Source organism: Pseudomonadota bacterium (assembly GCA_039033415.1).
Lineage (GTDB): Bacteria > Pseudomonadota > Gammaproteobacteria > Xanthomonadales > SZUA-38 > JANQOZ01.
The window spans coordinates 1-115,343 of sequence record JBCCCR010000019.1 but is presented as its reverse complement, the minus strand read 5'-3'; the positions used below and the strand labels follow the sequence as shown (position 1 = coordinate 115,343).

The window sequence follows — 115,343 nt, the reverse complement described above, 5'->3', positions numbered from 1 at the left end:
CTTGATCAGCTCAACGGGCTATCGGATATTCGCCGGGTCATTGCGCCAGACCTGCGGGGCTGGGGTCGCTCCGAACCCGTCACAGACCTCCCACTCGACTACTACCGGTATGCCGACGATATCGTCACCTTTCTCGACGCAATCGGCGTTGAGGACAAGATTGACCTGGTCGGGATGAGCGCTACGGCGTTTATCGCCGGGCTGGTTTACGAGCGCATCCCCGACCGGGTCGCCAGCGTCACGCTCATCAGTGGAAATTTTGATCTCGGATCGAACCCGGCCTACAAACGCTATCAGCAGGAGCTGGCCCGCCTCGTTGTGGTTGAGGGTAAAGATGTTCTGTTCCGAAGGTTCGACGAGTATATCGACGGGCCGGTCAACAGCCTGCACGCTCGCGCCCGCTACAAGCAGATGATCCTCGATACCCGAACCGAGATGTTTGTCGCCTTTTTCGCCGGCACGGGCCTCACCGAGGGACGTCCCGATTTGCCGGGGAAGGTCAAAGTACCGGTACTACTGCCGGTGGGTACCGCGGATATTGTCTTTACGCCGGAGGACGTTGCGCGTATGTCCAATCGGTTTCCTGATGCGCGCGTCGTGCAATTCAAAACGGCGGGAAGGCTACTGCCGTTAGAAAGTCCAACCGAGCTCAACGCGGCTCTGCGAAATTTTTGGACCGGACCAGCCGCCCGCTGACACCATTCCCGACTTAACTGAGGACTCAGCCTATGCCGCTTCCATCTGACGATCTTTCTCGACGCAGCATGCTGCGCGTTTTTGGCACTGTTGGGCTGGGCCTCCTCGCACAGCCTGTCCTGGCCTCTGACCACTCGCCCGAGCCTTTTACGCCCAAAGGGCTGATGAAAGACCTGCCGGAGGAGGCCTTTTCAAAGCCTCGCGCGATTTTCAAGCAGCGCGGCGACTTTGACCTCGATGACCCGGCGCAGCTGGCGCGGGCGCGGCTCAAGTCTATTTTCAGTCTCGATGGGTCCAAGAGTCATGTCCTTCGCATGAGCCGATCGCTGATCTGTCCGCCGGGAAAGCCGGCGAAGACCCTGGTCAATGAGCTTCAGTATTGGTATTCGTTTATTGAACTGGCGAAAACCGACGAACGCTCGGGAGAGCCTTCGGAGGTGATCACCCATTCGGTGTTCACACGGGTCGCCGTCGATCCCAACACGCTCGCACCGAAACGGACCATCAATGTTGCCGAAACGGGTGAGACGCTGTACGTGCCCGACACCTTGTTTGCCGCCAGCGTCAAAATGGATCTGCTGACGGGCAAAGAAGGACGAATCGACAAGGGAAAAACCAACTCGACCGTGGAGGCCGGACCTACCCTGCCCTATCTGCGGCTGGGGCCGGATGTCGTTTTTCTGGCCAAGGGTGGCCCCAAAACGGAGGGGCCACACCAGCCCCAGGTCGACATGTCGTCCTGGGCGACGCCGCTCGACGAGCTGATGGACGAGACCACCGCCGCAGCAACCGCGCGCTACAGCTTTGCCGGCGTCGGCAGAAAAGGACTCTATGCCTGGGCAAAGAGCTACGGCGGTTCGGAGGAAACTCAGATCCTCAACCACAAGACCGGTATCAAGACACCGACCTTCGACGAGCTTCCTGACGCCATCAAGAGCATCATGACCCGGGAATACGCAGATCGTACCTAGTCACGACTGGATCCGCGCGAAAAAGAGTACACCTCATTGGCTCAATAGCTGACCGAAAAAACCCTCTTAGAGTGGCGTTTGACGGTAGCAACAGCAAACGTGGATACAAAGACTAGGATTGCGAAGAGTGCTAGCTCTAGCTTCAGCTCCGTAGCGAGATCTTACCCGCGGCATCGGCTCAGCTAATGCTGCCGGGTTTGGCCCTGCGCTGGCGTTAACTGATCTACCAACTGATGCAATACGCTTCGCAGGTCGCGTCGTTGTCGTCATTAGGACGAGCCAGTGCACGGACACGCCAGCGGCCCGAGGCGATGTCGACCTCGCATTCAGCATACTCACTGCTGCCGTCGACATCGTTTACCCGCACCGTCGATAGGAAACACAGACGGCGGAAAGCGCTACCGAGATCAGCGGAGACGATAGGCTCCGATGTCCCACTAGTGGTGACCCTCGTGACGGTAGATCGGGTGAATACTGAGCTGCCTAAATCCACGCCAGCAACTGAGTTATTCGCAATGTCGCTGGAAGTAATGCTGCCATCGGCAATGTCACTCGACGTTATGCTGTTGTTGGCGATGTCCGAGCCGAAAATCGAGCCGGTGGCAACCTTGTCGCCGGTTACCGCGCTCGCAGCGAGTTGTGCATTACCAACGCTCCCCGGAGCAACGCTGGCTGCCAGATCTGCAACACCGGCAACCGAGGACATCTCAGCAACTAGTGCCAGGGGAACCGCTGAGATCCGTTGTCTCGGTGACAGGGTTGTCAATGGGCCGGTAGAGCCGCTTTCCCGTACCCGGATCTCCAGCCAGAGGTCGACATCCCCAAACACCCCGGGGCCAAAATCTAATTCAGCAGAAAAAGTCCCCGCTATCACCTGAACGTCCAGAATATTGAGAGGGTCAGCAAAAGCGATAGTTTGGAGAAAATCACCGGAATCGAAGAGTGCAAACTGGAAGTCATACGAGCCGTTTGCCAGCTGTCCACCCTGATTGAGCTGGCCCTGGTAGGTGAAGGCCATGTTTTGCGCGGCGGATGGCGGGATTGCGACCCATAGCAAAACAAGTGCCGCGGCCGCCGATCGGCGGAATGATGCATCGGACATGGCCTTACTCCTCGAATTCGACCACCAACGAGTATAAGACATTAGTCTGCTCCTTCCAGCGGGGTACTATCGCGACAACGGGCGCATACGAAGCTTCATGTCAGTTTTCGGCAGCGGAAATCGATTTCGAGAGCCAATTGGTTTCTTACCAACAGGATCAGGACGATCCTAGCCCCCAACCTTCGCAAGCTCCATGTGTTGCGCTAAGACCTTTCAGGCCGTTTTGCGTGGGTGCACCCACTTGGGCAACAGGCTCCTTGCATCGGGCGTTGCGTCTCGATCGTAGCTGATCCCCGCAGCATCAAGCTGTCGGTGGAGAGCGCCACTTTCGTAGGCTTCGATCACGTCGGTGCATCCTCCCAGTAGCTGACCCGCGACAAACACCTGCGGAATGGTCGGTGCGCCGACGCGCTGCTTTAGCGCTTCTCGAACCCTGACGCCCAAGTCCTCCTCCTGATACTCGACGGAATCCAGGCTGATGGCGCGAAACGGAACGCCGAGGGCGTCGAACAACGTGCGTACGCTCCAGCAGAACTCGCACCAGGCCAGTGAAAACATCACTACCGGGTTGTCCTCCACCGCCGCCGTGACAAAGTTTGTGGCTTCCGTGTCTTCCTGCTTCGGCTGTTCAACCGACGAAGCGAGTGCAGGCGCAGCCGGCTGCTGGTCGAACCGAAATCCTGGGGTTGACGTCGATAACGCCAGCTCATCGTCGTTCATCTCCTCGTTGATTGCGCCGAACAGGGGCGTCGACAGGTAGCGTTCACCGGTGTCGGGCAGCATCGCCACGATGTGTGATCCTTCGGGGGCTTTGCGCGCGACCTCCAGCGCGGCAGCCAGCGTGGCGCCGGCCGAGGTACCGACAAAAATGCCTTCTTTCTGGGCCAGAGCGCGAGACAGCTCCATGGCCTCTTCTCCGTCCACGGGAACGATGTCGTCGATGAGCCGTTCGTCGACCGCCGCCTGCGTCAGATCGGAGACAAAGTCCGGGCTCCAGCCCTGCATCAGGTGGGGACGGAACTGTGGGTGGCTGCCAACCGGTCGACCGTCGCCATCTCGTTCCTGGGCGATGCCGCTTGCCACGATCGGGGAGTTGTCAGGCTCTGCGGCAACAATGCGGGTTTCGGGGCTCAGCTCCCGCAGCGCCCGGGACACGCCAAGCAGCGTACCGCCCGTCCCGAAACCCGACACCCAGGCGTGGAGCGGACGGTCATCGAGGTCCCGGACGATCTCGCGGGCGGTGGTGCGGTAGTGCACGTTGGCGTTTTCTTCGTTTTCAAACTGCAGCGGCATGAAATAGCCGTGTTCATGGGCAAGCTCTTCGGCTTTCTTGACCATACCTGTGCCCTTCTCCGCGGCCGGCGTGAGAACCACCTTGGCGCCAAGAAATCGCAGCAGCTTCCGGCGCTCAACGCTGAAGCTCTCCGACATTGTCACGACCAGCGGATAGCCTTTGCGGGCACAGACCATCGCCAGCCCGATACCGGTATTGCCGCTGGTTGCTTCGACCACGGTCTGGCCAGGCTTCAAGGCTCCGGTCTGTTCAGCCTTCTCGATCATGGCCAGCGCCATCCGGTCTTTGACCGAACCCATGGGATTAAATGACTCGGCCTTGACCCAGACGTTGACGCCGGCGGGCGCTAACCTTTCCAGACGAATCAGCGGCGTGTTGCCAATGGTTTCCAGGATGCTGTTGTAGATCATTGTGCTTTCCTCACTTCGTGCAGCGTGTAAGTTGCGTTGTGCGGCTGCGTAAATTCTGGGGCTTCGTTGCAGATCGGCCGACCGATGGTCAGCGCGTCGCGCAGATCTTCTTCTAGCTCCATGCTGGCCACGTCGGGTGCTGAACCCAACGCATCGAGCAGCTTGGCCAGAAAGCTGCGCCCAGCAGCAATAGCCGCGATGTCAAATATCTCGGCGTCGGAGAAGCCAAGCTGATCGCGAAGGGTCTTGACCTGCTCTTCGTCGACGCTCGACGCGTCGCGAGCCACCGCTCGGGCAAAGCGCACCATCGCTACTTCGGGAATCGGCAGCACCATCGCTTCGCGACGCTCGAGCAGCGCCAGCACGCGGTGGCGGCCAATCAGGGCGGCCAGCTTCTTTCCGTGGGCGAGAAGGCAGGCGCTGTAGCCCAGCTCGTGGGCGGCAACAAAGGTCACCAGCTCGAAGCGGCGCTCGTCCGTGTGGCGCTTGATCTCAGCGAGCAGCCGGCCCCAGCGCGCGAGCACCTCGGGACGATGGCTAAACGCCTTGGCGTAGTTGGGCACGTAGCCGTAGTGCGCCTGCTGGCGCTCATACATATCCCGCACCGGGCCAGTGGCCTCGGCGGGCCTAACCGTATCGATAAATGCCATCGCTTTCTCTCCTCTTAAGTTGTTCCAGGTAGTTGCTCAGGTGACGGGTGATGTCGCGGGCGTCGTCTTCGATACCGAAGATGAAGCTGGACTTGCGGCGCCTCATCAGCGGCAGCCCGAGCACGTACAGACCCGGTGCGTCCACCACGCCGCCGTCATGTCTCAGGTGCCCCTTGCGATCCCGCACGGGCACGTCGAGCCAGCGGTAGTCGGGGCGAAATCCGGTAGCCCAGATCACCGTTTTGATGTTCTGGCGGTCAACGTCCATGGTCAGGGCCGGCGCTAGGTCGACCGCTGTCGGCGCAAAGCTTTCAGCCGGCGGCGCTTGCTCCGCGTCGGCCGTCTCGTCGATCAGCTTCAGCAGGCGCTGCATCTTCAGATCCGCGAGCTGACACACGTTTTGCAGCGAGCCGGAAAACTGCAGCGTGTTATCCCGCACACCCATCAGGCGCCCCGTAACCTGGCCGCCGGCGCGCTGAATCTCGTTCAGGTCCAGAATCGGCAGATCGTGATTCCCGACTAGCTGCGGCGAAGGAAGGCGCCGACCGCGTGAGACGTCATCAATCTCGTCATAACGTTCGTCATGGATTCCGCAGTGGCTCAGCCAATGAAAGATGTCGCGACCGCGATAACGGCGTGGCATCCGTACGTGCTCCCCGGCAGCCAGCGTCACTTGGCGGCCATGGGCCAGCAGTTCGTGCGCCAGCTGCAGCCCGGTGGCCGAGGCGCCGACGACCAGGACACCGCCCTCGTCCACCTCGCCGGCATGGGTGTAATCAAAAGGCGTCAACTGACAAATCGTGTCGGGAAGGTCAGCGGCGACCATTGGCACCACAGGTGAGTTGCAGGCACCGCTGGCGATGATCACCGCCCGAGCTCGCCAGGTGCCCCGATTGGTGACCACTTCATAACCCAGGCCATCGGGACGTACGGTGGTGACCGTGGTCTGGGTGTGCACCGGCACGTTCATGGCGGCGGCGTAACCGGTCAGGGTCTCCACCAGCTCCGGGATGGCCATGAAGCCATCCGGGTCTTCGCCTTGATAAGGACTCCCGGGCAGTTGAGTCTGCCAGTTGGGAGTCAACAGGCGCAGCGAGTCCCAGCGTTCATGACGCCAGGAGTTGGCCACCTCACCCCGCTCCAGCACCACGTGTCCGACACCCTGGCGGCTCAGCAGGCTGCTGGCGGACAGCCCCGCATGACCAGCGCCAATGACAACAACGTCAATGGCGCCGGCAGCGCGAGGGTGTGGGTAGGCCAGGAGGCTCACTGGTTGACCCGAACGTTGACGTTCGTCGGATTCGTGATGATGTCGAATACCGCCGAGCGCTTCTGGGACTGCGCGACGAGCGCGGCAATCTCTTCCTCGGTGGCGTCAGCATCGATCTGATAGCTCACCGTGACGCCGTTGAAGCCGTTGCGAACATCGCCGTCGATGCCCAGGATGCCCTGGATATCCATGTCGGCTTCCAGAGTCGCGGTGACCGAGTTCAGACGGATCGCCCGGTTGGAAGCCACCGAGGCAATACCGGCGGTCAGACAACCCGCCAGGCCCACCAGAATCATCTCGACGGGGGTCGATCCCTGGTCTTCGGAAGCAAAGACCTCCGGGTGATCGGTGTCGTAGCGAAACTCACGCACGTGGCGCTGCTCTTCACCCAGGCCGAAAAAGCCTTCAACACGCGATTCCGTGTGGGTGCCGTTTTTCCATTCACAGGCAGCGCGCCAGACAAACTTGGCGGCCTCCGGGGCTTCGGTCAGCGCCTCTCGTGCACCCAGCAGGGCAGCAACGTTAACGCCGTTTTCGGTCTCGACGGTGGTATGGGTCATGATTTTTCTCCGTGATTGAGCAGCGTTATTGCCGCCGTTGGAGAGCATCCTGGCGCCGACACGTATGACTCACTTGACCGGGGCCTGACCATTTGGTGACCGCTTGTTTTTCTGGTGTAAAATCAAAGATTTAAAAGAATTTAAAGGTGAGCTTGGTATTGAGCGAAAGCTCATGTTGGATCGAGAAAAAGTTGAGAGGAAGCCGGCACGCCTGATACTCGGTGACGCGGCGAGGTTTACGTTCGCAAAATATCCCGAGAGGAACCTCAGCTTCACCGAGAATGGCAGGGGCACGGCCCCATAGCGAACTGGCCGCTCCGGCTATTGCCGACGGGCGAGGTGAAATTCCGTGCTCATGGCTCGAATCCATCCTTGCGAATGACATCCAAATCGAGCACGGCGGTGCGTGATTGGGTCGAGCGACCCGCCGCATCGAACCTCCCGCCTACGATCAGGACACCGCGGCCCTGGTACCTGCCCGAAACCATTGTCGTAATGCCCCGCACGTTGAAGTAATCGTTTGAGTTAGTGAAGGACAACCGAAGCTCACTAGGAATGGACCACTGGTCGTTGCAGAATTGAGCAATCCCTGTCGGGAAGGACGCGAAAAAACATGCTGCCCCTCCTACACGCGCCGTCGCAATCGGGCCGCGCAAAGTGCCATGCAGAAACAGCTCTTCAGGCGGAGCCGGCAGGGTGGTCCATTCACTGCCGTCGAACCAGCTGATGCTGCGTTCAGATCCGACCGCAGGTACCAGGTTTCCTCTAACCTCTACCAATGACACCTGAGGCAAATAGGGATAGAAATAGTTCTGTTGGTTCAACCCAGGTGGCGATACCTCGGTCAGATTCGTTCCTACCAGTCGCCACACAGAAACCCTTACGCCAACTTCGAACGGGCGAGGCGCCTGTTGGGCGGTAAAGTAGATACCCGACGCGGGTGAAGATGAGGGGACCGCAATCAGAGGTTCATCACACAATACCGTATAGTCCTGCGGGAGCCGTGCGGCAGGCTCAAGCGACTGGTCCTGGAGGCGCAGCACGCGATCGTCGCACGTGCCCACAAACAACTCTCCGTCGCTTGTCAAAGCCAGACCAACCCCAGGTTGGCCTTCCGGGATTTCGATCAGGGACTCATCCTGATCCTGTTTCAGCCAGAGTCCATCGGGGGTTGCGGCATAGACCACACCAGACTCGGTCACGACCGCGTTAAGAGCCTGATCAGGGACGGCCCGAACACTTTCAACGCCGTTTTCTCCAAAGACCGCAACCGCGGTCTGAAGCGGGTCGGGCGCCATGCCAAATTGCCCGAACAGACTGATCAAACCGTCAGATTGGTTTGATGACCGGACCCGGGCACGCAACCGGGTAGACGTAAACCGAAGCTCTGGCTGATACCAACGATCGTCCTCCCAGATCGAAAGCTGTTGAGAGTCTTGCCGCGCGGACAGCGTTCCAAGGGCGAGGTCGCCGGCAGCGGAGATTGGAATTGTGGATCGGTCGCCGCCGATCGGCAGCGAAAGCGGTTGGGGCGTGGAGCCCACTGTTTCATACACCAGCCAGTCGTTAACTGAGTCGTTGAACAGGATTTGGTCAACTCCATCGAACCGGCGGCTAACAACATTCCGGCATCCTCCGCCAGTACTTAGCAGCGCCCAATTTGTGCCATCAAATAGGCTGAGGAACATGGCCTGGGAGTCGCAGGCGGCCAATATTCCGGGAAACTGTGCGAGATCTCGCACGAAAGGAAGCAAAGGGACCTGTCGACGAACCAGCTCGAACCCGTCGTATTCGATGACGCTGTTTTGGCCGAAATCCAGAGCGTAAAGGTAGTCGCGGCCGTCGCGCCTAACGACCGTTAGTGATTGTGAGCGCTCCTCGATTTCTGCCAAGTAACGCCACCCCTGGCCATCCCAAACAACCAGCCCAAAATCCCTGTTTCCATCATTAAATCGGCCGCTCGCCAGAAGCAAATTTTTGCCGTTGAGCCGAACCGACTGCAGCCCGGTTACCCCGCCGGTTATGGGCTCTTCACTGACCCTACCATTTTCGATTTTGACAATTAGTCCGTCAGTCAGGCGGAATTTATCTGGTAAAGCGCCGTAAAGAGCAGATTCGCTGTCGCTGCTATGCCAGGCCATGTGGCTAAACCCCTGTCCCAGATCCGTCGGTACTGGCGACCAGGTATCGTTATCCAAAACAGCCAGCCCGCTCGCTCGCCGTTCCGCAACGCTCATGAGGTTTCCACTTACGAACAGCTTATTTCCCGCTCGGGCAACGGACTCGATCTGGCCAGTTATCGTGGGCTGGCCGAAAAGATCGAGCCATACTTGGGCCGTGGCAGCGCTACTTGCAAGAATCAAACTGAGCGCCAGAAGTGCTCGCTTCCAAACTGTATTGGCGCAGACGTACCGAAACATACTAAGACAACGACCAAACGGGAGATAACCCCTAGGAAAGACCAGTAATTGGCACATGCGCGGTTGGAGGTTTCGGGAAACACCGCGGCGCGAAACTGCCCGCCAGAGTTTGGAGAGACTCAGACTCAGAGACGTCCAGCATGCCCATCGCCGTGGCAAGAGCGGGAAAAAGGGCCCACCAAGAGAACGGCATTACTCGCTTGGAGCATAGTTATCCGCTTGCTGCTCTCGGCCCCACGCGCGGTACATGTCGTAGGCCCGGCGGCGGGTGTCCAGGGTTCTCCAATGGGTGGGACCCAGAGACGTTTCGAGGCCCGCTAGTGACCTAGTGATCAGCGGTTCCGCACCGTCAAAGTCTTTCTCGAGAGCCAGCAGGGCGCCCTGCAGCGCCTCGGTATGCTGCGTGCGCCAGTCGTCGGCGGCAAGCTTCTCACGGCGGATTGCTAGTGCCTGCGTCACCATCGGAGCTGCCTCATGGTGACGTCCGTGATCGATCAGAAACCGGCCATATTCATGTAGCGTCGCGGCCAGCGCTGGGTGTGCCTCGTCGAGCCCATCCCGCCGTAGCTTGAGCGCGCGCTTGAAGAGTGCTTCAGCTTCCTCGCTTTCACCCTGATCGTGCAGCACAATCGCGAGGTTGTTCGTGCTATAGGCCAGGCCGGGATGGTCTTCGCCCCAGGCCTTGCGAATCACCTCATGGGCGTTCCGAAACGAGGTCTCGGCTTTTTTGAGCTGACGCAGGTCCTGGTAGACCAGGCCGGCATTGTTGTAGTGGAGACCTACCCGCCAGAAATCCGGCCCCATCGCAGCAATTTCTCGCCGCAGCAGCTCGTCGTGGATGGGTATGGCTTCGTCATAGCGCTGGGTCTCGGTATACGCCAGCGCCAGGTTGATCATCGGCCGCAGGGCGCCGGCAGAATTTGCCCCCTGCAGCGCCTCGTACGCGGTAATCGACTCCAGGAACAGCGCTTCGGCCTCGTCGTAATTGCCTTGCTGCAGCAACACTACGCCAAGGCCGTTTGTGGCATAGGCCGTTTGGCTGTGACCCTGGCCCAGCAGAGATCGAGTCTGGTCCAGTACCTCGCGGTGAATCTTTTCTGCCCGCTCTAGCGAACCGGTCCGCAGGTCGACTGAGCCGATGCGATTGAGGGCTGAGATAGATTTGGGATGCTGCTCTCCATACCGGCTGAGCACCAGCTCATACGCCGTGCCGTACTCGGTGCGGGATCGATCGTAGTCAGCGAGATACCAATAGTTGGAGCCCAGCACCGTATGGGCCTCTGCCACGCTGTCCGTTTGCTCCGCCATGAGCTGAAGGTCACCATCGAGCAGGTTTCGCACTCGGTCGATAGATGCCTCGTAGCGCCCAAGAAACGACTCCGCTGACGCGCACTGAAGATTCGCCTGAACTCGTATCTCAAGCTGGTCATCCACGCTGCCAGCGGTCTCCAACGCCGCTTCGCACAGCACCATAGCCTGCTCAAAATCCTCCTCCAGAAAGGCGATGCGGGCCAGCGTAAGCTGCGTCTTGAGAGCGCTATTCGCACCGGTTGTCGGGTTGTTGCGGTAGACGTCGAGTGCGTCTTCGGCGAGGGTCTGCGCCTCGTCAAAATGGCTCAGGTTAAGGTAGACCTCAGCCATGGTGCTCATCAGCGACGCCTGCAGCGCCGGCTGCCCTTGCAGCTCCGAGCGGATTCGTTCGGCGCCATCCGCCAGCAGCTGTTCGGTCGACCTCTGGTTGGCATCCGGCGCCAACGGATCGCTGGCCTTAAACAGATCGCGCATGAAAGTGACGACCTCATTTGCCTTTTGCCGCTCGAGATTGGCTTGTGCCAAAGCGGCCGATAGGTTGCGCGCCTGCAGATAGCTGGTGGCCGCCAGGATGATCAGCGCAAACGAGACGACGGTCGATGCGGCAACCGCGAGCCGATTTCTACGAATGAACTTGCCGGCCCGGTAGCCCATCGATTCAGGCCTGGCTTGAATCGGAAATCCGTCGAGGTAGCGCTGCACATCGGTGGAAAATTCGGCCGCTGAGCCGTAGCGTCGATCCGGATCCTTGCGTAGCGCCAGCATCACGATGTTGTCGAGGTCCCCTCGCAGCAGCTTCGAGGGGACTGACGGAGCTCCGTGCGCACGAAGCTGACTGGGGCGGGCGGGCTCCTCCGCAGAGACAGCTTGAATGGTGGACGCCAGATCGCTGCGCGTGACCTCAATGGGTCGCTTGCCGGTCAGCAGCTGATAGAGCAGAACACCCAACGAGTAAACATCCGTTGCGGTGGACAGACGCTCACCCTTGAGCTGCTCGGGGGAGGCATATTCTGGCGTGGCCATCCGGCCCATGGTTTCGGTGACGGCATCCTCACCCTGCAGCGCGGGCTCGAGCAGCTTGGCGACACCAAAATCGAGCAGTTTGACCCGGCCGGTTTGGTCCACCAGAACGTTTCCTGGTTTGATGTCGCGATGCACGATCAACCGGCGATGCGCATAGTCGACGGCGCGGCAAACCTGCTGAAACAGGCCAAGCCGCGCCTGAAGATCCAAATTCTGATCCTCGCAGTAGGCGTCGATGGTTTGGCCGTCGACATATTCCATGATGAGGTACGGAATCCCCTCGTCGGTCACTCCACCGTCCAGCAGCCGGGCGATATTCTCGTGGTTCAAATCCGATAGAATCTGGCGTTCCAGCACGAAACGTTTCAGCACCGCGTCGGAGTATCGACCCAGCGGGATGAGCTTGATGGCGACCTGCTGACGGAATTCCGGGTCGTCCCGCTCACCCAGAAACACCTGGCCCATGCCGCCCCGCCCCAGCTCGCGGATAATCCGATAGGCGCCAACCTGGCCCGGAAGCGGGCTGGACACCTCATCGATCAGACCGCTGCCCTCGAGGCCGACATCCAGCATGCCCTCCCGCTGAGCGTCTCGGGCAATCAACTGAACCAATCGGCGTCGTAACTCGGCGTCCTCTCCACAGCTTCGATCCAGAAACGCCGCTTGTTCATCTGCGGGCAGGTCAACCGCCTGCTCAAAGAGCTCCCAAAGCCTGTTCCAGTTCGGATCGGTCACAGCCTGGCGTCCGTAGCACCTGTTCTGCACTCAGGGTACATTAAACGATTCTTCGTCACTGCCCGCGCCATGTCCTCTGAGCCCAAATCGACGCCCGAAGAAGTCACGCGACTGCTGCTGGCCGTGGAGTCGGGTGATCGGGCCGCCGCCGAGCAGCTTCTGCCTTTGGTCTATCAGGAGCTTCGCGATCTGGCGCGCGCGCGGATGAGCAACGAAAAACCCGGCCAGACCCTGACGCCCACCGCCCTGGTGCACGAGGTCTACCTGAGGCTGGTCAAAGACAGCGATGCGGGCTTCGCCAACCGAGCGCATTTTTTCGCCGCTGCCGCCCAAGCCATGCGACGCATCCTGATTGAGATCGCCCGGCGCAAAAAAGCGGTCAAACATGGCGGCGAGTGGCAGCGCCAGCCGCTGACCGACATGGGCGCTATACCAACGGATCAGCCGCGGGAGATTCTGGCGCTCGATGAGTCTCTGACCCGACTTGAAGCCGCCGATGAGCGCATGGCAACAGTCGTCAAATTGCACTTCTTTGCGGGCTTAAGCCTGGCCGAAACGGCCGAGGCGATGCAATCGTCCGACCGGAGCGTATCGCGCCTTTGGCGCGCCGCCAGAGCGTGGCTGTACGAAGACATGGCGCCGCCGCATTAGCGAAAGCTCAGCTGCACGGCCGCCGCAGGCTGGTGGTCAAATGCTCCGCCCGCAGCGTCGTGCTGACGAAGATGCGGTCCCGTTTCTGACACACCTTTCTTAAGTCTTGAGAATTGATGGCGGTACAATTTAAACGTGTCAGTAACCTTCACCCCATGCTCATTCAGCGCGGCGGCATCGCCGGATCGATGAAACGATGACCCAGGCGCAGCCCCCCGCCCGCTTTATCCACAGCTCCGACTGGCAGCTTGGTATGACCCGTACTTTCCTGAGTGACGAGGCGGCGGCTCGCTTTAGCCAAGCGCGTATCGATGCTATCGGCACGTTGGGCCGTCTCGCCTCGGAGCGGCAGGCACAGTTTATTGTGGTTGCCGGCGACGTCTTTGAGTCCAACCAGCTCAGCCGACAAACGCTGCTGCGCACCGTGGATGCCTTGGAGGCCTTGCCGGTACCCGTGTTGCTGCTGCCGGGCAACCATGACCCGTTGGACGGCTCCTCCATCTTTTCGAGCGCGCCGATGCTAAACGCCTCCCCGCACATCATCGTGCTGCGTGACGAGGCACCCGTGCCTGTTCCTGGTGCGGCGGGTGTGGAGGTTGTCGGTGCACCGTGGCGCAACAAACGGCCGTCCACCGATCTATGTGCCCAGTTGGCGGCGTCGTTGCCGCCCTCGACGGGCGTGACGCGCATCGCGGTCTGCCACGGGCAGGTCGATACGCTCTCGCCTGACCCCGACCGACCGGAGATCATTCGGCTGGAGGCCGCCGAGCAGGCCATCGCGGATGATCGCTTTCGCTACCTTGCGCTGGGTGACCGCCACTCCCTGACCGAGGTGGGCCGTACCGGCCGCATTCACTACAGCGGTGCGCCGGTGGCAACCGCATTTGACGAGGAGCGGCCAAACCACGCGCTGCTGGTGGAGCTGAGCAACGTCGGCGAGTGTCAGGTCGAAGCGCTGGAAGTTGGCGACTGGCGCTTTATTGCCAGCGATCACGTGATCAACGGTCCAAACGACCTGGCGGCGTTTCAGCAATGGCTGGTATCGCTGCCGGACAAGGAGCGCACCGTCGTCAAAACCGGCTTTACCGGCTCGGTGAGTCTACGGGTCCGTGCAGATCTCGACGCGCTGCTGGAGCAGCAGTCGACGCTGTTCGCCAGCCTTCGGCAGCGGCAGCGCACGTCTAACCTGGCGGTGGTGCCCGATCAGCTTGACCGGGACAGCGTCGCCCTGACTGGCTACGCCCAGACTGCTTGGCAGCAGCTTGTTGCGCTCAGCGAGGCCAGTGATCAGAACCAGGCTGGGGTCGCCCAGGACGCGCTGCGGCTTCTCTACCGCCTCAGCGGCAGCGGTGGCGGGTCATGAAGATCCATCAGCTGACGCTGCGAAACTGGCGCGGCGTTCAGGCGGCTGACCTTGTATTCGGCGACGGCGTGACCGTCATCGAAGGCCCGAATGAGATCGGTAAATCGTCGATTGTTGAGGCGCTGCTGCTGCTGTTCAATGAACTGGACTCATCCAAAAAAAAGGCCATTCAGGCGGTCAAGCCTGTAGATGTCGACGCCGGCAGCGAGGTGTCGGCCGAAATCAGTGCCGGGCAAAATCGTTTTGTCTACGGCAAGACCTTTAACAAAACGCCGTCGACAACGCTGAGGATCATAGCCCCGGAAGTCAGTCAAATGACCGGACGGGAGGCACACGACCAGGTAAATACGTTGCTGTCGGAAACCGTCGACATGACCTTGTGGCAGGCTCTGCTGGTTAACCAGGGTGAAAGCCTGGCCGCGGCGGAGCTCAGAGGCTCGGGCAGCCTGCTCAAAGCGCTCGACGAGGCCGCCGGCACCGCAGGACACGGTGACGAAAACCCCGATCTTTTTGCGGCTTGCCAGGCCGAGTATGAGCGCTATTTCACGCTGAAGACCGGCCGACCCAAGTTTCTCGACGAACGAGAAAAGCTCAAAGTCGCGAAGCAGACGCTGGACGATGCGACGCAGGCCATGGCCGCCATCGCGCAGGACGTTGAACGCCAGGAACGCTGCCAACAAGAGCTCGACCGGCTTCAGGCTCAGCTCCCCGAGCTCACAGCGCAGCGAGAGGAACAGGAGCAGAAGCAACGGGCGCTGGAAGCCCAGCGGCAGGCGCTTGTTGCGCAGCAGCGTTTGCTTGACGCTGCGGCACAAACGAATGTGCAGATCACCGGAGAGCTGGCCGAACGGGAGCGGCTCGCCGACGAGATCACGCTGGCCGAGAAGGCTCGCGATGAACTGCGCCAGGCGGGTGAACCGGGGCAGTCGGCGCTCGATCTGCTCGAAAAAAAGGCGGCTGAACTCAAGGCTCAGATCGCGGCAAGCCAGAACGAAAACACGCGGCGGCGCGAGCTTTTGCGGGCAGCCGAAGCGGAGCTGCAAAACCAAAATGACGCTGCACAGCTGGCCAAGCTTGAACAGCAGCTGGCGCAGGTGCAGGACGCGCAGGCGGGCCAGCCCGAGGTTGCCGAGCAGATCGGCGCGCTTCGCGTAACGCAGGATTCCCTGACAAACCTGCGAACGGCGGACCGAGATCTGGAGCTTGCACGGACCCAGCTTGCTGCAGCGGTGACGATTTTTGAGGTTGCCGCCAACCGGGATCTCAAGCTGGCGATTGACCATACGGAACTACAGCTTATTCCCGGTCAGGTACACCGCCAGCCAATCGACGCGAAGACTGCAATCAGTCTTCCGGGTATCGCAGACCTTGAGCTGATTCCGCCGGCTTCCGCCGACGACCTCAGGGCTCGTGCGGGCGAGGCGAACGAGCAGTTTCGCGCACAGCTCCAAGCATGTGGCGTAGCCTCAATCGCTGACGCGGAAACCCAACTACTTCGAAAGACGGATCTCGAGCGCAAGCTGGAGGATCTCAAGACTGTAGAAAAGCGACTGCTTGGCGACCTGAGCACGGCCGAGCTGCGCCAGAAGATTGCCGGCCTTACGGTGGCGCTGGCTACAGCCACCAAGAACCGTCACCCAGACCTTACAGCTCCGGAGAATATGGGTGAGGCAGAGCGAATCCTGGCCGAGAGTCGACAGGCTTATGACTCGACCTCGGACCAGCTGGAACAACTAAGAGCAGAGCTGGACGGAGCGCTGGCGGCCGTGAACGCACAGCGGGAAACCATTCGCGACCAGGAGCGGAATGCCGCCGTCCAGCAGTCTCTGCTCAAGAGCAAACGTGAAGATCTCAAGCGCCTATGTGCCGGTGAGAGCAACGCCTCGCTAAACCATCGCGCCAGGGCGGCAAGCGTCGACCTGGCCCAGCAGCAGGCCGCGGTTCAAACACTCTCGCAGGAGCTCGACCAGCATTCGCCCGAAGCGGCGCAGGCGCTCCTGGAAAACGCGGTGAAGGTCCATGAACAGGTCCTGCGGCAGCTTGATGAGCAGCGGCAGACGTTAGCCGTCTACAACGATCGGCTGGAAAACGCTCGCGCTGACGGGCGGTTCGAGACACTGGAAAACGCGCAGCGCGACTATGAGTTCCGCGAGCGGCAGACCCAGGCGCTCTCCCGTCGAGCGGAAGCGGCAAAGCTGCTGTGGACAACGCTCAGCGACTGCCGCGAGCACGCGCGCCAGGCTTACCTCGAGCCGATGAGCAACGCGGTGCGCAAGCTGGGTCAAATTGTGTTCGGCAACTCCTTTGGCGTTGAGCTCGGCGATGACTGGACGATTACCCACCGTGAGCTGAATGGAAAACGCCTACCGGTTGAGTCGCTGAGCGTTGGTGCGCAGGAGCAGCTCAGCCTCCTAACCCGGCTCGCCGCGGCCCAGATCGTCTCCAGCGCCGGCGGGGTGCCGGTCATATTCGACGACGCGCTGGGCTTTGCCGATCCGCAGCGGCTAAATTCCATGGGCGCCGCGTTTGCCGCCGCTGGACGCAGCTGCCAGGTCATTGTGCTCACCTGTACGCCCGGGCGATTTCAGAACATCGGCGGTGCCGGACTAATCAAGCTTGGCGAATGACTCATGCGGCGGGCGCTAGTCCGCCGCCGAGCCGAACCGTCCGCTAGCTCAACGCTTTGGCCAGCTCAGCCTTCTTTTGTCGACGATACATGTGCAGCAACGGTTCAGTGTAGCCGCTGGGCTGAGCCGTCCCGGCCAGCACCAGGTTGAGCGCAGCCTCGAACGCGACGCCGTCGCAGCCCGGCGCCATCGGCGTGTACTGCGGGTCGTTGGCGTTCTGCTCATCGACCACCTTTGCCATGCGACGGAACGTCTCTTTGACCTGATCCACGGAACAAACTCCGTGGGTCAGCCAGTTGGCGATGTGCTGACTGGAGATGCGCAGCGTCGCTCGGTCTTCCATCAAACCCACGTGGTTGATGTCAGGCACCTTTGAGCAACCAACACCTTGGTCGATCCAGCGCACCACGTAGCCGAGAATACCTTGGGCATTGTTATCCAGCTCACGCTGGATATCCTCAGCGCTGAGCGTTTCAGGATCCCCGAACGGTGGCGTCAGGATATGCTCAAGGCTCGCCTGCTCGCGATTTCCCAGCTCGGTCTGCCGACCCTGGACGTCCACCTGGTGGTAGTGCAGCGCGTGGAGCGTTGCCGCCGTTGGCGATGGCACCCAGGCGCAGCTGGCGCCGGAGAGTGGATGATCCTGTTTGCTGTCTACCATTTCGCGCATCTCGTCCGGCTTGGCCCACATGCCCTTGCCGATCTGCGCTTTTCCGGGAAGCCCGCAGGCGATGCCGAGGTCGACATTCTGGTCTTCGTACGCGCCGATCCAGGGTTGAGCCTTGATGGCGTCTTTGCGCAGCATCGGCCCGGCGACCATGGAGGTGTGGATCTCGTCGCCGGTGCGATCAAGAAAACCGGTGTTGATGAAGACCAGTCGATGCCGAACCGCGGCGATACATTGCGCGAGGTTGATTGTGGTGCGCCGCTCTTCGTCCATCACGCCGATTTTCAGCGTGTAGCGCTCGAGTCCCAGCATATCCTCGACGGCAGCAAACAGATTGTCGGCAAACGCTGCCTCGGCCGAGCCGTGCATCTTGGGTTTGACGATATAGACACTGCCAGTGCGGCTGTTGCCGCGTGTCCCCAGCTGCTTCAAGTCATGAAGAGCGCAGGTTGCTGTCACTACCGCATCGAGCAGCCCCTCGAAGACCTCGTTGCCCTCAGCGTCAAACACCGCATCGGTAGTCATCAGGTGGCCGACGTTGCGCACGAGGAGCAGGCTACGTCCCGGCAAGGTCAGCGTCTGGCCGTCCGGCGCCACAAACTCCCGATCGGCGGCCAGCGTTCGGGTCATGTCTTTGCCGCCTTTGGCAAACGTTGCGCTGAGCGTGCCCCGCATCAGCCCAAGCCAGCAGCGGTAGACCGCAATCTTGTCCTCCGCATCAACCGCCGCAACCGAATCCTCACAGTCAGCGATGCTGGTCAGCGCCGCCTCGAGCACAACGTCAGCGACGTTTGCCGAAGCATCCTTGCCGATCGGGTGATCGGGGTCGATCACAATCTCGATATGGAGTCCGTTGTTCCTGAGCAGGATTCCGCGCTGCGCTCCCTGCTCCCGGTGGCCCACAAACGCCTCGGGGTTCTTGAGGCCGGTAGAGCTACCGCTGGCCAGCATGGCCGTCAGGATGGCAGGGCTGTTGCCTTGATCGATGCGATAGGCGGTCACGTCCGCGTAGCTTGCGTCTTCCAGCGGCACCGCCTGATCAAGAAACTCGGCTGCGCGTTGGATCACACGAGCACCGCGCCGCGGGTTGTAGCCCCCGGCTCGCTCGCAGCCGTCGTCTTCGGGAATTACGTTGGTGCCGTAAAGCGCGTCATAGAGGCTGCCCCAGCGCGCGTTGGCAGCGTTCAGCGCAAACCGTGGGTTGTCGACCGGGACCACCAGCTGCGGGCCGGCCACCTTGGCAATCTCGTCGTCCACACCCTGGGTGTCGATCTCAAAGGGCGCCGGAGCCGGTTCCAGATAGCCAATGGAAACCAGAAACTGTCGGTACGCGTCGGCGTTCCAGCTTTTTGCGGGATGTTCGCGATTGTAGTCGTCCAGCTGCTGCTGCAGCTCCTGACGTTTCTCCAGCAGCTGCCGGTTGACCGGCGTCAGCTCGTGGATAATTCGATCCAAACCCGACCAGAACTCAGCGGCGGACAGGGGCAGATCGGCAAGCAGTTCCGTTTCGACAAACTGCCGAAAACGCGCGTCGATTGTTAGATTCATGCAGGTCTAATGGCCTTCATTTGCGTGCAAAGTGGACACACCGGGTGGCGTTGCCAGCGCCGACGCTTGCGCTGACGATGCCTCACCAGGTGGTCCTCGCCATTTTACCGGCTGCCACGGGCCTTTTCACCCGTGGCATCCGCCGTTTCAGTCACCCGCCGCCTCGTTCAGCACCCCATCCATCATCGCAATGAGCTGGTCGCGGGTCAGACTGTAGGGATGGTCCTGATTCAGCTGGAGCATCTCCCTCATGATCTGGCGAATGGTGATCTCCGCCTCCCGCGCGTTTGGCACCACCATGTAGCGGCGCTTAGGGCTCGCGCTGAACAGAAAATCCACAACCGCTGCCGAGACTTCATCGGGTTTTTTGTACTGGGATCGGTTGCTGGACAGTCGGTCGATGACCTGCTGCATCTCGTTTGAAAAGCGAGAATCCGTGTAGTCGACGCCCGAACGCTTGATCCGCCGCGCAAGGGATTCGCCGATTTTTGAGTCGTAGTTTCCCGGTTCAACGACACTAACCGCCACCCCGAACTTGTTCATCTCTGCCGCGAGCGTGTCGGTGAACGATTCCACCGCGTGCTTGCTCATGCTGTACGCCCCCAAGAACGGCGAGGAGAGTACGCCGGAAATTGATCCGATGGTCGTCACTCTGCCCTGGCTCTCAATCAACATCGGCGCAAAGGCTTTTGTCACCCGATAGGGTCCAAACAGGTTGACGTCCATCTGGAACTGCATGTCCGCCTCGCTCAGCTCCACCAGCGGTCCGACCACCGCAACCCCGGCGTTGTTAACCACACCGTAAAGCCCACGGCCGGCCGCGGCGATTGTCTCGACAGCCGCAGTGATCTCTTCGGGCTTGTTCACGTCGAGCCGGATTCCCTGCACGTTGTTCAGCGCGTTGAGGGACTCCAGATCAGCCTGCTTGCGGGCTCCGGCGTAAACAAAATGCCCCTGAGCGGCCAGCGTTTCCGCGATATTTCTGCCGATTCCGGAGCTTGCTCCGGTCACCAGAATGGCTCGCTGGACAGCATTTTCCTTTTCATGGCCATCCGCTGCAGCGGCGCCGGATGCCAGGGCTGCGATGACCGAGAGCAAGGCCACCCAAAAGCATTGAGATTGAGACTGTTGTTGTTTCATTGTTATCTCCCTTGGAGCGCACACCTTAGCGGGATCAGCGCGTTGCGGTAAGGGAAATGAACCGCAGTTTGCTATCGTCGGATACAGGATGACGAATCCCGAGACAGATCCACCTGAGCTGATCGTCGGTCGACCGCTGCTTGGCATTTCGCTGGTTGTGGTGCTCAGCCTGGTCGCCGTCCTGGGCCACCAGTGGCTGATCCCCTTGGTAGAAAACTACGTGCCGCGCGCCGCCTGCGATCGGTGGCTGGGCACCAATGGGCTCAGCGCCCTGCTGCTGACGGTGACCGCCGGCGCCGGTGTCTGCGTGCTGCTGTTCGGCGTGTTCGCGTCGCGTTACTGGGCGCGGGTAGTGAGTTCGGGACAGCTGCCGCCACCGGGCGCGCTGGTGTTCCGGACGGTGCGACCCGTGCGGCTCGCCAGTGTCCCAGCTCGCGCCCGAGTCGCCAGGTTTCTCCCTCACCTGAGCGGCGTGATGCTGGCGGTCTGCGTGGCCATGGGCCTGTCGCTGCATTGGCGTCTTGTGTCCCCGAACCTCATGCACTTCCAGGCCCTTTGCAGCGAACAACCCTCCACGCCCTGACAAGGGCAACGGGTGCCAACCCACGAATGCTCCCTGTTGATAGACCTGCTTAGAAAAAGTTGGCCGCTTTCCCGAACGTTTTGCGATTTGGAGGGAAAAGGGAGTTTTTCATGCGTATTCCAACATTCAAGATCGCCGCGTTGGCGCCGATTCTGCTGCTGTTGGCCGGAGTCGGACGGGCACAGGACCTTGATCTGATCCTATCCAGCTTCCGCAGCGATATCGATCCCGACGCGACAGGCCAGACCTTCGGCACCCACATGGCTGCTGACGGGATCTGGGCCGTGGTTTCCGGAACCGACACAACCATTCCCGATGGGACGCTCGGAGCGGTCTACCTCTACCGATTCGACAACGGCTGGGTTTTTGAGAAGCGCCTCGAAACGCCGCCGGAGCCGGACACGCCGCGGCGAGTCGGCTGGGATGTTGCGATCGACGGCGAGTGGATCGCTGTCTCGATCCAGAACACCGGCGTTGCTTTGTATCGGCGTGATCAGGGTGGACCAGAAAACTGGGGGTTCCACAGCCGCGTCGTAGAAGACGATAACACCCAGTTCCGCGAGCGGGATGCCAGCCTGACCGTGGCACTGGACGGGGATACGTTGATCGTCGGTGCACCGCTGACCGACTATGGACCGTTCACCGCGGACACCAATCAGGTGGGATCGGTGCTGGTGTACGGCCTCGTTGGCAACGATTGGCAGCTGAGTCAGCTGATCACCATTCCCGCAGCGGACCAGGAACGAATAGCCGGCTTTGGCGGCAGCGTAAAGGTGCTGGGCAATTTGCTGGCTGTCGGCTCGCCCACCTACAGCTTTGCCGGGCTCGGGAGCCCCGGGCAGGTTTGGGTTTACCAGCGGAACACCGCGACGTCAGACTTTACGCTATTCGACACGCTGCGGTCAGACGCGCCGGTCGACAACGGCCGTTTCGGGGTGTCACTGGGTTTGAGTGCCACGACGCTGGCAGTTGGCTCGCCTAACGGTGCCGGTGATCTCACCCCGCTGGCAACCAACGACGGTTCTATCTATATCTTCGAACCGAGCCTCACCGGCTACGACCTGATGGACGAACTGGTCCCGAGCACGCCTGAATTTCTCAACGGTTTTGCCGCGGACCTGGCCATCGAGGGTGATCTACTGTGGAGCGCCGACGAAGCTGCCGGGTTTCTCTTCCGGCGCAGCACGCAGGGTCAGTGGGCAGAGATTGACCGAAATTCGGCGCCTGACTTTCCTCCGCCTCAGACCGTACGGCAGTTCGGCACATCGGTCGCCTTCACCCGAGAGGGTACGCGGCTCCACGGAATCGTTGGGGATCGTATCGCCGAACTGTTGCTACCGGATCCCAATAATCCAGGCATGGATAGGCTGACCCGTGTCGGCGCAGCGTTCTTCTACCTGTTTGACGACGGGCTGTTCGCCGACAGCTTTGAGGACTGATACTGGGGGATCAGCCGAAGCGGATCAGCGGGTGCAGTTAGGCCAGGTGAGTAGCGCTTCCACCAGCGGCGTTGACCGCCTGGCTTCCCCGAGAAACTCGACCACCTGCTCCAGCTGGTCCTTGCTCATGCCGGACGCTGGCCGACACTCGTCAGTACTAGCCGCCAGCCGGAACGCTGAGGCGGTGAGCACCAGGTTATGGTCTGGCGGCAGGACGTGCAGCAAACCGACCGCTGCGTCGGCAGGTTCAAAGGCGCCTTCTGGCTCATCGCGCAGCAGCGCCAGCTCCGCAAAGGTCATTAAGGGGAAGGCGTTGCGGTAATGATCCGGTCCCAGGGCCTCGCGATAGAGCGCGTGGGCCCGCCTGGCAGAAGCCTCGGCATCTTCATAGTCGCCCAGCCCCTTGTGGGCCGCGGCGAGGTTTTGATAGCGCGCCGCTAGCTCGATCTGATCATAGTTTTCGATCGATTCCGTGATTTCGATCAGCGACCGGAAGATGGGCACCGAGTCAGCATAGCGATGCTGCCGAATCAGGCTGAGCGCATAATTTCCTGTGATCGCCAGCGTTTCGCGGTGAGCTGGCCCCAGCACATTCTCAACCAGCGCCTTGGCGCGCAGATGGTCCTCATCCCCGGCGCCGACATGCAGCGACCGTTCGCGAATGCTCGCGCGTTTGGCATAGAAAAGCGCGAGACGAACCTCCGAGACGCCCAGTGCCTCTGCGCCCTCCACGGCCTGGGTGATGTAGTCGAGCGCCGGCTCCGTATCGCCGATTTCGGTCAGGCCCCAGGCGAGGTCACTCATCGCCTGGTACAGGAGCAGCTTTTCAACATCGGTAACAGCATGCGCCTGCATCACCGAGACGGCCTTTCGCAGGTGTGACCTTGAGGCCTCAAGATCTCCCCCCCAGTAAGTCTCGTTGCCAAGCTGGTACCAGTAGCGCCCCGCCTGCATGTTGTCACCAGCCTGGATGACCGGTTCCTCCGCCGCTGCCGCCAGCGCAGCGACAGCCTCTTCGTCGTTACCCATAAACGACTGCGCGCGAGCCTCCAGCATCAGCACTCGGGCCCGTCGGACGCTTTGCTCGGCCCTCGGCGACTGGGCCAGCAGAGCCTTGGCGGACTGCACGGCCTCCAGCGCCCGGGGGTATTTGCCTGCGTCGACCAACCCGGCACCAAATGCCATCGCCAGGTCGCTCTTGGAGCCGGGCGAGAGCATAACCGCCGACTCAAGCTCCTCCAGGCCAAGGCGGTAGACGTCAGCCACCGGGATCTCCAGCGCCTCTTCGTCGCCGCTGTCAAACGGGTTGAGCTTACCGAACAGACCGATCACAAAGGCCAGCGCGGCTTCCGCCTGGTCGCGCTCCTGTGCCAGCTGCCGGAGATGCAGCGTCACCGCTGCGCTACCCAGCAGCACGGCCCCGAGCAGCATCGCGACCAGCCCTCGGTTGCGGCGAGCCCAGCGGCCGGCCCGCTGCAGCGGATTGAGAACCCGTGCGCTGATCGGCCTGCCTTCCAGGAAACGCTGAAGGTCATTCGCCAGCTCGGCGACGGTCGCATAACGCCGATCCGGATCTCGCTCCAGGCACTTGAGCACAATCGCGTCGAGGTCCGCAGCGATCGTCCGATCGGTCATCCGGCTTGGCGGCGGACACGTGAAGTGCCGGGCGTAGTCCACCAGTTCACCCAGCGACTCAGCGGCAGGAATCGGTGGCAGCGAATCGGTCAGGAGTTCAAACAGCAGCATCCCTAAGGCAAAAACATCCGTTGCCGTGGTGACGGGCTCACCCAGAATCTGCTCTGGGGCCGCGTAGCGAGGGGTCATCACCGCCTGCGTTTGCGTATTGCCGGCATCGAGGTCTTTGCTGATGCCAAAGTCCAGCAGCTTAATCTGGCCTTCGCTGTCCACCAGCACGTTGCTGGGCTTGAGATCCCGGTGAACAATCAGGCGTCGGTGGGCATACTCCACGGCGCCGCAAAGCTGCAGCAGCAAACCGAGCCGCTCCGCAAGCTTCAGGCCCTGCGCGGCCTCCGTCAGACTGCGGCCGTCCACCCACTGCATGACGAGGTAGTAGACACCGTCCGACGTATCCCCACCGTCGAGCAGCGAAACGATATTGGGGTGATCCAGCCGAGCGAGAATCTGCATCTCACCGCGGAAGCGACGCCGAGCGTCTTCGGAGGCCGCGAGAGCCAGGAATTTGATGGCGACCGTGTGCTCAAAACGACCGTCGCTGCGCCGGGCCCGGTAAACCCTGCCGCCGCCGCCCGAACCGAGCAGCTCCTGAAGCTCATACGGACCAAACGTCGACCCGGTCATCAGCTCCAGCGACGCGGGGACGGCGGTAACGAGACCGAGCAACTGTTCAGCTTTCCGGTCAGCTTCCAGCAGGGCGCTCAGCTCGGCGTGGAGGCCTGGATCGGTTTGGGCCATCCGGTCGAGCTCGGCCTCCGCCTGCGCGTCCTGCATCTCAAGCAGCCGCTCGAAGTGTTCGTTCACCAGTGCCCGGTCAGCGATCACCGTCGTCCTCCGACATCAACCGATAGAGCCAGGCGCGGGCCTTGCGCCAGTTGCGTCTGACGGAGCGTTCCGAGCTTCCCTCGAGCTCAGCCACCTCCGCCTGGCTCAGCCCCACAAAAAACAGCAGCTCCACCAGGCGGGCAAGGTCGGGAGCAAATTTCTGCAGCTGCGCGAGCGAGTCGTCGACACCCAGGATCAGCTCGTCGGGGTCGCCGGCAGCGCTTCGGGCAGCCGCTTCGGCCAGCGTGACGCGCTGCATGTTGCCGCCGCGCTTCGCTGCGGTGGTAGCCCGGATATGATCGACGGCGACCCTGCGCATGACGGTTGCCATGAGCGCCATCATCGATCGCTTGTCCGGCAGATCTTTTCGATGGCCGCCCGCCAGCCGGGCATAAGCCTCGTGCAGCAACGCGGTGGTTCGCAGGGTTTCGCTGGCGCTGAATTCGCTGCTGATCCGGCGGGCCATCCGCTTAAGGTCCTCATACAGCAGCGCGCTGGCCTGCTCGGGGCTGCCGGTGGTTTCAAGCTGGAGGCGGTTTAGATCGGCGAGCAGCACGTTGACCTGCTGCGCCGGTTCAGCGCCGGCGATCGGACTGCCTGGGGCTTCAGTCATGGAAAGCGGGACGCCGACATCACGAGGCAAGTGTACCAGCATCAGCGGCGCACTCTGCCCCCAAATTTAGGACGTTGGGACCGCGCTCTCCACCAAAACGTCAGCCCCAGAAAAAGGTCAAGCCCGAGCGGCGTGCTACGCCGTCGGGCCTGAATGGAGATCCTTCTCCGACCACAAAACGCTTAGTTTGTCGCAAATCCCTGTGTGGGATCCGCGAGAGCAATCCTTAGAAGCGGTATTCCACGGTGCCAGAAACGGTCAGCGGGTTACCGTAGAAAGCCGTGATGCTGCCTTCCAGTCCCAGCGTGGGGAAGAAGTAGCCGGCCACTTTATACTCTTCGTCAAACAGGTTCTTTCCGTGCAGTCCGGCGCGCCACTGGCCGCCGTCGTCTTCCCACACCAGGCTCAGGTCCCAGAGCGTGAAGGTGTCCTGATCGAGGAACTCGTTGGGCACCTCAAACTGGCTCGCCTCATCGCGGTGCGAGAAGGTGTTGATCACGCTCAGCTGCCCGGATTTTCCGAACAAATCCAGCGGCATCGCATAGTTCAGCGTGAAGCTGCCGGTGAGGTCGGGCGTGTTCTGGAACACCCGCTCGTCAGCGACGTCCACCCCGAACGCGTCAACAAACTCGTTGAATTCCGCGTCGATGTAGCCGACGGTCCAGGCAGCCGACAGGCTGTCGCCACCGGTGAGCAGACTTTCGCCGAGGTATGCCTGGGCTTCCCACTCGATCCCCCTGATGTCCGCGTCAGCGGCGTTGGAGGTAATACCGATAAAGGAGTCGGTGACGCCGTCGCCGGTGGTGTCAACGCCTACCGATCCAGGGATCTGCACGTCGGTGTAGTCCGAGAAAAACACCGCGATCGCCGACTTCAGGCGGCCGTCCAGTGCGCTGGTTTTCCAGCCCAACTCGACGGTTTCCACAAACTCTGGCTCAAACTGCATGAACTCAAAGATGTCCTGCTCGTCGATGTCGCCGTCACCGTCGAGGTCGGGCGCCGCGGAGGTCTGTCCGCGGGGGTCAAAGCTGCCGCCCTTGAAGCCTTCGCTGTAAGACAGGTAGAAGTTGTTATCGTCGTTCGGCTGCCAGGCAACGGATACCCGCGGCACAAACTCGTTGAACTCCTCGCTGCCCTGGAAATCCGACGTCGTCGCGATCGGTATCGCGCTGCCGCCGAAGAACGAGGACGTGCCGCCGATCAGCGTCTCGCGCAGGACGCGGGAGGTCCGCTCGTCGCTGGTGTAGCGTCCGCCGAAGGCAACGCTCCACTCGTCGTTGATGTCGAACGTGAAGTCGGCGAACAGCGACCAGGTGTCCGTGTCAACGTCACCCAGCGTGAAGGCGTTCAAGCCCGGCAGGCCGATCGCCGCACCGGTGTTGCCCAGGATTACGTCGAAGGCGGTAAACGCGTTGGCGTCGAGCAGGTAGGCCCCGATGACGCCGTTCCAGCGATCGCCGCTGTAAAGAAGCTGCAGTTCTTCCGAAAGCTGGTCATTCTCATAGATCACCGGCACGTCGAGATCATCGGACGGCAGGCTGTCAAAGTCGATGGGCGACTGTGTTTCATCGTCGCGGTAGGCCAGAATGTTTTTCAGCGTCCAGTTCTCGTTGATCTCCCACTCGGCTGTCAGCGAGATACCGCGAGCCTCAACTTCCTGGATGGGGTTGTTGAGTCCCGAGCGCGTGTCGAACACGTCACCGAGCACCGGTGCGCCGGTCAGGTTACCGGGGGTCAGGCGATGGCCCTGGCGGGGATCGGAGTCATCCTGGATGTAGTCAGCGGCCAGGCGCAGGAAAAACGTGTCGGTGAGGTCCCACTCCGCGCTGAGACGGCCGGCCAGGATGTCTTTGCTGTAGTTGTCCAAGCCGTTATTCACATTGTCGCCGAAGCCGTCGCGGTTGAGGCTGGCGATCGCGCCGCCCACGCGGAAGGTGTCTGAGAGCGGGGTGGAACCGCTGAACACAACGTCCACCTGGCCGAAGTTGCCCAGGGTTCCGCGGATGCGGGAGCTGGGATCGTCGTCCAGCCGACGGGTGACGTATTTGATCGCGCCGCCAATGGTGTTTCGGCCATAGAGGGTGCCCTGCGGACCGCGAAGCACCTCGATCCGTTCGACGTCAAAAATATCGAGCACGGCCGCCTGCGGCCGGTTGAGGTACACGTCGTCGATATAGATGCCGACCCCCGCTTCAAAGCCTGGCACGGGGTCCTGCTGGCCCACACCCCGAATAAAGGCGGTGAGCGTGGTGTTGGTTCCGCGGGACACTTCCAGCGTTAGATTGGGCGTGGTCTGTCCGATGGCGGTGATGTCCAGCGCCCCGATCATCTCCAGCTGATCGCCCGAATACGCGGTGACCGCGATGGGCACGTCCTGCAACGTTTCCGCGCGCCGTCGGGCGGTGACGGTAACTTCTTCGATCACACCAGTGTTTTCGGTGGTGGATTGCGCGCTGGCCGTCGGGGCAGCGGAAAGACCGACGGCGACAGCCACGGCCAGGGACGAAAGTGTCAATACGGATTGGGTAGACATGGTAGTTCCTCAATGCGCTGCGGGCGCAGATTTAGGCCAGTTTTCAACGAACGCTGAATGAATACTATTTCAACGTTGGTTGAAAAAGCAAGCTGCGGGAAATACCTACGACTTTGGTCGGATTGCTTGTCGCCCGTTAATGGGCCCGCCAGTAAGGCAATTTAGATCGAATTGGCTAGGACTTGGGTACGCAGAGCGCCTCGAAGCCCGCGGCAATAAACTTGGGCATGCGATCGCTGACGCTGGCCATGTCGGAGGACTGGCAGACCCCACCGGAAAGATTGTCGATGCGTCCGGTTTCGGCAAATGAGAGCGTGAGCGCTCCGGAGAGGAAGTGATAGCTCCAATAGAGATCTTGATCGGTACAGTGGGGTAGCGCCCGCCGCAGAGCCGCGATAAAGCGCTTCACGAGCGGATCGAAATAGCGCGTCATCAACTCACCACCCCACTCGGTGGAGCTGTTCACCTGCGCGATGAGCGCAAAATAGTGGCGCCACTTCTCGTGGTCTTCGGCCAGCAGCTGAAGCAGCGGGGTGGTAAACGCGCTAATGATCTCCTCGACGCTGGGTGCATCGTCCTGGTGCCGGCTTTCCACCTCATCCAGCGCCTTCTCGCGTAGCGCGTTTAGCTTCTCCGCCCGGCGCAGGAGCACCGCATCAAAGAGATCCCGCTTCGAGTCAAAATGGTAGTACGCCAGGGCCACGTCAGCCTCGGCTTTTTTCATAATCTGGCGCACGGTGACGCCTGAAAACCCCTCGCGGGCGAACAGCTGCTCGGCGGCGTCCAGGATCCTCTGACGGGTTTGCTGGGCTTTAGGCGACATCGCTTTACTATACCCGCAAACTTGTAATTCAACGAACGTAGAATTAATCTTCAGCGCTCGTTGAATTTTTTCCGGCAAGGATCGTCGACCTATGTCCTGGTTTAGCCCCACGCCACTGCTGCTTCCACAGATGATCAGCAACAACGGTCGTTACCGCGCGGACAAGCCGGCGCTGATCGTCGGCGACAAGACCTTTACCTGGCACGAATTTGACGCCGCTACGGCACGGGTGGCGAACGGTCTTCGGGCTAGCGGTATCGAGCCGGGTCAGCGGGTCGGCATCCTCATGACCAACGGCCAGGCCATGACCGAAGCCATGTTTGGCGCGGTGCGCGCGGGCTGCGTCGCGGTTCCGCTCAACACATCGATCACGGACGCCGCGGTCGCCATCATGCTCGGCGATAGCGAGTCCGCGGCAGTCATCGTCACCGCAGACCATCGGCCGCGAATCGACAAGTCACGCGAATCACTTACCACGGTGCGCTGTTTTCTCTGCGCCGGCGAGCCGGCCGAGGGCTGGGAACATTTTGAGTCCTGGCGGGACAACGCCAGCGCCGTGGCTCCGGTCGTCGACGTCGACCCTGAGTCACCCTGCAACATCATCTACAGCTCAGGCACCACCGGGCTGCCGAAGGGCATCGTGCATTCGCACCGCTGCCGGGCAGCGTGGGCGTACGACATGGCCGTCGGGCTGCGCTACCACTCTGGCGCCAGGACGCTGATGTCGCTGGGGCTTTACTCCAACATCAGCTGGGTCGCTTTGCTGTCGACGATTCTGGCCGGGGGCACGCTGATCGTCATGCCGGCCTTCGACGCGGGTGCTTACCTGAGGCTCGTCGGCGAGCAGCAAATCACTCACTCCACCGTGGTGCCGGTTCAGCTGCAGCGCATGCTCGACCATCCGGAATTTGATGACGCCCGCCTCAGTACGCTGCAGAGCCTCATGTGCTGCGGGTCGCCACTGCCGGAGGCCAGCAAGAACCGAATCATCGCGGGGTTTGGTAAAGCGTTTATGGAGCTATACGGCCTGACCGAAGGGCTTGTAACGATCCTTTCCCCCGAAGATATGGATCGCAAGACACGCTCCGTCGGTCTGCCCTGCCCCGGCCAGCAGATCATCATTCTCGATGACAACGATCAGCCTTGCCCGGTCGGCGAAAGCGGCGAGATTGTAGGACGCGGGCCTCTCCAGATGGCGGGTTACCACAACCGCCCCGATGCGAACGAAGAGGCGACCTACGTGGATGAATCTGGCGAGCGATGGCTGCGCACCGGAGACATCGGGAAACTCGACGAAGAGGGTTACCTGTACCTCGTCGATCGCAAGAAGGATATGATTCTGTCCGGTGGGCAAAACATCTATCCGGCAGACATTGAAGCGGTGCTGGCGGAACATCCCGCCATTACAGAAGCAGCCGTCATCGGGGTTCCCAGCGACACCTGGGGCGAAACGCCGCTCGCACTTGTCGTGGCGCCGGAACCTGTCGACAACGCCGCGGTCCGCGAGTGGGTCAACCAACGGGTTGGCAAACAGCAGCGCGTCGCAGGCGTCACGCAGATCGAGGAACTCCCCCGCAATCCGAACGGAAAAGTGCTGAAGCGAGAACTCCGCAAGGCTTACGGTAGTGTCCTGTCACGTTAATTGGTTGCATTTCAGAGCCCCGTTGGGCGCCAAGAACAAGGCGCATCGCGCCGGCAATGGCCGTAGCCCTTGGCAAGCGATGCAACGCGGTTATTGGTGCCCAAGGGGGCTCCCCCAAGAAATGAAGAAGGGCGCGTCCCACAAGGCAAAGAGCGGCGTTGCGAGCCTTGGCCAGGGAACCACCCTGGCCGGCGGCTCGCGCTTAGTGGTCCGTGCGGTGTGGCTGTCGCTTCAGTCCATCGCTGGGCCCGTCTGGCAAGGCGCGAGCCGCAGCCAATGGCCGGAGCCCTTGGCAAGGCTTGCAACGCGGCCAGACGGGCCCAGCGGTGGACCCGCAGGGCGAGCGCGTCAGGCGCCATGCCGGTGTTGATCCGCCGCGGCCATAGCGAGGGCTATGACCGCGACGAATCGCCTTGGCCTGACGCCTGACACGCTCGCTGAAGCGACAGCCACACCGCACGGACCACTGACCCCAGGGCCTTGTGGACACGCGCTGAAACTCAACCAATTAACGTGACAGGACACTAGGTGGCAAAAATAGTGACGAAAACCCACAACCTGCGCTACGCCCGCAGCAGCGACGGGCTGGAGCTTTTTTATCGAGATTACCCTGGGCCCGAGGATCAGACGCCGGTTGTCTGTCTGCATGGCCTGACCCGCAACAGCCGCGATTTTGAGGACTTGGCGCCCAGCATTGCCGACAAACGGCGGGTGCTGTCGCTGGACTTCCGGGGTCGGGGCCATTCGGATCACGACCCGGACTTCACCCACTACCAACCCCCCACCTACGCCGCGGACACCATCAAAATCCTCGATGACAACGGCATCGATCGGGCGCTGATTATCGGCACGTCGCTCGGTGGCCTGGTGGCGATGATCATCGCGCGTGACTATCCGGGACGCCTTGCCGGCGTGGTGATGAACGACATCGGCCCGGAGATTGCTCCGGAAGGCCTGGCCCGCATTATGGAATACACGGGCAAAACGAAACCCGTTACCACCTGGGAAGAAGCCACGGACCAGGCACGCGCAGTATATGGAGACGCCTGGCGCGATCTGGACGACGCCATGTGGCGCCGGCTGGCGCGCCGCGCCTATCGGGAAAACGCTGACGGTATTCCGGTAGCGGATATGGACCCGGCGATCGGCCGCGCCATCCGTGAAGCGCCGCTCGACCTCGGCGACGTATGGGAACTGTTTGCCGCGCTCAAGCCTGTCCCCACCCTGCTGCTGCGCGGCGCGTTGACCGACCTCCTTGCGCCGGCGACGGTGGCGAAGATGCAGCGGGTCAAATCCGACCTGGCGGTCACTGAAATTCCTAACCGGGGACACGTGCCCCTCCTGGATGAGCCCGAGAGTCTAGCGGCGCTCGACCAATTTCTGAGGCAGGTGCCATGATAAGACTACTGATTTCCGCAGCAATCTTTCTGCTGCTGGTTGCCTGCGGCGGCGAAAAGGCAGCTGAACCGACCGACGGCGAGGCAAACGCACTCAGCCGCCTAACCATCGATGTATCGCGCATCACCGTATCGGGACTGTCGTCTGGCGGCTATATGGCCACCCAGCTTCACCTGGCGCACTCGCGGGTGTTCCAGGGCGCAGGCGTTGTCGCTGCGGGCCCCTGGTGGTGCGCACGTGGCGACGTTTCCCGCGCTCTGTCGCTCTGCACCAAGGGCGGCGATTTTGGGCTGGATGCCGCGGTGACGAGCGCCAAACAGTTGGCGGAGTCGGGCGCGATCGACTCCCTGATCCACCTCGATGGCGATCAGGTGTGGCTGTTTTCGGGCGGCGCGGACACTGCCGTTGCCAGCGATGTAGTCGACGCTGGGGGAGTCTTTTATGGCGCGCTCGAACGAGCTACCGGCCTTGCCGTACAGCTGGACACGGTACCTGCGGCGCACGGTTTTCCCACCGTCGACCAGGGCGCTGACTGCAGCGAGTTTGTTTCTCCCTACATCAACGCCTGCGGCTACGACGTGGCGGGAGAGATGCTGAAGGTGCTTTATGACAGTCCGGACGCGGTCGCTGCCGCGGACCCAAGCGGCCAGTTTGTGCCGGTGTCGGTTCCCGGCGCTGAGGCCGCAAGCCTGCTCGATGAAGCGAGCATCTACGTGCCACCGCAGTGCGCCGCCGGGGACCGCTGCGGCATTCACGTTTCGCTCCACGGCTGCCAGCAATCGTCCGAGGTTATCGGCGACACCTATATTCAGCTCACCGGCTACAACCGGTGGGCTGACGCGCTGGACCTCATCGTCGTCTACCCGCAGGTGAAGGCATCCTCCCTGGTTCCGATGAATCCGCTCGGCTGCTGGGACTGGTGGGGGTACACCGGTGAGGACTACGTCGCGCGGTCCGCGCCCCAGATCACGGCGATCAAGGCCACGCTGGACCAGCTCGCCGGATCCGAGCTGTGACCCTCGCCTGGGGGCTGTTTGCGGCCTACCTGATCGCCACGTCTTGGCTTGGCTGGCTCGGCTTTCGGCAGACGCGTGGGTTCGGTAGCTTTGCCATCGGCAACGGCGACATGAATCCTTACGTGGTCGGCGTGACGCTGGCCGCGAGCACCGCCTCGGCAGCGACCTTCATCATCAATCCGGGCTTCATATACGTAGACGGCTTCTCCGCCTGGTTTCACCTGGTGCCGGGCCTTTGCATCGGCTTTTTCACGATGTTGACCATCCTTTCGTTTCGGTTCCGTCGAATTGGTGCCCAGTCGGGCGCGCTGACCATCCCGGATTGGATCGGGCGGCGCTATGCCTCAACCAGCTTTGCGCTTTACTTCTCTTTGCTGGCCCTGCTCTCGTTTGCTTTTGTCGTGCTGCTCGTCGGCGGCATCTCGATTGTGATGCAGCCCCTACTGGGCCTGACCAATACCCAGGCGCTGGCGCTCACGCTGATTTTTGTCACCGGCTATGTGCTGGTCGGCGGCACCTATGCGCACGTGTTAACCAACGTGCTGCAGGGCACGCTGATGATCGGTGTTTCAATCCTGATTCTCGCATCGGTTGTGTACGTCGTGCTGGGACAAAACGAGCCGATCATCGAGCAGCTGCGCGCCATCGACCCTGGGCTCGTGGCCCCGGTCAAGACGGACGGGCAGCTGTTCAACGACGTCTTTTCAATCTACATCGCCGGATTTGTTATCGGAGCCGTCCTTGTTTGCCAGCCCCACATCCTGACCAAAGCTCTCTACGTCAAGGACGACGCGGCGGTCCGCAGCTACCTGTGGATCTTCTGCGGTGTTTTCACCCTCTTTGCCCTGCTGGTGACCGTCGGCTTTGTGGCGCACCTGGTCGTTCCGGAAGCGGCGCTGGTTGACCCGACAAGCGGCGCATTCCGCCAGGATCTAGTGATGACGGTATACCTGAAGACGGTTTTCCCGGACTGGGTTTTTACGGTGATTGCGGTGGTGCTGCTGGCCGCCGCTATGTCGACCCTTGATGGCCTGCTGGTGGGGCTTTCCACGATCGCCGCCAACGACCTCGCGCTCAATCTGCTGGGTGGCAGCATGACGTCAGAACAGCGCATGAAGCTGGCGCTTCGCATCAGTCACGGCGTGCTGATTGTCGTCGCCATCGCGGCGTTCATCATCAATCTGAATCCGCCACAGCTGCTCGGTGTGTTCGGTCAGGTAGGTGTATATGGGCTGGCCGTTGCCGCCGCGCCGCCCCTCCTGGCGGGCGTGATTTTTCCGTCACCCAAGCTCGCACCGGTATGGGTTGCGTCGGCGGTGGCGCTGGCGATTCACTTCGGCCTCTATTTTGCCGGCGCAAACCTGTTTCCCGAGAGCCCGGTATCGTTCGCCAATCCGGGCGTCACCGCGGCTATCGCCACGCTGGTGGCACTGCCGCCGCTGATGATCTTTGGGGCGCTCGCCGGCTGGACCCGGGCCGCTCCGGCGGCCGAGGTTTCATCCGTTTGAAATAAGAAGCCGGGGCGGCGCGAGGCTTCGACCCTGCGGCGGTGGCGGACTATACTGCCTCGCTCGTGCCCCAGCTCGTCGTGACCCATCCGCCGCTATGAACCTGCCCGCCAGACATTACGTTCCGAGTCTGCGCCGAAAGCCCGATGACATCTGCTACTGCGGCAGTGGCAAACGGTTTGGTGACTGCTGCGGAAACCCGGCCGAGAATCGTCCCTATCCGGTCCAGCTCAATGTCATCCATAACTTCGTGACGCCGGCGGAGCGAAAACAGCTCCTGCGTTTCGCCCAAAAGCAGGAGCGCAAGTGGCTGATGATGGTCGACAAGGAGCGTTCGACGCCGGAGAAAAACGTCCAGATCAGAGATCCCGGCCGCGTGACGCAGGCGGTCAACATGGGCAAGCGTGAGTCGGTCATGCAGGCCTGGGTTCGCGAAGCGCTGAAGGAACAGGTCGGCACGCGCTACGGTTCGCCAGTGCAGCGCTTTGAGCCGCCCTACATCCTGCGCTACCCGCCGGGCGGAAAGTACGTGCTGCACTGCGACGGCGAACAGTTCGACGAGCATGCGCAGCGCTGGTACCGGATTCGCGACCGGGACGTCAGCCTGCTCATTTACCTCAACGACGACTACGAAGGCGGCGAGCTCCAGTTCGATGTCCTCAACTTTACCTATAAGCCTCAGGCCGGCGATCTGGTGTTTTTTCCGTCAAACCATCTCTTCAGCCATCAATCGATGCCGATCATTTCGGGCTACAAGTGGGCCATCGTGTCCTGGTCTTGCCTGGCCCACACCCCCCGTGTAACGGCCCATATGAAAAACTGGAAGACACTGCCCGTCTAGTCATGAAGCGGGTTTACCCCGTAGCGCCCAGCTTCTATGATCCCGGCGTCTATGGCGCTTAAGACCTCCGATCGATGCAAAATCCACCGTGTGACCTCGCCGGCCTGAAAATTCCTTCCATCGGGCTGGGGTGCATGAATCTCTCTCACGCCTACGGCCCGCCCCTGCCAGAAGACGAAGGGCAGGCGCTTCTCAACCGTGCGCTCGAGCTGGGCGTGATCCATTTCGACACCGCGACCCTCTACGGCAACGGGCACAACGAAGCGTTGGTGGGCAAGACCATCAAGACTCAGCGCAGCCGGCTGTTCCTCGCCTCGAAGTGCGGCATGACCATCGGCGATCGCGGTCGGGTCATCGACGGCACTCCCGCCACGCTGGGCCGGCAGATTGACGCTTCGCTGACCCGGCTGCAGACCGACGTCATCGATCTGTATTACCTGCACCGACTCGATCCGGAAGTGCCCATCGAAGACAGCGTGGGCACGCTCGGCCGCTTCGTTGAACAGGGCAAGATCCGCGCGGTGGGCCTGTCGGAAGTGTCCGCACAGACGCTACTTCGAGCGCATGGGGAGTTTCCTGTGACGGCGGTGCAGTCGGAGTACTCTCCCTGGACCCGGAACCCGGAGCTCGGCGTGCTGAGTGCCTGCCGGGAGATCGGCGCGGCTTTTGTTGCCTTTTCGCCGGTGGGTCGAGGGTTCCTTACTGCATGCTGTCCTCGACCGGACGAGCTGGCCGACGGAGATATTCGCCGGAATATGCCGCGATTCCAGGCGCCGCATTATGAGAAAAACCTGTCATGGCACGCGGAGTTTACCGGGCTGGCCGAAGATTCCGGGTGTACGCCGGCGCAGCTGTCGCTGGCTTGGACGCTCGCCCAGGGCGAGCACGTTCACGTGATTCCAGGCACGACCCGCCAGGACCATCTGGTCGATAACCTTGGCGCCGGGTCGGTGAACCTGTCGACTGACACGCTGAGACGCGTCGGTGAGATTGTCAGCCAGGCAAACGTGAGCGGCGCGCGCTACGGCGCCGCCACCCAGCAGGACATCGACACCGAAGAGTTTGAGTCGGGCTGAGCCTGAGGCACAGCTTGCCGCATGCGCAAACCGCCCCGTCGAAACTCACCTTGCCGACGCTGATTCCCGCGCCTAACGTATTTCAACGTATCCGGCAGAAGGTTGGCTGATGACAAACGCAACGCGGCGGGCGCTGATTACCCTGGCACTGATAATCCTGGGACTGCTGGCCACCGCGCCGGCGAGCTATGCCGACGTGGATCCCGCATGGCTGGCAAGCTGGCAGGAGGCGCAGAAGCTACGGCCGCAGCGTCTGCCGACAAGTGGTCGAATTGCCCCTGCTGAAGAGCCGGGTATTCCGCTGCTGATCCAAGGCCTGGTACTCAACCCCGACGGCAGCCCCGCCAGCGGAGTTGCAGTGCACGCGTACCATCGCGACAGCGCCGGCTATGAGTTCGGCAAGGATAAAAACGCCAGCAAAACCTGGCGACTGCAGGGTTGGGCCCAGACCGATTCCACTGGGGCTTTTCGCTTCGAATCCATCCGCCCCGCCGCTGATCATCTCGGTCGGGAACCGGGCCACATTCACTTTACGCTCGAGTCCGAGGAGTTCGGTCGACAGTGGGCACCGAAGGTGTTTTTCGCTGACGATCCTCAGGTCACCGAATCGATGCACAAAAAATCCGACAAGGCCGGAGACCTTGGCAACGTGCGAGCCGTAAAAATTGTCAATGAGGTTCAGACTGTTGGGGTACGATTCAAGCTGAAGAGGAAGGCTGACTTCTGAGCCTGTCAGCTTTCCCTCGGGCGTCATGGGGGAGCTGACCTTAGTGAAAGACATTTTGTTCTATCTGGGCCTGGCGCTACTGCTGACCCATGAAATGGACGCCATGCTGAACCACGAGTGGCTGGTCCTGCCGCTGACAAGCTTTCTGACCGACCCGAAAGTGACCTGTTTAATGAATTCGTTGTATTTCAGCGCGTGTCCACAAGGCCCTGGAGTTAGGCGCGAGGCGCCGGCCAGGGTGGTTCCCTGGCCAAGGCTCGCAACGCCGCTCCAGGCCTTGTGGTGCGCGCCCGAAGGGAGCCCCCTTGGGCAACCATAACCGCGTTGCATCGCTTGCCAAGGGCTACGGCCATGGTTGGCGCGATGCGCCTTGTTCTTGGCGCCCAACGGGGTTCTGAAACGCAACGAATTCATTAAACAGGGCACTAGGCCAACGAGTCTTTCTGCTTGGTCACATTCCCCTCTTCGCGCTGGTGATCGGCCTGATTGCCAGCCTGAACCTTGAGTTGCGATCCAGGGCGCGCTACTGGACCTCCGCGTTTCTGGTGATTCACGCTGGCCTGCACACGCTGTTCTCCGGTCATGCCAGCTACGAGTTTGCTTCCCCGGATTCCTCGCTGCTGATCTACGGCGCAGCGCTTGTCGGCGCCGCTTACCTGGTGGTGGTCCACAGGGAGAAGCCGACGGAGTGATATCCTGCGGCGCATGAACACCACTCTTAGAAACGTGCTGGCCGTCTTGGCCGGTCTGGTCGTCGGCAGCGTTGTGAACATGGGGCTGGTCACCGTAGGACCGATCGTGATCGCGCCGCCGCCTGGCTTCGACGTCACGAGCACGGAGAGCCTCCAGGCCTCAGCCCACCTGCTTAAACCCAGACACTTTGTGTTTCCGTTTCTGGCCCATGCGCTGGGTACGCTCGTCGGGGCACTGGTTGCCTACCTGTTCGCCCGAGGTCGACGAACTGCGATGGCGCTGATCGTCGGCGCCATTTTTCTCGGCGGCGGCGTTGCTGCTGCGACCATGATTCCCGCCCCCGTCTGGTTCATTGCGCTCGACCTGGTGGTGGCCTATGTGCCAATGGCCTGGCTCAGCTCCCTCATCGGCGGCCGGCTCAGCCCCTCTCCCTCGTCAGCGGGTGGAGCGGCGTAGACGGTAACAGCGACAGGCCACGCCATGCCCCCTGACTCTGACCCCGGCCGTTACCGGTATCACCGGCTCAGCGCGGAGGACGTGCCGCTGCTGCGTGAGCTCGCTTCACTATTCAGCGAAGCCTTCGAAGACCCTGAAACCTATCTGGCCGAAAAACCGTCGGATGCCTATCTTGGGGATCTGCTGAGCAGCCGCGAGTTCATCGCTCTGGTGGCGTTGGCCGACGATGTGGTGATCGGCGGACTCACGGCTTACGAGCTGCGAAAATTCGAGCGGCAGCGCAGCGAGATCTATATCTATGATCTGGCCGTGCGCAAGAACCATCGACGCCGGGGAATTGCCAGGGCACTCATCGGGGCGCTAAGGCCATTCGCCGTCGAGCGCGGCGCCTGGGTCGCTTTTGTTCAGGCGGATGCGGGTGACGCGCCGGCGATTGCGCTCTACAGCAGCCTGGGCGAGCGCGAAGACGTCCATCACTTTGACGTCCTGACCCTCGAAACCTGATCGTTGAAACCTAAGCCTCCCGGCTGAGTGCTGAAGGGAACGGGCGGCTCTCCGGAGCGATGGTTGCCCCTGCCAAATCTCCCCAGAAATCTTTTCCTCCCAGCCACTGCGGCCGAAGGCGTGTTGTGGTAGACTCTCGCGCCGTTCAACGCCGCATTTTCACGATCCGTCGACGTCGAACCAGAATCAGTTCAGGGAGCACCACCCCCAGAAATCCACGCTTTGCGGGCCCTTTTGAGGTTAGCAAGGGGATTTTTTGCGGATGGCGCGCAGCAGTTTTGACTATGCATTTGGAGAAGCACAGGGCATGTCCGTAGCAATTGTTTTGGCGCTCAGCCTGTTTGGCCTGGCAGTCGCCTTTTTCTATTCATCTTCGGTGAGCAAAGTGGCCATCGACATGGGCGTCGAGGATGAAGGCATCCGTGGCCGGCTGAAGAAAATTCACGCGGCGATTGCAGCCGGCGCCATGGCGTTCCTGAAACAGGAATACAAGTTTATGGCGATCTTTATGGTGGTGTTTGCCGCCATCATCGCCATCCTCATCGACGATCATCACACCGACTACGTCAATGAAGGCATCTACACCGCGGTCGCCTTTATCTTCGGCGCGGTGATTTCCATCGCCTCCGGCTACATCGGCATGAAAATCGCCACCGCGGGCAACGTCCGAACCACCGTCTCAGCCAACCAGTCGCTGTCGGACGCGTTCAACCTCGCGCTTCGTTCCGGCGCCGTCATGGGTTTTGCGCTGGTCAGCCTGGCATCCCTGGGCATGCTGCTCATCTACCTGGGCCTCAAGTATGTGATGCCCGAGCAGCTCCCGCCGCATATTCTGATGGAAGTGATCGCCGGCTTTGGCCTCGGCGGTTCCTCGATCGCCCTGTTTGCGCGGGTTGGTGGCGGCATTTTCACCAAGGCAGCTGACGTCGGCGCCGACCTCGTCGGTAAGGTGGAAGCCGGTATCCCGGAAGACGATCCTCGAAATCCGGCCGTCATCGCGGATAACGTGGGTGACAACGTGGGCGACGTGGCCGGCATGGGGGCTGACCTTTTTGGCTCCTGCGCCGAGAGCACCTGCGCCGCGATGGTGATCAGCGCGATCGCCTTTGCGGGCAACGTGGACGCGCTGCTGTATCCCATCGTGATCTCCGCCATTGGCATCCCGGTCAGCCTGCTGACCATCCTGATGGTCAAGGTCACGCTGGAGCGTCAGGTGGGTCCTGCACTGAAGCGTATGCTGATCATCTCCAGCGTGCTGATGGCCATCGCGATGTATTTCGTGACCATGCAGCTGGTGCCAGCCGAGTTCGCCATCGCCGGCGAAAACTACACCAACCTCGGCGTTTACCTCTGTTTCTTGACCGGCCTCATTGCCGGCCTGGTGGTCGGTCTGCTGACCGAGTACTACACCTCGGACAGCTACGGTCCTGTGAAAGAGGTGGCCGAGTCGTGTCAGACCGGTACCGCAACCAACATCATCTTCGGTTTAGCGCTGGGCTATAAGAGTGCCGTGGGCCCCTACCTGGCGATTGGCCTGGCCATCTACATCCCCTGGATGCTCGCCGGCATGTACGGCGTGGCCATCGCCTCGCTCGGCATGCTGGGGACGCTGGTGATTGCACTGACGATCGACGCCTACGGCCCGGTGGCAGACAACGCTGGCGGGATCGCCGAGATGGCTTCGATGGAAGAGCACGTGCGTCAGCGCACCGACGTGCTGGATGCCGCCGGCAACACCACCGCCGCTATGGGTAAAGGCTTTGCCATCGGCGCGGCGATTCTGACCTCGCTGGCTCTGTTTGCGGCGTTCCTCACCCGGGCTGACCTGCTGCTCAAAGAGGAAAACGGTCCTGAGTTTGACCTCCTGGGCAGCATCAACCTTCTCGACCCGATGGTCTTCACCGGCCTGTTCATCGGCGCAGTACTGCCGGCCCTGTTCACCGCCATGACCATGAAGTCGGTCGGCTCCGCAGCTTACAAGATGATCGAGGAAGTGCGGCGTCAGTTCAAAACGATCCCCGGCATCATGGAAGGCACGGGCGACCCCGACTACGAGCAGTGTGTGGCGATCTCCACCCAGGCCGCCATCAAAGAGATGATCGCCCCGGGAATCCTGATCATGGGTGCACCGCTGGTCACCGGTTTCCTGTTTGGCATCCAGGCCACCGCCGGCCTGCTAGCGGGTTCGCTGGTTTCCGGTGGCGTGCTCGCCATCAGCGCCTCCAACAGCGGCGGCGCATGGGACAACGCCAAGAAGTACATCGAGGCCGGCAATCTCGGCGGCAAGGGTACCGACAACCACAAGGCTGCGGTGGTCGGCGACACGGTGGGTGACCCGCTGAAGGACACCTCCGGCCCGTCGCTGAACATTCTGATCAAGCTGTCAGCGATCCTGTCGCTGGTGTTTGTGCCTTTCTTTGTGCAGTACGGCGGGATCCTCGTCGGCTGATCCGACCAGCCGCTACCCAACCTCAGGAGCCGGTTCCGCAGGCGTGGGACCGGCCCTTTCACGTTCTAAGCTGAGCGAAGTTCCGGCCGCCAACCCCTTAGCGCCCGAAGGCAACTCAGCGTCCAGCCTACAGACACCAGCGTTATCAACACGGCTTTTCTGACCACCGTCTTAGTAGGGCGACGCTTCGACGGAACTGTAAACAATCGCTAACAGACATAGCGTCTGTACTACCCCGACCATACGGTGTGGCCACATCTATGTCGGGGGGTCAGCCCATGCCTCAACAACTCACAAACTTTCTGCAGTCAATGCAAAGTCATATAGCTCTCTATGGCGGGCGCGTTCTGCTCGCCATCCTGGTTTTGCTCATCGGACTATGGGTCATTAAGCGCATCGTGCGGGCCGTTGCGCGCATATCTGAAAAGCAGGTTCCAGATGAAACGCTTGCACGCTTTATTGGCAGCGCGGTCGACATCCTGCTCAAAGTGGTGCTCATCATCAGCGTAGCGAGCATCGTCGGTATCGAGACGACCTCTTTCGTCGCGGTCCTTGGTGCCGCGGGCTTGGCGATAGGCCTAGCACTGCAGGGAAGCCTGTCAAACTTTGCCGGTGGCGTGATGCTGCTGCTGTTCCGCCCCATCAAGGTCGGTGAATACGTCGAAGCACAGGGTCATGAAGGTGTGGTCGAAGATATCGGCATTTTTGTCACCACGCTCAAGACGTTCGACGAGCGGGTGATATTTGTCCCCAACGGCGCATTGGCAAACGACTCCATCATCAACCACACGCGCTCGGAAACCCGCGCCATCGAAGTAGCGATTGGCGTCAGCTACAGCGATAACCTAGTGAACGCCCGCAAAGCCATGCAGGGCGTCCTGGCCGAAGACCAGCGGTTTCTGAAAGACCGTCAACATGTGGTCGAGGTGGTTGAACTCGGTGCGAGCTCTGTCGATTTCTTGGTGCGCGCCTATGTCAACACCGACGACTACTGGGACGTTTTCTTCGACCTGCGCCCGGCGCTCAAGGCTGCCGTGGAAACAGCCGGCTGCAGCATTCCATTCCCGCAGAGAGACGTTCACCTGTTTCAGGATGCGGGCTGAGCGCGTCGATACCCACTAAGCGCGAGCCCGACACCAGCAGTTTGGGCGGCCACCCAACATCGCTTTGAGGGGCCACCTCCCCCAATCTGTGGCGAAGTGGCGACGCAAATTGAGCGAGGACAGAGTCTCTGCATCAAGGCCGCGTGCTGGGTCTGTGACCGAGCGGCGCTCGGGCCCGTTCGCATGAGGGTCGGCAGACGGCGTCACTGGGCCTTAGTCTTGTTGGGAGAGCCAGCTTTGCCGGATTTCGCCGGCAGATGCGCTCCAAATGCCGGGGAGTGCTTTAAGATTCTCCAGCACGCCTTCCAAGTGCTTGATACGATGAGGTTGGCCCAGCATCCAGGGATGGATGTTCAGCGACAGTATCCGCCCACCTTGTCGAGCGGCCTCAGCTTCCAGCAGATCGGCTGAGTCCAGCACCTGCTCGGCCCAGGAAGCCTCCGAATGCAGGTTGTTCATGATCACGAATCGGTCTTCGATCTCCAGCGGCAGCGGCATGGCGGTCAAGGGGCCGTGGTCGGTGCGAAACTCATAGGGCATGTCGTCGTTCACCCAGTCGCAGAAGTACTCAACGCCGGCTGCGGCGAGCAAATCAGGCGTATTTTCCGACTCCGATCGTACCGGCGAGAGCCACCCGTTGACGTCCTGAGACGTGGCTTTGCGCAGGCTTTCAAGACTGGCCTCGATCTCCTGCTGTTCCTGCGCGCGGTCCTGGCCGCCGTAGTGCAGCGCGTCCATATGCGAGCCGTGGCCTAGCACCTCGTCGCCGCGATCGCGGATCAGGGCCGCCAGGTAAGGGGCCCGCTCCAGCAGGCGCGAGTTCACCGTCAACGTCGGCTTTACGCCGAATCGGTCCAGAGCATCGAGCACCCGAAACAGGCCCACTCGATTGCCGTAATCACGCAGGCTGAAATGCCTTAGGTCCGGATAGGGCATGGTCATGCCGCCCGGCACCTTAAAAGGTTTACCCTCCTGGTTCAGCGGATAGAACTGCAGATTGACGTTCACCCACAGTGCCAGCGTTTTCCCGTCGGGCCAGCTGACCGGCTTGCGCTCGCTGAGCATCGACCAGTCATAGCGTTGGTGGTCCATCCCGTACGAACGTTCGGGATACTCCAGGTAGCTTTGATCAAGCGCCATCAGGCTGCCCCCCGCTCTTTTATGTCCTGCATCGCGATATCGTAATAATTGTCCCGGTAGTACTCGGCGATCTCACGCCCCGTGGTGACCCAGACGTCGCTGTGGCCGGTGATGTACTCAACCGCTTCCTCAAAGGCTCTTAGCCGATGCGCGCAGCTCACCTGATAGTTGTGCGTGGGGATACACATGACGGTCCCGCTGGTTTCCCCTTCGGCATAGAGCCGGTCAAAACAGTCTTTGATCTGCTGACCGTAGCGGCGGGGTTCAATTTTCTGCACGACGTAGGCGATCGTGTCGTTCATTTCCAGCGAGTAGGGAATGGACACAAACCGTTTGCCTGACCGGGTGTGAATCGGCGTGGGCTGATCATCATGAAACAGGTCGCAGGTGTAGATTCCTCCCTCATCGCCGAACAGCTCGCTGCCCACCTCAGCAAACAGGTCGATGGTCTCCTCGCTGTGAGACAACGCAGGCGCGAGATAGCCGGCGCACTTCTGCCCGGTGTGCTTATGAATGGACTCCATCGAGTCGCGGATCATGGCCCTTTCCTGCTCGCTGGACAGGCCGTAGGTGTAGCGAGTGTTGTAGATGCCGTGGCTGAAAAACTCCCAGTCCCGTTCCTTGCACATCTCGATAATCTCGGGATGGTGATCACACAGCGCCGTTGACAGGGAGATCGACCCGCGAACGTTGTAGCGATCCAGCACCTCCATCTGCCGAACATGACCTACCCGATTACCAAAATCCCGGATGCTGTAGCCGGCGACCGCGGGGTTCGCCTGCGGCCACGGTTTGCGGTGCGGGTTATCGGGCGGATTGAGCTCGTAGTACTCAATATTCGGTGCCACCCAAAAGGCGAGACGAGCGCCACCGGGCCAGGTGATCTTCGGTCGATCGCGGTATGGCCAGTAGTCGTAAAATCCGGGATCTTCTTTCATGACCCCTGGCCTTCAAGCCAGTCGAACACCTCCTGAACCGCGACCACGTCCGCATACTTGAGCAGCAGATCAGTCAGGTTTGCGAAGTGATAGCTCTCATGTTTATCCGCGGTTGTCTCCTCCGGCACGATTGTCCGGTAGCCACGCGACAGGGAATCGACCGCGGTGGCACGGATACAGCCGCTGGTGGAGCCGCCGGTGATCACCAGCGTATCCACCTGATGCCAGACCAGGTGGGTTTGTAGCGGCGTCTCGAAGAACGCTGACGGCATGCGCTTGGTGTAGATCGCGTCACCCTTGCGGTCGATCTCGAGCCGGTCGTCGAACTCCGATCGTTCCGATCCATACTTGATGTTTTGGAGGCTATCTTCGGTGTCGGTTCGGGTTCCCCACACGCCGGCATCTTCGCCGGAGTCCATGTAGGCGACGTGGGTCCATACCACCGGCCAGCCCAGCGCCCGAAACTGTTTGGCCAGCAGGTTGACGTACTCAAGCTGGCGCGGATCGGTTTCATACGCAGTCTTGAACAGGTCAGTCCGGGTATACGCTTTCTGCGGATCGACGTTGATCAGCGCCGCTTTTTGGCCAAACCCAAATTTTTTTCGAGCGGGGTTGGCTTTGACTTCCTGGTAAATCTCACGAGCGGTTTTGCTGCTGGTTTCCATGATCCGACGTTGACTAGTTAGCGGGCTGACGATAATACCCGTTCATACGGTCGAATTGGAAAAGGCTCGCTGCCGTTCCGAAGGGGACGGGCTACGCCGATTTAAGAGTCGCTTGCGCGTCTCCGCCCAGGGGCAGCGGCCAGCTCTAGCCGGCGAGCGGCTCCCGGCTACGGGGTAAAGACGTCGTCACCTGCTGAGCGAGCAGGCCAAGGGCCGTGTAGCCCACGGTTGAACCTAGCGCCACCAGAAAGAACGGCGCGCTCATGTTCCAGAACTGGGTGATGGACCACGCCTCGTAGTGGCCCGACCAAAGATAAAAGCCACCGCTGGTCAACACGTAAGCAGTCGTGATTACGGCGAGCACCAGCAGCACGTTTCGACCGGCGGTCGCCAGGTCCCAGCTGCCGGTGCGGATCATGCGGCCCGCCACCCAGAGCATGGCCCACGCTCCCAGGAGCGTCAGGTAGGAAGGCTTAAGGCAACCCGCGAGATCCAGGCTGCCGGCGCACAGTGCTGCGTAATCCAGTCCCAGCGCCAGCGTCGCCAGCAACGCGAGGTACACCGGCTTTCTCAGCACCGCGCCCGCCAGCAGAAATGCCGCCCAGGACGCGTCGTGCAGCTGTACAGGCACGATCGTCCCCAGAAGATTTCCACGGGTTGCCAGCATGAGCGCAGCGAGTGCTGCGAACCAGAAAATATCGCGTTTGCTTGCTTTCATCGAAGGCTTTGCCGCCCAAAAACTAAGGCTAAATTGTAGGGGATTGGCCGCCCAGCATCCAGCTAAGACCGACGATATTGCATTTTTCAGGCGTGGCGGTAACAGTATCGATATGCAGAAAATTATCACGATCGACTGCCACTACGCGGGGCAGCCCTTGGTCGCTGCGGCCTACCTCATGATCGAGGGTGATGAGGCGGCATTCATCGACAACAACACCGCTTTGGCGGTCCCGACACTGTTGGAGCACCTTGCGGCGGAGGGTTTGGCGCCCGAGAACGTCAAATATCTGGTCATTACCCACGTCCACCTAGACCACGCCGGCGGAACCTCGGCGCTGCTCAAGGCCTGCCCCAACGCGGTGGTGGTCGCACACCCACGCGCAGCCCGACATGTGATCGACCCGGAACGCCTGGTCGGCAGCGCGAGGGCCGTCTACGGCGCCGAGACGTTCGACAAGCTCTACGGCACCATCGAACCCGTGCCGGCAGAACGAGTCCGGGAGATGGAGGACGGCGAAACGCTGTCTTTTGGTCAGCGCACGCTCACCTTCCTGCACACCCGGGGCCATGCCAATCACCATTTCTGTATCGTCGACAGCGCCAGCCACAGCATCTTCACCGGGGACGCCTTCGGGCTCCACTACCCGGCCCTGCAGGCTGACGGCCCGTTTGCCTTTCCTTCCACGAGCCCGACGGACTTTGACGGGCCGCTGGCGCGCGAGTCAGTGAAGCGCCTGGTGTCGCTGAAGCCCAGCTGCATCTATCCAACCCACTTTGGGCCGCTGGACGAGATTGGCCAGCGCGGTGAGCAGATGCTGGCGCACCTGGCTTTTTCTGAGGCGCTGATGCTCGAAGCCGAGACGTCCGGGCATCCCGACGACCAGCTGGAGTCGATGATCAAGCAGCGGCTGGACACGTACTTTGATCAGGTGCTTAAGGACCGCGGCGCGAGCGATCGACAGCTCTATCGTGATTTGATGGCCATGGACCTGGAGCTCAACGCCCAGGGCCTGGCGTTTGTCGCGGCAAAGCGCCGGCGCAAAGCCCGCGAAGCCGCCTCAGCAGGATAGAGGGACGGAAGTTTTCCCCGGCGGCGATGAGAAACGCCAAGACTCGCTTGCGTTAGCGCCCACCATCTGTTTGCATCGGTTGCTCTCGAGTAAGGGGCAATAGCGCATGGCGCAGGCGAACGGGCATTGGGGAACGCTTGGAAATACTGACGAGCAGGTCCTCAGGCAAGAGGCCATCGACGATCCTGGCCAGTTTCACGGTCGCATCGCGGCCGGCGAACTTCACTGGTTCGACCCCGAGCAGGATAACTGGCTTAAGGCAGACCCCAACACCGGAAGCTGGTCCGGCTTTGCTGCAGCCAACGGCGATCCGGTAGACAAAGCGCGCGACCCGGGCTGGCAGCCCTGGCGCAACGCGCTGGACGACGAGCAGGCCCCCTTCTACCGCTGGTTCAGCGGGGGCCTCACGAATGCCTGCTTCAACGAAATTGATCGGCACCTGTTGGCGGGCCGAGGTGCCCATACCGCTTTTGTGTTTGAGGGCGACCGCTGGGACCCCTCCCTGAACAATGGTCAGGGCGGACCGGTTCAGGAGCGCAGCCATAGCTATCGCGAGTTTTTTGTCGAGACGGTTGTTCGCGCCCAGGTCTTGAGCTCGCTCGGTCTCAAAAAGGGTGACCGGGTGGCGTTTAATCTACCCAGTATCCCGGAGCAGATTTTCTATACCGAGGCGGCCAAGCGCCTCGGCATCATTTACACCCCGGTCTTTGGCGGCTTTTCGGCCAAGACACTGTCCGACCGGATCTGCGATGCGGGCGCTCGCGTCGTTGTGACAGCGGACGGTGGCTATCGCAATGCTGAGGTTGTCCCGTTTAAGGAGACTTATGCCGATCCGGCGCTGGACAACTACGTGCCGCTGCCGGCTGCGCTGGACGCCCTCGCCGAGGTGCTCGCTGAGCATGAGCTCGGCGACCTGGCAACCCATATTCACGAGCAGGTCGAAGCCGCGCTGCGTGGGGAAATCACCATCGAGCGCAGCGACGTCATGCGCGAACTGGGCCGCAGTCTGCGCGGCACCGAAGCCACAGCCTTGGGTGCCACCCAAACCGCCCGTATCCGCACCAGCGTCGCCCGGCGCCTGTCCCAAGTCACCCACGTGGTGGAGACGGTGGTGGTGGTCAGGCACACCGGGCAGGACATCGTCCAGCAAAAGCGCGACCGGTGGTCGGCCGATCTGGTTTCCGACGCGGCGGCCGTGCTGCTCACGCAGGCCGGCGATCTGGACTCACTCGATCAGCTGGAGGACACGGAACTGTGGTCGACGCTGAATCGGATCCAGCCCGCGCAGCCGGTCGACGCCGACTGGCCGCTGTTCATCATTTACACCTCCGGTTCCACCGGCAAACCCAAAGGGGTGGTCCACACCCACGGCGGCTGGCTCGCCGGGATCACGCACACCATGCGGATGGTGTTCAACGCGCAGCCTGAGGACCGGATCTACGTGATCGCCGACCCAGGCTGGATCACCGGACAGTCGTACCTGATTGCCGCACCCTTTGCGCTGGGCATCACCTCTATTGTGGTTGAGGGCTCTCCGCTGTTTCCGCACGCCGGTCGCTTTTCTTCGATCATTCAGCGCCACGGCGCGCGCATCTTTAAAGCTGGCTCAACGTTTCTGAAAGCGGTGATGACCGATCCGGCCAGCACCCGGGACATGGCCACCTTCGACATGGCGGGTCTCAAGGTTGCCACCTTCTGCGCTGAGCCCGTGTCGCCGGCGGTCCAGCAGTTTGCGATGGAGAATGTCTGCAGCCGCTACATCAACTCATACTGGGCTACCGAACACGGAGGCATGGTGCTGAGCTGCCCGTGGGGAGACGTCCACGCGCTGGCGGCGGACGCGAAGAGCTGGCCCCTACCCTGGATCCAGGCAGAGGTGCGCGTTGCCGTCGATGAGCCCGCGCCCGGTGAACCCAACTGGAGGCCCGCCGAGCTGGGGGAAAAGGGTGAGCTGGTCATCACGCAGCCTTACCCCTACCTGGCCAGGACGATCTGGGGGAACGGCGAGGCGCTCGGCGAGCCCGGCTGGTGTGGCGACCTCGAACGCTTTACGGAGGTGTACTTCAGCCGCTGGAGCGATGGTCTGGCCTACACCCAGGGTGACTTTGCCCGGCAGCATGACGACGGCAGCGTCACGCTGCACGGCCGCTCTGACGACGTCATCAACGTATCGGGGCATCGCATTGGCACCGAAGAAATCGAGGGTGCCATTCTCCGGGACAAGGTCCTGAACACCGAGTCACCCCTGGGCAATGCCGTGGTTGTCGGCGCACCCCATACCGAGAAAGGTGAAACGCCGGTGGCGTTTGTCATTCCCGCCCCCGGTGGCCGGCTGTCCGATGACGACCTGGCACGACTGAAGGGTCTGGTCAAAACCGAGAAGGGTGTGACCGCGGTGCCGTCGGATTTTCTGGTGGTTTCAGCGTTTCCCGAGACGCGGTCTGGCAAGTACATGCGCCGCACGCTTCGCGCGATTTTGCTGGACGAACCGCTGGGGGATCTTTCCACCCTGCGTAATCCCGAGGTGGTCGACGAAATCGCGGCCACCGTCGCCGAGTGGCGCGCCTTCGGACGCCTGGCTGACGCTCGGCAGATTGTCCAGACCTACCGCTACCTGCGGGTCGAAACCCACCAGCTCACAGAAACGGACAGCGTGGTGGTGCTGACGATCAGCCACCCGCCGGTGAACTCTCTGAATGAACGGGCGCTCGACGAGCTCAACACGGTGCTGCAGCACCTGAAGGATCAGTCGGGCGTCGCGGCGGTGGTGGTCACCGGCGCCGGCAACGCGTTTGTGGCCGGCGCTGACGTCAAAGAGCTCCTGGAGGTTGGCGAAGCCGGTGACCGCGAGAGTGCGCAGACGCCCGCCAACGCGGCTCACACCGCCTTCTCCGCGCTCGAAAATCTCCCGGTTCCGGTCATCGCGGCCGTCAACGGCCCGGCGTTGGGCGGGGGCAATGAACTGGTGCTGGCCTGCAGCTATGTGGTGGCCGATCCGCGAGCGGTTTTTGGTCAGCCGGAAATCAACCTCAACCTGCTGCCCGGCTATGGTGGCACCCAGCGCCTGACCCGCAAGCTCTACGAGCGCCAGGGCGAAGACGGAATTCGGGTTGCGCTGGACATGATGATCAGCGGTCGCTCGGTGGACGTCGAGCGGGCGCTGGCGCTCGGCCTGGCAGACGAGCAGTCGGGCGCTGTTGGCGTCGTCCAGACCGCGGTCGATCGGGTTCGAGGGCTCATCCAGGGCGAGGGGCCCCTGGTCGCGGTTGCCGCCGCGCGCGCCCAGCAGCTCAAAGATCGGGAAAAGCCCCTGCCCTTCGATCCGGCCTGGCTCGAGTCGGGCCGCCTGAAGCAGGTGGTGGAGCAGGCTCACGCCGGTGATCGCGGTAGCGCCGTCGAACGGATCCTCAAGGCCACGTCGGTCGGCGCCGCGCAGGGCCAGGCGGCGGGCCTCAAGACCGAGGCGGGTCTGTTCGCTGACGGCGTCTGCGATCCGGCCGCGGGTCCAATCGGCATCCGGGCGTTTCTGGAGCGACGCAGCAACCCGCTGCCGGTTCGCGAGACCGCGGTGCCGCCCGACGCTGACGAGGCCACTCGCCGGCAGCTCGAGGCAGAGGGCGAGCTGCTGCCGCTTGGAGCGAGCTTTTTCCCGGGTGTGACCTCGGTTCCGGCTTATCAGTACGGCCTCGGAGTGATCAAACGGCCTGAAGACGGCGCGCCGGATCACGGCGACCCGATTGAGGCAGAGCGCCTGCTGGTCTTCGATACGCCTGAGCCTGGGCCCAACGATGCGCTGGTCTACGTGCTGGCCTCCGAGCTGAACTTCAACGACATCTGGGCCATCACCGGCATCCCGGTGTCACCGTTTGATGCCCGCGACGTGGACGTGCAGGTCACCGGTTCGGGCGGCGTGGCGATCATCGCTCAGCTGGGTGCCGAGCTCGCGCGTGAGGGCCGGCTGTCCGTCGGACAGCTGGTTACCATCTACTCCGGCCAGAGCGAGCTGCTGTCACCCGACCAGGGTCTGGACCCGATGGCGGCCGACTTTCGCATCCAGGGCTACGAACGTAACGACGGCAGCCACGCGCAGTTTCTCGTGGTGCAGGGCCCGCAGCTCCACGCCAAGCTGCCCGGGCTGACCATCGAACAGGCCGGCGCCTACGGCCTGACCCAGGGCACCATTCACCGCGCGCTTTACCACACGCTCGACATACACGCCGGTGCCCGCCTGTTCGTTGAGGGCGCCTCAACCGGCACAGGCCTTGAATGTCTGCGCAGCGCCCGCAGCAGCGGGCTGAGCGTGTTGGGGATGGTCTCCTCAGACGATCGGGCATCGCGGGTAGCGTCACTCGGCGGCGTGGCGATCAACCGTAAAGACCCTCGCTGGGCGACGATCTTTACGCCCGTGCCGGATGAGCCGGAGGGCTGGGACGCCTGGGAGCAAGCGGGCGAGACCTTTGTGAACGAGGCACATAGCCAGGTGGGTGGACCGCTCGACTTTGTGGTGTCGCACGCTGGCGAACGAGCCTTCGGCCGCTCTTTCCAGCTATTGGGTGACGGCGGCATTCTGACCTTCTTTGGCGCCTCAACGGGCTACCGTTTTTCGTTTATGGGCAAAAGCGGTGAGGAGGAAGTGCCCCAAACGCTGCGTCGCGCCCGGCTGCGGGCTGGCCAGTCGCTCCTGGTGATCTACGGTCCCGGCGCGGAAGACGGTGTGGTGGACCCGATAGGCATCGAGGCAATCGAGGCCGGCTGCGCCATCGGCGCCCGGGTAGCGGTGCTCGCTGATACGATCGAGCAGCGCGAGTTCGTCACCTCGCTGGGCTTCGGTGCGCAGCTCGCCGGCGTGGTCAGCGTCGAGCAGATTCAGCGTCGGCTGGGTGACGAGTTTGATCCGCCGGGTCCGCTGGCCCCAATGCCCGACCCCTTTACCGAGTCACCGAGCTTCAAGGAGGCCGTGCGCCGCTTCTCCGACCGAACGTTGAAGCCCATCGGCTCAGCGATTGGGCCGCTGCTGCGCAACACGATGGATCGGCGGGGCCTGCCGGACGTCGTGTTCGAGCGCCGCGGCCGCGACTCGCTGGCGCTGTCCACGTCGCTGGTTAAACCGAACACAGGCAAGGTGGTTTACAGCGAGAGCTTAAGCGGCCGCCGCCTGAGTTTTTACGCACCGCAGGTCTGGATGCGGCAACGACGCATCCTGATGCCAACCGCCGAAATCCGTGGAACCCATCTCAATACGGCTCGCGAATTCAGCGAGGTTCAGGAGCGCATCGCTGCCGGCATGATCGACGTCGTCGAGCCGGTGCCGGTGGCCTTCGACGAGGTGGCTGCGGCGCACCAGGCGATGTGGGAAAACCGCCACGAGGGAGCCACCTACGTGGCGCTGCACGCGCTGCCTCGGATGGGGCTCAAAACCCGCGACGAGCTTTACCGCGCATGGGCCATCGCTGAGGCCCAGGCCCGAGGCGAAGACTTTGAACAGGTGGATACGGGATCAGCAGGGACCCTCCGATGAGCGAATCAATCAGCACTGGCCGGCTCACCGGCCGCCACATCATTCTGACCGGAGCCGCCGGCAATATCGGCTCCCACATTACCCGCCACCTGCTCCAGGAGGGCGCCAGGGTTGTGCTGAACGGCCGCACGGAACAAAAGCTCACAGAGCTGGCCGAGCAGCTGGTCGAAGAGGGATTTGACGCTTCCAGCATCCTTTGTGCTGCGGGTGACTGCGCGGTGCCCGCCGACTGCGAAGCCGTGGTTGGCGCCGCAACCGAACACTTTGGCGACATCGACGTCCTGATCAACAATGCCGGCGGCGCGGGCCCAAAACAAACGCTGGAGCACATCCCGTTCAGCGAGGACCAGAAACTGCAGATCGGCGATGCGGAGACGCTCTTCGAGGCCTGCATGAACCTGCTGGGCGGACCTTGGAATATGACACGAGCCGCCCTGCCCCGACTGTCGAACGGCGCGTCGGTGATCAACGTATCAACCATATTCTCTCGCACGCCATACTTCGGTCGGATCCCGTACGTTGTCCCCAAGTCGGCGCTGAACGCCCTGTCGCTGGGCCTTGCGCGCGAGCTCGGCCCCAGTAGACAGGCGGTGCGGGTCAACACGGTGTTCCCTGGGCCGATCAAGTCGGAACGCATCGACACCGTGTTTGCCGCCATGGACGAGCTGCAGCAGCTCGAGTCGGGAAGCACTTCAGAGCATTTCCGCGGGCTGATGACCGTCAAAAAGGCGGACGACGACGGGCAGCTGGACTTTCGCTACCCCACGCCGACCAACGTCGCGGACACCATCACCTGGCTGGCCAGCGAGGAATCCAGCGGCTTATCCGGCCACGCGTTGGAGGTGACGCACGGCATGCAGGTGCCGGCCCAAAGCCGCTTTAAGCTGGTTTCGTGGCCGGACAGCCGGCTGGTTGACCTCCGACATCGGGTCATCCTCATTATCGGCGGCAGCGACGTTGACGACGCGCTGACCTTCGCGCGGCGCAACCGAAACCACGGTGCGCAGGTTGTCATCGGCTTTCGTTCGCTGGAAGCCGTCGGTCATGCCCGAGCGCAGCTGGCGAGCGGCGAGGACCGCTGGATTCAGCTGCAGCACGTCAATCCGCTCCGGCCCGAATCGCTGGAGCGTGTTTTCGAGCTGATCGGCGATCAGTTCGAACAGCTCGACGGCGTCATCTACCTCCCGGCAACCGCCAACGCCGACCACGGTCACGCGCTGGCTAGCGCGGAAGATCGCGACGTTGCACAATTCATTGAGCGGGAGCTGGCCGCGCCGGTCGCCTTTGCGTCGGCCCTGAGCGAGCGCCTCGCGTCCTGGCCGAAGCAGCAGGCGGCGCCGGCCGTCACGTTCGTGACCAACCCCGACGACGGGCGAGGCAATCTCTTGAACGACGTCAGCCGAGCTGCCATCGAGGCGCTGATCCGCGTCTGGCGCCTGGAGTCTGAACATCAGCTGAGGACAGGTACGCGACCGTTTGCACTCAGCCCCAACCAGCTGGTCCGGTTCGACAACAGCGAACCCGACAACGTGGCCTTCGCCGCAGACTGGTGCGTGACGCTGAACAATCGTGTACGAAAGATGGACGCGATCAACCTCTGGCTGCCGAAGTCCATCCAGCGCGCTACCGGCAAGTCGTCGATGCCGATGTCGATCCAGCGCGTGCTGCCGGGCCTGCATCGAGGGAAAAGCGCGGTGATCACCGGCGGCAGTCTGGGTATCGGCCTGCAGCTCGGACGTTTTCTGGCGCTGGCGGGCGCGCGGGTGCTGCTCAGCGCGCGCAGCGAAGAAAAGCTCGCGAGCGCCCGCGACAGCATCGTCGAAGAGCTGCGCCTGTCGGGGTACGGCGATCCGGAAAACCGGGTGTTCATCCTTCCCGATGTCGACGTCGGCGACGCCGCAGCGCTCCAGAAGCTGTTCGACCACGCCATGGCGCTGTTCGGCAACGTGGACTTTCTCATCAACAACGCCGGCATCTCAGGCGCGGAGGAGATGGTTGTCGACATGAGTCTCGACGACTGGAACCGCACCATGGAAGCTAATCTGATCAGCAACTACGCGCTGATCCGGATGTTCGCGCCAACGATGAAAGACCATGGCAGCGGCAATATCCTGAACGTGTCCAGCTATTTTGGTGGCGAAAAGTATCTGGCTGTCGCCTATCCCAATCGCGCGGACTACTCGGTGTCCAAAGCGGGGCAGCGGGTCCTGGCGGAAATCCTGTCCCGGCATCTGGGTCCGGAGATTCAGATCAATGCGATGGCACCGGGTCCGGTTGACGGCGCCCGGCTGCGCGGCCTCGGCGGCGCACCGGGGCTCTTTTCGCGCCGCGGGCGGCTGATCCTGGAGAACATCCGGCTCAACAAGGTGTACGGCGCCCTGCTGACCGCCCCCGATGACGTGTTGAAATCGTGCCTGCAAAAGCTCGCGATCAATCGCCTGGATCAGCTCAGCGAGTGGGCCGACGCACCGCGAGCCCTGGCCACGCTGATCACCCAGGCCGCCGAGGGTTCAGCGGTCGCCAACGCCTCAGACTATCTCCTCAGCGGCCCGCTGGCAGAGAAGCTGTGCCGGCGCCTCGAAGTCGGTGGGCAAATCAGCGCTGCCGACAGCGAGCGTTTTCTCGATGCCTGCGAGACACCCGAAGGCGACTTCTTTGAAGCCGGAGACATCGAGCGCGCGGCCCAGAAGATCGAGGCGGGTATTATCAATCGACTGCACCTTCATCGGATGCCCACCGACGAACAGGTGGCGGTCTCCACCGTCTTCAGCCTGGCCGACCAGATTGTCAGCGGTGAGACGTTCCATCCGTCGGGCGGCCTGAAGTTTGATCGATCCGTGACCGAAGGAGAAATGATGCTCCACCCCGGCAAGGAAGACCTGGCTCAGCTCAACGGCAAGAAGGTGGTGTTGATCGGCGACACCATGCGCGAGGAGCTGCAGGCGATTGCGGAGGGGTTTGCTGAGCACAAGATTGCTGCGCTGACGCTGCTGGTCAGCAGCGAAGACACCGCCAAAACGCTGACCGCAAGAATGGCCAAGCTCGACGGCATCAATCTGACGGTCAGACCGGTCACCGACCATATCGAAAAGGCGATGGATGAGGCGCGGGCCGCCATGGGGTCTATCGACGTGGTGGTCAGCACACCGTTTGTTCGCATGCCGCTCAAGCCTCTAGCCGCAGACGCTGGCCGAAGCTGGGATCGGGTACTCACCACTGAGGAGTTCGCCGACGTGGTGGGCAATCATCTGACTCACCACTTCCGAGCCGCCAAGAAAGCCGCGCTCATCGAAGGGTGCCAGATTGTGCTGGTGACCTCGGGCACTTCCCGCGCCTCCACGCGGGAGGAGTTTGCGCTGGCGCTGTTTGCCAAGAACTCGCTGCACGCCTTTACCGTGACGCTCGGCGTCGAAGGCGAAAGGCTGCCGACGGCCCCGGCGATCAATCAGGTTCAGCTGACCCGGCGAGCCCGGGCCGAGGAGCCGAGCAATGATCAGGAGCTCGCAGAGGAAATGCAGCGTCTGGTTGCAGCGGTACTCCAGTGTTCGGTCCCGGCTCCGCGGCCCAAGGACAGCCGCTACCTGGCGCGGATCTTCCGCGGCAATGCCGTGACCGTCTAGTGTTCGATCCCACCGCTTTGCTCAAAGTCTGCTGAACGCATGCTGCTAAGAGACCTGGTCGCGGCTTCCGGCGCGGTCGCCGCAACCCGCAGCCGTCTGAAAAAGCGGGCGGCGCTCGCGGCCTGTTTAGGCGCCACGCTCCCAGAGGAGCGGGCGCTGGTGGTGAACTACCTCAGCGGCGCGCTGCCTCAGGGCAAGATCGGCCTGGGGCCGGCGCTGATCAGCAAGCTTACCCCGGGCCAGGGTCCGGAACCCTCAACCGTTGAGCTCCTAGAGCTTGATCAGACCTTCGACCAGATCGCCGCGACCAAAGGCGCTGGCTCGGGCAAGGCTCGGCAAGAGACGCTCACCCAGCTTTACGCCCGCCTGAGCGACGACGAGGGCCGCTTTGTCAGCCGCCTGGTGCTGGGCGAGCTGCGGCAGGGTGCTTTGGAAGGCGTGCTCATCGACGCGCTGGCAGACGCGACCGAGTTGCCCGCGAGCGAGCTGCGGCGCGCGGTGATGCTGGCCGGCGACCCCGCCCCGGTTGCGGTAGCTGCCTGGACCGACGGCCTGGCGGGCTTGGCGCAGTTTAAGCTGGAGCTGTTCAAACCGGTTAAGCCCATGCTGGCGCAGCCGGCGGACGACATGCCGGGCGCGATGGAGGCGCTGGGTGAGGCGGCGCTGGAGATCAAGCTGGATGGCGCCCGCGTGCAGATACATCGGGAAGGCACGCGCGTGGAGTTCTACAGTCGCCAGCTCAATCCGGTGACCGAGTCGCTGCCGGAGATCGCGGCAATCGTCGCGGATCTCCCCCTGGAATCAGGCATCTTTGACGGTGAGGTGCTGGCGCTGCGCGAGGATGGCCGGCCCCTGCCGTTCCAGGTGACGATGCGGCGCTTTGGCCGACGCCTCAACGTCGCGGAGATGACCCAAAAAATTCCGCTGCAGCTCTTCGTGTTCGATTGTCTGATGCTCAACGGCGAGTCGCTTATCGATGAACCCCTGAGCCGACGCATCCGGACCATGGAACAGGCTCTGCCCGCGTCGCTGCGGGTCAACCGGCTGATCAGCGCCAGCCGCGAGGAGGCCACGCGGTTCCTCACCGACGCGCTTAGCGCGGGGCATGAGGGCGTCATGGCGAAGTCGCTGACGGCACCCTATATGGCTGGCAGCCGCGGTGCCGACTGGCTCAAGATCAAGCAGGCCCACACGCTGGATCTTGTGGTGCTGGCGGCCGAATGGGGCAGCGGCCGGCGCAAGGGCAAGCTCTCAAATCTACACCTGGGTGCCCGCGACGCCGAGTCAGGGGAATTTGTCATGCTGGGCAAGACCTTTAAGGGGCTGACCGATCGGCTGCTGGCCTGGCAAACCGAACGGCTGCTGGCCCTCCAGACCCACACCGAGGGACATGTCGTCTTCGTGAGACCGAAACTGGTCGTGGAGATCGCCTTCAGCGACGTTCAAACCAGCCCGCAGTATCCCGCGGGGATGGCGCTACGCTTCGCCCGGGTAAAGCGCTACCGCAAAGACAAAACGCCGCTGGAAGCTGACACCCTGACGACGGTGCGCCAGCTTCACCAAGCGGGAGGTTAGTTCGGCACTTTCTTTCGTCGCCAGAAGTCTAGCCAGGCTCGCTCGGCGCGGGTCTCGCGCTCAAAGGCCAGCGCCGCGGCAAGCAGCGCGCGATCCCAGAAACGATTCGCCCATCGATGGGTGCGTTCAGCCAATGCCCGCTCACCCATGCGCCGCTGCACGCGGGAGCGGGTCCGCAGCTGCTCCGCGCGCTCCTTCCAGGTATCGTAGGCCTGCGTGAGCCGACGCGACTCGCAGAGGCGCCGAAGGACCTGCTGGCGCAGGCTGGGCGTTGCCCCCCGCCACTGATCGTCATCGCTCAGCCAGGCCGGCGGCGGCTCGCCGCAGTCGACCTTGTGGCAAGCGTTTTTCAGATCCCGAAGGAACCCGCTTAAATCTCGGTCAGCCAGTTTCCAGTTACCCATCAGCACGATCCTTGTTGAAAAGCGACACGTTAATTATCTCGGGAAACGACAGCACAAGCCTCAGCCTCGGGTGTCGATTGCTACAGGGAACGGCGGGTATTACTGTAGGAAAATTCAGACATTGTGCGCCGGTTCACACAAACACAGCGCATTGACCCGTCGGTTGCTACGGTTGCCGGCCTAACGCGATGCTGATACCAACCAGAATGTGAAGCAGTTTCATCCCGCCACCGCCCAGTGGTTTCAAGAGAACTTTTCTCACCCCACGGCAATCCAGGCCCAAGGCTGGGAGGCGATCCGTCAGGGGGAGCACTGCCTGCTGGTAGCCCCGACAGGCAGCGGGAAAACCCTGGCCGCCTTCCTGTCGGGCATCGACCGGCTCGGCCGGGAAAGCAGCGCGGCTGACGCCGAGGCAACCGCGGGCGTTCGCGTGCTCTACATCTCGCCCCTGAAGGCGCTCGTTTACGATATCGAGCGCAATCTCCGCTCCCCGCTGGTGGGCATCAGCCGCACGGCAGCAAGAATCGACAAACCCTTCCACGCCGCCACCGTGGCCGTACGCACCGGCGACACGCCCCAGCGCGAGCGTCAGCAGCAGTCGAAACACCCCTCGCAGATTTTGGTGACGACGCCCGAGTCACTTTTCCTGATCCTGGGCTCCAAAGCCGCTGCCAACCTGAAGACCGTCGACACGATCATCATCGACGAAATCCACGCGCTGGCGCCGACCAAGCGAGGCACCCACCTGGCACTGTCGCTCGAACGACTGTCAGCACTCGCCCAGCACGAACCCCAACGTATCGGTCTTTCGGCCACCGTCAGGCCGCTGCAGGCGGTAGCCAAGTTTCTCGGCGGTCAGCGCCCGGTGCAGGTCATCGACTGTTCGGCAAAACCGCGGATTGCGGTTGAGGTGAAGGTGCCGGTGCCGGACATGCAAAACCCGCCGGCCCAGCCCCAACCCGACAGCGGCGGATCCATCCTCGGCGAGCTGTACAGTCGAGAGGTTGGCACCCCGCAGGCAGAGCGAGGCATCTGGCCGGCGATCTATCCCCAGCTCCTCGGGGCGATCCATGAAAACCGGGCCACAATTGTCTTTGTCAACAGCCGCGGCCTTTGTGAACGGCTGGCGCAGAAGCTCAACGAACTGGCTGAGGAGGAGCTGGTGCGAGCGCACCACGGCAGCATCTCCCACGCCAAACGCGCCGAGATCGAGGAGGGGCTGAAGAGCGGTGCCATCCGCGGCATTGTGGCCACAAGCTCCCTGGAACTCGGCATCGATATGGGTGCGGTGGATCTCGTGGTGCTGGTGGAGTCGCCCGGGTCGGTGGCTCGCGGCCTTCAGCGCGTTGGCCGAGCCGGCCATGGCGTCGGCGAAATCAGCCACGGGAGGGTCTTTCCTAAATTCCGCGGCGATCTGCTGGAGAGCGCCGTGGTTGCCAGCCGCATGCTTGAGGCCGAGCTCGAGTCGATCGAGGTGCCAGACAATCCGCTGGACGTGCTGGCGCAGCAGCTGGTGGCGGCCTGCTGTGACGAGCCCCGAACGGTGGAGGAGCTTGCCAGCCTGGTGGGCGGAGCGTGGTCTTATCGAAACCTGTCACGCCAGGCGCTCGAGGGCGTGCTGGATATGCTGACCGGGCGCTATCCTTCCAACGACTTTGCGGATCTCAAGCCACTGCTGTCCTGGGACCGCAGCAACGACACCCTGTCACCTCGTCGCGGCGCTGCCATGGTTACCCGAATGAATGCGGGGACCATTCCCGACCGCGGCGCCTACGGTGTCCATCTCGGGGAAGACGGCCCTCGGGTCGGAGAGCTGGACGAGGAGATGGTGTTCGAAACGCGGGTCGGCGACAACATCATGCTCGGCGCCAGCACCTGGCGCGTTGAGGGCATTACGCGCGATCGCGTGCTAGTGGTTCCCGCCCCCGGCGAACCGGGTCGCCTGCCCTTCTGGCGCGGGGACGGACCGGGCCGGCCGATCGAGCTGGGTCAGGCGATCGGTGAATTCATTCGCAAGGCGGGCCGCTACGGTCCCGCCAAAGCCCGTCAGTGGATCGCGAGCCACACGCCGCTCGACGAGCTCGCCACCCAGAATCTGGCGGAGTATCTGACCGAGCAAAAGAGCCACTGCGGCACCCTGCCCACCGATCAAAATATTGTCGTCGAAAAATTTCGCGACGAGCTGGGAGACTGGCGGGTTTGTATCCTCACACCGTTCGGCGCGCGCATCCACGCCCCCTGGGCCATGGCGCTCCAGCGGACGCTCGGTGAGCTCGCTGGCTTTGAGATGCAGGTGATGTACACCGACGACGGCATTGTCTTAAGACTCGCCGACGCTGACGAGCTGCCGGCCCTGGATGCATTGATCCCCGGCGCCGAGGAAGTCGAGGAGCTGATCACCGACCAGCTGGCCGGCACCGCGCTCTTTGCGGGCCTGTTCCGGGAAAACGCGGTGCGATCGCTGCTCCTGCGGCGCAACCGTCCGGGCCAGCGATCTCCGCTGTGGGCCCAACGGCTCAAATCACAGAATCTGATGGCGGCGGTCCGGCAATACCCCAGCTTTCCGATTGTCATGGAAACCTATCGCCAGGCGCTGGCCGACGTCTTTGATCTACCTGGCCTTAAAGACTTACTGCGTGACATCGCGGGGAGAAGAATCACCGTCGAGGAGGTGGAAACCCCCAGCGCCTCACCGTTTTCTCGTTCGCTGGTGTTTGCCTACGTGGCGGCCTACCTCTACGAGCAGGACGCGCCGCTGGCCGAACGGCGCGCGCAGGCGCTGACGCTCGATCGCGCGCTGCTGGGGGAGCTGCTGGGCCAGGCCGAGCTGCGCGACCTGATCGACCGGGACGTGCTGGCGGAGCTGGAAGAAGAGCTCCAACGACTCACCGAGGACTACCAGGCCCGTGATGCTGACGACCTGCACGATCTGTTGCGACGCCTCGGCGACCTGAGTCAGGCAGATCTCGAGCTTCGCTCCGCCGGGCCCACCGAAGCCTGGCTGGGAGAGCTCAAGCAGCAGCGTCGTGCACTCTGCGTATCCATCGGTGGCGAGCAGCGCTGGATTGCCGCGGAGGACAGCGGGCTCTACCGGGACGCGTTGGGCGTCGCGCTGCCCGGTGGGGTGCCAGACGCGTTTACCGCTACCGTGGAGCAGCCGCTCGAGCAGATGCTGAAGCGCTACGCGCGCCATCACGGGCCGTTTGTCACCGCTGACCCGGCAACCCAGTGGGGTCTTCGACCCGCTCAGCTCGAACCGGCGCTGCAGCTTTTGGAGCAGCGCGGCGTGCTGACCCGCGGTGAGATTCGCCCCGGCGGCGTGGAGCTGGACTGGTGTGATGCTGAGGTCCTTCGAAGGCTCAAGCGACGCAACCTGGCCAGCCTGCGAGACGAGGCGGCGGCGGTCGACACCCCCAGCCTGGCCCTGTACCTGCCCCAGTGGCAGGGGCTGGACGACGAGCGCGGAGGGCCGCAGCGGCTGCTCGAGGTGATCGGCCAGCTGCAGGATCTCGCGTTGCCCTGGTCCACGCTCAGCACCATCATCCTGCCGCGCCGCGTGGCCGGCTTTCGTCCAGAGATGCTGGACATGCTGGCGGCGGACGGCTCGGTCGTTTGGGTTGGGCGCGGCGCCAGCGGACCCAAAGACGGCCGGGTTGCGCTGTACCTGCGCAGCGAGGTGCGCCAGCTTCTCACCCCGCCTCCACCCTACGAGCCGGCCAGCGACCTGCATGCGCAAATCCTGGACCATCTCACCCAGAACGGCGCGTCATTTTCGTTTGAGATGCAGGCCGTATTGGAGCAGAGCGGCCACGGCGCAAAAGAGTTTGCCACCGCGCTCTGGGACCTGGTCTGGGACGGTCAAATCACGAACGATACGTTCAGTCCCTTTCGCTCGCTCTCCGGCGGCACCCGCCGCCGTGGCGCGCGCCGCGCGCCCGGCCCGTCGACGGCGGGCGGACGCTGGTCGGCCGTGGCGAGCCTCGTCGCCGTGCCGGTGCCGGACACCGAGCGGGCGCTGGCCAAAGCCCGCCTGCTGCTCGACCGTTACGGCGTGGTCAGCCGCCAGTGTGCTCAGGCCGAGGATATCCCCGGCGGCTTCTCGGCCATCTACAAGGTGCTGCGAGAGCTCGCGGAACAGGGTCGCTGTCGCCGCGGGCATTTTGTTGACGGCCTTGCCGGCGCACAGTTTGCGCTGGCCGGTGCGGTGGACCGGCTGCGAGGCGCGCGCAGCGACGCCGAGGAGCGGGACACCCCGATCAGTCGGGCCGATATTGTGGTGCTGTGCGCCATCGACCCGGCCAATCCGTTTGGTGCGCTGGTCCCCTGGCCGACCTGCGCCAACGCCAAGCGCGCCAAGCCGCGGCGGGTCGCGGGAGCGTGGGTGCTGCTGGCGCGAGGGCGTCCGCTGCTGTTTGTCACCGCCCGCAATCGGCATTTGGTGACTTTTCCGGAAAGCCTGGAAGATGACTCGGGCGCCCTGGACGCCGCCATAGAAACGCTGCGCGGCCTGCCAAAAACCGGCCGCCGCAGCGCGATGGTTGTCATCGAAAAGATCGATGGTGAACCGGTGAAGGAGTCGCCGCTGCTGCCTCACTTCCGCCGCCTCGGCTTCACCCTGGACTACGGCGGCCTGATTGACATGCAGCCCCACGGAGCCGCCACCGGTGCCTGAAGGCGATACGATCCACAAGATCGCGAACTACCTGAAGCCTCGACTGGACGGCCAGCCGCTCGAATCGCTGGTGCTGGCGGATCGCTGCGCCGAAAGGTCGGTCAGCGCGAAAAGCATCAAAAGCGTCCGTGCGGCCGGCAAACACCTTTTTGTCGATCTGGACAACGGCCAGAGCGTCCGCAGCCACCTCGGCATGCACGGCAGCTGGCATCGCTATCCGCTGGGTGAACCCTGGCGCAAGCCTCGATCGCGGGCGAGCGTTGTCATCACGGTGAACGACAACCACTACGTCTGCTTTAACGCCAAGGAGGTGGAGCTGATCCGCACGCCCAGCGTCCGCTCCTCGGTGGTGGACCACCGCCTCGGCCCCGACCTAACGGCAGGCGCGGTCGATCTCGACCTGATCGTCCGCCGGGTCCGGGAGCTGTGCGAACCCGATACGCTCCTCGCCGATGTGCTCCTCGATCAGCGGGTCGCCAGCGGGATTGGGAACGTTTACAAATCGGAGGTGTTGTTCATTCACCGCGTTCCGCCGACTTGCGAGCTTGGATGCTGCGACGACGCAGAGCTCAAGGCGCTTTACGCCACCGCCAGCAAACTTCTGGGATCCAATCTCGGCGGCGGACGCCGCGTGACGCGCCGCGAGGGAGACAATGCGGGCAGGCTGTGGGTTTACCGCCGCGAAGGCCTCCCGTGCCTGCGTTGTGACCACCCCGTTGCATATACCCGCCTTGGGCGGCATCATCGCAGCACCTACTGGTGTCCTGCGTGTCAGAACTGTTTCCAGCCAGACCGTCGAACAACCCCGGAGAACCCATGACCAGATTCAAAGTTGCCCTGCTGGCATTGCTTTTTGCGCCCCTCGCTCAGGCGAGCGTGGTGCGGGTCGACACCCAGATCGGCCATTTCTACATTGATCTGCTCGAGCAAGAGGCGCCGCGCACGGTGGCGAACTTTCTCAACTACGTGCGGGACGGCGACTATGCAAACAGCATCGTTCACCGGATCGAATACGGGTTTGTGATCCAAGGCGGCGGCTTTACCTTTATTGACGGCCAGTTTGGCCAGGTACCGGTCGATGCAACCATCGCGAACGAGTTCGGCCTTTCAAACGTTCGTGGCACGGTCGCCATGGCAAAAATCGCGGGTGATCCGGACAGCGCCGACAGCCAGTGGTTCATCAACATGGATGACGCGAATGCGGCGCTGGACAACGAAAACGGCGGGTTCACGGTTTTTGGTCGGGTGCTCGGTAACGGCATGGAGGTGGTCGATCGGATCAACTCGCTGGTGCGCATCAACACGGGACAGGCCGCGCTCGGCACGGTTCCCGTCAAGCTCAGCGGCGAGTTCGCCGGGCTGGAAGATCTGACCAGCGACAACCTGATTTTTACCGTCATCACCGAGGTAGACGGCTTCGAGATCAATCCGGGCCTCGCCGGAACCTGGTTTAATGCGGCAACCGCAGGCCAGGGCTGGCTGATCGACATCATCGATGACGGTGATCGCCAGGAGGTGTTTGTCGCCTGGTTTACCTATGACGTCAACCCGCCCGACGGCGACGACGGCGAAGGTTTTGGCAGTACCCAGCACCGCTGGCTGACCGCCAGCGGCACGTTCTCGGGGGACACCGCGACGCTCACCATTTCCCGCAACACGGGCGGGGTATTCAACGATCCCACGAGCACCACCGTCGAGTCGGTAGGAACGCTCGTGATCCAGTTCACGGGCTGCGGCACCGCCATCTTAAGCTGGGATTTTGATGATCCGGCAGTCGGCGACGCTACCGTCGACATTATCCGCCTGTCGCCAGACAGCTTCTGCGGCGGGATAGCGCTGCCGGCGGAATAAGCCGCTCAACCAGCCCGGACTTAGGCCTGGGCGGTGGTTCGAACCGAGGCCTGCTGCAGCGCCTCGATCAGCGCCGCTCGCGTGAACGGCTTGCTGATCATCGTAAACTCGTCAGACGTATCGGTCCGCTCGGTGAAGCCGCTCATGATGATGATCGGCATAGCGGGGCAATGGTCGGAGGCCCACCGCGCCAGATCGTAACCGTTGTGGCTGCCGGGCATACGAACGTCAGTCAGCAGGTAGTGATACTCCCGGTTGGCCGCCAGATGATTGAGCGCCTCGTCAGCCGAGTCGAGACAGCACACCTGCGCACCGACGCTCTGTAACGCAACGGTCACCGTTCTGGCCACCATCTCATTGTCCTCGACCACCAGGACCTGTTTGCCCTGAAGGCTGTCGTTCGCCACCGCGGACGGCTCAGCGGGAGCCACGGCCATCTCGCTCGCTGGCAGCGCCAGCGTCACGCGGGTACCGTCCTCGGGGCTGCTACGCAGCAGCAGGTCACCCGCCGACTGCCGCACAAAGCCATGAACTGAACTCAGGCCAAGCCCCGTGCCGGTGGTTTCCGATTTGGTGGTGAAGAACGGTTCGGTTGCCCGTTCCAGCGTTGCCGAATCCATGCCCTGGCCGTTGTCCTCAACCGTAACCAGCACGTAATCGCCGGCCTCGAGAGACGGCCAGGCGCGGGTCTGTTGCTTATCCAGCGTTTCGCGCGAGACGTCGACCCGGATCGCGCCAGCTTCGTTGACCGCATCGGAGGCGTTTCGCAGCAGATTGAGGATGGCGCTGGTGAGCTTCGCCGGGTCCACCAAGGCCACCGCGTTGGCAGGGAAGTCGCCAAAGGTCAGCGTGATTTCTTCACCAACGGCCGACCGAAACAGCGTCCGGGTGCCGTCCAGCAGCTTGCTGATATCCGTTGCCGTCGCCTGAAGCTCCTGCTGCCGCGAATAGGCGAGAAGCTGGTGAATCATTTCGCTGGCGTAACGAATCGAATCGTTGGACGCGCCGAGCACGGCTCGCTGCGCCGGCGTCTCGGTGAGCGGCTCAAACTGTTCGTTAGCGCTGGAGATCACCTGCAGCAGGTTGTTGAAATCGTGCGCCACGTTGCTCGTCAGCTGGCCGACCAGCTCGTTGCGCTTTTTTCGGTCCAGCGCACGCTCCAGCTCCGCCTGCTCGCCCAGCTGCTGGCGCAGCGCTTCAGACTTTTCCTCTACGGTCTGGGTCAGCTCAAGGTTGAGGGCCTGCTCGCGAGCAAGAATTCGCTTCTGATAGCCACGCCGATTGAGGGTATAAAGAAGCGTCATCAGCACGACGGCTGTCAATATCACCACCGCCAGCAGCAGATTCCGATTCTTCTTCACCACCTGCTCGCGCGCCTGCAGCTCGCTGGCCCGGGCGGCACTGACGTCGGCCTCGGCGGCCAGCCGGATTTCCGATTCACGAATCCGGGCGATTTCGGCCTGCTGCCGCTGGGCCGTCAGCTTCGCGTTGTAGTACTGGACGCTCTGCACGGTTCGCGCATTTTCCGCGTCCCCGGACGCATCAAGAAATCGCAGCAGCTCGGCCACACCGTCCCGATCGCCGGCCACCCGCAGCCGATGCTCCAGCCGCAGACCCGCAACGCGCGCCTGGCGACTCGGGCTCAGCTTGTCGAGATCAATCTCGTCGAGCACCGCTGGCACCTCCGCAAGCTTGCCCTGCAGAAATAGGCTTCTCACCAGAGCCAGCCGGGCCTCGGCGAGCTCTGAGGGCAAATCGGTCAGCTTGTCGATGGCCATCCTCGCCGCGTCTTCAGCACCGGCAAAATCGCCGGTAACAATCAGCGCCTCGGCCAGGAACTCATACGCGTTGCCCACATTAGTGATGGCGGTCTCCTCACCGGTCGCCGCGATGAACTGTCGCAAGCCCGCCGCGGATCCCTCGGCATCGCCGAAAATCCGCTGGAGCTCAAGATCGTGCAGCAGCAGGGATTCCCTGGCCCAGGGGATCTGCGACCGCGCCCGAAGGTCGGCGATCTGATTCAGCCAGTTGCGAGCGTCTTCGTGCAGACCCTGCAGGATCAATATGACGATTAAGTTATTCGCCAGGATCATTGCCATACTTTCGTCAGACCGGTCCAGTGCGCGCCGTAGTACCTCCTGATAGATTTCAATTGCGCGCAGAGTCTCGCCGATCTCTTGCAGCACGGTGGCGTAGTTGGAGCGTACGCCGTCGAAGACCTTCGGGTCGGCGGCGCTAAAGTCTTGGGTGAGGATCTGATCCAGCGCTGCCTTGGCCGCCTCCGGCTTGCCCCGGAAATAGTCGAGCAGGGCCGGCGCGGTCACCAGACGAAGATACTGATCGGGTTGATCCTCCAAGTTGACCAGCTTCAAACCGTCCCGTGCCGCCTGCTCGGCCTCATCGAGCCTACCGAGCAGCTGTGTCGCTTGGATCCGTCCGATGTAGGCATCACCCAGGAGCGCCGGGTCGGCGTTCGGGGATTCGGCGAGCAGTTCAAGGGCCCGATCGATCAGGTCCATCTGCTCATTGGGCGGCACCGACCGACTGAGTACTCGCGCGACGAGGTCAGCAGCGGACTCGGTCTGCGCTACGGCAGAGCACCAGACAAAAAGGAGCGCACAGCAGGCGATGAGTCGTGTGCTAATGGCGGGAGACCCGTATTCTGAATGGCGGGATCATACTGGAAAACCCCCGGAGGACCCAGCCATTCAGCCTGCGGGACACAACGAGAAGTAGACGCAGAATCAATGACCTGTCCGCCTTTCCTTATTAACGATCGTTTACCGATCGCCGGCCAGAATCGACGAGCTTAGCCCTTACAATAACGCCATATTCACAAAGCAACCCAATGGCACTGGAGAGAGGCCAACGGATGAACCGCAGCTAGCGGTGAGCCGCGAGCCAGGGAAAATCCAACCATGACTTATCTGATTATCGCCCTGCTGCTATGCAGCCTGACTTTGAGCGTGGTGTTCCTGCTGGCCTGGCAAAATTTTGGCCGCCAGACCCACACCCTTGTATGGTCCGCCACGTTTCTCGCTGGTGCCGTTCAATACGGCGTGAACCTGCTGGCTGACAGCCTGTTCGACGACCGTCGGATTTACTGGGTACTTGTATCGGCGCTTGGCGCGCTTACCGTTTCACTAGCGCTGGCCGGCTTTCGCCTATGGTCGGGACGCTGGGTGCGAGCGGATGTGCTTGCGCTCACGGGCTTCGCGACCGTGCTCTCGCTCGCCTGGTTCACCTTTGGGCAGCCGCACGTGGGTATACAGATGTTTATCGGGCCAGCTTACGCCGGCATTTTGTGTTTGTTATGCGCTCAGCTGATCTACCGCCAGCAGGCCGTCTCGAGAGACGTCGAGTTAGCGGCCGCCAGCGTTCTTGCCTTGTTTGGTGCTTCCCAGATTCTGGCCGGCGTTGCGGCGCTGATGCAGGGACCCACGCCCGACGCCCACTGGCTCGAGATTTACCGGCAGATCAACTTTCTGATTCTGCCGGCGGGCTACGTCGGCAGCGGCATGTTTACCGTGCTGATCGTGGCGTCAGATCTCTCGATGCAGATGAAGAGCCTGGCTAACACCGATCCCATGACGGGCATCTTGAATCGGCGGGGCTTCGAGTCCACAAGCAGCCCGCTGATCGCTCGCGCTCGGCGCGGCAATCAGCCTCTGTCGGTCATCATTTGCGACGTGGATAACTTCAAAGAGGTCAACGATCAGCATGGTCACAGCGCCGGCGATCGCGCGCTGCTCGTGCTGGCGAAGGTGCTGCAGGCGAGCCTGCGCGAAGGGGCGGTCTTCGGTCGGATCGGGGGGGAGGAGTTTGCCTTGGCGCTGCCGCATACCGACATCGCCCAGGCGGAGAAGACCGCACGGCTGCTCCGGCGAGATCTCGCCGGCACCGAAATCGGCTGGCGTCCGGAGCCTTTTCACATCACGGCCAGCTTTGGCGTGGCCACGCTGCGCGAAGACGATCACTCGATGGACGACCTGCTCCAGCGCGCTGATCGGGCCATGTATCGATCGAAACGCGACGGCCGCAACCGAGTCAGCCTGGAACGAGCGCTGCGGCCGGCGCAGCTGACCCCGGATTTCTGCTGATCCGGGCAATCGGTTAGACTCAGGGGCCGCCCAAACCCCGATCGCAGCTTGCAAACCTCATCCGCTGTACTTGATTCGCTCGACCCCGCTATCTACCTGACCGGCGATGCGGTCGGCGAGGCATATGCCTGCGACTGGACTCGAAGCAATCCCGTGCTGCCGGCAGTGGTATTTCGACCGAAAACCACTAAGCAGGTGAGCGAAATCCTTGCCGCCTGTCACGCCAACGACCAGCCAATTGTCATCCAGGGAGGCCGGACTGGACTGGCCGGCGGCGCAACGCCAAGAGCCGGCGAACACAGCCTGTCGCTCGAGCTGATGAATCAGCTGGTCGAGTTCGACCGTGAGGGTATGACAATGACCGTCGGAGCCGGCATGCCGCTGCAGGTCATCCAGGACACCGCCGCGGCTGAAGGACTGGAGTTCTCGATGGACCTCGGCGCGCGAGGCTCCTGCCAGGCCGGCGGCATCGTGTCGACCAACGCTGGCGGTAATCAGGTGATTCAGCACGGCATGACGCGTTCCCTCGTCCTCGGGCTGACGGCTGTGCTTGCCGACGGCACCGTCATCGAAGCCGACAACAAGCTGCTCAAGAACAACGCAGGCTACGATCTCAAGCAGCTGTTTATCGGCACGGAGGGAACGCTGGGCGTGGTCACTCAAGTTACGTTCAGACTCAACCCCAGCAAGCCCGCCAGCGCGTCCGCCCTGTGCGCCTGCGCTGATTTTCCTGCGGTCATCAGGCTGCTGCGCCACTGCGGCCAAACGCTCCCGGTAGTGTCGGCGTTCGAGGTGATGTGGCGCGGATATTTTGACGTGGCGGTTGGGGCCACCGGCAAGCCGAATCCGCTTTCCGAACCCGCGCCGTTCTCCGTGCTCATTCAAACCGAGGGCAGCAATGACAGCTCGCTCAGCGACGATCTGGAACGGTGCTTTGAGCAGGCGCTGGAGCGGGAGCTGGTCACGGACGGCGTGTTGGCCAGCAGTCTGGCGGACAGTCGACGTTTGTGGGAGCTGCGTGACGCGATCGGCGACATTATGCCTACCATGGAGCACCTGGCGGTGTTCGACGTGGGCATTCCCCTGGCAGCTATGGACCGGGTTGCCAGCGCCATTGAACGCGATCTTGGGCAGGAGCTGGACGGCTGCCGGACCCTGCTTTTCGGCCACATCGGCGACGGCAATCTGCACGTGGTCGCCTCGACGGGGCGAGCGGAGGACAAGGCGGGCATCGAGGCGGTGGTCTACCGACACACGGCCTCCGCCAACGGAAGCGTCAGCGCCGAACACGGGATTGGCACGCTAAAAAAACGCTGGCTGCCTCAGAGCCGCAGCCCGACGGAAATTGCGCTGATGAAATCTCTGAAGCAGGCGATGGACCCGAAAAACATTCTTAACCCGGGGAGAGTGGTTGACTCATGAACCAGCCGAGCGATCCGCATGACGTCGGCGGCCTCGAGGCCGGCCCGATTGAGCGAGGCGAACACGACACAGCCTGGTGGGAATGGCAGGTCGACGCGATGGTGCGGCTGGCGCTGGGCAAGGGGCTGATTAGCGATTTTGCGGAGCTTCGGGACGGCATTGAACACTTAGGTCCCGCCGACTACGAAAACCTGAGCTACTACGAACGCTGGGCCAAGTCGCTGGCCTACACGCTTTTGGACAAAGGTTTGGTCACGCAGGCGGCGCTTGAGGAAAAGATGGCAGAGATCGCCGCGCGGCAGGCGCTGACATCATGAGTAACGTCCAGCCGACCGAGTCACAGGCCCGCTTTCATCGAGGGCAGCGAGTGCGCATTCACGATCGCCATCCGGGTGTTCATCATCGGGTCCCCCGGTATGTAAAGGGGCAAGAGGGTACGGTCGAGCGGGTCTGCGGACTCCACGGGCAGCCCGAGACTTTTGTGCGGGGTGATGGGCGGCCGGAAACCCGTCTCTATCGAATCTGCATTCCGCAGGCGCAGCTATGGCCGGGCTACCGGGGACCTGACGACGATACGCTGGAAGTTGAGGTTTTCGAACACTGGCTGGAGCCCGCCTGATGGGTCACGACCACGACCATGACCACGATCATGGCCATGATCAAACCTTACAACCGGACCATCCCGAGCCGACGAGCGACGCTGCGCGCGTGGGGCTGGCCCTGAGGGAGCTGCTGCTCGAGGCAGGCCACTACACCCGGGCCGAAGAGGCGGCGATGATCAGCCGGATGCAGGGCGCATCACCCGACAACGGCGCCCGTCTGGTGGCGCGGGCCTGGACCGACCCGGCGTTCAAAGAGCGCCTGCTGACGGACGGCAGCGAAGCCATCACGGAACTGGGTTTCGACCTGAAGCCCGCCGAGTTTACGGTGATGGAAAACAGCGCGCAGGTGCACAACGTGATCGTGTGTACCCTTTGCTCCTGCTATCCGCGAGCGCTGCTGGGTATGTCACCCTCCTGGTACAAATCCCTTAGCTATCGTTCCAGATTGGTTCGGGAACCGAGGGCCGTCCTGGCCGAGTTTGGGGTCGAGCTGAACGACCAGATTCAGGTCCGGGTTCATGACTCGACGGCTGAGCTTCGCTACATGGTGCTGCCGCAGCGGCCTGCGGGCACCGAAGGTTGGTCGGAAGACAAGCTACGATCACTGGTGACCCGAGACTCGCTGATCGGCACGCAGCGCACGCTCCCGGCCGCCGGCATCGACGCCGGCGACGACTTAGAGCCATAGGCTTTTCGACCGGTGGGTGCCGCAAGAATTGCCGTAGACATTGGCGGCACGTTTACCGATGTGGTGCTGCAAAACGCCGAGGGACAGCGCTGGTCGGACAAGCTGCTGACCACCCATAGCCAGCCGGAGCAGGCCCTGCTCGAGGGAATCGAACGTGTCCTGGGCAGCGCCGGCATCCCTGCGGCGGATCTCTCCATGGTGCTCCACGGCACCACCCTCGCCACCAATGCCTTGATCGAGCGGCGCGGCGCGACCACAGCCCTGCTCACGACCGCCGGCCACCGAGACTCCGTGGAAATGGCGTTTGAAGACCGGTTCGAGCAGTACGACATCAACATCGACCGGGCTCGACCCCTGGTGCCACGCCATCTTCGCCGGCCGGTAACCGAACGGCTCCTAAGCGATGGACGCGTCCACACGCCGCTCGATCCGCAGTCCGTTGCCGATGCCCTGCAATCCCTGGACGAATACGGGGTTCAGAGCATCGCCGTCGGCTTGCTGCACAGCTACCGGGATCCGAGTCACGAACAGCGCTGCGCTGAGCTGATTTCAAAGCTGCGACCCGACCTCGCCATCACGCTGTCCAGCGAAGTGTGTCCGGAGATTCGGGAGTACGAACGGCTGTCCACAGCCTGCGCGAACGCTTACGTCCAGCCGCTGATGGACAGCTACCTCCGGCGGCTCGAAGACGGCCTGGAGGCACTGGACGTCCACTGTCCGTTCCTGCTGATGACCTCCGGCGGCGGGCTGACGGACCTCGACACCGCCGCGCGTTTCCCGATCCGGCTGGTGGAGTCGGGGCCCGCCGGCGGCGCAATCCTGGCGGCCAGCGTCGCCGGCGGCTGTCAGGCAGATCGGGTGCTGTCGTTTGATATGGGCGGCACCACGGCCAAGCTCTGCCTGATCGATCAACGCAAGCCACTCGTGTCCCGCAGCTTTGAGGTCGACCGCAGCTATCGATTCAAGAAAGGCAGCGGGCTGCCGCTGCGAATCCCGGTCATTGAGATGGTGGAGATCGGGGCGGGAGGCGGATCGATCGCCCATGTCGACAAGCTGGAGCGGCTGCGCGTGGGCCCCCGCAGCGCGGGCTCGGAACCGGGGCCGGCGGCCTACGGACGAGGTGGCACCTCGCCGACGGTCACCGACGCTGACGTGACCCTCGGCAAGATTCGCCCCGAACGATTTGCGGGCGGCGCGCTGAGCCTGAACGGTGAGGCCGCCGCGGCCGCCATCGGCAAACACATTGCCAGCCCGCTGGCGTTGGCCGTTGGCCAGGCGGCGCAGGGCATCAGCGATGTGGTGGAAGAGAGTATGGCGGCAGCGGCTCGGGCCCATGCCGCGGAGTTTGGGCTCGATCTTCGTCAGCGCGACATGGTGGCCTTTGGGGGCGCGGCCCCGCTTCACGCGGCCAGTCTGGCCCGGCGCCTGGGCGTCAACCGCGTGATCATCCCGCCCCAGGCCGGGGTTGGGTCAGCGGTCGGGTTTCTCCTGGCTCGACTGAGTTTTGAAGTGGTGCGAAGCCGGCCGATGACGGTCAGCCAGCTGGATCCGTCCACGGTCAACCGGCTCTTCAGCGACATGCGCGCCGAGGCCGAGGCGGTCCTGGCACCCGCCGCGGGCGGCGAGCCGCTGACCGAGCAGCGCCAGGGCTATATGCGCTACGCGGGCCAAGGGCACGAGCTGCCGATTGTGTTGCCCGTCGAAGTCTACGACGCGAGCGCCGCGGAGCACTTTTCCGGCGCTTTCGAACGCGCTTACGAACAGCTTTACGGAAGAACAATCGACGGCGTCGACATCGAGTTGCTCAGCCTGACGCTCGCCCTCAGCGGGCCGGCGCCAAGCGAAGTTTCGGCCGCCGCGACGACGTCCGACGGTTCTCCGGACGAGGTGGTGACATGTTCGGTAGCCGAAGACGGGCAATCGGTGGAGGCGCGCGTGATCAACCGTCAGACGTTGCCTGTCGGCAGTCAGCTGGACGGACCCGCCCTGATCACCGAAGACCAGACCACAACGGTTGTGCCGTCGGGCTGCTCACTCGAGGTCGATCCTGACGGCAATCTTGTGATCACGCGGGACAACGGTGCCTGACATGGATCCGATCACCCTCCAGATACTCTGGGACCGGCTGCTGGCCATCGTGGAAGAACAGGCACAAACGCTGATGCGTACCGCGTTTTCCACGACGGTTCGGGAAGCCGGCGACCTGTCCGCGGGCATCTTCGACGCAGACGGCCGGATGCTGGCCCAGGCCGTGACCGGCACGCCGGGACACGTCAACGCGATGGCGAGCAGCGTCGGTGAGTTCCTCAAACATCTGCCGGCCGCCCAGCTGGAACCCGGGGACGTGCTGCTGACCAACGATCCGTGGCACGGCACCGGGCACCTCAACGACTTTACGGTTGTGACGCCCGTATTTCGGGACGACACGCTCATCGCACTGATCGCCGCAACCTCCCATATTGCTGATGTCGGCGGTCTCGGCTTCGGCCCGGACGGTCGGCAGGTGTTTGAGGAGGGGCTCAATATACCGATCAGCCGCCTGTTTGCCCGCGGTGAGCCCAACGAAACGCTGCTGAAAATCCTGCGCGCCAACGTCCGAGACCCGCGAGCGGCAGAGGGTGACCTGTATTCGCTGACCGCCTGCAACTTCAGCGCATCCCAGGCGCTTCTCGCCACCCTGGACGAGTTTGGCCTGACGTCCCTCCAGGCGCTCGCAGACATCATCGTCGAGCGCTCGGCCCGGGCGATGGAAGCCGAAATACGGGCGCTGCCCGAAGCCAGCTGGCGCTACACCATGACCGTGGACGGCTACGACGAACCGGTGACCCTCGCCTGCGAGGTCACGATCGCTGACGGACGGATCCGGGTCGACTTCGCGGGAACCTCGCCGGCGTCGGGTCGCGGAATCAACGTGCCGCTGACCTACACCCAGGCCTATGCGTCGTTCGGCGTGCGCTGCGTTGTCGGCAACGACATCCCGAACAACGCCGGCAGCCTCGGGCAGGTGGAGGTTACGGCGCCCGCCGGGTGCATTCTGCACGCCGAACGGCCGAGCGCCGTGTCGGCGCGCCATGCCGTCGGCCAGATGCTGCCCGATGTTGTGCTGGGCTGCCTGCAGCAACCGCTCCAGGGACAGGTGCCGGCGGAAGGCGCATCGTGCCTGTTTGGCCCGGTGTTTATGGGCGGGCGCGGCGTCGTTTCCGGGAGCTCGTCAGAGCCGTTTGTCATCAACGCCTTCTACACCGGCGGCAGCGGCGCGCGGCCGTCCAAAGACGGACTTTCCTGTACCGCGTTTCCCTCCGGCGTTCGCTCAACGCCGGTCGAGATCACCGAAACCACCTCGCCGCTGCTGATCCTGCGCAAGGAGTTCAGGCCAGATTCGGGTGGCTCAGGTCAATTCCGAGGCGGTCTGGGGCAGGTGATGGAATTCTGCCACCGCGATGCCGAGCCGTTTGTCGTATCGAGGATGTTTGATCGAATTGTGCATCCGCCGCGCGGACGCGACGGTGGCGGCGACGGCGACGGCGCCCGCACGTATATTCGAGGGGGTGATACCCTCAGCGGCATGGGCCGCAGCCTGATTCCAGCCGGCGGCGTATTTGTGCTGGAAACCGCCGGCGGCGGCGGCCGAGGTGATCCGGCGCTGCGCGATCCTGATGCCGCGCGCCGGGACCAGCTGAACGGGAAGATTAGCTTGGAGTCGTCGAAGCCTTCAGCGGAGGAGTAAGGGCCCTGCGCGTAGGCGACCGGCGAAGGAAAGGCCGGAGCCACCTTCGCGGGAAGGTGGCTCCGTGTCGGTCAACGATTCAGATTAAGCGGTCTTCAGCTGATCGGCGATCGGCAGCCGCGAGATCGAGCGGCCCGTGGCGTCCGCAATGGCGTTAGCCAGCGCCGGCGCGGAAGGCGGCGTACCCGGCTCACCCACGCCCGTCGGCGGCTCGCCGGAGTTCACGATGTGCACCTCAATCTTCGGCATCTCGCTGATTCGCAGCGGACGGTAGCGATCGAAGTTTTTCTGATCGACCTCACCGTTGGTCAGGGTGATGGCTTCGCGCAGTGCAGAGGACAGTCCATACCCAATTCCGCCTTCCATCTGCGCCTTAACGACATCCGGGGTCAACGCAAAGCCGCAGTCCACCGCGCAAACCACCCGGTCAATGGAGAAATTGCCGCCTTCAGCCATCGTCACCTCAATCACCTCAGCGACAAACGAGTTAAACGACTCGTGAACCGCAATGCCTCGGCCTCGACCAGGCCCGAGATCGGTGCCCCAGCCCGCTTCCTCTGCGGCCTTGTTCAGCACCGCCAGATGACGCGGATGCTCCGTCAGCAGCTCTTTGCGCAGCTCGTACGGATCGCGGCCCATGGTCCTGGCAAGCTGGTCAAAGAACACCTCAACCGCATAGGCGTTGTGCGTGTGACCAACCGACCGCCACCACAGTACCGGCACACCGGTCTGAGGCTGGTAGCCGTCTACGCGAACGTTGGGGATCGCGTAGGGAAGATCGGTGGTGCCTTCGACGACCGAAGGGTCGAGCTCGCTGGTCATCATGGCGGCAAAAGCGGTGCCGCTCAGGATCGACGGGCTCGCAACTTGATGGTGCCAGGCGCTGATCTTGCCGTCTTCGTCGAGACCGGCGCGCACCCGGTGGACGGCCATCGGCCGATAGCGGCCAGCGGCCATGTCATCCTCGCGCGACCACAGCAGCTTGACCGGGGCCTCACCGTCGATGGCCTTGGCGATCATCACCGCTTCGGCCACAAAATCGCTGTCGGGCACAGCGCGGCGCCCAAAACTGCCGCCGGCGAAGCGGGTGTGGATCTTAATGCTGGACGGGTCCAGGCCGGTGATCGCCGCGGTGGTTCCGACGTCCAGCGTCGGAATCTGAGAGGCGGTCCAGATTTCACAGCCATCGGACGCAAGCTCAACCACACAGTCCATCGGTTCCATCGTGGCATGCGCCAGGAACGGGAAGTGGAACTCCTGCTCGATAGTCTGCGCGGCCGAACCCAGGGCCGCCGGCGCATCACCGTCGTTGCGGGCTTCCAGCCCCGGCTGATCCATCATGGCCGTAAAGTCAGCTTCCAGCTCTGAGGAGCTTCGGTTTTCGGCGTCATCGAAGTTCCACTCAACCTCCAGCATGCCTCGCGCCTTGTTGGCGGTGAAGTAGCTGTCGGCCAGCACGGCAACGCCGCGCGGAATCTCGACCACTCGCGCAACGCCCGGCACCTCCAGCGCCTTGCTGGCGTCGAAGGACGCTACCTTGCCGCCGAAGCGCGGGGGCCTGGCGACTACCGCCATCAGCATGCCGGGTCGTTTCACGTCGATCGTGAATTCGGTGCTGCCGTCGGTCTTGTCGGCCGAATCTAGCCGCGGCAGGTTAGTCCCTAGCAGCTTGAACTCGGATCGGTCCTTCAGTGCGGGTCGCTCGGGCGGTGTCTGTGCCGCGGCGAGGCCCGCCAATTCGCCAAAGCTGGCGGATTGATCACCGCTGGTGACCCGACCATCAGCGACGGCGATGGTGTCGGCGGCAACGCCCCACTGCTCAGCGGCGGCCTGCACCAACATAGCGCGTGCGCCGGCGGCGGCCAGGCGGAGCTGCTCCCAGGAGTTGGCGATTGAGGTTGACCCTCCCGTCCCCTGGACAACACCAAACGCAAGGTTGGCGTAACGGTTGGCGTCAGCCGGCGCAAACTCGGTGCGCATCTGAGACCAGCTGGCGTCGAGCTCCTCGGCCACAATGGCGGGCAGTCCGGTGGTCACGCCCTGACCCTTGTCGAGGTGTTTGACGACCACCGTGACGGTGTTGTCAGCCTGGATTTTGACAAAAGCGTTGAGCTCGGCGTCGATTGCCGCCGGCAAGGGCGCTGCGGCCTCGGTCTGGGCCGCCGGCGCCGCGGTATCCGATTCGCTGCAGCCGATCAGAAAACCCGCACCGCCCAGGGCGCTCACCTGGAGGAACCTGCGTCGATTCAGGCCTGAGCCGCCCTGTCCGACTGACTTCTTGTCCATAAACCGGCTCATGCGCTTTCTCCATTCAAGTCTTCGGCAGCCTGATGAATGGCGGCCCGAATGCGGTGGTAGGTGGCGCAGCGGCAGAGATTCCCGCCCATGGCGGCGTCAATCTCGTCGTCCGTCGGGGCCGGGTTGCCCTCCAGCAGCGCGCTGGCCGACATCATCTGGCCGCTCTGGCAGTACCCGCACTGGACCACGTCCAGCTCGCGCCAGGCCTTGCGAACCGCCATGGCGGCTTTCGAGTCGACACCCTCAACCGTGGTAACGCTGCGTCCAGCCACCGCAGCGATGGGCAGCACGCAGCTGCGGGTTGGTGACCCGTCAAGATGGATCGTGCACGCTCCACATTGGGCAATTCCGCACCCAAATTTTGTGCCCGTCGAGCCGAGATCTTCGCGCAGCACCCACAGGAGGGGCTTGTCGGTCGGCGCGTCGGTGCGCACCGTTTTGCCGTTCAACTGGAATTCGATCGTCATGGAAGTGCCTCTAATTCATTCGCCAGGGGGGAAAGTGTAAACCAACGCCGTGAAAGAACCGCGATCGGATGATGCAACCCGGCGCCGCTTGTCGCACAATCGACGGTTTCCAACCGCCAGGAACCGGCCGTGAACGCACCGAGAGACGCATTTGTCTGTGACGCCATCCGAACCCCCATAGGCCGTTACGGCGGCGCGCTGTCCACCGTGCGCACCGACGACCTGGCCGCCGTACCACTCGCGGCGCTGCTGGAACGCAACCCCAGCCTGGATCCCGCCGCGGTCGAAGACGTGATCATGGGCTGCGCCAATCAGGCCGGCGAGGACAATCGCAACGTTGCCCGGATGGCGACCCTGCTTGCGGGCCTGCCCGAGTCAGTCCCGGGTGTGACGGTGAATCGACTGTGCGGCTCAGGGCTCAATGCGGTCGCGATGATCGCCCAGTCGATTCAGTGCGGCATGATCGAGCTCGGTATCGCGGCCGGGGTGGAGTCGATGTCCCGATCTCCGATGGTGCTCGGCAAAGCGACGGCGCCTTTTGATCGCGGCCAGCAGATGTTCGACACCACCTTGGGCTGGCGATTCATCAATCGACGGCTGAAAGATCAGTATGGGGTGGACTCCATGGCGGAGACCGCCGAAAACGTCGCGGACGACTTCAAGATCAGCCGCGAGGATCAGGATCAGTTTGCGCTACGCAGCCAGCAGAAAGCCGGGGCTGCGATCAGCGCCGGGCACCTGGCCGGCGAAATCTGCACCGTCACCATTCCGCAGCGGCGGGGAGAGCCGGTGGTTGTGGATACCGACGAGCATCCCAGGCCCGATACCGATCTGGCGGCGCTCAACCGGCTGAAGCCGTTTGTTCGCGCGGACGGCAGCATTACCGCGGGCAACGCGTCGGGCATCAATGACGGTGCCTGTGCACTGCTGCTGGCCTCCGCGGAGGGCGCCGAGGCGCAGGGGCTGAAGGTGATGGCCCGGGTGGTGTCCGCGGCCAGCACGGGCCTTGCGCCGCGCATTATGGGGGTGGGTCCTATCGAAGCGTCTCGCAAAGCGCTGAAGCTCGCGGGACTCAGCGTGTCTGACGTGGATGTCGTCGAACTCAACGAAGCGTTTGCCGCGCAGGGCCTCGCCGTGCTGCGGGCCCTGGGACTGCCGGACGACGCGGAGCACGTGAACCGCTGGGGCGGCGCCATTGCGCTGGGACACCCGCTCGGGATGTCCGGTGCCCGACTGGTCACCACCGCGGCGCGTCAACTTCAGGCCACGGGCGGTCGCTACGCACTTTGCACCATGTGCATCGGCGTCGGCCAGGGTATTGCCCTGGTGCTCGAAGCCGCCTGAAGTCACTCAGTACAATCCGACCAGAAAAGGATCGATCCATGACGGACAATCTCGCGGAAAACTATAAGAAGGCCTACGACAATCAGCTCGGCTACGGTGAGCGGCCGGCGCTGATCCTGATCGATTTTGTGCAGGCCTATTTCGAACCCGACTGCGAACTCTTTGCCGACGTTCAGGCGGAGCTCGACAGCGCGCTACGCATCCGCGAAGTGGCGCGGAGGGCCGGTGTTCCGGTGATGTATACCAACGTGGTTTATGACGCCGACGGATTAAACGGCGGCGTTTTCTTTCGCAAGGCCAAACCGCTGCACAACATGATCCGCGGAAATCCGATGGGCGCGTGGCCGGCCGGCCTCGACCCGGCACCCGATGAGCTGGTGGTAACCAAACAGTATCCGAGCGCGTTTTTTGGCACGTCGCTGTCCTCGACGCTGACGGCCGCCAACATCGATAGTCTGATCATTACCGGTCTCACCACGAGCGGCTGCATCCGGGCAACCTGCATCGACGCCTGCTCGTATGGCTTCATACCGATTGTCGTCGCTGACGCCTGCGGCGACCGACATGACGATCCGCACCAGGCCAATCTCTTTGACATGAACGCCAAGTACGCGGACGTGGTTTCTGAGGCGCAGGTCACCGAATACCTGGCGGGCCTGGCTCGATGAGAGCGTTGCTCTGCGAGGCCTACGGGCCACCCGAGTCGCTGAAGCTAACGGAGCTGGCGACCCCCGAACCCGGCCTGGGAGAGGTGCTGATCAAGGTCAACGCCGCCGCGCTGAACTTTCCCGACCTGCTATTTGTTAGCGGGCAGTACCAGGTCAACATCCCGCCGCCGTTTATCCCGGGTCTGGAGGCGGCCGGTACGGTCGAAGCAGTGGGTGCGGGCGTCAGTGCCGTAGCGACCGGTCAGCGCGTGATGGTCACCGCCACGCATGGCATGTTTGCCGAATACATTGTGGTCAAGGAACGGGAGGTGGCGCCGACGCCCGACCAGCTCAGCGACGCGGAAGCGGCGAGTTTTCTGATCACCTACAGTACCGCGTGCCACGGCCTTTATGACCTGGCCGATGTAAAAGAGGGCCAGCTCGTGCTCGTTTTGGGGGCTGCTGGCGGTGTCGGAAGTGCCGCCATCGAGCTGGCCAAAGCGCGTGGGGCTCAGGTGATTGCCGCCGCCAGCTCCGCCGACAAGCTGAACTTCGCCGAGCGCTGCGGTGCGGATGAGACCATCGACTACAGTCAGGTCTCGCTGCGCGAGGAACTGAAGGTACTGACAGCCGGCCGGGGTGTTGATGTGGTCTTGGATCCGGTCGGCGGCGACCTGGCCGTGCCTTCGCTGAAAGCCCTGGCCTGGCAGGGCACCTATCTGGTGGTTGGCTTTGCCAGCGGAGAGATTCCCCAGTTCCCGGCGAACCTCACACTTCTCAAGGAGGGGTCGATCACCGGCGTTTGGTGGGGTACCTGGGCCAGCCGCCAGCCACAGGAGCAGATCCGCAATCTGCGGCTGATGGCGGACATGGTGGCGGAGGGCAAGCTAAAACCGCGAATCTCTGCCAGCTATCCGCTAACGGACTATGCCACGGCTTTTGCCGACATCAGCGGCCGTAGAGCCCTCGGCAAAGTGGTCTTCGATCTGACAGATTCCTAAGAACGCGCCGCCGACGGGTCTCGGCGGCGACAGCTTCTCAGGGAGCGGGAATAAAAATGGCGGCGGGGTTTTCCAGCAGCTCTTTCATCCCCTGCACCATGGCCGCGGCGTCGTAACCATCGACGAACCGATGATCGAACGACGTCGACAGGTTCATCATCAGCCGGATCTGGACCTCACCATCGATGACCATGGGTCGCTGGACCGCCTTATTGACGCCAATGATGCCGACTTCCGGTGCGTTGATGATGGGGGTACTGGCGATGCCTCCGAGCTTGCCGAGGCTGGTAATGGTGATGGTTGAGCCACTGAGCTGACTGCGGCTCGCGCGGTTGCTGCGAGCAAGCTCGGTCAGGTCCCGCATGCCGGATGCCAGCCGCCAGAAGTCCAGCGCCTCCGCGTGATCGACCACCGGCACCTTGAGGCCGTCGTCGGTCTGGGTGGCGATGCCTAAGTGCACAGCGTGGTGACGCACAATCACGTTGCGCTGGTCATCATAGGTGGCGTTGCACTGGGGAAAGTCTTTGAGCACTCGAATCAACGCGGCGGCGATCAACGGCAGATAGGTCAGCCTGGGCTGACCGGAGGTTTGGTTCAGGTGCTTGCGCAGCAGATCGAGCTGCGTGATATCCACCTCGTCAACGTAAGAGAAATGCGGAATATCCCGCTTGGCCTGCGACATGCGCTGGGCGATAGCCCGACGCAAACCGATGACCTTGATCTCCTCGGTGCCGTGCGCCTTGACAGGGCCGCCGACAACGGCAGCGCCCGGAGCAGCCGCGGCTGCCAGGAAGGCGTCGACGTCAGCGCGCAGTATCCGGCCGCTGGGCCCGCTGCCGCTTACGTCACCGAGGTTAATGTTCTGTTCCCGGGCGAGGCGCCGGATACTTGGCGAGGTCAGCACCTTGCCGCCGCGCGCGCTGCCGCCGGCGTGCCCGTTGCTTTTTGCGGCTGGCGCTTCGGTCGGCGCGGCCGACGGGGCGGCGGCCGGTTCTGCCGCCGGGGCCGCAGGCTCAGCCTCGTCTGACGCAGCCGCTTCGCCTTCGGTGTCCAGGGTCACCAGCGCTGAACCGACGGCCATCATCGCGCCTGCCTCCCCGTGTAGCAGCCGAACCTTGCCGGATACCGGCGAGGCCACCTCGACGGCGGCTTTGTCGGTCATCATGTCGACCAGCGGGTCATCCTCGGAGATGACCTGCCCGGCCTCCACGTGCCACTTGGCTATCTCCGCCTCGACCGTTCCTTCCCCCAGGTCGGGCAGCTTAAATACGAATTCACCCATGCGACATCACTCGGTTGATCCCGGCAATCATACGTTTCTGGCCGGGAAAATACTGCCATTCAAACGCGTGCGGATACGGGGTGTCCCAGCCCGCGACACGCTCGATGGGCGCCTCGAGGTGCCAGAAACAGTTTTCCTGAATCGTGGCCGACAGCTCGGCACCAAAACCGCTGAAGCGCGTCGCCTCGTGGGCAATCAGGCAGCGACCGGTCTTTTGAACCGACTTGACCAGGGTTTCGACGTCGAGCGGCGCGAGCGTCCGCACGTCGATAATATCTGCGTCCACGCCGGCCTGCTCGGCCGCGCTTTGCGCAACGTGCACCAGCGTTCCGTAAGTGATGATGCTGAGCTGACTGCCGGACCGCACCACGTCCGCTTTGTCGAGCGGCACCGTGTAGTAGTCCCTCGGCACCTCACCCTTTGGGTGCGTGGTCCACGGCACCGCAGGCTTGTCTGGGTCTCCGTCAAAGGGGCCGTTATAGATCCGCTTTGGCTCAAAGAACACCACGGGATCGTTGCTTTCGATGGCGCTGATCAGCAGTCCCTTGGCGTCGTAGGGGTTGGAAGGCATTACCGTCTTAATGCCGGAGATGTGGGTGAAGATCGCCTCCGGACTCTGCGAGTGGGTTTGTCCGCCGCGAATGCCGCCGCCACAGGGGGTGCGGATCGTGACCGGCGACGACTGCTCACCGCCCGAGCGATACCGTAGCCGCGCCAGCTCGCTCACAATTTGATCGAAACCGGGATAGATATAGTCCGCAAACTGGATCTCTGCGACCGGCCTCAGTCCATTGACGCCGATACCGATGGCGGAACCGACGATCCCGCCTTCGGCGATTGGCGCGTCCAGCACGCGATGTTCGCCGTACTTCCGCTGCAGGCCCTCGGTGCAGCGAAAGACGCCCCCGAAATACCCGACGTCCTGGCCTAGCACAATCACCGTCGGATCGCGCTCCATCATAACGTCCATGGCCGAGTTGATGGCCTGAATCATGTTCATCTGAGCCATGATCAGTCCTCCAACGCCAGCATTTCTGCGCGCTGGGCCGCGAGCTGTGGCGTCAGTTCTTCGTAAACGTCGTCAAACATTTCCCGCGGATCAAGCTGAGGGCCGTCGCTCATGGTTCCGAACTTACAGGCCTCCTTCCAGGCGGAGGTCACACGCTCCTTCAAATCCTGCTCAAGCGCGGCGTGTTTTTCCTCGGTCCAGTTTCCCTCCGAAATGAGGTGCTGCTTCAAACGCTCGATCGGATCGCCGAGCGGGAACGCCGCCCATTCTTCTTTGGGCCGATAACGGCTGGGGTCGTCACTGGTCGAGTGGGCGCCGGCACGGTACGTCACCAGCTCAATCAGGGTTGGCCCCCGCGACTTGCGCGCTCGCTCGGCGGCCCAGCGGGTCACCGAATACACCGCCAGCAGATCGTTGCCGTCAACCCTGATTCCGGGAATACCCAGCCCAAGGCCGCGCGCCGCAAACGAGCGCTGCTCGCCGCCGGCAAAACCTTGGAAGGTAGAGATGGCCCACTGGTTGTTGACCACGTTTAGGATCACCGGCGCCTGGTAGACCGCGGCGAAGGTCAGCCCGTGGTGGAAATCCGCTTCCGCCGTGCTGCCGTCACCCACCCAGGCGGCGGCCACATGATCCTCCCCTTTGATGGCTGAAGCCATCGCCCAGCCGACTGCCTGCGGATACTGCGTGCCGAGGTTGCCGGAGATCGAGAAAATCCGACCCTCCTGATTGTGGTACATCACCGGGAGCTGACGGCCTTTGCACATGTCCCTGGTATTGGACAGGCACTGACTTATCATGTTGACCAGGCCGGTGCCCCGGAGGATGTATAAACCCTGGTTGCGGTAGCTGGGGAACAGCATGTCCTTCGGTTCGAGCGCCATGCCCTGCCCGATCGACACCGCCTCCTCGCCAAGGCATTTCACGTAAAAGCTGATGCGGCCCTGACGCTGCATCCGATGCATCCGATCGTCGAGCGCGCGGGTCAGCATCATCTGACGCAACGCAACCTGCAGCTCAGCCGATTCAAGGTGAGGATTCCAAGGCCCCTGGGCGCGATGTTCATCGTCCAAAACCCTCACCAGGTCGTGCGCCAAGTACTCCATGTCGCTGGTCGCGGTCCGGGTATCGGGACGCTCAACAGCCCCCGCCGGAGACAGCTTGAGGCTGCTGAAATCGGGTTTTTCGCCGGGTCGAGCGGCTGGATGAGGGATATGCAGTCGAGAGGGGTTAGCCATGAACGTTGCGCAAACTGAGACAAAAGGATGTGAATTTTCGACTACCGAAGCGGATTAGGCAACCTCTGAGGACGCCGGGCTGCAGCGAGCCATAGTGAACTCAGGTCTTTAGTCGGAGAGCGTGCAGCGAGTCTCAGGAGAGGTATGGAAAGCCGGCGCAACGGGGCGCCGGGCACGGAGATAGTGACATCACGATGCGCGAACAGAGATCGTGCCGATCAGCCGGGGGTTTTTTGAGTCCCATAGAACTCTGTCGGCTGATCGGCAGTCACCCTGCTCTCGCGGTCAGCTCAAGCAAAAGCGCGTTGGGCGGTGGCGTCTGCCCCACGCCTGCTGCCTGATGTTGCGAGCCGGTAGCTCAGCGAGCCGCCCAAACTCGACATAAATCGCCTGGTTCGGGGCTAGGCGACCCGGCGATCGTCGTCATGGCCCGCGCGGCCGGCAGACGGCATCTCACCGCGGGCTGAAGCCCAAAAGACCCCTTCGACGGCGGCCAGGCCTTTTTCGCGAGCCTGCAGCGCCATCAAGCGGGCGATGTCCTCGCCGTAGCGGTTGACGGAAAACGTGGCTTTAGCACTGACGCCGGGTGACGTGGGCCAGTTCGCTTCCCAGTACCAGGATTCTTTTTGGGTGCCGTCTTTAAGCCGGTACCGCTTGGCATAGCGATAAACGCCGCTGACGCCGGTCAGATTGTTGGAGCGCAGAATCTTGGCAAATGTCTTGCGGGACATCGGCGGGTGCTGGCGGAGGAGATCGTCCCGATAGTGCTGCGCCGCCAGCAGCGCTTTTTTGTTGCCGCCGTAGTGTCGGTCAGTGAAATTCTTAACGAGCCGCTTACCGTTGCGACGCAGGCTCACGCGCCAGGCGTGGGCGCGCTCCTTCGCTGAATCGATGCGCGAGATTCCGTACATGGCTTCGTGTTCGCTGGGCATGACCTGATCCTTCGTCGTAGGTATTCAACAACCGTTTAATCAAATTGCGTGCCATTTCTTTGGCAAGCGAGTAACCCGAACAGGATCAGATGCTTATCGCCAATATGCAGACACAGCGTTGTATCTCGAAGAAAAAGGGCGACCCAACATGGTGCTGTATGCACCAATTGCGGGCACCGTCGTGAACCGGCACCGAAACCCCGTTTGATCGGGCCTTTTGTCACACCAACAGCATGCCGGGGTGGTATCCTCAGCGGGTCGTCATCAGCGCCCCCCAGCGCCCGAAATCATCCGAGCTTCTATCTATGTACACAGCCTTTCGGCGACCCAAGCCACACCCCAGGCTCGCATACTGTTTTACCGCGCTGGCAACGCTCATCGCCGCGACGACACTCACCGGATGTAACACACAGCCGCAGGGCGGTGGCGAGGCACCTCCCCCACCGCAGGTTACCGTCGCCATGCCCGAGGAACGGGCTATCACGGACTGGGATGAGTTCACGGCGCGCATCGCCGCGGTGGAAGCGGTTGAGGTGCGAGCCCGGGTCAGCGGCTATCTCGAGTCGGTGGACTTTACCGACGGCGACACGGTCGAGCAGGGTGAGCTGCTGTTTGTGGTCGACCCGCGCCCCTTCGAGGCGGCGGTGGCGCAGGCCGAGGCGGTGCTGCAGCAGGCACAGGTGAGCGCCCAGCTCGCCGACAACGACCTTGAGCGGGCGAAGGACCTCTTTAACTCCCGGGCCATCTCCGAAGAGGAGTTCGACGCAAGAACGCAGAACGTCCAGTCGGCCCGGTCGGCCGTCAAGGCGGCGGATGCGGCTTTGACGCAGAGCCGTCTCGATCTGGAGTTCACGCGGGTCAAGGCGCCGATCAGTGGCCGGACCAGCCGGGCGCTGGTCACCCGCGGAAATCTCATCAGCGGCGGCCAGTCGAACGCCACGCTCCTGACCACGATCGTCAGCCGCGACCCGGTCTACGCGTATTTCACCGCGGCGGAAGACGCCTATTTGAAGTATCAGCGTCTTGCCCAGTCGGGCGATCGGCCCAGTTCCCGGGTGGCGCCCAATCCGCTGCGCCTGAAAGTTTCTGACGAAGACGGCTATGTTCATATCGGCGCCATGGACTTTGTCGATAACGTGGTGGACTCATCCACCGGCACCATCGAAGGTCGCGGCATCTTTCCGAACCCCGACGGGATCCTCATTCCCGGCCTGTTTGCGAAGGTTCAGCTGCAGGGCAGAGGCCCCTATCCGGCGCTGCTGATACCCGATACCGCCATCGGCACAGACCAGTCCAGGCAGTTTGTGTATGTTCTGGACGATCAAAACACGGTCAGCCAGCAGGTGATCACACCCGGTCGCCTGACGGAGGACGGCCTGCGGGTGGTTGAGACGGGACTGACCGCGGAATCGCGCTTTATTCTCACCGGACTGCAGCGCGTGCGCCCGGGCATGGTGGTCTCACCCAGCACCGCCACCGACCAGCAGGGCCGATGAACCTCGGCCACTTTTCCATCGACCGGCCCCGGTTCGCCGCGGTGCTGTCGATCTTCATTATCCTGCTTGGCCTGATCGCCTACGGCGGCCTGCCCGTTGCGCAGTATCCGGAAGTGGCACCGCCGACCATCGTGGTGCGCGCCGCCTACCCCGGCGCAACGCCGGAGATCATTGCCGACACGGTGGCTACGCCGATCGAGCAGGAGGTCAACGGCGTCGAGGGCATGCTTTACATGCAGTCGAGCTCGACCTCCGATGGCGTCATGCAGCTGACGGTCACCTTTGCGCTGGGCACAGATCTTGACACCGCCCAGGTGCTGGTCCAGAACCGGGTCGCCAGCGCGGAGCCACGGCTGCCGGAAGAGGTCCGGCGGCTGGGCGTTGTGACGCAAAAAAGCTCGCCAGATCTGATGATGGTCGTTCACCTGCTGTCGCCGGACGACACCTACGACCAGCTGTACATCTCCAACTACGCGTTTCTCCAGATTCGGGACGTGCTGGCGCGAATCGACGGGGTCGGCAGCATCACGGTGTTTGGCGCCCGTGAATACAGCATGCGGGTCTGGCTTGACCCGGATCGCCTGGCCCAGCGTAACCTGACCGCCAGCGACGTCGTCGCGGCCCTGCGCAGTCAGAACGTGCAGGTGGCGGGCGGCAGCCTTGCACAGCCGCCGCTGGACGCCGATCGGGCGTTTCAGTACACGGTGAACACCCAGGGCCGGTTCACCGAGGCCCAGGAGTTCCGCGAGGTCATTGTCGCCGCCGGCGACGACGGTCGGCTGGTTCGCGTAGGCGACGTGGCGCGGGTGGAGCTCGGCGCGCGCGATTACGTCACCAACAGCTACCTCAATGGGGATCCGGCGGTGGCCATCGCCATCTTCCAGCGGCCCGGCAGCAACGCGCTGCAGACCGCGGAAGAAATCCAAGCCACCATGGCGCGGCTGCAGAAGGACTTTCCGGCGGGCCTGGACTACCGGGTGGTTTACAACCCGACGGAATTTGTCGCCGAGTCGGTAGCAGCGGTGTATACCACTATCATTGAGGCGGTGCTGCTGGTCATCCTCGTCATCATCGTCTTTCTGCAGGACTGGCGTGCGGCGCTGATACCCATTGCCGCCATCCCCGTCTCTCTGATCGGAACCTTTGCCGTCATGGCGGGGTTCGGCTTTTCGCTCAACAATCTTTCCCTATTCGGTCTGGTGCTGGCCATCGGCATTGTCGTCGACGACGCCATTGTGGTGGTCGAAAACGTTGAGCGGAACATGGAGGAAGGTGAAGCACCGCGAGACGCGGCGCGCATCACCATGACCGAGGTCGGCGGTGCACTGGTATCGATTGCGCTCGTGCTCAGCGCCGTGTTTATCCCGGCGGCGTTTCTGGGCGGTATCTCGGGGCAGTTCTTCCGGCAGTTTGCGCTGACCATCGCCTCCGCCACGATCATCTCCGCACTGAACTCCCTGACCCTCAGCCCGGCGCTGGCGGCCATCCTGATGCGTCCCAAAGGCTCGGACGACAGCGTCTTCGGACGTTTGTGGGAGCGGGTTCTCGGTGGCTTCTTCCGCCTGTTCAATCGCGGCTTCACGCGCCTGGCCAACGGTTATGGTGACGCCGTTTGCCGCTTCAGCCGCCGCCCCGCCATCTCGCTGGTGCTGTTTGTGCTGATGATCGGCCTGACAGTCCTGGCCCTACAGCGGGTGCCCACCGGCTTTATTCCTGAGCAGGACCGCGGTTACGTCATCGTGGCCGCCGAGCTGCCGAAAGGCGCGTCGCTGGCGCGAACCGATGCGGTCATCCAGAAAGCCATCGGCATCATCAACGAAACGCCCGGCACCGGCCCGGTTGTGGCTTTCGCCGGCTTTTCCGGCGCCACCTTTGCCAATGCCTCAAACGCCGGCGCCATGTTTGTCACTCTGAAGCCTTTTGAGGAGCGGGGACCCGAGGAATCGGCGAATGCGGTTATTGGTCAGCTTTGGGGACGCTTAGGCGCCATCCAAGAAGCCCAGGTGTTTGTAATCGCACCGCCGGCGGTCTCGGGCCTGGGCAACGGCGGCGGCTTCAAAATGATGGTGCAGGACCGCAGCGGCCGCGGCCTGAAAACACTGGAGGGTGCCAGCTGGCAGCTGATCGGCCAGGCCAACCAGCTGCCCGAAGCGACTCAGGTCTTCACCACCTTCGGCACCGCCTCGCCCCAGTATTTTCTCGATATCGATCGAACCAAGGCGGAGATGCTCAACCTGCCGGTAGAAAATGTGTTTGAGACGCTGCAGGTCTTCCTGGGGTCTGCCTACGTCAACGACTTCAACCTGTTTGGCCGCGCCTACCGGGTGACCGCCCAGGCGGACGGTCCGTTCCGGATCGATCCGCGAGACATCCTGACGCTACGCGCAAGAAACAACGACGGCGCCATGGTGCCGCTCGGCTCCGTGGCGAGCCTGCGAACCACCACCGGGGCCGACCGTGTGGTGCGCTTCAACCTTTATCCGGCGACCGAGGTGCAAGGTGCCACCCCGCCCGGCGTTTCGAGCGGTCAAACACTGACCGCCATGGAGAACCTTGCTGATGCCAGCCTGCCCGCCGGCATGAGTTACGAGTGGACCGAGCTGGCCTACCAGCAGCGCTCCGGCGGCAGCGCCGGCCTGCTGGTGTTTCCGCTGAGCGTCCTGTTCGTCTTTCTGCTGCTCACGGCGCAATACGAAAGCTGGTCGCTGCCGCTGGCCATTCTACTGATCGTTCCGCTCTGCATCCTGTTTGCGCTTTTGGGCATCGCCCTTCGCGGGATGGACAACAACATCCTGACCCAGATCGGGTTCATTGTTTTGATCGGTCTGGCCAGCAAGAACGCGATTCTTATCGTCGAGTTTGCCAAGCAGCAGGAGAGTCTCGGCAAAAGTATTTATGACGCCGCCACCAACGCGGCCCAGCTTCGCCTGCGCCCCATCCTCATGACCTCGTTTGCGTTCATCCTCGGTGTTGTGCCCCTGGTGATTGCCAGCGGGCCGGGCGCCGAGATGCGTCAGGTTCTGGGCACCGCGGTCTTCAGCGGCATGCTCGGCGTTACGCTAGTTGGGCTTTTCTTGACGCCAGTTTTCTACGTGGTGATTCGGCGCTGGGTGCGTGGCCCTAAAGAAACCACCACCGTTGAGCCGGTGGGAGAGACCTCGTGAGACGACTGCTCGCCTCATCGTCTGCGCTACTGATTGCAGCCTGCACGGTTGGGCCTGACTATCAAACGCCCGAGCTAGCGCAGGACCCGGCGTTTCACCGCCCGATTGAACAGCCACTCAGCACCGGTGAGGTGATGGAACGCTGGTGGGTCACGCTAGGCGAACCGGAGCTTCTCGCTTTGGTGAATCAAGCGCTGGAGGCCAACAACACGGTTGAGATCGCCCGCGCCAACCTGCAGGTCGCGCGCGCAACCTACGCCGAAACCGCCCGTGTCCGTCTGCCGGTGGGAAGCGCCGCCGGCAACGCCACCCGACAGCGTCAGGGCCAGGTGTTTCCCGGCTTCAGCGTCGACGCCAACGAGGTGTATCGCCTGAGCATCGACACCACCTGGGAGCTCGATTTCTTCGGCCGGGTCAGAAGCGCCACCGCCGCCGCCGCCGCGGAAGTTGAAGCCGCGGAAGCCAGCCTGGAAGACGCGCAGGTGGCGGTGGCGGCCGAGGTGGGGCTTGCGTTCGCCGAGATGCGCGGCACGCAGCGTCGACTAGAGGTTGCCCGCCGCAACGCCGCTAACCAACGCACAACCCTCGACCTGACGCGGACCTTGCGGGACGGCGGTCGCGGCACGGATCTGGATGTAGCGCGGGCTGAGGCGCAGCTGCTTGCCACCCAGGCGCTGATTCCGTCGCTGTATGCCAGCGTCCAGGGCCAACGTTATCGGCTGGGCGTGCTGACGCGGCAAACCCCGACACAGATTGCGGCGCAGATCACACCCAATGGTCGCCTGCCTGAAATACCCGTCAACATCGCCGTCGGCGCTCCGAGCGAGCTGCTGCGAAGACGGCCCGACGTCCGCTCCGCCGAGCGACTCCTGGCGGCCGCCACCTATCGTATTGGTGTTGCCACAGCGGAGCTCTACCCGCGCTTCGACCTGCTGGGCAGCTTGGGGCGTCAGGCGTTCTCCGTCGGGGACCTGTCGGACAGCGATACCCGGAGCTACAGCATCGGCCCGGCGTTCAGCTGGCCGGTACTTGACCTTGCCCGGGTCCGCGCACGGATCAGCGCCGCGGATGGTCGGGCCCTGGCGGCCGTGAACACGCTCGAACAAACCTGGCTCAATGCGCTGGCAGAAACCGAGTCGGCGCTGGTCAGCTTTCAAAGTGAGCTGATTCGGGTTGCCGCCCTGAAAGACGCTGCCGCCGCCAACGTTCGCGCCGCAGATCTCGCGCGACGTCGCTATCGGGCCGGCGTGGATAATTTTCTGCAGGTGCTGGACGCCGAGCGCCGAGTGCTGGAATCCGAAGATCAGCTTGCCGGCAGCGAGACCGCCGCCGTGGTGGCCCTCATAGCGCTTTATAAGTCGCTGGGGGGCGGCTGGGGGACCTAGCGGGCTTGACCCTAAAAGTGGACGCAGTTGCGCCCGCCGTTCTTCGCTTCGTAGAGCTTGCTGTCGGCAGCCTTGATCAGCGCCTCGAGCGTCTCGTGCGTATCCCTCTCAGCCACGCCGAAGCTGCAGGTGAATTGTGCGCCACACCGCAGCGGGGATTCCTCGATCAGTTTGCGCAACCGCTCAGCCAGCAACGCGGCAGCGGTGACCTCCGACTCCGGCAGTAGCAGCAGAAACTCCTCGCCGCCGATCCGACCGCACATGTCGATTTCTTCGCGCAGCGATTGAGCCAGCAGCGCAGACACATGCCGAATCGCTTCATCCCCGACCTGGTGGCCATAGCCATCGTTGATTTGCTTGAAGTGGTCGATATCGGTGATCACGATGGATAGCGGCCGGCCGTAGCGGACTGAGCGCCTGAGCTCCGCCTCGGCCCGCTCGAGGACGTGGCGACGATTCGGGAGGCCCGTCAATTCGTCAAAATGCGCGAGACGCCGGAGCTCGTCCTGGAGCTCTCGACTGCGCTCAACCGCCGTTTCCAGCTCCTCGCGGATCTCGCGATCCTGCCTGGCGATGATCTCCGCTGTCGTCCGCTGCCGGGAAAGCTGAAAATTGCTGAGCTCAAGCGATCGCGTCTGCTCCGCCAGCTTTTCTTCGGCCTTCCGCTGCTCCGTCACGTCGATCTGGATCGACATGTAATGGGTCAGCTCGCCGTGTTCGTCAAAATGCGGAAAGATGCTCAACCGCGTCCAGTAAGGCAATCCGTCGCGACGATAATTCAGAATCTCGCAGGAGTAGGGCTGGTGCGCCTCAAGCGCCTGGGCAATGCGGGCGACGGTCTCAGGATCGGTTTCCGGCCCCTGCAGCAGCTGCCCGGGTTTCTGCGCGTGCATTTCGTTCGCCGAAAATCCGGTGAGCTTCTCGAACGCTTCGTTAACCCATTCGCAGTGACCGTTGACGTCGGTAATGCAAATCCCCTCCGGCGTTTGCTGAACCAGGGAGACAAACAACCGCTCATTCGCCAGCCGCTGCTCCTGGTCCGTGATGTCCTGCAGCACGCCGAAAAGCGCCATCAGGCGGCCGCTTTCGTACAGCGGCTTGCCTCGAGCCATGACCTGCCGAATGCTGCCGTCTCGCTGAACCAGGCATGCGTGCAGGGCCCAGGGCTCCCCGGTTTCCTGCCCCCGCTGGACCGCTGCGGTGATCCGCTCCCGGTCGTCGGGATGATAAGCGTCGATCGCGTTTTCCAGTTCCGGGATAAACTCGCCGGGCTCGTAGCCGTGGATTCGAAAGACCTCGTCCGACCACTCCAGGTTCTGGTTGGTGACGTCGAGGTACCAATAGCCAAGGCTGGCGATTTCACTGGCGGTTTCCAGCCAGCGAAGCGCGGTACCCAGCGACTGCTGACGCGCATGCTCCTGGCTCGTGTCCTGCACAATTCCCACCAGCCGCTCGGACATGGTGTCAGAGGCCGCCCGCTTCCGCCCGATCATCCGAACCCGTCGCTCACCGGACCCAGCAGTCTGGATATTCCGCTCGACAACAAAGGGGGCATCCTGCGACAGACAGTCGTCGAAGTCGCCGTCCGACGAAACCGTTTCGTCGTCGGAAAACACCTGAAAGAAGCTCTCATTGGAAGCGGTCATGGCGCCGGGCGTCAAACCCAGCAGTTTAGCGGCCTGATCCGACCAGGTGACCTGCCCCGTCTCCGGATCGTAAGACCAGTAGCCGATGGACGCCACCTCGCCCGCCCACTCGACGATATCGTTTAAGAGTTCCGCTTCCATCCTGATCCGGCGGCGCTGAGGTGCGCCCAAAAGAGACACGGATGCTATCGGCGGCCACCAATAAAACTTTAGCCGACAACCACTTGCTTCAATCGAGCCCAGGGAAGGCGGGCGCCATGGATGGCCGCCAGCTTTAGTCACCGAAAAGATTGACCGGGCACCCCCCAGTTTCGGGGGATGGCCTGGCTACCACTCAACGCTGACCATCGACGCTGTAACCAGCTGGAGATGGGACCATGAAATGGATTTTGGCTTGGACAGCCGTGCTGCTTGGGGCTACCTGTCAGGCGGCAACCCTCACCGTCAACACCCTCGTAGATTCTGAGACGAACGGGGACGGCCTTTGTTCCCTGCGCGAGGCCCTGGCGTCCGTAACGGTCGCTGACGTCCGTCAAACCAGCTGTGTGGCTCAGGGTGCGTTCGGTCCGGAGGACTCGGTGCTTTTGACCGGCCTTTCCGGCGTCCTGCTGGTGGATAGTTCTCTGTCTTTCGGCACCGGCGGCACCGATGTCGAAATTGTTGGTCCGGGAGACGACCTGCTGCGCGTTGAACCCAGCACCATCGGGTATCCGGTGCTGACGTTTTCCGCCGGCGTCATCGAAGTTCGCGATCTGACGTTTTCCAACGCAGGGTCCGGCGCATTGACGGTACAGCCTGGTGCCAACGTAACGATTATCCGCGGCCGTTTCCTGAACAATCAGAACAGCTTCACCCAGGCTGGCGGCGCGATTTCAAGCTTGGGATCGTCGGAGGTCAGGAGCAGCTTCTTTCAGGGCAATGGCGCCAATCAAGGTGGAGCCATTTACCTGGACGGCCAGGGCGGCGCGGTCCTGAGCTCGACCTTTGTCGGCAATAGCGCCGGGTTCGCCGGGGGCGCTATTTTTGTGCGCAACGGTCTTGTGGTGCTGCGTAATAACACGGTTGTCGGCAACAGCGCCGGCTCCAGCGGTTCTGGACTCCGCTTTGGCGGCGGTCCCGTTGAGCCCACCGTGTTTATTGACAACAACACTATTACGGGCAACACCGGTGCAGCCCAGGTTGTGGCCTCTGACGACAGCCAGGTCTTGATTCGTCGATCGATCCTTGCTGACGCAGCAAACAACTGCAATACGGGTACCGGCGCCACCATCACCATCGACGCCAGCTCCATCGACGAGAACGGTAGCTGCGGCGGTGCGCCGGTTGCCCAGGTCAACCCGCTGCTGACCAACCTGGCCGACTTCGGCGGTCCGGTGCCAACGCGGGCGCTGGGGCTCGGTTCGCCCGCCCTGGATCGGACCGACGATTGCGGCGGCATCAGCGAAGACGCGCGGGGCCTGCGCCGGCCTTCCGAAGGTGATGGCCAACCCCCGGCGCGGTGCGACGTCGGCGCCTACGAGGAACAGGGCTCAAACCTTTTTGCTGTCACCCAAAACTATCTGGGCTCCGGACTGACAGCGAGCCTGAGTGGCGGCAGCGCCGTCACGGTTACCGCCAGCGGTCCAACCTACCTGGGCAGTCTGCCTGCGGGCCTGAGCTATACGTTCGACATTGGCGGTCAGGTTGTATCGCCTTCGCAAAGCTGCACGGCCCAGTCATCGGGTGGCGTTGCCGGCTCGGAGGACATCACTCTACTCGTCACTTGCACGACGGATACGTTTACCGTTGGCGGGGTGGTGAGCGGCCTGGAGGGCACCGGCCTGAGTCTGACGCTCAATGGCGCTGACACGCTGAACGTCGCGAGCAACGGCACCTTCGTTTTTGCGACACCGCTGGAAGACCTTCAGCCCTACGCTGTCACCGTCGGCAGCCAACCGGACAATCCCGACCAGCTCTGCAGCGTTACCGGCGGTACCGGCACGCTCAACGGCAGCAACCTGACGTCCGTTCAGGTGGACTGCCAGCGTGTGGTAGACCTTTCTATCAGCAAGGATGACGGCCGCGTTTTCTTCACCGCCGGTGAGACCCTGACTTACACCATTGCGGTAAACAACAGCGGCGACACCAACGTCCAGAGCGCGAGGGTGATCGACACCCTGCCCGTCGGCGTCAGCCAGGCAAACTGGATCTGCACCCCCGGGTCGGGCGCTGCCTGTACTGCCAACGGCAGCGGCTCGATTGATGAGCTGGTTGACCTGGATGCCGGCGCGACCGCCGTCTTCACGCTGAACGCGTTAACCGACCCGAGCTTTCGGGGCCGGCTGCTCAACATCGCAGAAGTTTTTGCGCCCGCCTCGCAGCTTGAGCTCAGTCTCATTGACAACAATGCCGAGGATGAAACGGCGACCGGCCAGGTTTTTTCCGACAGCTTCGAAGATGAGCTGGGACTGCTCGCGCGCAGGATTGACGAGATGACCCGCTGAAGCGCGCGCTAGTCGATGCCGTCTTAACTTGGATCCGGCCACCTCTCGCTGACCCTGCTACTATTTCGTCGTATCGATGCAGAACGCTGATCGCCTCCAAATTCTATTGGTCGAGGACGAGCCCGCCACCCGCGACGCGCTAACCTCGCTGATCAATCGCACCAGCGGCTTTGAGGTCAAAGGCGCCGCCAGCGGTTTTTCTGAGGGATTGGCGCTGCTGGCAACCCCCTTCGACCTGCTGCTCGTCGACCTGGACCTACACGACGGTTGCGGCATTGATTTGATTCGGGTCAGTCGTCGTGATCGGCCGGAAGCAAAGATCCTGGTGATTTCCGTCCTGGGAGATGAACGAACGGTGGTGGCGGCCCTCGAGGCCGGCGCTGACGGATACCTGCTGAAAGATGCCAGCGTGCAGACGCTGGAAACGCAGCTGCGGTCCGTTATGGCTGGCGATGCTCCCATCAGTCCGGGTGTTGCTCGCCACCTGCTGAAGCGTTTTCGCCAGGACAAGCCCGCGCTGCGGGCCGCTGAGACCGGCGGAGATGGACTGACCACTCGGGAGCTCCAGATGCTCGAATGCCTTGCACAGGGCTTGAGCTATAAGGACGTTGCTCGGCAATTCGACCTGTCGGTTCATACCGTCGGTGAGTATGTAAAAGGGCTATACCGGAAGCTCCACGTCCACTCTCGAGGAGAGGCGGTCAGTGTTGCCATCCGGCAGCAGCTTATCCAGCTGGAGGACCCATAAGCCACGTGAGTACGCCGACCGCTGGCGAAGCCAAGCTGTCAGTAGGTCGGTCACGCGTTTGGCTCCAAGCGCTGGCGCTGCTCACCGTCAGCCAGCTGATGTTTTTTGTTGGCCTTGGCGCTGGCGAAAGGGCGGTGTTGCCAGGTAGCCTGAGCTACGCCCCGGACGTCGAGGTTTTGGCGCCCACCGAAAACAACCGCCTCGCGCTTGCTACGGTTCGGGTGCCTCTGCACCCGGTGCCCGGCTATCGCTACGTCGACCCGCAGCGCGAACCTTCAGTGGTGTTTACCCACCGCTTCCAGGCACCGGCTGGCGATGATTCGCTGGGGGTTTACCTCAGCTGGAAACGGCGGGTGGCCGAAGTGCGCCTCAACGGCCAAACGCTGACAGCCCAGCTGCCGTCGGAGCTCCCGGGTGCAGCGGGCGGCTTCGACCCAACGTTATTTGCACTGCCGAACGCGCTGCTGCTGCCGGGTGAGAATATGCTCGAATTCCGTGTATTGGGATCGCGGCTCAAAATCCTCCCCGCCTTTTTTGTCGGCACCCAGGCTGACCACCTCTCAGCCTATTGGTGGTCGCGCCTGATCAGCGTTGAGCTTCCCGTGGCGGCCATCGGCATCATGCTGTTCATTGGATTATTGGTGGTCGCCATACCGTGGCCACCAGCAGACCAAGCTCGTGCCCGCGCGCTTCTTGTGCTTCTGCTCGCCTGGAGCCTCCGGAATTTCAGTTTTTTCGGGCTGGACGCCGCGCTGTCGCCCGTATGGCAGCAGGTCCTGCATTACCAGATCACCTTTGCGTTCTTGTTTGCCCTGGCCTGGTTTGCCGCCAGCTGGACTGGCGCGGGCCGGCGCTGGTCGGTCGGCTACGGAATCGGCGCGTCACTGCTGATTGCAGCGGCGGTGCCGCTTGGGATGGTCGGTGAATCGCGCCAGATCTTTCGCTGGCTCTTTCCGGTGGAATCACTCTTGACCTTTACGCTGGTGCCCATCGCGATCGTCCAGTTTCTTCGCTATGGCTCGGCCGGCTCCTGGCCGAGACGGTACGAGACGATCCTGTTCTCGATTTGCTTGACCTCCGTGGTGGTGGACGCGCTGGACGACCGCTTTGACCTGCGCCTGCCCTTTTCCGAGGAACTGTTCCTGACCTTTTATGCGGCCCCGGTTTGCGGGCTACTCCTCGCCTTGGGCGGCAGCACCGTGCTCATTGGGCAAAGTGTTCGCGCGCGCCGCATGATGGAACAGCTCAACCGGGTGCTCGATCAGCGGCTGGCAGCCCAGGAGGTTGAACTGCGAGCTGGCCATCAACGCGAACAGGAGGAGAGCCAGAAGCGAACGGTCTTGGAAGAAAGGCAGCGACTGATGAGGGACATGCACGACGGGCTGGGTGGCCAGCTGGTGTCGCTGCTGGTCAGACTGCGAGGCGGCCAGGCCAGCACCGACGATGCGGCACAGGAGGTCGCGCGCGCCCTCGATGATCTTCGCCTGATCGTTTCGTCCCTGGATCACGCAGACGAATCGATTGGCCTGGCGCTCGGAGGATTTCGTGAAAGGATCGAGCCCAGCCTGACCGAAGCGGGCCTGGCGCTCTCCTGGGTGATCGACGCCGACGCAGCAAACGAACGGCTGAGCGTCGACGGTATGCTCAACGTGCTCCGTTTCCTTCAGGAGGCCTTTTCCAACGTGCTTCGCCATGCAAAGGCAACGTCGGTTGCGGTCCGGTTGTCGACCAAAACGGCTGGCATGCTTTCTCTGGTGGTTGCTGACAACGGTCGAGGACTGCCGCGTCACCCCTCCAGCGGTCGGGGGCTGAAAAACATGACCGAGCGGGCCCATCGTCTGGGTGGCGAACTGCTTATCGAGTCCGTGGAGCCAGGCACCAAGCTCACGATCAGCTGGCCAAGGTCTGGCCGACAGGGCAAAGGCTGATCGCCGTCCTGGTTGTGCCACCCTCCGATCTTTGATGAGGGGGCTTTCCTCGTGCAAGCTTCGGATGATTGAGGCAACCCAGGAGCAGGCGTCGTGTCAGATCCGACCGCAGACCCCCGCTACGAACTCGTTTACTGGCCGATTCCCTTCCGAGGGTGTTTTGTCAGCTACCTTTTCGCTTATCGCAACGAGCCGCTCGCGGAAGCGGACGTCTACGAAGAGATCAGCGCCCACCAGCACCTGGCTCCGAATGAGCAAGCCATACCCTTCATCGGGCCGCCGGTCCTGCACGACCGAAAAATGGGCCGATCAATCAGCCAGATGCCGGCGATTGTGCATTACGTGGCTCCCGATCTCGGCCTCCAGCCTGAAGATCCAAAAGACCAGGCTTACGCCATGAAAGTGCTGATGGACTGTAACGACGTGCTGATGGAGATCTGCCGCTACAACGGCTCAATCATGTGGGAGCGTGACGCGTGGGTCGAATTCCGCTCACGCCGTCTGCCACGATGGATGCAGCTATTCGAAGACCTGCTGCGCCGCGGTTGCTTTGGAACGCCATCGGTGACCTATGCTGATATCGCGGTTTATGCCCTGTTCGGCAACATGATTCGGTGCCTGCCCGAACTCGAGTCAGATCTACGCCGGCACGCACCGGAGGTTTTTGTCCACTGCAGTCTGATCGGCGTCAAGCCCTCGCTAGCTGACTTTGTCGCCTCGCAAGAAGAGGTTTACGGAAAGACTTACTGCGGCGGTCAGATCGAGGAGTCCATCCGCCGGATGCTTGCCCTGGATTCAGCCGCAGCACTCAGTCGGTAACGCCTCTACCAATCCCCTTTTCACGCACCGCTCAGCTGTCCGGTATTTTCGGTGCAGCCGGGTACCTGAAACCGGCATGACTTCCGGCAGGGCCTCGCCGCTGACTCATGGCCCATGCCTCTCACAAACGCATATGTTGGTATACGCGCGAATGGGAAACGCCGGCTCGCAGTGCTTGTTGAACCGCTGTAACAAACTGCGACACCGAACGTTATGCCAATAGACAAGGCGGGAAACGGGCGAGGACATCCGAGAGGAAGCTCATGAAGAAGCTCATCAAAATTTCTGCACCAATCCTGGTGCTCGTCGTGGCGCTGGCCGGCGTGCAGGCCATGGTCGCTGCCAAACCTGAACCCGAGAAAAAAGAAGACACCCAGCGGCTGGTCTCGCTGTTTGTCGACGAGGTCCGGGAAGAAACCGTAACGCTCTCAGTGCAGAGCCAGGGTGAGGTCCGCGCCCGAACCGAGATCGAGTTGACGCCCCGCGTGTCCGGCAACATCGCGGCCATCGCCGAGCAGTTTGCGGATGGCGCGTCCTTTAAGAAGGGCGATACGCTGGTCATGCTTGACGACCAGGACTACCAGCTGGCCGTAACCCGCGCTGAGGCCCGGGTGGCGGAAGCGGACGTGGCCGTCATGACCCAGAAAGCGACGGCAGAGATCAAGCGACGCCAATGGGAAACGACTGGCCGAACCCATGAGCCGAGCCCGCTGCAGGTGAACAAGCCCCAGGTCCTGGAAGCTGAGGCCAAGCTGCGCTCGGCCAACGCGGATCTCGCGGAGGCCAAACTCAATCTGCAGCGTACTCGCATCGCGGCACCGTTTGACGGGCGCGTGATGCAGCGCACCGCCGGCGTTGGCGGCTTCGTCGGCGCGGCGTCCTCCCTGGGACGAATCTTTGCCACTGACGTTGTAGAGGTGACGCTGCCGCTGACCGATGCCCAGCTCGAAGAGCTCGATCTTCCGATGGGATTTGTGGCCGGCTCCGCCGCGGGTCCGAACGTGGATCTGACCGCGGAGGTCGGTGGCGAGCTAGTGCATTGGCAGGGTCGTATCGCCCGGGTGCACGCAGCGGTTGACCGGGAAACGCGCCTCATCAACGCGGTGGTTGAAGTCGCTGACCCGTATGGCGCTGACGTTACCGTACCGCTTGCGGTCGGCATGTTTGTCTCAGCCAGCATTCAACGCAGCGACAGCACCACCGCGCGCGTGGTGCCGCGCAGCGCCCTGCGAAATGCCGACAAGGTTTATGTCGTCAACAGCGACGATCGGCTGGAGATCCGCACCGTGGACGTGCTGTCCAGCAACGAAGAGCAGGTCATGATCAGCAGCGGCGTGCACCCCGGAGAACGGGTGGTCACCTCCACGATCGCTTCAGCGGTGGACGGCATGCTGGTGCAGCCGATCACCGAACTCGCCCTCAACTAAACCGGTACCGCAAGCATGAAGAGGCTGATTTCCTGGTGGGCCAGTAATCCGGTTGCCGCCAATCTCATGATGGTCGGTATTTTTGTCGCGGGCATCATTGGCTTCGGCCAGCTTGAGCGGGAGATGGAGCCGCAGGTGCGGTTCCCGGGCCTTCAGATCCAGGTGGCCTGGCCCGGTGCAGCACCGCAGGAAGTCGAAGAGCAGATCGTCAGCCGCATCGAGGAAGCGGTGCGCGATCTGGACAACATCGAGTGGGTCCGCTCGAGCTCCGGTGAAGGCAGTGGCGAAGTTTATATCCTGGCGGAGCAGCAGGTGGACTTCGCGCGGTTTATGAACGACGTCAAAATCCGCGTCGACGGCATTTCTTCCTTTCCGCGCGACGTCGAGCCGCCCCGCGTCCAGCAGTGGTTCAACCGAGACGAATTCATCCGGGTAGCCGTGCACGGTGATCTCGGCGAGCGTGACCTCAAGCGGCTGGCGGAACAGCTTCGCCGAGAGGTTGCCGCGCTGCCCGCTATCACGGTGGTAGAGCTGTTCGGCACCCGCCGCGAAGAAGTGTCAATCCAGGTCAGCGAGTCAGCGCTGCGCCGCTATGGTCTGACCTTCGCCGACGTGGCGGATGCCATCCGTGCAAACTCGCTTAACCAGTCATCCGGCGCCGTGCGTACCGAGGTGGGCACCTACCAGCTTAAGGTTCGCAGCCAGGCTGATACCCAAAGCGATTTTGCCAGCATCATCGTCCGCCAAAACGCAGAGGGCGGGACGATCCGGGTTGGCGATGTCGCCACGGTGGTCGATGGTTTCGAGGACAATGAAATTCTTGCCACGCTGAACGGCGAGCCGGCGGTGCTGCTGCAGGTGATGACCACCGAAACGATGGACATCGTCAAAGCCTCCGAGAGCATCCGGACGTGGCTGGACGAGCGTCGCGACACCCTGCCGCCCGAGGCCAGACTGACCCTTTGGACCGACAACGCGGTCGACTTTAAGGGCCGCATGAAGACGATTGGCAGCGCCGCTGGCCAGGGTTTGCTGCTGGTGATGCTGGTGCTGTTGTTCACGTTAAGACCTATCGTGGCCTTCTGGGTGGCTGTAGGCATCGCCACCGCTTACGCCGGCACTTTCGTGTTCCTCCCTTCGGTCGACGTATCGCTGAACATGCTGTCCACCTTTGCATTCCTGCTGGTGCTCGGGATTGTGGTGGACGACGCGATTATTGTGGGCGAGAGCATCCACACGCAGTCGCACAACATCGACCACCCGGTCAAAGCCGCCGCCACCGGCACCTCGCTCGTTGCCAAACCGGTGATTTTCGGCGTACTGACCACGGTGCTCGCCTTTCTTCCCTGGCTGTTTCTCAGTGATTCCACCAGTGAATTCACTCGCCATATCACCTGGGTGGTGATTCTTGCGCTGGCGTTTTCCCTGATCGAGTCGCTCTTCATCCTGCCGGCTCACCTCTCCAAGCTTCGGCCGCGCGAGGTGCTCGGTCGTTTCGGTCGGGTCCAGAAAGCGGTTGCCGACAGCATCATTCATTTTGCCGTCAATCACTATCGACGCATCGGGTATTGGTGTACCCGCAATCGGTATCTCACCACCAGCATCTTTCTGGCGGTCGTGATCGTCGGCTTCGGGGCTTTTGGTGCCGGGTGGGTGAAAAAGAGCCTGATGCCCGAGATCGAGTCGGACGAGATCATCGTCAACGTGGTGCTGCCGGAAGGCGCGCCTTACAGCCGTGCGCTGGAAATTCTCGGACAAATGCAGCGCGCGGAGAAAGCGCTTGAGGAAGAGGTCAACCAGCGTACCGAAGGCACCGGGGAGCTGATCGAAAACTGGTATACCCGGTCACGCCGCGACAGCGTAATCGCTATCGTCAAACTCGCACCCCCGGAAGTGCGCGACATGAGCGCCAAGGACGCAGCGATCCGCCTACGCGAGCTGATGGGTGAAGTGCCAGACGCCAAAGAGGTGTCGGTCGAGTACTCTAAAAACAGCGGCGGCCCAGGCTTTGAGCTGTCCATTCGTCACCCCGAACTCGAGGTACTTCGGGCCGCTACGGCCGAGCTGGAAGACCAGCTCAGAACCTACGAATCACTCTACGACGTACGCAACAATCTCGAAGGCGCTTCCGAGGAGATCCGCATCTCGCTTAAGCCCGGCACCACCAAGCTCGGCCTGACCCTGGCGGAGGTTAATCGCCAGGTGCGCCAGGCCTACTTCGGTGAAGAGGTACAGCGCCTGCCGCGCAACGGTCAGGACGTGAAGGTGATGGTGCACTACCCCATCGAGTCTCGGCGCTCGATCGAGAGCCTGAAAGACTTCCGCGTTCGGACCGCTGACGGCCGCGAGGTGCCTCTGCTGTCGGTCGCCAATCTGGAGTTTGCCCCCGGCATCAAGCGCATCCAGCGCTGGAACGGCAACCGCGCCGCGCGGGTCAGCGCAGACCTGAAAGACGACGTACGCCAGGACATCATGGACGACCTGGACGAGAACTTTTTCCCCGCCTGGGAAAAACGATTCCCGGGCATCGTCCGCGGGTCGGTTGGCCAGGCGGAGGGTGAACAGCGGTTTGTACGCGAGCTGCTAGGGCTGTACACCATTGCGCTGTTCGGCATGTACGCGATCCTGGCGGTGGCTTTCCGCAGTTACTGGCAGCCCGCGCTGATCCTGGTTGCCATGCCCTTTGCTTTTGTCGGCGCAATTATGGGCCACTTCATGCTCGACATGACCATGGCGATCTTCAGCTACTTCGGTGTGGCGGCCGCTGCCGGCGTCGTGGTGAACGACAACCTCGTGCTGATGGATCATTGCAATCGTCTGCGCGACCAGGGGATGGCTCGGCGCGACGCCATCGTCGAGGCGGGTGTGGCCCGGTTCCGCCCGATCCTGCTGACCACGGTCACCACCATTATCGGCCTGATCCCCATGATGCTCGAGCGCTCCATTCAGGCGAAATTTCTCCAGCCGATTGTGCTGGCGCTCGCGTCAGGTGTGTTTGTGGCGTTCTTTGTGACGCTGCTGCTGGTGCCCGCAATCTATGCCATTGGCCTGGACGTGAGCGAACTTGCCGGCCGGCTCAAAGCAAAGGTTTTTGGCGCCCGGGGCAGGCTGGCGACCGATCCCTGATCAGCCGCTCGGCGTTGTCGCCGAGCTGCGCCCGCCGACCCAACATGTGACGAGCGTCACCTTTCGGGGGGTACGCGACCCTATACTGAAGTATGGGTCGGCCATCATGCCTAATCGCCATTCTGCTGCTGAGCGCCGCCGGCGTGACGGCGGAGGCTGGGTCCCAGCAAACGTATACCCGCAGCTACGACATCGTCTACGTCCGCCAACCGCGCTTTGGCGATCTGATCAACACGATCTGGCCTGAGGTCTTTCATCCCGGCCGGCTGGACGCCGGGGCCGATCTCATGCTGCTGCACCCCGACGGCAATGAAGAAGTGCTGGTGGACTGCGACCACTGCAGCGTGACCGACCCGGTCATGTCCTTTGACGCCCATTGGGTTTACTACAGCCTGTTTCCCGATCTGCGGGAGGAATCGCTGAACTATCAGCGTGGCGACCTGCCCCACGATGGCGCGGACATCTACCGCATGCACCTGAAGACGAGGGAGATCGAGCGGCTGACGTTCGGTGAATTCACCCCTAATCTGGGCGCCGGGACCTGGGACGAGTCCAACCCGGTCAATCCACCTAACCAGTTCAATCGACTGGGCTACGGCATCCTCAATCTGGGCGCCATGCCGCTGCCGGGTGACCGCCTGGCGTTTACGTCCAATCGCAACGGCCAAATCCCCACCAAAGGCTTTACGAACCCTACGCTGCAGCTGTTTGTGATGGACGTGGACGGCGAAAACGTCGAGCAGATTGCACCGATGAATATCGGCAGCGCGCTGCATCCCACCATCCTTCGCGACGGTCGCCTGATGTTCTCCAGCTACGAGGCGCAGGGGATCCGGGATCGGCGCGTCTGGGGCATCTGGTCCATCTATCCGGACGGCCGAAACTGGGGGCCGATCGTGAGCAGCCTCAGCGCACCCGAGGCCTATCACTTCATGACCCAGACCAGCAATGGACAGATTGTCGTGGAGGCCTACTACAACCTCAACAACAACGGCTTTGGTGCGCTGTTCGGCCTGCCTGTGCGACCGCCGCAAGGCGTTCCGGCTTTCGGCAGCGCCTTCCCTTCGGAAAACCCACCGATCGACGAGACCCGCAGTTTTGGTCCGACGACCTTCCAGATCGGTTTCACGCCCTATGGCTACCACGCCATTACGCCCATGACGCACATGGAGGACAACGCGGCGCCGCTGGGCGCTGATGGCACCACCCGCGTCGGCAAGTTTACTCATCCCTCGGCCACCACCAACAACGATCTGCTGGTCGTGTGGACGCCGGGTCCGGCCAACGACCTGAACCGGCCTACGCAGACACCCCGGTATGACGCTGGGCTTTACGTCATCGATAACTCAAATCCCGTCTGGAGTCCGGACGAACTGCTCCTGATCAAAAACGATCTCGCCTACAACGAGGCGTGGCCCCGAGCGGTGGTGCCCTACTCAGCGGTGCACGGCGTGGCGGAGCCCGCCACACTGCCCTGGCTGCCCAACGATGGTAGCGACCACACGCTGCTGCCCGAGGGCACGCCGCACGGGCTGGTTGGCAGCAGCAGCTTTTACAAGCGCGAGAGCTTCCCCGGACGCGGGGACGGCGCCTTTGACGGGCTGGATGCCTTCAACACCGCTCAAAACGACGCCAGCAGCAACTGGACCTATCAGGGCGCTGATGCGGGCATCTACGACGACTCGGACATCTGGGCCGTCCGCGTGCTGGCGATGGAGGGCAACACCTCCCGCCTTTATGGCCCCAATGCGAGTGAGCTGGACGGCACCGATTTCCATTCACACGCGAACGAGCGGCTCAGGATCCTCGGGGAGATCCCGCTGCGAAAGGGTGCCGGAATCACGGATAGTGAAGGCAACCCGGACACCAGCGTGTTGTTCAAGATGCCGGCTGATACCCCCTTTACCTTCCAGACGATCGATCGCAACGGCCTGGTGCTCAACATGACGCAGACCTGGCATCAGGTCCGGCCCGGGGAAGTGCGCACCGACTGCGGCGGCTGTCACGCCCACAGCCAGCTTCCGCTCGCCTTTGAGGGAACGGCGGCAAGCCAGCCCGGCTACCAGGTTTATGATCTCAGCCGCGAAACGCCGATGCTCACGCAGGACAGCGGCGGCAATCCTGGGCTTACCGAGCTGAACCAGGCGCTGGTCAACGTCGAGTTCTACGCCGATATACGCCCGCTGCTGCAGGCACACTGCGTGTCCTGTCATAACGAAGGTCAGAACGCCGGCAACCTGAACCTCAATGATCTGAGCATGGACAGCAACCTGCCCGGCGATTACCGGCGGCTGGCTGACGACAGCGCCGCTGAGTGGGGTTACCCCGCCGTCATCAGCAACGCGCGCTGGCGCCAATCAAACGCCAGTCGCTATGTGCGCATGTTTCAAAGCCGCCGCAGTCTGCTGATCTGGAAAATCTTTGGCGCCCGTTTGGACGGTTGGTCCAACGATGACCATCCCACCGAGTCAACGCCTGGCGATGCGTCAACGCTGCCGCCGGGCGCCAACCCCAACCGAGCTGACCTCGACTTTGTTCCCAGCAGCGCGCACCCCGCCGGCGGCATGCCCGCGCTGACGCGCGACCAGCGCATAACGTTCGCTCGCTGGGTCGACCTGGGTGCACCCATCGATGTGGCTGCAACGCGTGGCAACCCGGGTATGGGGTGGTTTCTGGACGACCTTCGTCCAACGCTCACCATCAGCAGCCCACGGCCCAACTACAACGCAACGCCTCCCACCGTGATCCGCTTTGGCATGGCTGACGCCTATACCGGCATCAACGCGGCTTCGCTCTCGGTGACCGCGTCCTTCCCGGTGCAGGGCCGCGCGCCCCGATCGGAGCTGGCAGACCTGGCGATCGAGGTGACGCAGGATGTCTTTGAAATCCCCATCGGCGCGCCGCTGAGCAGCTCGCTGTTCGGCGCACGAGTGCTTGCCGAGGTTGCGGACAACCAGGGCAACGTTAAGCGGGTCAACGTGCGGTTCTCCACCGTCGCCAGCGGGACCATTTTCTCCGACTCGTTCGAGTAGACACGCAGCCGGAATCCTGCCAGATCCCAAGGTATGACCTTCCGGAGTTGATTCAACGCGCCCGCGCGGGCCAAACTGGCGTTGGCAAAAGGGGATTGATCAACGATGCGGGTAGACTTGGCCCGGCTGACGTTCTTTGAGCGTTTCCTGACCTTATTTACGTCTGTGCGCCCGGGAGAGGGGCGTAGCGTCAAGCACCTGTTCCTCACGGCCCTGGTGCTGATGGGCTCATATTACATCCTGAAGCCCGTGCGAGACGCCCTGATTCTTGCGGAAGGCAGTGCGGAGATCAAAGCCTACGCGCAGGGAATTGTGGCCGTGACGCTGGCGTTTTTGCTGCCGCTGTACAAGCAGCTCTACGCGGGGCTGTCCAACAAAAAAAGCCGATCCCTCGTGCTTCGTTGGGTGACAGCGTTTTTCATCTCAAACCTGCTCGTGTTCTGCCTGCTGGGCCGCGGCGGGATTTCAATCAGCGTGCCGTTTTACGTTTGGCTGAGCATCTTCAACGTGACGGTTGTTGCACAGTTTTGGGCATTTGCGGCGGACCTCTATAACACCCGCAGCGGACAGCGACTGTTTGTTGTCATCATGGTCGGTGCATCCATCGGTAGCTGGCTGGGCAGTCAAACCTCCAAATACCTTTTTGCCGTGGTGGGCGAATATGGGCTCATGCTGCTCGCCGCTGGCGTGCTCGCGCTGCCGATGATCCTGTCCATCTTGGCCGAGCGCTGCGTGCCGGAGGGCTCGGAGAACAACAACCGCGAGCAGCCCGAGTCCCAGCGTTTTGCGCTGGCCGACCTCGTCGGCGGCTTCGACGTGGTCTTCAAGAGTCGGTACCTGGTCGCCCTGGCAATCCTTGTCATGACGCTGACGATGGTCAATACGGTTGGCGAGTTTGTGTTGTCTTACCTCGTCGACGAGCGGGCCGAAGCGATGGCCGCCGGCGCTGGACTCACGGAAGTTCAGTACCTGGGGCGCTTCTGGGGTGACTACTACGCCTGGGTGACGCTGAGTTCCATGGTGCTGCAGCTGTTGGTGGTCTCGCGGCTGATGCGGGCGATCGGCATCCGTGCCGTGGTGCTGATCCTGCCCGCTTTTGTGATTCTGCACTGGGGCATACTGCTCCTGATCCCAGGCTTCTTTCTCGTTCGGGGGCTGCAGATTGCGGAAAACGCGGTCAGCTACTCCATCCAGAATACGGCCAATCAGGCGCTCTATCTGCCGCTGAACCGGGAACAGAAGTACGTCGGAAAAACCACGATCGACACCTTCTTTTTCCGGGCCGGCGACGGCCTGGTGGCGGTGCTGGTATTTTTGCTGATCGACCAGCTCAACCTGTCGATCACCGCCTTTTTTGTGCTGGCGTTCGCGTTGGGCGGCGTGGCGCTCTGGGCCGCGCTCAGCATCCGCCGTCAGCACCGCGAGGAAATTCGCCAGCGGATGAAGAACCTGCCGCCAAAGATTGTGGCGCCGCTGCCGAATGTTTACGTCCCGGCTGGCCAGATGCTCATGTTCAGCATCTCCGACGGCTACTTTATGGATCCGGATCCCGGCGACACGCTCGATTACCAGGCCCGGCTGGCCGGCGGCGGCACTCTCCCGCGCTGGGTTCGCTTCGACCGGCACAATCAGACCTTCACAATGCGCCCGCCGGCGGCGACAAGCGGCACGGTGGAAATCGAGCTGGTGGCCCGCGACTATGAGGGTCTAGAGGTGAACGCCAGCTTTACCATCGAGCACGGACTGGAGGGCCATCCGCGTTTTGAGGTCAGCGCGCCAGCTTGATCAGGCGATCCCGGCGCGCTTTGATTCCCTTCAACTGCCGGCTGTGCAGATAGGGACTGAGAGCTTCATCCAGGGCTTCATCGCTTAAGTTTGCCAGCGCCTTGGCCATCGCGTTTGTCACCGTTACCGAATTTCGCCGATCCATCTTGGGGAGCTTCGTGTCCGATCGAAATGCGCGCGTGTGGTCGATCAGCCAAACCTTCCAGGTCGGCTGAACGTAGAGCACGTTACTTAAGTTACGGTCTTCGTTGACGATCAGCGCGTCAAACACGTTCATCAGGTTGTACTGATCGGACAGGTCACACACCGGGCTGAGCTGCAGCTGTCGTTCCTGCCGAGCCTTTTCGTTCACCGCGTTTTCCATCCAGAGCTGCACCGTTCCGGGCGTCCCGTCCACCTCTCGCAGCACCGCCGGTGGCACCATCTCCAGACCCAGGAGCCGATCCAGGTAGTAGGCAGCAACGTCGAAGTGATAGCGATCGGCCTTGTCCCCCAAACGTCCCCAACGCCCTCGCTCAAGCCCCGGATCGGAGTCGAAGGTCTTAAAAACCGCCCGCAGCGTTTGATCTCCGGCGGTCAAGGTCAGGCGCTTGGGCTTGGTGACGCCTTCAGCCAAGTCCTCGGTCTTGACGACCTCTGCCGTGCGAAGAAACGCCTCGATCTCCTCGTCGTTCATGCCACCGGGACGCTTCCAGACCCTGGCCGACTCGGTCACAAATCCGGCCCCGGACTCCACGTAGATCGCCTCGAGGCTGCCGTCGACAATCCGCACTGCGGTCGGCGCTCCGCCGTAGTAAGCCGTATTCATACCTGTGTCGACACGAATCACCTTCCCATCGAGCCGCTGGTGGAGACGACCATCGCGCGTCGGCGTGTGGCCGATCAGAATCCGATCCACGTCAAAGTGGGCCAGCGCAGCATCGACAACGGACGACTCGGTGAACGGATGGCACATGGCGCTCCCTCGATACCACAGTGGCCCGTCGGGGCTGAACGCCAGACCATTATTGAGGTTGTCAACGAGCTTGGTAGCCATCGCCTTCAGCGGAGAATCGCCGGCCGCTATCGTTTTTCCAGCCTGACGTACCGCTCGGTACTCGTCCTCTGGCCGAGCGTGCCCTTCAGCCACCAACGTCTCCATCGCCTCGACCACGTGCTTAAGCTGGGCCAGCCCTTTGGCATTGACCTCTTCAAGGCTCAGACTCAGCAAGTCTTCAGACACGCCCGCATGAACAATCAGCGTTCGGTTCACAATCAACGCCAGCGGCAGCTCAAGTAGCCACCGACCGTAGCGGCCATCCGATCCAAAAGCGGCCCGATGTCCCAGCACCGGGTTGCTGCTTCCGGACGGATCAAACTCCGCGAAGGCGGCCAACTCGGTGGGCGTCAGATAGCGAAGGTCGCGCGACAGATTCAGCGCCTCGTGATTGCCCAGAATCACGTGAACCGCGCCGCCAGCCGCCGATGCTTCATCCTGAAGGCGCATGAGCAGATCCATCGCCTCACGCGATTTGTCACCGCGGTCGATCACGTCACCGACGCTGACCAGATGGGTATCAGCGCCCGTCCAGCTCAGGCTTTCGTCGACCAAACCTGCCGTTCGAAGCACGGAGACCAGCGCGTCAAAGGCGCCGTGGACGTCGCCGATAATCACTACCGGTGATGGCGTTTGAACGCGATACGGGCTCTCAGCCCAAGCGGTCGCCGTCAGCGTCGAGAACAGCAGCACTGCCAGCCAGGCGGCGTTCCGATTAACCAGGCTCTTTGGTCGTCGTGTTTTCATGTGAACAGGATACCCGTCAAGCTGAAGCATCGACCAGTGCCTTTGGGTCAAGAGGTCCGCGTCACCATTCAACCTGTCGCCAAAGTCTGAGGAGCTTCTCGCCCCGGTCAGGGTTTAGCCACCTCACGTAGCTGATTCGCCCCAGCAGGTGTGCCCCGAAGTCAGGATGGTCAGCGTGGTTCTGAGCCTCGGGTCCGGTCTTTGCGCAGTTATGAAGAATGGCCTTGAGTCGGTCGAACTGTTGCCGCGAGCAGTTCGGTTTTGTGTTCACCACAATGCCCGCCAGGCGCTGACGTTGCGACGCGGTCCGAAGTCGGGTTTTGCGGTGGTTTAAATGAAAACCCTCCTCCAAGGCAATAGCGCCGACCTGCGACGCAAGGTTCGATGCACGCCGGGCAAGCCGAGCGTCACCCGAGAAAGCCATGTCGTCCGCGTATCGGGAGTAGCGAAAACCCAGTCGCCGTGCGAGGCCTTCCAGGCGAAAGTCGAGCCGCCATGCGCAGAGGTTGGCCAGCACGGGGGAGGTCGGAGCGCCCTGAGCGAGGTGTTTCTCTTTGAGCCTCTTCTGCGAATACCAGTCCAGTGTCTGAAAGTTCGGGCCCGCCAGCACCGGCGCAACGGTGTTGGAACAGAGACCGGTCAGGAGCCGCGCAACCGCTGGCGGATAGCCCAAGGTTCGATACAGCGCGGCCACCCTGGCCATGGAAACGGTGGTGAAGAAGTCCTTGAGATCCAGACACAGTAGCGCGGGCTGCCCAACGTGCAGCGCGGCGTGGCTCCTGGTTGACCGTCCCCGTGTAAACCCGTGGGAGCTGTCGTGGGGCGGAATCCAGCGCAGGACATACGCCAGGATCTGCCTTTGGATTTCCTTAAGACGCGCCTTCGGTTTTTCGATGATCCGAAGCGAGCCATCAGCCTTGTTCAGCCAGCCGTAGCGATAGTGGTGGAGCTTGGACTCAGCAACCCCATGCTGTGAACCTCGGCAGTCGGCGAACCACTGGAGCTCCCGATCGGAGAGCCCAAGCCAAAGACACAGATCTTTAATGGTGCTGATGCGCGGCAGCGGTCGAGTCGCGAGTTTGCCGGGGGGCGGCGCTGTCGCCGGTGAGTCGGTAACAAAACGACAATGCCGTTTATTGTCCGCCAGGAAGCGTTGAAGGAGGTCTTCGTCGAGCAGATAGCGGGTAAGCACCTGAAGGTTCGGCGCGGCTGACCCGCCAAAACAATAGAGCAGCCTCGTCGCGAGCCAGTCAGCATCTACCATACCCGGCGGAAGCGTACGGGCAAGCCGATCAGCTACCGCGTCCCGGCGCCACTCGCCTGAACGGAGCGCCTGCGCGATCAGGCGTGCCTTGTGGGTGCGATCTGCCAAGAAGCAACCGGTCTCCGACCCGTCTCGTAGCTCCGGTGCAACTCTGCGCGGAGCGCAGTGACCGTACCGGCAATGAAATGTCGTGCTTTGATCTTACCCCCGGGGTAACCCCGGAGAGTTCCTTGCTTAACCAAGGAACAGCTCGGAGAGCCGGCTGCTGCCTCGATTATGGGTCGACTGCTTGGGGATTTCAAAAAGGGGTTCTGGTGTCAGGCTATGGTCAACCCTCAGCACCCAACGGGACCTGGTAAAGCCGACCGCTTAGCCGGTGCATGCTCTTGCCTGACGGGCTAAAAAATGCGTTGCGTTATCGCCGGGCTATGATACTCTATCATTCGTACGATCGTTAAACTGTTTAAAACTATGAACGCCACCTGCGCGCCCGAAGATCATCCCGAACACGAACATCCGCCGCTTGACGCCGAGCATCTGCAGCGCGCCGCAAGGATGGGTTCGGCCATGGGCGAACCCGGGCGCTTAACGCTGCTCGCGCTGCTGCTGCAGGGCCGACACTGCGTCTCCGAGCTAACCGCGGAAACCGGTGAATCTACGTCCCTGGTTTCACAGCGGCTGAAGGTGCTGACAGACGCTGAGCTGCTTCACCGACGTCGGGAAGGCAAACACGTGTACTACAGCTTGGCCGACGATCATGTACGCATTTTGGTCCGCAACCTGCTTTCGCACGCCGCGGACGATCATCAATAACAAACGGAGGAATACCCAACGATGGACACCTGTAAGCCAGTCAAAGATCATCCGCACGTTCACGGCCCGGGCTGTGGCCATACGGCCATCGTCCACGGCGACCACGTCGACTATCTGCACGACGGGGAGCTTCACCACCCTCATGAGGGGCACACCGATGAACACGTGATCGAAGTCAGCGAAACCAATCCCGACCTCTGTACACCCAATCATCGGTGCTCAGGTCATGAGGAGGGACACGTCCACGGCCCCGGCTGCGGCCACGAAGCCGTGCCGCACGGTGACCATATCGACTATCTCGTCGACGGCCACCTGCACCATCCACATGGCGACCACTGCGACGATCACGGGCCTATCGAGCTGGCGTGACGTAATGAAATCGCGCAGAACCTGTTTGATGGCACGGCCCGCGAACTGCGGGCCATGCACTGTAGGTGTTTCCTAGTGGGCGTTACGCCACACGCTCCAAATGCCCCTGGTAGGCGGCGTGGTAAAGCGCAATCACCTCTTCCTTGGTCGGCTGTTTCGGGTTGGTAGCGCCGCATGCGTCCAGCATTGCGTTGTCGCTTAAGGTCGTAAAATCGTCGGGTTTGACCACCTCAAGAGCCGCTAGATTTGGGGGTATGCCGATCTCAGCGGACAGTTTGCGTATGGCGGCCAGGGCCGCCTCTGCCGCCTCAGATGACGCCAGGTTGCGCGTATCAACGCCCATAGCCTGGGCAATGTCGACAAACCTTTCCGGCACCGCCTGAGCGTTGTAGGCCTGCACATGCGGCAGCAGGATCGCGTTGCATACGCCGTGGGGTAAATCGTAGTAGCCGCCAAGCTGATGGGCCATCGCGTGAACATACCCCAGGCTTGCGCTGTTGAACGCCATTCCTGCGAGAAACTCGGCGTAGGTCATCATCTCCCGGGCCTCGTGGTCGTGGCCGTCTTGAACGGCACGCGCGAGAAAAGCGCTGACCAGCTTGATTGCGTGCAGCGCAGCCGAGTCCGTTACCGGCGTAGCGGCAGTTGAAACGTACGCTTCGATTGCGTGCGTCAGGGCATCCATGCCGGTGGCAGCCGTCAGCGCCGGCGGCATGGCGACCATCAGTTCAGGATCATCAACAGAAAGCGTGGGGGTTGTGCGCCAATCGACAATCGCCATTTTTACGTGCCGGGTTTCATCGGTGATGATGGCGAATCGGGTCATTTCGCTCGCGGTTCCCGAGGTTGTGTTGATCGCCACGAGCGGCAACATGGGCTTGGTCAACTTGTTGACGCCTTCGAAGTCTCGGATGTCTCCGCCATGCGTCGCGAGGATTCCCATGGCCTTCGCCGCGTCGTGCGGTGAGCCGCCGCCAAACGAGACGATAAAGTCGCACCCCTCGTCCCGGAGCAGGGCGGCCCCAGCATCAACCTGAGCTGTCGTGGGGTTCGGTTCGACCTCGTCGTAAACGGCGTAGTCGACGCCGATTTTATCCAGCAGATCAGTCAAAACCTGGGTGACTTTAAGCCCCCGATGCAGTGGCGCGTCGGTCACAATCAGCGCCTTTTTGAAGCCGAGCGCCTGGATCTCCCGGCCGGCGTCCGCCAGACCGCCAGTTCCCATGATGTTCACCGTCGGCATAAAGAAGTAGTAAGCCATGACTTCCTCCTCAGTGGGTATTAGGCGAGCAATTTTTTGCTATGGGACAAGCTTAGGTTTGACGGTGGGCAACGGACAATTCGGAAGAGTCTGGCCCTAGCTAAGGGTATTTCTCGGTACAGGTAGGTGATAATCGAGGGAGCGTCCCTCCCCTCGCCTTCGCGAAGGGCCAAGTCTTAAGAAGGGCCTAGTCTTAAACAGCTAAATTGCCGAAAACGACTGCCGAAGCAGCGCAACCGCAACTCCGATCAGCGACGTGAAGGTGAGCGCCATACCGGAGACCCGAAACAGAAACGCTTCGGCTTCCTGACTGACGCCCCAGGCGTGAATCATTCGGCCTGCCGTCAGGCAGACGCACAGCATGTGTACCGCTGATTCGGCCAGGCCTCTGGACTCAGCCAGAAACAGCAACAGCAACGTCAGCGGAACATATTCGGCGAAGTTTGCATGGACCCGTGTCGCCCGGAGCATGCGCGTGTTGTCACCATCACCGATGGCAATGCCCAGCGAACGACGCAGCATCAGGGTTCTCACGCTGAGTGCCACAAACATGAGCGCTAGAAGCGCCGCGTAGACGGGTACAACATTCATCACTAATCCCTCGTTCCCCGGTGGAAGTTGAGGTGGCTGGCAAGATCGCCGCTCCCTTCAATATTGTCAGTGCATTTCATAATGGAACTGAGCATAGATTATTGAGTTCTATCATGCAACTTAATAGACTGCGTCAATGGAAAGAAAATCCTTCAGCGAAAAACCTTGCTCGATTGCTCGGTCGCTTGACGTGCTGGGCGACTGGTGGAGCCCCATGATCCTCCGCGAGTGTTTGTATGGCATTAACCGATTCGATGGGCTGCAGCGATGGCTGGGCGTCAGTCGCAACATCCTGACCCGCCGACTGACACTATTAGTGGAGCAGGAGCTGTTGTCGAAGCGTTGTTACCAGGACCGGCCACCACGCTATGAGTACCACCTGACTGAGAAAGGATTTGACGCCTGCCGGGTATTGCTCGCGATGATGCCTTTTGGAGAGCGCTGGTATTTCGGTGGCGAGGGTAAGCCTGTCCAACTTTATGATCAGCGCACCGGCCAGCCGGTCACGCCGGTACTAGTAGATCAACACACCGGCGAAGCCATCGACCCTCGGCATCTCATCGCCGGGCCTGGGCCAGCCTTCCCTGCCTCGCCCCACATCCGCCACGAGCGGTTTAGCGAGTACTACGCCTGGATTGAACCGTCCAAGGATGGAGCGAGCCGGACTTCACGCGGCCGGTCAAGGTAACGGGCCATCCGCGCTGATTCGGCGAGGACGTCGACTAGTGGCTGAAAATCAAAAAGGCCAGAGTGGCCAAGAGAGGCTTGCAAGCCCCGTCATACAAGGAAATCTGGTGCCCAGGAGAGGAATCCTGGCCTCATTACGCAGGAATACACTGGAAAGCTTGAGGGTACGCAGATAACTGATTCTGAAAGGGAAAGACAAGAATCATTCTCTTTCAATTGTACTGGCACGGACGCCGATGTAAGG

General features: G+C 62.3%; 80 protein-coding genes and 1 pseudogene (1 of these 81 running past the window's edge). 51 read left to right on the top strand and 30 right to left on the bottom strand.

Annotated elements, in window-relative coordinates; all coding sequences use genetic code 11:
• Both AAF358_16435 and AAF358_16430 read left to right on the top strand, forming a co-directional pair.
• Positions 1-696 carry the 3' portion of an alpha/beta hydrolase gene (locus AAF358_16435; GenBank protein MEM7707145.1) on the top strand. 228 nt of this gene lie to the left of the window's left edge, so the window shows 696 of its 924 coding nt (coding positions 229-924); its start codon lies beyond the left edge, outside the window; it ends in the stop codon at positions 694-696.
• 32 nt (positions 697-728) lie between these two features.
• The gene (locus AAF358_16430) at positions 729-1,667 is read left to right on the top strand and encodes a hypothetical protein (protein MEM7707144.1); all 939 of its coding nucleotides are present in this window, start codon (positions 729-731) and stop codon (positions 1,665-1,667) included.
• 223 nt (positions 1,668-1,890) lie between these two features.
• Here the strand turns inward: AAF358_16430 and AAF358_16425 are convergent, their stop codons facing one another.
• From AAF358_16425 to AAF358_16395, 7 genes are all read right to left on the bottom strand, one after another.
• The gene (locus tag AAF358_16425; protein ID MEM7707143.1) at positions 1,891-2,769 is read right to left on the bottom strand and encodes a hypothetical protein; all 879 of its coding nucleotides are present in this window, start codon (positions 2,767-2,769) and stop codon (positions 1,891-1,893) included.
• Between the two features lie 213 nt (positions 2,770-2,982).
• Positions 2,983-4,473 carry a cysteine synthase A gene (gene cysK / locus AAF358_16420; protein ID MEM7707142.1) on the bottom strand — a complete coding sequence of 497 codons (1,491 nt, stop codon included), beginning with the start codon at positions 4,471-4,473 and terminating at the stop codon, positions 2,983-2,985.
• Positions 4,470-5,123: a peroxidase gene (locus AAF358_16415; protein ID MEM7707141.1), complete on the bottom strand. Its 654-nt coding sequence runs from the start codon at positions 5,121-5,123 to the stop codon at positions 4,470-4,472. The genes cysK and AAF358_16415 overlap by 4 nt, the downstream gene beginning before the upstream one ends.
• Positions 5,101-6,393: an NAD(P)-binding domain-containing protein gene (locus tag AAF358_16410; GenBank protein ID MEM7707140.1), complete on the bottom strand. Its 1,293-nt coding sequence runs from the start codon at positions 6,391-6,393 to the stop codon at positions 5,101-5,103. Before AAF358_16410 ends, AAF358_16415 begins: the two co-directional genes overlap by 23 nt.
• Positions 6,390-6,953: an OsmC family protein gene (locus AAF358_16405; GenBank protein ID MEM7707139.1), complete on the bottom strand. Its 564-nt coding sequence runs from the start codon at positions 6,951-6,953 to the stop codon at positions 6,390-6,392. The genes AAF358_16410 and AAF358_16405 overlap by 4 nt, the downstream gene beginning before the upstream one ends.
• Before the next feature lie 353 nt (positions 6,954-7,306).
• A complete protein-coding gene (locus AAF358_16400) occupies positions 7,307-9,151 on the bottom strand; it encodes a hypothetical protein (GenBank protein ID MEM7707138.1) in 1,845 nt (614 codons plus the stop codon).
• A 414-nt stretch (positions 9,152-9,565) separates the two neighbouring features.
• A complete protein-coding gene (locus tag AAF358_16395) occupies positions 9,566-12,442 on the bottom strand; it encodes a serine/threonine-protein kinase (protein ID MEM7707137.1) in 2,877 nt (958 codons plus the stop codon).
• Positions 12,443-12,511: 69 nt separating this feature from the next.
• Between AAF358_16395 and AAF358_16390 the strand changes: the two genes are divergently transcribed.
• The 3 genes from AAF358_16390 (at position 12,512) to AAF358_16380 (ending at position 17,083) form a co-directional block, all read left to right on the top strand.
• Positions 12,512-13,093 (top strand): ECF-type sigma factor, encoded by a 582-nt coding sequence (locus AAF358_16390; protein MEM7707136.1) that lies wholly within the window; start codon positions 12,512-12,514, stop codon positions 13,091-13,093.
• 196 nt (positions 13,094-13,289) lie between these two features.
• Positions 13,290-14,456, top strand: coding sequence for an exonuclease SbcCD subunit D (locus AAF358_16385; GenBank protein MEM7707135.1), 1,167 nt, complete (start codon positions 13,290-13,292; stop codon positions 14,454-14,456).
• Complete coding sequence (locus tag AAF358_16380; protein MEM7707134.1) at positions 14,453-17,083, top strand: AAA family ATPase; 2,631 nt, start codon at positions 14,453-14,455, stop codon at positions 17,081-17,083. Before AAF358_16385 ends, AAF358_16380 begins: the two co-directional genes overlap by 4 nt.
• Before the next feature lie 43 nt (positions 17,084-17,126).
• On the opposite strand, the gene AAF358_16375 is transcribed toward AAF358_16380, so the two are convergent.
• The gene (locus AAF358_16375) at positions 17,127-19,298 is read right to left on the bottom strand and encodes a malate synthase G (protein ID MEM7707133.1); all 2,172 of its coding nucleotides are present in this window, start codon (positions 19,296-19,298) and stop codon (positions 17,127-17,129) included.
• Between the two features lie 147 nt (positions 19,299-19,445).
• A complete protein-coding gene (locus tag AAF358_16370) occupies positions 19,446-20,438 on the bottom strand; it encodes an SDR family NAD(P)-dependent oxidoreductase (protein MEM7707132.1) in 993 nt (330 codons plus the stop codon).
• 88 nt (positions 20,439-20,526) lie between these two features.
• On the opposite strand from AAF358_16370, the gene AAF358_16365 reads away from it, so the two are divergent.
• The gene (locus tag AAF358_16365; GenBank protein ID MEM7707131.1) at positions 20,527-21,021 is read left to right on the top strand and encodes a hypothetical protein; all 495 of its coding nucleotides are present in this window, start codon (positions 20,527-20,529) and stop codon (positions 21,019-21,021) included.
• 110 nt (positions 21,022-21,131) lie between these two features.
• Positions 21,132-22,460: a hypothetical protein gene (locus AAF358_16360; protein ID MEM7707130.1), complete on the top strand. Its 1,329-nt coding sequence runs from the start codon at positions 21,132-21,134 to the stop codon at positions 22,458-22,460.
• A 24-nt stretch (positions 22,461-22,484) separates the two neighbouring features.
• On the opposite strand, the gene AAF358_16355 is transcribed toward AAF358_16360, so the two are convergent.
• The 4 genes from AAF358_16355 to AAF358_16340 form a co-directional block, all read right to left on the bottom strand.
• Positions 22,485-24,980 (bottom strand): serine/threonine-protein kinase, encoded by a 2,496-nt coding sequence (locus AAF358_16355; protein ID MEM7707129.1) that lies wholly within the window; start codon positions 24,978-24,980, stop codon positions 22,485-22,487.
• Positions 24,970-25,593, bottom strand: coding sequence for an ECF-type sigma factor (locus tag AAF358_16350; protein ID MEM7707128.1), 624 nt, complete (start codon positions 25,591-25,593; stop codon positions 24,970-24,972). Before AAF358_16350 ends, AAF358_16355 begins: the two co-directional genes overlap by 11 nt.
• A gap of 226 nt (positions 25,594-25,819) precedes the next feature.
• Positions 25,820-28,126, bottom strand: coding sequence for a TonB-dependent receptor (locus AAF358_16345; GenBank protein ID MEM7707127.1), 2,307 nt, complete (start codon positions 28,124-28,126; stop codon positions 25,820-25,822).
• A gap of 175 nt (positions 28,127-28,301) precedes the next feature.
• Positions 28,302-28,949 carry a TetR/AcrR family transcriptional regulator gene (locus tag AAF358_16340; GenBank protein MEM7707126.1) on the bottom strand — a complete coding sequence of 216 codons (648 nt, stop codon included), beginning with the start codon at positions 28,947-28,949 and terminating at the stop codon, positions 28,302-28,304.
• Positions 28,950-29,040: 91 nt separating this feature from the next.
• On the opposite strand from AAF358_16340, the gene AAF358_16335 reads away from it, so the two are divergent.
• From AAF358_16335 to AAF358_16275, 13 genes and pseudogenes are all read left to right on the top strand, one after another.
• On the top strand, positions 29,041-30,591 hold the full coding sequence (locus AAF358_16335; protein MEM7707125.1) for an AMP-binding protein: 1,551 nt from the start codon (positions 29,041-29,043) through the stop codon (positions 30,589-30,591).
• 540 nt (positions 30,592-31,131) lie between these two features.
• Positions 31,132-31,989 (top strand): alpha/beta hydrolase, encoded by an 858-nt coding sequence (locus AAF358_16330; protein MEM7707124.1) that lies wholly within the window; start codon positions 31,132-31,134, stop codon positions 31,987-31,989.
• Complete coding sequence (locus AAF358_16325) at positions 31,986-33,005, top strand: PHB depolymerase family esterase (protein MEM7707123.1); 1,020 nt, start codon at positions 31,986-31,988, stop codon at positions 33,003-33,005. The genes AAF358_16330 and AAF358_16325 overlap by 4 nt, the downstream gene beginning before the upstream one ends.
• A complete protein-coding gene (locus AAF358_16320) occupies positions 33,002-34,513 on the top strand; it encodes a hypothetical protein (protein MEM7707122.1) in 1,512 nt (503 codons plus the stop codon). The genes AAF358_16325 and AAF358_16320 overlap by 4 nt, the downstream gene beginning before the upstream one ends.
• Before the next feature lie 97 nt (positions 34,514-34,610).
• A complete protein-coding gene (locus tag AAF358_16315; protein ID MEM7707121.1) occupies positions 34,611-35,354 on the top strand; it encodes a 2OG-Fe(II) oxygenase in 744 nt (247 codons plus the stop codon).
• A gap of 74 nt (positions 35,355-35,428) precedes the next feature.
• Positions 35,429-36,430: an aldo/keto reductase gene (locus AAF358_16310; protein MEM7707120.1), complete on the top strand. Its 1,002-nt coding sequence runs from the start codon at positions 35,429-35,431 to the stop codon at positions 36,428-36,430.
• Between the two features lie 109 nt (positions 36,431-36,539).
• Positions 36,540-37,157: a hypothetical protein gene (locus AAF358_16305; GenBank protein ID MEM7707119.1), complete on the top strand. Its 618-nt coding sequence runs from the start codon at positions 36,540-36,542 to the stop codon at positions 37,155-37,157.
• A gap of 43 nt (positions 37,158-37,200) precedes the next feature.
• Complete coding sequence (locus AAF358_16300) at positions 37,201-37,476, top strand: DUF6713 family protein (GenBank protein ID MEM7707118.1); 276 nt, start codon at positions 37,201-37,203, stop codon at positions 37,474-37,476.
• Between the two features lie 118 nt (positions 37,477-37,594).
• Positions 37,595-37,849 (top strand): annotated as a pseudogene (locus tag AAF358_16295) (DUF6713 family protein).
• 13 nt (positions 37,850-37,862) lie between these two features.
• On the top strand, positions 37,863-38,306 hold the full coding sequence (locus AAF358_16290; GenBank protein ID MEM7707117.1) for a hypothetical protein: 444 nt from the start codon (positions 37,863-37,865) through the stop codon (positions 38,304-38,306).
• A gap of 24 nt (positions 38,307-38,330) precedes the next feature.
• Positions 38,331-38,810, top strand: coding sequence for an AAC(3)-I family aminoglycoside N-acetyltransferase (locus tag AAF358_16285; protein MEM7707116.1), 480 nt, complete (start codon positions 38,331-38,333; stop codon positions 38,808-38,810).
• 307 nt (positions 38,811-39,117) lie between these two features.
• Entirely contained in the window at positions 39,118-41,259 is a 2,142-nt protein-coding gene (locus AAF358_16280) for a V-type H(+)-translocating pyrophosphatase (GenBank protein MEM7707115.1), read from the top strand.
• Positions 41,260-41,537: 278 nt separating this feature from the next.
• Positions 41,538-42,362 (top strand): mechanosensitive ion channel domain-containing protein, encoded by an 825-nt coding sequence (locus AAF358_16275; protein MEM7707114.1) that lies wholly within the window; start codon positions 41,538-41,540, stop codon positions 42,360-42,362.
• A 213-nt stretch (positions 42,363-42,575) separates the two neighbouring features.
• Here AAF358_16275 and AAF358_16270 read toward each other — a convergent pair whose 3' ends face one another.
• From AAF358_16270 to AAF358_16255, 4 genes are all read right to left on the bottom strand, one after another.
• On the bottom strand, positions 42,576-43,502 hold the full coding sequence (locus AAF358_16270; GenBank protein ID MEM7707113.1) for a polysaccharide deacetylase family protein: 927 nt from the start codon (positions 43,500-43,502) through the stop codon (positions 42,576-42,578).
• A complete protein-coding gene (locus tag AAF358_16265) occupies positions 43,502-44,440 on the bottom strand; it encodes a polysaccharide deacetylase family protein (protein ID MEM7707112.1) in 939 nt (312 codons plus the stop codon). Before AAF358_16265 ends, AAF358_16270 begins: the two co-directional genes overlap by 1 nt.
• On the bottom strand, positions 44,437-45,105 hold the full coding sequence (locus AAF358_16260) for an isochorismatase family protein (protein MEM7707111.1): 669 nt from the start codon (positions 45,103-45,105) through the stop codon (positions 44,437-44,439). The genes AAF358_16265 and AAF358_16260 overlap by 4 nt, the downstream gene beginning before the upstream one ends.
• Positions 45,106-45,250: 145 nt before the next feature.
• A complete protein-coding gene (locus AAF358_16255; GenBank protein MEM7707110.1) occupies positions 45,251-45,823 on the bottom strand; it encodes a hypothetical protein in 573 nt (190 codons plus the stop codon).
• A gap of 112 nt (positions 45,824-45,935) precedes the next feature.
• On the opposite strand from AAF358_16255, the gene AAF358_16250 reads away from it, so the two are divergent.
• The 4 genes from AAF358_16250 to AAF358_16235 all read left to right on the top strand — a co-directional run bounded on the left by AAF358_16250 (position 45,936) and on the right by AAF358_16235 (position 57,608).
• Positions 45,936-46,895, top strand: coding sequence for an MBL fold metallo-hydrolase (locus AAF358_16250; protein ID MEM7707109.1), 960 nt, complete (start codon positions 45,936-45,938; stop codon positions 46,893-46,895).
• A 106-nt stretch (positions 46,896-47,001) separates the two neighbouring features.
• On the top strand, positions 47,002-52,413 hold the full coding sequence (locus tag AAF358_16245) for an AMP-binding protein (GenBank protein ID MEM7707108.1): 5,412 nt from the start codon (positions 47,002-47,004) through the stop codon (positions 52,411-52,413).
• Positions 52,410-56,033, top strand: a complete 3,624-nt coding sequence (locus AAF358_16240) for an SDR family NAD(P)-dependent oxidoreductase (GenBank protein ID MEM7707107.1) — start codon at positions 52,410-52,412, stop codon at positions 56,031-56,033. Before AAF358_16245 ends, AAF358_16240 begins: the two co-directional genes overlap by 4 nt.
• 39 nt (positions 56,034-56,072) lie before the next feature.
• Positions 56,073-57,608 (top strand): ATP-dependent DNA ligase, encoded by a 1,536-nt coding sequence (locus tag AAF358_16235; protein MEM7707106.1) that lies wholly within the window; start codon positions 56,073-56,075, stop codon positions 57,606-57,608.
• Here the strand turns inward: AAF358_16235 and AAF358_16230 are convergent.
• Positions 57,605-58,012, bottom strand: coding sequence for a hypothetical protein (locus AAF358_16230; GenBank protein MEM7707105.1), 408 nt, complete (start codon positions 58,010-58,012; stop codon positions 57,605-57,607). The genes AAF358_16235 and AAF358_16230 overlap by 4 nt on opposite strands.
• A 208-nt stretch (positions 58,013-58,220) precedes the next feature.
• Between AAF358_16230 and AAF358_16225 the strand changes: the two genes are divergently transcribed.
• The 3 genes from AAF358_16225 to AAF358_16215 are packed head-to-tail and all read left to right on the top strand — an operon-like array spanning position 58,221 to position 64,535.
• A complete protein-coding gene (locus AAF358_16225; protein MEM7707104.1) occupies positions 58,221-62,684 on the top strand; it encodes a DEAD/DEAH box helicase in 4,464 nt (1,487 codons plus the stop codon).
• Positions 62,677-63,504: a DNA-formamidopyrimidine glycosylase family protein gene (locus AAF358_16220; GenBank protein ID MEM7707103.1), complete on the top strand. Its 828-nt coding sequence runs from the start codon at positions 62,677-62,679 to the stop codon at positions 63,502-63,504. The genes AAF358_16225 and AAF358_16220 overlap by 8 nt, the downstream gene beginning before the upstream one ends.
• Positions 63,501-64,535, top strand: a complete 1,035-nt coding sequence (locus AAF358_16215; protein ID MEM7707102.1) for a peptidylprolyl isomerase — start codon at positions 63,501-63,503, stop codon at positions 64,533-64,535. The genes AAF358_16220 and AAF358_16215 overlap by 4 nt, the downstream gene beginning before the upstream one ends.
• A 20-nt stretch (positions 64,536-64,555) precedes the next feature.
• On the opposite strand, the gene AAF358_16210 is transcribed toward AAF358_16215, so the two are convergent.
• On the bottom strand, positions 64,556-67,072 hold the full coding sequence (locus tag AAF358_16210) for an ATP-binding protein (protein ID MEM7707101.1): 2,517 nt from the start codon (positions 67,070-67,072) through the stop codon (positions 64,556-64,558).
• Between the two features lie 381 nt (positions 67,073-67,453).
• On the opposite strand from AAF358_16210, the gene AAF358_16205 reads away from it, so the two are divergent.
• From AAF358_16205 to AAF358_16175, 7 genes are read left to right on the top strand one after another with little or no spacing between them, the layout of a single operon-like run.
• A complete protein-coding gene (locus AAF358_16205) occupies positions 67,454-68,635 on the top strand; it encodes a diguanylate cyclase (protein ID MEM7707100.1) in 1,182 nt (393 codons plus the stop codon).
• Positions 68,636-68,683: 48 nt separating this feature from the next.
• The gene (locus AAF358_16200) at positions 68,684-70,057 is read left to right on the top strand and encodes an FAD-binding oxidoreductase (protein MEM7707099.1); all 1,374 of its coding nucleotides are present in this window, start codon (positions 68,684-68,686) and stop codon (positions 70,055-70,057) included.
• On the top strand, positions 70,054-70,374 hold the full coding sequence (locus tag AAF358_16195; GenBank protein MEM7707098.1) for a hypothetical protein: 321 nt from the start codon (positions 70,054-70,056) through the stop codon (positions 70,372-70,374). Before AAF358_16200 ends, AAF358_16195 begins: the two co-directional genes overlap by 4 nt.
• The gene (locus AAF358_16190) at positions 70,371-70,676 is read left to right on the top strand and encodes an SH3-like domain-containing protein (GenBank protein MEM7707097.1); all 306 of its coding nucleotides are present in this window, start codon (positions 70,371-70,373) and stop codon (positions 70,674-70,676) included. The genes AAF358_16195 and AAF358_16190 overlap by 4 nt, the downstream gene beginning before the upstream one ends.
• The gene (locus AAF358_16185) at positions 70,676-71,347 is read left to right on the top strand and encodes a nitrile hydratase subunit alpha (protein ID MEM7707096.1); all 672 of its coding nucleotides are present in this window, start codon (positions 70,676-70,678) and stop codon (positions 71,345-71,347) included. The genes AAF358_16190 and AAF358_16185 overlap by 1 nt, the downstream gene beginning before the upstream one ends.
• 12 nt (positions 71,348-71,359) lie before the next feature.
• Positions 71,360-73,435 carry a hydantoinase/oxoprolinase family protein gene (locus AAF358_16180; protein ID MEM7707095.1) on the top strand — a complete coding sequence of 692 codons (2,076 nt, stop codon included), beginning with the start codon at positions 71,360-71,362 and terminating at the stop codon, positions 73,433-73,435.
• A gap of 1 nt (position 73,436) precedes the next feature.
• A complete protein-coding gene (locus AAF358_16175) occupies positions 73,437-75,074 on the top strand; it encodes a hydantoinase B/oxoprolinase family protein (protein MEM7707094.1) in 1,638 nt (545 codons plus the stop codon).
• An 84-nt stretch (positions 75,075-75,158) separates the two neighbouring features.
• On the opposite strand, the gene AAF358_16170 is transcribed toward AAF358_16175, so the two are convergent.
• Both AAF358_16170 and AAF358_16165 read right to left on the bottom strand, forming a co-directional pair.
• Entirely contained in the window at positions 75,159-77,372 is a 2,214-nt protein-coding gene (locus AAF358_16170; GenBank protein ID MEM7707093.1) for a xanthine dehydrogenase family protein molybdopterin-binding subunit, read from the bottom strand.
• Positions 77,369-77,839: a (2Fe-2S)-binding protein gene (locus tag AAF358_16165; GenBank protein MEM7707092.1), complete on the bottom strand. Its 471-nt coding sequence runs from the start codon at positions 77,837-77,839 to the stop codon at positions 77,369-77,371. Before AAF358_16165 ends, AAF358_16170 begins: the two co-directional genes overlap by 4 nt.
• Positions 77,840-77,968: 129 nt before the next feature.
• Here AAF358_16165 and pcaF point away from each other — a divergent pair, with 129 nt between their 5' ends.
• The 3 genes from pcaF to AAF358_16150 are packed head-to-tail and all read left to right on the top strand — an operon-like array spanning position 77,969 to position 80,831.
• Entirely contained in the window at positions 77,969-79,183 is a 1,215-nt protein-coding gene (gene pcaF, locus AAF358_16160; protein MEM7707091.1) for a 3-oxoadipyl-CoA thiolase, read from the top strand.
• A 38-nt stretch (positions 79,184-79,221) separates the two neighbouring features.
• Positions 79,222-79,851, top strand: coding sequence for an isochorismatase family protein (locus AAF358_16155; protein ID MEM7707090.1), 630 nt, complete (start codon positions 79,222-79,224; stop codon positions 79,849-79,851).
• Positions 79,848-80,831, top strand: coding sequence for an NADPH:quinone oxidoreductase family protein (locus AAF358_16150; protein MEM7707089.1), 984 nt, complete (start codon positions 79,848-79,850; stop codon positions 80,829-80,831). The genes AAF358_16155 and AAF358_16150 overlap by 4 nt, the downstream gene beginning before the upstream one ends.
• Before the next feature lie 37 nt (positions 80,832-80,868).
• Here the strand turns inward: AAF358_16150 and AAF358_16145 are convergent, their stop codons facing one another.
• The 4 genes from AAF358_16145 to AAF358_16130 form a co-directional block, all read right to left on the bottom strand.
• Entirely contained in the window at positions 80,869-82,113 is a 1,245-nt protein-coding gene (locus AAF358_16145; protein ID MEM7707088.1) for a dihydrolipoamide acetyltransferase family protein, read from the bottom strand.
• Entirely contained in the window at positions 82,106-83,122 is a 1,017-nt protein-coding gene (locus AAF358_16140) for an alpha-ketoacid dehydrogenase subunit beta (protein MEM7707087.1), read from the bottom strand. The genes AAF358_16145 and AAF358_16140 overlap by 8 nt, the downstream gene beginning before the upstream one ends.
• A 2-nt stretch (positions 83,123-83,124) precedes the next feature.
• Positions 83,125-84,360, bottom strand: a complete 1,236-nt coding sequence (locus tag AAF358_16135) for a thiamine pyrophosphate-dependent enzyme (protein MEM7707086.1) — start codon at positions 84,358-84,360, stop codon at positions 83,125-83,127.
• Positions 84,361-84,761: 401 nt separating this feature from the next.
• A complete protein-coding gene (locus tag AAF358_16130) occupies positions 84,762-85,292 on the bottom strand; it encodes an AP2 domain-containing protein (protein ID MEM7707085.1) in 531 nt (176 codons plus the stop codon).
• Between the two features lie 305 nt (positions 85,293-85,597).
• On the opposite strand from AAF358_16130, the gene AAF358_16125 reads away from it, so the two are divergent.
• The 3 genes from AAF358_16125 to AAF358_16115 are packed head-to-tail and all read left to right on the top strand — an operon-like array spanning position 85,598 to position 91,337.
• Entirely contained in the window at positions 85,598-86,788 is a 1,191-nt protein-coding gene (locus AAF358_16125) for an efflux RND transporter periplasmic adaptor subunit (GenBank protein ID MEM7707084.1), read from the top strand.
• Positions 86,785-89,952, top strand: coding sequence for a multidrug efflux RND transporter permease subunit (locus AAF358_16120; GenBank protein MEM7707083.1), 3,168 nt, complete (start codon positions 86,785-86,787; stop codon positions 89,950-89,952). Before AAF358_16125 ends, AAF358_16120 begins: the two co-directional genes overlap by 4 nt.
• The gene (locus tag AAF358_16115; GenBank protein ID MEM7707082.1) at positions 89,949-91,337 is read left to right on the top strand and encodes an efflux transporter outer membrane subunit; all 1,389 of its coding nucleotides are present in this window, start codon (positions 89,949-89,951) and stop codon (positions 91,335-91,337) included. Before AAF358_16120 ends, AAF358_16115 begins: the two co-directional genes overlap by 4 nt.
• An 11-nt stretch (positions 91,338-91,348) precedes the next feature.
• On the opposite strand, the gene AAF358_16110 is transcribed toward AAF358_16115, so the two are convergent.
• Positions 91,349-93,124, bottom strand: coding sequence for a diguanylate cyclase (locus AAF358_16110; protein MEM7707081.1), 1,776 nt, complete (start codon positions 93,122-93,124; stop codon positions 91,349-91,351).
• 236 nt (positions 93,125-93,360) lie between these two features.
• Between AAF358_16110 and AAF358_16105 the strand changes: the two genes are divergently transcribed.
• The 8 genes from AAF358_16105 to AAF358_16070 all read left to right on the top strand — a co-directional run bounded on the left by AAF358_16105 (position 93,361) and on the right by AAF358_16070 (position 108,331).
• Positions 93,361-95,466, top strand: a complete 2,106-nt coding sequence (locus AAF358_16105) for a choice-of-anchor Q domain-containing protein (protein MEM7707080.1) — start codon at positions 93,361-93,363, stop codon at positions 95,464-95,466.
• Positions 95,467-95,542: 76 nt separating this feature from the next.
• Complete coding sequence (locus AAF358_16100) at positions 95,543-96,214, top strand: response regulator transcription factor (protein ID MEM7707079.1); 672 nt, start codon at positions 95,543-95,545, stop codon at positions 96,212-96,214.
• A gap of 5 nt (positions 96,215-96,219) precedes the next feature.
• On the top strand, positions 96,220-98,142 hold the full coding sequence (locus tag AAF358_16095) for an ATP-binding protein (protein ID MEM7707078.1): 1,923 nt from the start codon (positions 96,220-96,222) through the stop codon (positions 98,140-98,142).
• A 93-nt stretch (positions 98,143-98,235) separates the two neighbouring features.
• Complete coding sequence (locus tag AAF358_16090) at positions 98,236-98,961, top strand: glutathione S-transferase family protein (protein ID MEM7707077.1); 726 nt, start codon at positions 98,236-98,238, stop codon at positions 98,959-98,961.
• A gap of 263 nt (positions 98,962-99,224) precedes the next feature.
• Positions 99,225-100,388: an efflux RND transporter periplasmic adaptor subunit gene (locus AAF358_16085; protein MEM7707076.1), complete on the top strand. Its 1,164-nt coding sequence runs from the start codon at positions 99,225-99,227 to the stop codon at positions 100,386-100,388.
• A 15-nt stretch (positions 100,389-100,403) separates the two neighbouring features.
• The gene (locus AAF358_16080) at positions 100,404-103,514 is read left to right on the top strand and encodes an efflux RND transporter permease subunit (GenBank protein MEM7707075.1); all 3,111 of its coding nucleotides are present in this window, start codon (positions 100,404-100,406) and stop codon (positions 103,512-103,514) included.
• A 92-nt stretch (positions 103,515-103,606) separates the two neighbouring features.
• On the top strand, positions 103,607-106,546 hold the full coding sequence (locus AAF358_16075; protein ID MEM7707074.1) for a hypothetical protein: 2,940 nt from the start codon (positions 103,607-103,609) through the stop codon (positions 106,544-106,546).
• Between the two features lie 105 nt (positions 106,547-106,651).
• Positions 106,652-108,331 carry an Npt1/Npt2 family nucleotide transporter gene (locus tag AAF358_16070; protein MEM7707073.1) on the top strand — a complete coding sequence of 560 codons (1,680 nt, stop codon included), beginning with the start codon at positions 106,652-106,654 and terminating at the stop codon, positions 108,329-108,331.
• On the opposite strand, the gene AAF358_16065 is transcribed toward AAF358_16070, so the two are convergent.
• Positions 108,315-110,114 (bottom strand): metallophosphoesterase, encoded by a 1,800-nt coding sequence (locus tag AAF358_16065; protein MEM7707072.1) that lies wholly within the window; start codon positions 110,112-110,114, stop codon positions 108,315-108,317. The two genes, AAF358_16070 and AAF358_16065, sit on opposite strands and share 17 nt — an antisense overlap.
• Positions 110,115-110,175: 61 nt before the next feature.
• A complete protein-coding gene (locus tag AAF358_16060) occupies positions 110,176-111,486 on the bottom strand; it encodes a reverse transcriptase family protein (GenBank protein ID MEM7707071.1) in 1,311 nt (436 codons plus the stop codon).
• A 363-nt stretch (positions 111,487-111,849) separates the two neighbouring features.
• Here AAF358_16060 and AAF358_16055 point away from each other — a divergent pair, with 363 nt between their 5' ends.
• Positions 111,850-112,191 carry a metalloregulator ArsR/SmtB family transcription factor gene (locus AAF358_16055; protein ID MEM7707070.1) on the top strand — a complete coding sequence of 114 codons (342 nt, stop codon included), beginning with the start codon at positions 111,850-111,852 and terminating at the stop codon, positions 112,189-112,191.
• A gap of 21 nt (positions 112,192-112,212) precedes the next feature.
• A complete protein-coding gene (locus tag AAF358_16050; GenBank protein MEM7707069.1) occupies positions 112,213-112,560 on the top strand; it encodes a hypothetical protein in 348 nt (115 codons plus the stop codon).
• 82 nt (positions 112,561-112,642) lie between these two features.
• On the opposite strand, the gene AAF358_16045 is transcribed toward AAF358_16050, so the two are convergent.
• Both AAF358_16045 and AAF358_16040 read right to left on the bottom strand, forming a co-directional pair.
• The gene (locus tag AAF358_16045; protein MEM7707068.1) at positions 112,643-113,821 is read right to left on the bottom strand and encodes an iron-containing alcohol dehydrogenase; all 1,179 of its coding nucleotides are present in this window, start codon (positions 113,819-113,821) and stop codon (positions 112,643-112,645) included.
• A 201-nt stretch (positions 113,822-114,022) separates the two neighbouring features.
• On the bottom strand, positions 114,023-114,412 hold the full coding sequence (locus tag AAF358_16040) for an MAPEG family protein (GenBank protein ID MEM7707067.1): 390 nt from the start codon (positions 114,410-114,412) through the stop codon (positions 114,023-114,025).
• Between the two features lie 136 nt (positions 114,413-114,548).
• Between AAF358_16040 and AAF358_16035 the strand changes: the two genes are divergently transcribed.
• The gene (locus tag AAF358_16035) at positions 114,549-115,100 is read left to right on the top strand and encodes a helix-turn-helix domain-containing protein (protein MEM7707066.1); all 552 of its coding nucleotides are present in this window, start codon (positions 114,549-114,551) and stop codon (positions 115,098-115,100) included.
• Positions 115,101-115,343: the final 243 nt, after the last annotated feature.

What these genes read in the sequence shown, in the direction of transcription:
- AAF358_16230 (MEM7707105.1), bottom strand. Translation starts at nt 58,012, where the DNA reads ATGGGTAACTGGAAACTGGCTGACCGAGATTTAAGCGGGTTCCTTCGG.
- AAF358_16385 (MEM7707135.1), top strand. Translation starts at nt 13,290, where the DNA reads ATGACCCAGGCGCAGCCCCCCGCCCGCTTTATCCACAGCTCCGACTGG.
- AAF358_16170 (MEM7707093.1), bottom strand. Translation starts at nt 77,372, where the DNA reads ATGAGCCGGTTTATGGACAAGAAGTCAGTCGGACAGGGCGGCTCAGGC.
- AAF358_16155 (MEM7707090.1), top strand. Translation starts at nt 79,222, where the DNA reads ATGACGGACAATCTCGCGGAAAACTATAAGAAGGCCTACGACAATCAG.
- AAF358_16255 (MEM7707110.1), bottom strand. Translation starts at nt 45,823, where the DNA reads ATGAAAGCAAGCAAACGCGATATTTTCTGGTTCGCAGCACTCGCTGCG.
- AAF358_16205 (MEM7707100.1), top strand. Translation starts at nt 67,454, where the DNA reads ATGACTTATCTGATTATCGCCCTGCTGCTATGCAGCCTGACTTTGAGC.
- AAF358_16040 (MEM7707067.1), bottom strand. Translation starts at nt 114,412, where the DNA reads ATGAATGTTGTACCCGTCTACGCGGCGCTTCTAGCGCTCATGTTTGTG.
- AAF358_16335 (MEM7707125.1), top strand. Translation starts at nt 29,041, where the DNA reads ATGTCCTGGTTTAGCCCCACGCCACTGCTGCTTCCACAGATGATCAGC.
- AAF358_16285 (MEM7707116.1), top strand. Translation starts at nt 38,331, where the DNA reads ATGCCCCCTGACTCTGACCCCGGCCGTTACCGGTATCACCGGCTCAGC.
- AAF358_16145 (MEM7707088.1), bottom strand. Translation starts at nt 82,113, where the DNA reads ATGGGTGAATTCGTATTTAAGCTGCCCGACCTGGGGGAAGGAACGGTC.
- AAF358_16100 (MEM7707079.1), top strand. Translation starts at nt 95,543, where the DNA reads ATGCAGAACGCTGATCGCCTCCAAATTCTATTGGTCGAGGACGAGCCC.
- AAF358_16175 (MEM7707094.1), top strand. Translation starts at nt 73,437, where the DNA reads ATGGATCCGATCACCCTCCAGATACTCTGGGACCGGCTGCTGGCCATC.
- AAF358_16035 (MEM7707066.1), top strand. Translation starts at nt 114,549, where the DNA reads ATGGAAAGAAAATCCTTCAGCGAAAAACCTTGCTCGATTGCTCGGTCG.
- AAF358_16240 (MEM7707107.1), top strand. Translation starts at nt 52,410, where the DNA reads ATGAGCGAATCAATCAGCACTGGCCGGCTCACCGGCCGCCACATCATT.
- AAF358_16340 (MEM7707126.1), bottom strand. Translation starts at nt 28,949, where the DNA reads ATGTCGCCTAAAGCCCAGCAAACCCGTCAGAGGATCCTGGACGCCGCC.
- AAF358_16370 (MEM7707132.1), bottom strand. Translation starts at nt 20,438, where the DNA reads ATGAAACAACAACAGTCTCAATCTCAATGCTTTTGGGTGGCCTTGCTC.
- AAF358_16130 (MEM7707085.1), bottom strand. Translation starts at nt 85,292, where the DNA reads ATGCCCAGCGAACACGAAGCCATGTACGGAATCTCGCGCATCGATTCA.
- AAF358_16105 (MEM7707080.1), top strand. Translation starts at nt 93,361, where the DNA reads ATGAAATGGATTTTGGCTTGGACAGCCGTGCTGCTTGGGGCTACCTGT.
- AAF358_16265 (MEM7707112.1), bottom strand. Translation starts at nt 44,440, where the DNA reads ATGAAAGAAGATCCCGGATTTTACGACTACTGGCCATACCGCGATCGA.
- AAF358_16415 (MEM7707141.1), bottom strand. Translation starts at nt 5,123, where the DNA reads ATGGCATTTATCGATACGGTTAGGCCCGCCGAGGCCACTGGCCCGGTG.
- AAF358_16050 (MEM7707069.1), top strand. Translation starts at nt 112,213, where the DNA reads ATGGACACCTGTAAGCCAGTCAAAGATCATCCGCACGTTCACGGCCCG.
- AAF358_16080 (MEM7707075.1), top strand. Translation starts at nt 100,404, where the DNA reads ATGAAGAGGCTGATTTCCTGGTGGGCCAGTAATCCGGTTGCCGCCAAT.
- AAF358_16350 (MEM7707128.1), bottom strand. Translation starts at nt 25,593, where the DNA reads ATGACTGAAGCCCCAGGCAGTCCGATCGCCGGCGCTGAACCGGCGCAG.
- AAF358_16135 (MEM7707086.1), bottom strand. Translation starts at nt 84,360, where the DNA reads ATGGCTAACCCCTCTCGACTGCATATCCCTCATCCAGCCGCTCGACCC.
- AAF358_16345 (MEM7707127.1), bottom strand. Translation starts at nt 28,126, where the DNA reads ATGTCTACCCAATCCGTATTGACACTTTCGTCCCTGGCCGTGGCTGTC.
- AAF358_16110 (MEM7707081.1), bottom strand. Translation starts at nt 93,124, where the DNA reads ATGGAAGCGGAACTCTTAAACGATATCGTCGAGTGGGCGGGCGAGGTG.
- AAF358_16125 (MEM7707084.1), top strand. Translation starts at nt 85,598, where the DNA reads ATGTACACAGCCTTTCGGCGACCCAAGCCACACCCCAGGCTCGCATAC.
- AAF358_16120 (MEM7707083.1), top strand. Translation starts at nt 86,785, where the DNA reads ATGAACCTCGGCCACTTTTCCATCGACCGGCCCCGGTTCGCCGCGGTG.
- AAF358_16250 (MEM7707109.1), top strand. Translation starts at nt 45,936, where the DNA reads ATGCAGAAAATTATCACGATCGACTGCCACTACGCGGGGCAGCCCTTG.
- AAF358_16085 (MEM7707076.1), top strand. Translation starts at nt 99,225, where the DNA reads ATGAAGAAGCTCATCAAAATTTCTGCACCAATCCTGGTGCTCGTCGTG.
- AAF358_16245 (MEM7707108.1), top strand. Translation starts at nt 47,002, where the DNA reads ATGGCGCAGGCGAACGGGCATTGGGGAACGCTTGGAAATACTGACGAG.
- AAF358_16055 (MEM7707070.1), top strand. Translation starts at nt 111,850, where the DNA reads ATGAACGCCACCTGCGCGCCCGAAGATCATCCCGAACACGAACATCCG.
- AAF358_16305 (MEM7707119.1), top strand. Translation starts at nt 36,540, where the DNA reads ATGACAAACGCAACGCGGCGGGCGCTGATTACCCTGGCACTGATAATC.
- AAF358_16290 (MEM7707117.1), top strand. Translation starts at nt 37,863, where the DNA reads ATGAACACCACTCTTAGAAACGTGCTGGCCGTCTTGGCCGGTCTGGTC.
- AAF358_16380 (MEM7707134.1), top strand. Translation starts at nt 14,453, where the DNA reads ATGAAGATCCATCAGCTGACGCTGCGAAACTGGCGCGGCGTTCAGGCG.
- AAF358_16070 (MEM7707073.1), top strand. Translation starts at nt 106,652, where the DNA reads ATGCGGGTAGACTTGGCCCGGCTGACGTTCTTTGAGCGTTTCCTGACC.
- AAF358_16310 (MEM7707120.1), top strand. Translation starts at nt 35,429, where the DNA reads ATGCAAAATCCACCGTGTGACCTCGCCGGCCTGAAAATTCCTTCCATC.
- AAF358_16140 (MEM7707087.1), bottom strand. Translation starts at nt 83,122, where the DNA reads ATGGCTCAGATGAACATGATTCAGGCCATCAACTCGGCCATGGACGTT.
- AAF358_16390 (MEM7707136.1), top strand. Translation starts at nt 12,512, where the DNA reads ATGTCCTCTGAGCCCAAATCGACGCCCGAAGAAGTCACGCGACTGCTG.
- AAF358_16075 (MEM7707074.1), top strand. Translation starts at nt 103,607, where the DNA reads ATGGGTCGGCCATCATGCCTAATCGCCATTCTGCTGCTGAGCGCCGCC.
- AAF358_16430 (MEM7707144.1), top strand. Translation starts at nt 729, where the DNA reads ATGCCGCTTCCATCTGACGATCTTTCTCGACGCAGCATGCTGCGCGTT.
- AAF358_16275 (MEM7707114.1), top strand. Translation starts at nt 41,538, where the DNA reads ATGCCTCAACAACTCACAAACTTTCTGCAGTCAATGCAAAGTCATATA.
- AAF358_16215 (MEM7707102.1), top strand. Translation starts at nt 63,501, where the DNA reads ATGACCAGATTCAAAGTTGCCCTGCTGGCATTGCTTTTTGCGCCCCTC.
- AAF358_16195 (MEM7707098.1), top strand. Translation starts at nt 70,054, where the DNA reads ATGAACCAGCCGAGCGATCCGCATGACGTCGGCGGCCTCGAGGCCGGC.
- AAF358_16365 (MEM7707131.1), top strand. Translation starts at nt 20,527, where the DNA reads ATGACGAATCCCGAGACAGATCCACCTGAGCTGATCGTCGGTCGACCG.
- AAF358_16235 (MEM7707106.1), top strand. Translation starts at nt 56,073, where the DNA reads ATGCTGCTAAGAGACCTGGTCGCGGCTTCCGGCGCGGTCGCCGCAACC.
- AAF358_16405 (MEM7707139.1), bottom strand. Translation starts at nt 6,953, where the DNA reads ATGACCCATACCACCGTCGAGACCGAAAACGGCGTTAACGTTGCTGCC.
- AAF358_16260 (MEM7707111.1), bottom strand. Translation starts at nt 45,105, where the DNA reads ATGGAAACCAGCAGCAAAACCGCTCGTGAGATTTACCAGGAAGTCAAA.
- AAF358_16045 (MEM7707068.1), bottom strand. Translation starts at nt 113,821, where the DNA reads ATGGCTTACTACTTCTTTATGCCGACGGTGAACATCATGGGAACTGGC.
- AAF358_16280 (MEM7707115.1), top strand. Translation starts at nt 39,118, where the DNA reads ATGTCCGTAGCAATTGTTTTGGCGCTCAGCCTGTTTGGCCTGGCAGTC.
- AAF358_16425 (MEM7707143.1), bottom strand. Translation starts at nt 2,769, where the DNA reads ATGTCCGATGCATCATTCCGCCGATCGGCGGCCGCGGCACTTGTTTTG.
- AAF358_16360 (MEM7707130.1), top strand. Translation starts at nt 21,132, where the DNA reads ATGCGTATTCCAACATTCAAGATCGCCGCGTTGGCGCCGATTCTGCTG.
- AAF358_16375 (MEM7707133.1), bottom strand. Translation starts at nt 19,298, where the DNA reads ATGAATCTAACAATCGACGCGCGTTTTCGGCAGTTTGTCGAAACGGAA.
- AAF358_16190 (MEM7707097.1), top strand. Translation starts at nt 70,371, where the DNA reads ATGAGTAACGTCCAGCCGACCGAGTCACAGGCCCGCTTTCATCGAGGG.
- AAF358_16150 (MEM7707089.1), top strand. Translation starts at nt 79,848, where the DNA reads ATGAGAGCGTTGCTCTGCGAGGCCTACGGGCCACCCGAGTCGCTGAAG.
- AAF358_16315 (MEM7707121.1), top strand. Translation starts at nt 34,611, where the DNA reads ATGAACCTGCCCGCCAGACATTACGTTCCGAGTCTGCGCCGAAAGCCC.
- AAF358_16185 (MEM7707096.1), top strand. Translation starts at nt 70,676, where the DNA reads ATGGGTCACGACCACGACCATGACCACGATCATGGCCATGATCAAACC.
- AAF358_16065 (MEM7707072.1), bottom strand. Translation starts at nt 110,114, where the DNA reads ATGAAAACACGACGACCAAAGAGCCTGGTTAATCGGAACGCCGCCTGG.
- AAF358_16270 (MEM7707113.1), bottom strand. Translation starts at nt 43,502, where the DNA reads ATGGCGCTTGATCAAAGCTACCTGGAGTATCCCGAACGTTCGTACGGG.
- AAF358_16165 (MEM7707092.1), bottom strand. Translation starts at nt 77,839, where the DNA reads ATGACGATCGAATTCCAGTTGAACGGCAAAACGGTGCGCACCGACGCG.
- AAF358_16325 (MEM7707123.1), top strand. Translation starts at nt 31,986, where the DNA reads ATGATAAGACTACTGATTTCCGCAGCAATCTTTCTGCTGCTGGTTGCC.
- cysK (MEM7707142.1), bottom strand. Translation starts at nt 4,473, where the DNA reads ATGATCTACAACAGCATCCTGGAAACCATTGGCAACACGCCGCTGATT.